This window comes from Azonexus sp. (assembly GCF_049652925.1).
Taxonomy (GTDB): Bacteria; Pseudomonadota; Gammaproteobacteria; order Burkholderiales; family Rhodocyclaceae; genus Azonexus.
In genome coordinates, this window is record NZ_JBASFI010000002.1 from 57,330 (window position 1) to 172,672 (window position 115,343).

The window sequence follows — 115,343 nt, forward strand, 5'->3', positions numbered from 1 at the left end:
TCTCTTCGTTCGGGTGGCCGAGCTCGGCAGTTTCTCGGCGGTGGCGCAGCAGCTGGGTGTCGCCCGCTCGGTGGTGACGCGGCAGGTCGCCGCGCTGGAAACGCATCTCGGCGTCAAGCTCATGGCGCGCAGCACACGCCGCCTGGCGCTGACCTCGGGCGGCACGGCTTATCTCGAAAAATGCCGGGTCATCCTCAACCTCGTTGAAGCGGCCGAAACCGGCGTCGCCGAAGAGCGCCTGACGCCACGCGGCAACATCCGCATCAGCCTGCCACTCAGTTACGGCATGAAACGGCTGGCGCCCATCCTGCTCGATTTCTCGCAGCGCTATCCGGAAGTCTCGCTCGACATGGATTATAGCGACCGGCGCGTGAACCTGATCGAGGAAGGCATCGACCTGTCGATCCGCATCACCCGGCGCCTGGAATCGGGTGACGTAGCCCGCAAGATCGGGACCAGCCGCCTGCTCGTCGTCGCTGCGCCGGAATATCTCAGTCGCCACGGTCAACCGGAAAATCCGGCCGAATTGGCAAATCACGTCTGCCTCGGCTACACCAACGCCGGTAGCAGCCAGCTTTGGCAATTCATGGTCAATGGGCAACTCGAGAGCTTTCATATCCGCAGCCGCCTCAACGCCAACAACGGCGACGTGCTGACCGAGGCGACGGCGCAGGGGCTGGGCATCAGCTGCCAGCCGGATTTCATTGCCGATACCTTTCTGGCCACTGGCCGGGTCGTCGAAATTCTGCCCAATTATCCGATTCCCGAGCTCGGCATCTACGCCATTTTGCCCAGCAACCATCATGTGCCACACCGGGTTCGGGTGCTCATGGACACGCTGGCCGAACGGCTGGCTGGGCAGTAGCAGGCCGGAGTGCCGAGTTATCGGATAACAATTCTTTACCGAGTCACGCCAACCATCATTCGGCCTGCGCGTTAATATTTGATGACAGGCGATACTTGCGCCTGGCATTGATAGTCACGTGAAAGGGGTTTGAACAATGGGAATCGTGTGGACCATTCTGGTTGGCCTGGTAATCGGCGTCATCGCCAAGTTCCTGCACCCCGGCAAGGATAATATGGGGTTCATTGCCACAATCCTGCTTGGCGTCGGCGGCTCGTTCGTGGCCGGCATGGTTGGCCAGGCTCTGGGCTGGTACCGGGCTGGCGAGGGCGCCGGATTCGTCGCATCCGTGGTTGTCGCCATCGTTCTGCTGGTGGTCTATGGCCGTCTGCGCGACAAGGCTCCGCAATGAACCGGGCTCTCATCATGCTGATCGTCGGCTGCCTGGCCGCGGCGACTGCCCAGGCGGGCGCGCTGGTCGATCTCTCGGCCAACGCCAGCCGCCCGGCCGCCAATGACATGGTGCGCGCCAGCGTGTATAGCGAGGCCAGCGGCAAGAATCCGGCTGAACTGGCCCAACGCGTGAACGCCGATGTTGCCGAGGCCCTCAAACTGATTCGCAGCAAGCCTGGCATCTCGGTCAAGAGTGGCCAGCAGTCGACCTACCCGGTATACGGTCAGGCGCAAAAGATCGACGGTTGGCGCATGCGCAGCGAACTGGTTCTTGAATCGAAGGATCAGGGCGGCGTTTCGGAGTTGCTCGGCAAGCTGCAGCAAATGCGCCTGGCAGTCGGCGAAGTCAGCTTGCTGCCGTCGCCCGAAACCCGGCGCAAGGTCGAAGATGAAGCCACTCGTGAGGCCATTGTCGCCTTCCAGAGTCGTGCCGCGGTGATCGCCGATCAGCTTGGCAAGAGCTGGAAGATCAAGCAACTGAACGTTCAGCAGGGCGGCGGCATGCCCATGCCGATGATGCGCGCTGCCCGTGACGTGATGATGGTGGCAGAGGCAGCGCCGGCTCCGCTGGAGGCCGGCGAAAGCCTGGTCACGACCAATGTTAGCGGGCAGATTGAACTGGCCGACTGAATGTGCCCGCATTGAACTTGAAACCCAACGCCCTTTGGGGCTGTTGCTACGGTCAACCGGAAATTTCGCCCGAATTTGAAATGTCGTGCCTTGCAATTTATATCGGTCAAGTCACTGTTTTGGATAATTTATTTGGCGAGAGGCGGAATAAATTTCTCTGGCTGGCAATGCTCTGTGAATTTGTTCACAGACACCTCGGAACGCGCAGGGCAGAATGAACTCATCGACACAGGAAAACAGGAACATGTCCTTCACCAGCACAAAGGCAACCCCAACGCAAACTGGCAGCAAAGTTGCCAGCAAGGGGAATGCTCATGCTGGCGAAATCGATCTGTCGGTATTCAGCCTTCGCGACACCTTGAGCAACATCACGGTTCGTGAAGCAAACTTCAGCGAGTTTCTCTCGGCGCTCAAGCAGTTTGGCTCGCCCGCTACAAAGCAGTAAATTCGCCGGGCGGCGAAGGCAAGCGGGATGGTGCCCATGGGCAGGATCGAACTGCCGACCTCTCCCTTACCAAGGGAGTGCTCTACCACTGAGCCACATGGGCAACCTGATGCTCCTGACGGGGTCAAAGTAACCGCAGAACAGGCTGTGGTTACTCAATTTCTTCCGATTTGATCTTTTGGATACCGTCGAAATACCGTCAATTGCTATGCGCCTGGGTGTCCAAAGAATTTCTGGATACCTGTAACGCGACTGGTGATCACGTTCAAGCGGGGCGCATTGTAACAGCGTAGTGGCCGCCGTGTTTGGCAAATTTAATGTTTGAGACGCTATGTTGCGTCAGGGATGGTCGTCCGTGATCGTTTCTAACGGACGGCGACTTCTCGAGCATGTTCCCCGCGCCTTTGTATCGTTCGCTGGGTTAGATGCCGTTATTTCATGGAGCCACTTCGCTCCTTGCCAAGTTACGGTCTCAATTTGGTCGAAAGATGCCAGCCTGGTATGTGTGCCAGCCAACAGACGTTGAACTTGGTCGGAGTAGCCTTGGTGCCAACTGCCGAAAGGGCGGGTGTGGTAACGGGGAAAATTATGAGCAAGAAGATGGCTGCCCTTGTGCTGGCCTGGCTGGCGGGGTCTGCGATGGCCGTCGAGCCTTTGACGGGATGTGCCGACGAAGCAGATGATCGCCTGCGACTGGCCTGCTACGACAACGCCTACAAGCGACTGAAAGCCGGGAGCGAACCGATCAGTGATGCCCAGGTCGATGCGCAGGTGGTCACCAGCGACAGCCAGCGCGAATCGTCGAATATGTCGAAAATATGGGAGCTTGGCCCTGCCGACAAACGCAACACCTTTGTCGTACGCACCTATCTGCCCAACTTCCTGCTGCCCATGCATTACACGTCGAACCTGAACCGTACACCGCACAGCCCGACGCAGCCGGCCAGTGCGGGCAACCGGGACTACCGCAGCGTCGAGGCCAAACTGCAAATTTCCCTGCGCGCCAAAATTGCGGAAGACCTGCTGTTGCCGGGTGCCGATCTGTGGGCTGCGTATACCCAGCACTCACTTTGGCAGCTGTGGGACTCCGGCGATTCATCACCATTTCGCAGCACTGATTACCAGCCGGAAATGATCTATGTCGTCCCCGTTCCAGAGAAAATCGGAAAACTGCCGCTGGGCTGGAACCTGCGCATGCTGCAGGTGGGCTTTGCCCACCAGTCGAACGGGCAGACCGACCCGCTTTCCCGGAGCTGGAACAGGATTACCCTGGGCGCCGGTTTCGAGCATGGCGACTTCAGCCTCCAGATTCGTGACAATCAACGAATTCGCGTGCAGGGCAAAGATGACAACCCCGATCTTGTCGATTACATCGGGCGGGGCGAAGTCATCATGGCCTGGTTGCCTGGAACATCCACGCTCGGCTTGACCTGGCGGACCAATTACGATTCGCTGAGTCGCGGCTCGCTGCAACTCGACTGGACCCATCCGGTGTTCGCCGATCAACCTGCCGGCCTGCGTTGGTATGTGCAATTGTTCCATGGCTACGGCGAGACCCTGCTTGATTACAACCATCGGCAGACCAGCCTCGGGCTGGGGCTGACGCTGTTCCAGTTTTAAGGGATCGAAAGTGCGCGCCCGGTCACCAAGCCGGCACCCTGAAATGCACCGGACCACGCGCATCGGCTGGCTGCGTGCGGCCGTCCTCGGCGCCAATGACGGCATCGTCTCCACGGCCAGCCTTATCCTCGGTGTCGCCGCCGCCGGAGCCGATGCCAAGGCCATCCTGATTGCCGGCGTTGCCGGGCTGGTGGCGGGTGCTTCTTCGATGGCGGCTGGCGAGTATGTTTCGGTCAGTTCCCAGTCGGATACTGAGCGCGCCGATCTGGCGCGCGAAAGCGAGGAGCTGGCGACCGATCCGGTCCGTGAGCATGCAGAAATGGCTGCCATCTACGTCAAGCGGGGCCTCGATCCAGCACTTGCCCAGGTCGTCGCCACGCAATTGACGGCGCACGATGCACTGGGCACACACGCCCGCGATGAGTTGGGAATTACGGATACCACAACGGCTCGGCCCCTGCAGGCGGCGCTGACCTCTGCAGCGACGTTTTCGCTGGGCGCTGCATTGCCCTTATTGATCGTGCTGCTCGCCCCGGTTACCTGGCTGGCCTGGGCTGTAGCCGGAAGTGCGCTGCTGTTTCTTGCCCTGCTCGGTGCCATTGCCGCAGCTACCGGTGGCGCGCCGGTCTTGTCCGCAACCTTCCGGGTGACGCTGTGGGGAGCGCTGGCGATGGCGATTACCGCCGGCGTTGGTGCCTTGTTTGGGGTCAGCGCCTGAGTTTTTGCAGCAAAGGCGATCAGATTTTCCTTATGTGCGCCAACGGACAGATGGGGCAGCACCGAGCCCATAAGCTGAATTCATCCGAACCCATCGCAGTTAATTCTGCGGAGAGTCGCTGCCGCAGTCACGCTGCGCGATTCTGGTGAAGACAGCGGCATCACCTGTCGCGGTGAAAGAATCAATCCCATCGAGGAACAACATGAACAAGCTCAATATCAATGTCGTCGCACTCGCAGTCGCTCTGGCTTTCAGCACCGGCGCATTGGCTGAAGGCATGTCAAAAACCGATTACAAGGCCGCCAAAGAAAAAATCGCGGCCGAGTACAAGACCGCCAAGACCACCTGTGGTTCGCTGTCCGGCAACGCCAAGGATGTCTGCGCGGTTGAAGCCAAGGGTAAGGAAAAGGTCGCTGAAGCCGAACTGAAGGCTGCCTACGAGCCGACGCAGAAGCACAGCTACGAAGCCCGCGTCGCCAAGGCCGAGGCTGATCGCGACGTGGCAGTCGAAAAGTGCGACGACCTGGCCGGCAATGCCAAGGATGTCTGCGTCAAGGAAGCCAAGGCAGCAGAAACCACAGCCAAGGCTGACGCCAAGGCACAAATGAAGACCTCCGAAGCAAATACCACGGCTGGCGAAAAGACGGCTGATGCACGTAGCGATGCCAGCAAGAAGGGTACTGAAGCCCGCAAGGACGCCGCTGAAGACAAGAGCGATGCCAACTATGCCGTGGCCAAGGAAAAGTGCGACACCTTTTCGGGTGCTGCCAAGGACTCTTGCCTGAGCCAGGCCAAGGCGCGTTTCAACAAGTAATAGCTGACGCCAGTACAGGCGTCAGACAAGATCGTTCCAAGGAGTCAGTTCCATGAAAAATATGCAGAGAGTCTCGCTCAACGCTGTCGTCGTGGCCGCCTTGCTCAGTCTGGGCGCCTGTTCCGGCATGTCGTCGCAAGGGCAGAATACCGCGGTTGGCGCCGGTGTCGGCGCCATCGGTGGCGCTGTATTAACCGGCGGCAGTGCTGCCGGAACCGTCGGTGGTGCTGTCGTTGGTGGTGTCATCGGTCACGAAGTTGCCAAATAAGGGAGCGTGATCAGACGCGATGCGCTCGGCCGGATCGGTCGGGGCATCCATTGATGGCGTAATCAAGGAGAAGCAAATGATCAAAACAGGAAAAACACTGAGCGCAGCGGTCATGTTGGCTGCGCTGCTCGTCGCTCTGAGTGGTTGCCAGAAGAAGGAAGGTCCGGTCGAGCAGGCTGGCAAGAAGGTTGATCAGGCGGCGGAAAAGGTCGGTCAGGAAGTCGAAAAGGCCGGCGACAAGATTCAGGATGCTGCACAGGGTGACAAGAAATAACGCGGCATCGGACAAAGGAGTTTCACCATGAATTTCAACCTGTTACTGCTGGCAGTAGTGCTGGGCGGCGTCTCGGTTCCGGCACGAGCTGCCGATGTCGGGGTGTCGGTCACGCTCGGCCAGCCCGGCTTTTATGGCCGAATCGACATTGGTGACTATCCGCGGCCGCAATTGCTCTATTCGCAGCCCCGAATGATCCGGCGCGGTCCGTCCGGGCGCCAGCCGATCTACCTGCATGTGCCACCGGGCCATGCCAAAAACTGGCGCCGGCATTGCGCAGCCTACAATGCCTGTGACGAACGGGTCTATTTCGTTCGGGAGCGCTGGTACAACGATCAGTATGTTCCGCGTTATCAGGAACGCAATCGTCATCGTCAGGACAATCGGTATGATGGACGACGTGACGATCATCGTGGAAACGACCGGGATGATCGGCATCGGGGTGGCAATGACCGTGGACAGAATCGCTGAGGTGAAACCATGAACAGTCTTACGAAAAATGGCGGAAGGCGTTTTCCGATCCGCCTGGCGATAGTCGCGCTGGTTGCCGCTCTGGGATCTTCCGCTGTGCTTGCGGCCGACCCCGAAAATGCCGTAAAAACCAAATCCGAAATCAGCCAAGGGGCCGATGTTTCCTTGCTGAGCGGTGGCGTCGGCGACGAAGCCATGAGCGAAATGCGCGCGGTAGCGACGGCCTATAACGTTCAAGTCTTGCTGACCGGTCGGGATGGCCACTATCTGGCGGCGATTCCCTTTACAGTCAGCCGTCGCAACGGCATGGTGCTAGCTTCCGGCGTGACCGAAGGGCCACTGCTTTACGTGAAACTGCCGGCCGGCCGCTATCAAATTGCCGTTCAAATAGACGGGGCGTGGCAAACCCGGCACATTCGGGTTTCAGCGTCGGGAAACACGACAAAGCTGCGCTTTGTCGCCAAGGGCGAATAAATATTCCACCGGTTTGACCGGCCGCTCGGCAAATTGCCGTCGGCCGAAAAGGGGTGAAAAGGCCCCTCCATCGCATGATCAGCTTTAATCGCCACCTCTGGCTGCGTTTTCGCAAAATTGCCGCGCCTTACTGGTCCAGCGATGAAAAGTGGCAAGCCAGACGCCTGCTCGTTTTGCTGATTTTGCTACTGCTCGGGCAGACCGGCTTTGCCGTTCTGTTCAACGAACAGACGGGCGAATTCACGTCGGCGTTGGCGGCGAAGGACATCGACCGTTTCTGGCTTTCCATTCAGGTAAGCCTGGGCATCCTGGTTGTCGGGGTGCCCGTTTTCGGTTTTTATTACTATGTCCGCGACCGTCTCGCGCTGCATTGGCGGCGCTGGCTGACGCGGGACTTTCTCGGCGAATACTTCAGCCATCGCGCCTATTACGAACTGAATGCCAGCGCCGATATTGACAATCCGGATCAACGGATTGCCGAGGACATCAATACCTTCACCCAGCGCTCACTGCAGTTCCTGATGGTGCTGTTCGGCGCGTTGCTTCAGCTCATTGCATTCTCCGGCGTGCTGTGGGCCATTTCGCGGGAGTTGGTCGCCTTCCTGCTCATTTATGCGGCGGCTGGCACGGCGGTGACGCTGCTGGTTTTCGGCAAAATCCTGATCGGGCTCAACTTCTATCAGCTCAAGCGCGAAGCCAATTTTCGTTTCAGCCTGGTCCGCATTCGTGAAAACGCTGAAGCCATCGCCTTCTATCGCGGCGAGGGGCGGGAGGCCAAGCAGGTTGGCGGGTTTTTCAACGATATCTTCGAGAACCTCAGCAAACTAATCGGGGTACAACTGAAACTGAATCTGTTCCAGTTCGCCTACAGCTTTCTGACCGTCGTACTGCCCAGCGCCATCATTGCCGAGCGGGTCATCTCAGGTGAACTTGAAGTCGGCCGTGCCGTTCAGGCCGCTGGTGCCTTCGCCGCCATCCTCAGTGCGCTGACTGTGATCATCGACAACTTCGACAACCTGAGCAAGTTCGCGGCGGGAATCGAACGTCTCGACACCTTCCAAAAGTATCTTGTCGCCAGTGGCGGCCCATCTTCGCCGGGGGAACGGGTCATCCGCTTTGCGGTTGGCCCCGAACTGTCCATCGAAAATCTGACGCTGCGGACACCCAATCACGAGCGCACCTTGCTCAAGAATCTGTCGCTCAATATCAGTCCGGGGCAGGGCGTGCTGATCGTCGGCCCGAGCGGCTGCGGCAAGAGTTCGCTGCTGCGCGCCATTGCCGGGCTTTGGCACTCGGGAAGCGGCCGCATTATCGGGCCGGATAGCACGGAAATGCTGTTTCTTCCGCAACGGCCCTACATGGTCCAGGGCAGTTTGCGCCAGCAGTTGCTCTATCCGAACGGGCATATGGCCCCGACCGATGAGGTGCTGCTGGAGGTGCTGAAACAGGTCAATCTGCCCGATATCGCCACCCATTTTGACGGCTTGGACGCCGAACTCGACTGGAGCAAGGTGTTGTCTGTCGGCGAACAGCAACGCGTGGCCTTCGCCCGCGTCCTGCTCATCGGGCCGCGCTACGCCATTCTCGACGAGGCGACCAGCGCCCTCGATATCGCCAACGAAGAGAGTCTGTATGAACAGTTGGCGGCGACAAGCACGACGTTGATCAGCGTCGGCCATCGGCCATCCATCCTGAAATATCACCAGCAGGTCCTGGAACTGAGCGGCGATGGCGACTGGAAACTGTATGCCGCAAGCGATTATCGATTTGAATGATTTTGTCGCTGGCGCGGTAGTGCTTTGTGCGCCACCGAACGGAGATGGCAAACTCATCCGGGTACTTTGAACCGGTAACTCCCGGTGCTTGCTTGGCTGCCAAGCGGATGGGCTCTCGTTTAATGGCCAGGAGGAATTCACATGAAATATTCAAACATCTTCGCAGCGGTATTGGCTGCACTGGCGATCAGCGCCTGCGACAAACCGGCCGTCGTGACGCCCACCGTGGTTACAGTCCCGGTGCCCGGACCCGCCGGCCCAACAGGTGCCACCGGCTCGACCGGCATGACCGGACAGACGGGTTCAAGCGGGGCGACCGGATCGACTGGCGACACCGGAGCAACTGGTTCAAGCGGTGGAACCGGGGCGACCGGTGCAGCCGGCGAGCCAGGAAAACCCGGTGGCGAAACGGTTGTTGTCGTTCCGCCAGCGCCAGCGCGCTGAGCATCCGTTAAGCCAAGCCAGATAACGACAGCGAAAGGGCAATTGCTCTTTTGCTGCCGTGGGCGGGAGATGGATTCATGCTTTGCCTGAGTCGCGTACATTCTCTGCTGAAGCAGGCCATACCGGCTGCACTTCTGCTGTTTGCTGCAGCCGGTTGCGCCGCACTACCGGATAGCGCGGCCATCATCGAACGGCATTCCGTGCAGGCTGCCCGTTTTGAGAGTGCGCGCGGGGCGATATCGGCGCAGAAAAGTGCTGCCATCATCGCTGACCTGAACAGCAAATCCGGCGATATCGATATTCTCGACAAGCAGATCGCGCTGGAACAAGCCATCGTCGGCAGCCCGCTGATTGTCGGCAACAAGGTCACTTTGCTGCAAGACGGCGCGGCCACCTATGCCGCCATGTTTGCCGCCATCCGGACTGCCCGCGACCATATCAACCTGGAGTCCTACATCATCGAGGACGATGAGATCGGGCGCAAGTTTGCCGACTTGTTGCTGGCGCAGCAGCGACGCGGCATCCAGGTCAATGTCATCTATGACAGTTTCGGCGGTATCAATACGCCTCTGGCCTTTTTCGACCGCTTTCGGGAAGGCGGTATCAATGTGCTTGAATTCAACCCCATCAACCCACTCACCGCCAAAGGCCAATGGCAGTTCAACAATCGTGATCACCGGAAGTTGCTGGTCGTCGACGGGCAGATCGCATTTATTGGCGGTATCAATATCAGCGAAGTTTATTCGTCGATACCGGGCTCCAGGCGTGCCAAAAAGACTGCTGAAAGTGCAATCGCCTGGCGCGATACCGATTTGCAAATCGAGGGGCCGGTGGTCGCTGAGCTACAGAAACTGTTCATCGAAACCTGGGCCAAACAGCATGGCAAGCCGCTGTTGAAAAAAGACTATTTTCCCCGGTTGACCGCACAAGGCAAGGATATCGTCCGTGCCATCGGCAGCACGCCGGACGACCCGTATAGCCTGATCTACCTGACTTTGATCTCGGCCATCGGTAATGCCGAAAAAGACATCTATCTGACCAACGCGTACTTCGTTCCTGATCCTCAACTGCGCAAGGCCTTGAGCGATGCAGCTGGGCGTGGCGTGAATGTGAACCTGATATTGCCCAGCAGGTCAGACTCGAAAATAGTCTTTCATGCCGGCCGCTCAAACTATTCCAGCCTTCTCAAGGCCGGGGTCAAAATCCATGAGCGAGGCGGGGCGCTGCTTCATTCCAAAACGGCGCTGATCGATGGTGTCTGGTCCTGTGTTGGTTCAACCAATCTTGACTGGCGCAGCTTTCTCGACAACGACGAGGTCAACGCCGTTGTCCTCGGCCGCGACTTTGCCCAGCAGATGATGCATATGATTGCCAGAGACCTCGCTGCATCGGAAACGATCGTGCTCGAGGAGTGGGAGAGCCGATCCTTGTTGCTACGTATTGAGGAGTGGGGTGCCAGCCTGTTGCAGAGGCTGCTTTAGCGCCAATTCGCCCTGCTCGTCGACCCAAGCCGGAACCCGGGATCTGTGCCCTGGCGTACAGATCGGAAATTGGCGCAGGATCATGATGGTAATCAGTAGCCTTGTTGCTGGCTCATTGACACAATTTTCCGGACACTTAACAGGAGAGTCATCGTGTTGCGTTACGCCATAATATTTTTCATTGTCGCGCTGATTGCTGCGCTATTCGGCTTTACCGGCATCGCAGCCGGTGCCGTTGAAATCGCCAAGATTCTGTTTTTCATATTCATATTGCTGTTTCTGGTATCGCTCGTCATGGGTTTGATGCGACGGAAGTGATCCACTTGAATACAACGAGTGAACACCCATTGGCCGTTCTTTGTGTGAATGTTGCTGGTGAAACGAGCTTGCTGCGGAGTCTTGGCGACCCCGAAGGCATGTATGTGATTGAACGCTGTGCCAAACGCATTCGGCGCTCCGTAGAAACCCACGGTGGTCGCCTGGTCGATTACCAGGGCAGCAAGTTGATGGCTTTCTTTGGTAGCGGCGCTGCGGCGTTCAAATCGGCTCTCGATATACATCACCGGGTGGCGGAGTTGCCGCCGCATTCCGGATTTCCAGTGGCAGTCGGGGTTGGTCTATGCGCCGGACACCAGGCCAAGGAAGGGCGCTATTTCCCGGCCGAAGGGGATAATCCTGCAGCCAACCTGTCGGTCATCGCGCCGCCTGGTCGAATCATGCTTGGCGTCCCCAGGCGAGCCAAGCTTTTCCCCTGGCTGGAACTGGCCGGGAACAGAGTGCCGGAGGTCGAACTCAATTGTGGCAAGCGGCGCCTGGGGGTCTTTCAGGTTCCTGCACAGGAACCAGCCCAGATGGCGTTAAGCCTGGCCCTTGCCGATGCCGTGGGTGGTGCGGGGCGGCTCCGACTGCGCTTTCGTGGCGTCGAGACAATGCTTGACGAGAGCCAACCAGTTACCCGGATCGGTCGCCTGCCAGAAAGTGATCTGATCGTTCGATCGACCCGCTGTTCCCGCGAGCACGGCAGGATCGAGCGACGTCTCGACCGCTTTGTTTTTGTGGACAAGAGCACAAATGGCACTTTCGTGACATTTGATGAACAGGCCGAGATGTTGGTTCATCACAAGGAAATTCTCCTGTTTGGCCGTGGCATGCTCAGCTTTGGTGTGCCAGCCTCAGCCAAGGGTGCTGAAATCATGCGATTTCAGACGATGGGACTCGTTGAATAGCCGATTCCGATAAGAGACCCGCTCAAGAGCCGCCCACATCCCGTGTTGGTCGCCACCTCGCTGGGTGTCGCGCTGCTCGGTGCCGTGCTGCCGTTCTCGCCGGTGGGAGGCTACTTCGGATTGGTGCCCCTGCCAGTCAGGTTCTATCTCATCCTTGCGGGCATGGCGCTGGCTTATCTGGTTGTCGTTGAAATTGCCAAGCGTGGCTTTAATCGATGGCAGGCTGTCCCGCGCTGAGCGATGGCTGGTCATTTGTAGATATCGCTTGAGGCGAATATTCGCCACTACATGATTTGATTTTTGGCTGTTTTTTCCGGTTGACCGTAGCAATCCCGGTCAACCGCGGGATTCATTGCTGTCACGATGTTGCCCGTGATCGAACCGGGTTTCTCATGGTGTTTTCTCCGGAATACTGACACGGGGAAAGTTGTCTTTCCCCGTGTCAGATCACCACGAAATCAGCGCGTCGGCGGGACGACTACGATAGTGCTACCGTTGGTCGTTGTGCCAGTCGAGCCCGTCTTTCCCTTCGCTCCCGTCGCGCCGGTATTCCCCTGATTCCCGGTCGCACCGGTATCGCCGACGGCGCCAGTGTTGCCTTGTGTGCCTGTTTCGCCCTGGGCACCGGTATATCCGGTATTGCCCTGGTTGCCGGTTGAGCCCTTGGCGCCGGTGCTGCCCGTGCTGCCGGTATTGCCTGTATTACCGGTGCTGCCTGTACTGCCACGTTCGCCTTGGGGGCCTGCCGGTCCGGTACAAGCGCCCAAACCGAAGGCGGCGATGATCAGGATTGTGCTGAGTGATTTATTCATGATTTTTCCTCTTGTGTCATACGCGGCCGAAAAGCCGCATACCCCAGCGTGATTGAGGGAAAGGGCAAGGTCTGTTGGCTGGCACGCACAGCCTGAATCTGATCGCTGTCGCTTGGTGCCAAAGTCTAAATACGATTTTCACCAGTGTTCGCCAGCACACTGACTGCCTTCCGGTTGCAGGGTTTGATAGCCCATCACGACATGGGGGGGCCGGCATGCTTTATTCAATTGACCTTATCGCGGCAGGCAGCCTCGTTATTGACCACATGCTTCCGGCGATCATGTTGTTCTTGGCGCTCGCTCTGGCCATCGTATTCATCGACTGAAAGGAAACCTCCATGAACCAGAAACCGAAAGAAACGCCGCCCAAATCCGGGCAAGCGTTGCCTTCCTATTCGGAGGAAGTGATCAAGCAGAAACAGAAGGCCGAACAACGCGAGATCGCCGGTCGGCACAGGAATAGCGGTGCCAAGGATCACAAGGGTGCTCGTTAGGCCGGGCAAGTTTTTTTGCCATGTGTGTGCAAGCGAACCGAGTCGCCGATTCGGTCCATGGAATATGAGCATCACGGCATAGCACTGGTTGGCGTTGCAGTAGCAAGTAAACGATATCAGCGCAAATTCGCCGTGCTCAACTATCGATAACCGTGAAAGGTAGACACCATGTTAATCAAACTCGCTGCAAGCATTCTTGTAAGCACTGCACTGATGCTCCCAATGGCCGGCTATACGGCAGATTCAGACAAATCTTCAGCAACCACGATGGTCAAGGACTCGGTCATCACCACCAAGATCAAGGCTGAACTGGCTGCCGAAAAAATGTCCAGCCTTGTCAATATCAGCGTCGATACGGATCACAAGGGCGCCGTGACACTCGGTGGTACGGCCTCCAGCAAGAGCGCCGCAGACAAGGCCGAGTCGATCGCCAAGGCCGTAAAAGGCGTTACTGCAGTCAACAATCAGATCAAGGTCGTGGCGGACAAGTGATCCGCATTTTCTGTGATCAACCCGACGTCCCGGACTGCGACATAGCACCGGGACGTACAAAAAGGAGTTGTGATGAGCGGTTATGTTCAGGATATTGAAAAACTTGCCGTTGAGAATGACGACTTTCGCCAAGTGTTATACACGGCAAAAAATTCCCAGCTCGTCCTGATGTCGCTGAAACCACAGGAAGACATCGGTGCCGAGATTCACAAGGTCGACCAGTTCTTCCGCGTTGAGGAAGGCGCTGGCGAGGCGGTGCTGAATGGCGCCCGGACGCCGATCAAAGCCGGCTTTGCCGTTCTCGTTCCGGCCGGGGTCAATCACAACATCATCAACACCGGCACGGTGCCGCTCAAGCTTTATACGCTCTATGCCCCGCCCAATCATCGCGATGGAGTCATTCACAAAAGCCGTTCGGATGCAGAAGGTGATAGCGAGCATTTCAATGGCAAAACGACCGAGCCAGGGAACATCAAATGAACGCAGCAACAATCAATACCGATCTGGTGAGTGCTGGCCGACTTGGCTCAAGGGTTCTCAGCGCCAGCACGCTTGAGGGCGACGATGTCTATAACCTGCAAGGTGAAAAGCTGGGCGGCATCAAGGAGTTCATGCTGGATATCGAGAACGGCAAGGTGCGTTATGTCGTGATGTCTTTCGGCGGCTTTCTGAGCCTGGGGGAAAAGCTTTTTGCCGTTCCCTGGGATGCGCTGACTATCGATACCGAAAACAAGCGCTTCCTGATGAATGTCGACAAAGATCGTTTGGAAGATGCGCCGGGCTTCGATCCCGACCACTGGCCGAATATGGCCGATTCTACTTTTGCCGAGCGCGTTAACGCCTACTACGGCACCACTTTCTGACCCTTGATTTCGTCGGCGGCGGATTATCACCCGCCGGGAGAGTCAAGTCGTTCTGCCAGGTTCATGTCGGAGAAGTCACCCAAGGAGAGCAACATGGATGTTGTAGACAACCATCGCGGACGTCAGGAAAGACGCCAGTTTGACTCCGCCTTGCCGGCCGGCCATTTCGACCGGCGTCACATTGTCGAACGGAGACGCCCCGAGATGGAAGTGTTGCGTTTATCCGATCTGGATTGGCAGGCCTTTTTTGGGGATTCGGCCAAGATGTCCGAAAAATCGTCACACAAAATTGCCCAGGAAACTGACGTGTTCAACAAGACGCGTCATGACGAACGGTAACGACGGCGACACTGTCCCTGGCAGTTGAATTGCCGATTGATCGGGAAGTCACTATTCCCACGCTCAGACCCGTTTGATGACGCAGGGCTGATTTGCCTTTGTCCCGGCTCCCAAAAAGCCGGGATTTTTTTGACTTTCGCTCTCCCACGGTCAACCGGAAATTTCGGCCAAAATTGAAATCGCCGGGTTTTCTCCATGTGCGGGCGCAAAAAAAAGCCCGGAACGGCCAAGCCGTCCGGGGCGAAGTACTCAGGGTGTTCATGTAGAGGCGGGGAACCGAACACCCATGGCCATTCTGATATTTATGATAATGGTCTTCTGTCTGGTGGCGCACATAGTGGATTTTTCCAGTCCAGTTTCCGGCGTGTTTTTGGGTGTGATGGCGCACAGATGCGACAGATTCGTTCGGATAGCCTGAACTGTCATCCGTAACCTACGGATCATCCAAAGGAGAACAGACATGGACGAATATCGCCATCACGTATCAGGTTTTTTTGCTCACCGTGCCGAAGCCGAAGGCGCGCTGTCCACTCTCGTTGCGCGCGGACTGCCGCGCGCCCAGCTGCAGCTGTTCGATGCCGAATCCGGACCTGCCGTTACCGAGCTTAAAGGCGAGAACAATGAGGTGCTGACCAATGTCTTGGTCGACGGCGCCATTGGCACGGCAGTGGGCACCGGCATTGGCGCCATTGCCCAACTGGCGCTGGTCGCAGCCAATGTCAGCCTGTTCATTGCCAGCCCGTTGGTGGCCCCGTTGGTCATGCTGGGCTGGGGTGCCAGTCTCGGCGCTTTTGTCGGGGCTGCCGCCGGCGCCAACACCGATGTCGAACGCAAGGAGGGCTGGCTTTCCGATCTGGTCCGCGATGCGATTGCCAGCGGTCAGGTCGTTTTATTGGTCCAGACCAATACGGAGCATGAGACCGAAGTAGCACGGGAAGTCATCAAGGCGGCAGTTGGTGAATTCAAGGATGCCGTCAGCACGGTGTGAATCCGGGTCTGCCCTTCGTGGCCAGCGTTTCGATCAGGAGAGGCAAGACAAAATGAAACTGTTTCATGCAATGAGCTGGTTTGCCGGTTTGGCCTCGCTGTCACTCGCCGCCTGCGGCGAGATGGCAACGCTGCCGGTTTCGGCTGGCAGCGGGCTGCATCCGACGCTGCCACCGCCGGTGCAGACAGTGATACCAACCGTCAATATCGCCCCGGCGACAGGCTGGCCGGCCGCGACCAAGCCGACAGCCGCGCCAGGTACCCGCGTCGCGGCGTTTGCCAACGGCCTGGATCATCCGCGCTGGTTGTATGTGTTGCCCAACGGTGATGTGCTGGTGGCGGAAACCAATGCACCGCCAAAGCCGGATGACGCCAAAGGCATCAAGGGCTGGCTGACGGGCTTGGTGATGAAACGGGCGGGAGCCGGTGTGGCCAGCGCCAACCGCATCACGCTGCTGCGTGACAGCGATGGCGACGGTGTCGCCGATTTTCGCTCGGTTCTGCTCGAAGGCCTGAATTCCCCGTTCGGCATGGCTTTGGTGGGCAACGACCTTTACGTAGCCAACACCGATGCCGTGCTGCGTTTTCCCTATGTCGCCGGCGACACGCTGATCACCGTTCCCGGTCGCAAAGTGGTGGCGCTGCCAGCGGGGCCGATCAATCACCACTGGACCAAGAACCTGATTGCCAGCCTGGATGGAAGCAAGCTTTACGTGACGGTGGGCTCGAACAGCAATGTCGCCGAACGCGGAATGGCAGTCGAGGAAGGCCGGGCAGCGATCTGGGAAGTCGACATCGGCAGCGGCAGGCACCGGGTCTTTGCCTCCGGACTGCGCAATCCGAATGGCCTGGCCTGGGAAAAACAGACCGGCACCTTGTGGACGGTGGCCAATGAGCGCGATGAACTGGGCAGCGATCTGGTTCCCGATTACCTGACTTCAGTCCGTGACGGCGGTTTCTATGGCTGGCCCTACAGCTACTACGGTCAGCATGTCGACGAGCGCGTCACGCCTCAACGTCCCGATCTGGTCGCCAAGGCGATCGCGCCAGATTACGCGCTCGGGCCGCATACCGCTTCGCTCGGTTTGGCATCGTCCTCAGGCACCAGTTTGCCGGCCAGCTTCGCCAGCGGCATGTTTGTCGGTCAGCATGGCTCGTGGAACCGCCAGCCCTACAGCGGCTACAAGGTGGTCTTTGTTCCGTTCGCAAACGGGAAACCGGATGATGGCGCTCTGCCGGTCGATGTGCTGACCGGGTTTCTCGACGGGAAAGGCAACGCCCGCGGTAGACCGGTCGGTGTGGCGCTCGACAAGCACGGCGCCTTGCTGGTGGCCGATGATGTTGGCAATGTGATCTGGCGGGTGACTGCCCAGTGAGCGGCTGGGAACGTCTTTATGCGGTCGGAAACTGTCGTCCCAGACCCAGTTTCGATTTTCCATACCCTTGGGCAAACCACCAGCATCCGCCGGTCAACGCCATCCCGAAAACGAGGTGGGTGACCAGCGTTACCCAGTCACGGGCGACCGAGAACCATGGGAATAGTGCGGTAAATCCGTATAGGTTGATGACGTAAATGCCCAGCCCGTAGAGGGCGCCGACAGTGATGGCTTGCCCGGCAGGCAGGCGCTCGGCGAGCACGGCGGGAAGCAATGCGTAAGCTATCGACAGTGCAAAGTGGATCAGCGTGGCGACAAACAGGATGTCCCACTGGGCGGTCGACGGTGGGGGCAGAACCCCGGGCCCCATGAGCACGGCCGCTGTCAGGCGGGCATCGCGAAAAAGGGTTTCGAGGATGGGCATGCCGGCCAGACCCCACAGGGCGATCTGGGCAACTGTTGCCAGAATGCCGGCGCCAATACCGACAACCAGCAAGATTAACGGATTGATCATCCCACCTTCCCGCATGTGTCCGGGCATTGCCTTGGTCTCATCTTTTTCAGCCATCAAGTCGATATTTTCCTGACCGACCAGCGCCGCATCGAGTCGCCGGGCAAGTCCTTCTCCACCCTGCGTCATGATCCGCACATGGTTGCGAATGAACATCGGACGAGCCAGCGGGGCGAGAAGATTCATCCACCACCGCATGCTGCGGACATGCCATTCGTATTGAACGACGCTGACCTCACCATTGTGGGTAAAAAACCATCGGCCCGTTCCTTCAAGGTCGCCCCGGGCGCTCCCCTCGATTGCTACCCGTGCTTCGATGCGTGTGGCGCGTACTTCGAAAACCACCGGGTAGGGCAGGTCACCCTGCCAGGAATAGCGTCGTATGCTGTCGATGCCATCGCTATCGCCGGGTACCGTCGACTCGACTTTTTCGATGCCCGGCCACCACTCCGGCCAGCGCCCGGAATCGAGTATGGCCTCGTATACATCAGCCAGTGGTGCATCGATGCGCCAGATTGTCAGCAAGTGATATTCAGTCGCTGAGCCTCCGGCGCTTCTCGTTTTCATGAAGGCAGGACCGAATCACCCCTGGCCCGGCGAGCTGACTTTTCCAGTTGCACCAGCGTCTTCAGTAATTTTTCGATAAGTTGCCGGCTTCGTTCATCAGTCAGCACGCCGTTCAGGTCAAAACGATCGGCTGCGTTCCCAATCATGACTTCGGGCTGAACAACGACCGGCATGTCGAGCGCCACCAGAATTTTCCGGAGATCGTATTGGGCCCGGGCGGTGCCGAAGTTGCCGATGGAAACCCCCATGATGGCCGCAGTCTTGCCCTGCCATGCACTTTGACCATGGGGCCTGGTCGCCCAGTCGATGGCGTTTTTCAAGCCACCGGGCACCGAGTAGTTGTACTCCGGGGTAGCGAACAGGATCGCATCGGCAGCCTTGATCTTCTGCTTGAATTCAAGCACGGCGGCCGGTGGTGTCATTTCGTCGTCCTGATTAAAAACCGGAATCCCCCGGAGATTGACTATTTCCAGTGCAACGCCGTCAGGCAGTAATTCCTGTGCTGCCTTCAGGGCGAAAGCGTTGTAGGAGTCTTTGCGCAAACTGCCAACAATTCCCAGAATATTTATCTTGCTCATCTTCTATCCCCCGATATTTAGGCGAAAAGAGAATGCCAGCCGCAATAAAACCGATCTGTGCGGCATCGCACATATGAAACCCAAACGGCCTATATGCGTTGCCGAACGGAAAATGTTTTGTCGGTGACAGATAGTTCAGCAGGCTAGTCATTTGAGCCAATTAAGCGTTACCAGTTCAACAGGAGCCGACTGAATTGTCCTTTTCCGTTTGGGCGCTGGTCGTCGGCGCTCTCCTGATTACCATGGCCCTGGCCGGTTCGCTGATGAAGCGACTTCCGCTCAGTGCCTCCATGTTCTATCTGGCTGTCGGCTACCTGCTGGGGACTGGCGGTTTTGGCTTCATGACCGCCGATCCTCATCTCGTTTCCGGCCTCCTTGAACGGGTTGCTGAAGTCGCGGTGCTGATTTCATTGTTTTCGGTCGGCTTGAAATTGGGCCTGCCGTTCTCCAGCTATCACTGGCACTTGCCCTTGCGGCTGGCGTTTGTCTCGATGACGCTGGTCGTCGGCCTCATCGCACTGGTTGGTTTCTTTTTGCTCGGCATGTCCATTGGCGCAGCAATTCTGCTCGGTGGCATTCTGGCGCCGACCGACCCCGTGCTGGCATCCGACGTCCAGGTCGAGGAAGCGTCTGATCGCGACCGCCTGCGCTTCAGCCTGAGTGGCGAGGGCGGGTTCAATGACGGCGCCGCCTTTCCCTTCGTCATGCTTGGCCTTGGCCTGCTCGGCCTGCACGAACTCGGGGCGTGGGGCTGGCGCTGGCTGGCCATCGACTTGGCCTGGGCCCTGGTCGGCGGGTTGTTTATCGGCGGCCTGCTCGGGACGATGATCGGCCGGCTGGTGATCTATCTGCGAACGCGGCATAAGGAAGCCGTCGGGCTCGACGAATTTCTGGCGCTCGGGCTGGTCGCCCTGGCCTACGGTGTGGCGCAACTGGCCTCAACTTATGGTTTTCTCGCCGTTTTTGCCGCCGGTCTGGCCCTGCAACGGGCCAAGGATCGCTCAGGGTCGCAAAAGGTTCCGAACGAAGGAACGGTCGGCTTGCAGGACAAGGATGCTCATCTCGCCGTGGCAACCCATCCCGATCTGGCCGGCCCTTACCTGATGCAGGCGGTGCGTGGTTTCAACGAACAGCTTGAGCGCATTGCCGAACTGATCATCGTTCTCGCCGTGGGGGCCATGCTGGCTTATATCCATATCGATCCGGAGACGATTGTCTTCCTCGTTCTCCTGTTTTTTGTCCTGCGCCCGGTCTCGGTTTGGCTGGGATTGCTGGGGGCGCAGGTCTCGGGCGATCAGCGGCTGTTGATAGCCTGGTTCGGCATTCGTGGTATCGGTTCGATCTACTACCTGATGTTTGCCCTGAATCACGGACTTACCGGTTCCTTGGCTGATCAGGCGATCAATCTCACCCTTTCGGCCGTCGCCGCATCGATCATCGTGCACGGCATTTCGGTAACGCCTTTGATGTCGCTTTACGCCCGGCGGCAGGCCGGCAAGAGCCGCCGATCCGATTCAGGGAACCGACGCCATGACATTCGCTGATTGGCCGGCTTCAGCATCGACCAGCAGGCAGGCATCGTTGCGTACGGCATGGGCAATGGGCAGCCTGGCATCCTGCTGCCAGGCGAGCAGGGCGGATGATTTTTCTGCTCCGGTGACCAGTACCAGTTGTTTGCGGCAAGCGCGCAAGGTCTGGAAGTTCAGGCTGACGCGCTCGCCGGGCGGCTTTGGCGCCCCGTGTACGGCAATCACCGGGGCAATGTGGTCGCCATTCGTTGAAAACAGGCTGGCGGTGTGCCCATCTTCTCCCATGCCGAGCAGCACGAGATCAAAGGGCTGCCGGTCGACAACCAGTGTTGAATATTCGGCCGCCGCCCGTACTGCACCGAGTTCGGCCGGAATGGGGTGAATCTGGCTGGCCGGTATCGCCACGGGTGATAGCCAGGCGTCGTGTGCCATGCGTGAGTTGCGGCCGGGGTGGTCGGCCGGCAGGCAACGCTCGTCACTCCAGAATATTTCCCAGGCGCTCCAGTCTTGAACCATTCCGGCGAGCATTTCGTAGGTTCGTTGCGGCGTATTGCCACCGGCCAGGACGATGCGAAATGTCTGGCGCTCACGGAGCGTAGCGTCGGCCTCAGCGATGATGATGCGGCAGGCCTGAGCGGCGACATCTTCCGGTTTTGGCAATATTTTGCTGTTGACCGGAAGCATCAGCATTCGCCTTCGGGTTTGCCGTTGCAACTCAGCGTCTGGCGCCATTCCCGGTCAGACTGACCAAAAATCCGGTCCGCTGCTTTCGGTCCCCAGCTGCCGGCCGGATATTGCAAAGGCGGATGCTCGTCGTCGGCCCAGCCGCGCATGAAAGGATCGACGATGCTCCACGCCGCCTTGACCTCGTCATAGCGCAGGAAGAGCGACCTATTGCCTTGAATGACATCGATCAGCAATTCTTCGTAAGCGTCGGCCATGCGTTCGCCGGGATTGCCGACCGAGGCATCCATCGAAATCTGACGGGTCCGCGTTTCCTGGCCGGGCACCTTGGCGGAAATTTCCATCTGCACCACGTCGTCCGGCTGAATGCCGATCAGCAACCAGTTCGGATGCACGGCGGAGGCACCGGTTCCCTGAAAAAGCTGCATCGGCGGTTCGCGAAAACGCACGGCAACCATCGAACGGCGCTCCTTGAGGCGCTTGCCGGTGCGCAGATAGAAGGGCACGTCGCGCCAGCGCCAGTTATCCACGTAGAGCTTGAGGGCGGCGTAGGTCTCGGTATGGCTGCCGGCGGCGACGCCGGCTTCCTGCTGGTAGCCGGCATACTGGGCGCGCACGGCATGGGTGGCCAGTTGTGACGGGTCAAGCGGGCGAATCGAGCGCAGCACCTTGACCTTTTCGTCACGCAGCGCTTCGGCCTCGAGTGATACCGGCGGTTCCATGGCCAGCAGGGCGAGCACCTGCAACAGGTGGCTCTGGATCATGTCGCGCGTCGCCCCGCCATGCCGGTCGTAGTAGTCAGCTCGCCCGTCCAGTCCGATGGTTTCGGCGTGGGTGATTTGAACCTGATCGATGTAATGGCGGTTCCACAGCGGTTCCAGGATCATGTTGGCAAAACGCAGGACCAGCACGTTCTGTACTGATTCCTTTCCGACGTAATGATCGATGCGGTAAATCTGCTCTTCGTCCAGGCGTGTGTTGAGTTCATGCTGCAAGTCGCGGGCCGATTGCAGGTCGTGGCCGAAGGGCTTTTCGATGACCATCCGTCGCCAGCCAGTGTGCTCTGCCAGCAAACCAGCCTGGGCCAGCCCGACGGTGATCGGCACATAGAGTTCAGGGCTGACCGAGAGATAGAAAATCACGTTGTTGCCGCATTCGCTGGTCCCCATCCAAGCGCCCAGCGCCTGATAGAAGGCGGCGTCATCGAGGTTGCCGGCAAGATAGTCGAGGCGCTGGAGAAAACTGTCGAGCGGCCCGGTATCCGATACTTGCAGATGCTTTCCTACCTCGGCCCGCCAACTATCCTGTCCAAACGGCGTCCGCCCACAGCCGAGAATACGGACGTCGGGCGCCAGGTGACCCAGGCTGTGCAACTGGTACAAGGCAGGCAGGAGCTTGGCCATCGCCAGATTGCCGGTCGCCCCGAAGATGACGTAAGCGTGCGATTCGCTGGCGCAACTCATGACGCGATCTCTTCGCCACCATCGCCCAACCAACGGGTGTGAAAGTGGTTCGACTCGTCGCCGTCGGTACGCTGGTAGGTATGCGAGCCAAAGAAATCCCGCTGTGCCTGAATGATGTTGGCCGAGCCGTTGGCGCAACGATAGCCGTCGTAGAACGAGAGGGCCGAACTCAATGCCGGTGCCGCTACCCCATGCTTGACAGCGAGCATCACCGCCAGACGCCAGCCAGCTTCCGAGGCTTTGACTTCAGCCACAAAAAACGGGTCCTGTAGAAGGCTGGGTGGCATTGGCTCACGGTCAAAGCTGTTCTTGATGTCGGCCAGAAAGCGGCTGCGGATGATGCAGCCGGCGCGCCAGAGCAGGGCGATGTCACCAAACGGCAAGGCCCAGCCGTTGGTTTTGGCAGCGGCTTGCATGAGCATGAAGCCCTGGGTGTAGGAGACCAGTTTCGCGGCGTACAAAGCATCGTGCAGCGCGTCGAGATACATCGATCTTTCCGACTCCGGTACGAGCGTCGGCACGCTGCCGAGCAGCGCCGCCGCCGCAACCCGTTCGGACTTGAGCGCCGACAGCATGCGGGCATGGACGGCTTCGCTGATCAGGGTCAGCGGCACTGCATTGTCGAGGGCATCATGGGCGGTCCACACACCGGTGCCTTTATTTCCGGCCATGTCGAGAATCCGCTCAACAAGCGGGCTGCCGTCGCGGTCGCGCTGACGCAATATGCGGGCGGTGATTTCGATCAGATAGGATTCAAGCCGACCGCCATTCCAGGCCGCGAAGCAGTCGGCCATCTCATCGTGGCTTAGGCCGATGGCGTGTTGCATGAGGTGGCACACTTCGGCGATCAACTGCATATCGCCGTACTCAATGCCGTTGTGAATCATCTTGACGTAATGGCCGGCCCCGCCATCGCCCAGCCACTGGCAGCACGGCACGCCATCAACCTGGGCGGCGATGGCCTGGAACATGTCGCGGATGACGGGCCAGGCAGCGGCAGCGCCGCCGGGCATCAGTGACGGCCCGAAGCGGGCGCCGTCCTCGCCACCGGAAACACCCATGCCGACGAAATGTATGCCCCAGGCGGCCAGCTCAAGCCAGCGGCGATTGCTGTCCTGATAGTTCGAGTTGCCGCCGTCGATCAGGATGTCGCCGGGTTCCAGCAAGGGCTGCAGTTGTTCGATGACCGCCTCGACCGCACGACCGGCAGTCACCATGAGCAGAATCACACGGGGCGAGCCAAGCTGGCTGACCAACTGGTGAAAGTTGTCGGTTACCGCAAAGGCCCGGCCTTGACCGTGCTCGTGGATGAATTGAGATGTAACGGCGCTCGTCCGGTTGTACACGCTCACGCGGTAGCCCTTGTCGCTCAGGTTGAGCGCCAGATTGGCACCCATCACGCCAAGGCCAATGATGCCGATGTCTGATTTGGTCATGCCAGCGCCTACTTTCATGTAGTTTCGTGCCGTTGTCGGAATGACCACGTTTTATTCGGGAGATTCCTCCCGCCTCAGAGAATGAAGTGGGTATTGATGAAATTGGACTTGTTGCCGAGCACGATGGCGTCGAGCAGCTTCTTCGACGCCTCGGTCTGCTTGGCGGCGACCATGGTGCGGATCGAGAAGGCGCGCAGGGCGTCGTGCACGGACAGCGTGCCCTCGGCCGAATCCTTGCGGCCGACAAACGGAAAGACGTCCGGCCCGCGCTGGCACTGGCAGTTGATATTGACCCGGCAAACCTGATTGACCAGGGTATCGACCAGCGAAGCGATCTGCTCGGGATTGCTGCCGAAGATGCTGACCTGCTGGCCGTGGTCGGAGGTGATGACGTAGTCGAGTGGCGTTTCAATGTCTTCGAAAGTGGCGACCGGTATGATCGGGCCGAACTGTTCCTCTCGATAGAGTTTCATGCCTTCCTTGACCGGAAATAGCACGGCCGGATAGAACAAGGTTTCGACCGTGGTGCCGCCGCCGGGGTTGATCACCTTGGCACCTTTGGCCACGGCATCGGCGATGCATTCGTTCATGTAGGCAACCATTTCCATCTCGGGCAGCGGGGTCAGCATGACGCCGGACTCCCACGGCATGCCGATGGCCAGCTTGCCGACTTCCTCGCAGAAGCGGCGGAGGAAAGTTTCGGCGATGGACTGGTGCACGAGGATCATCTTGATCGCCGTGCACCGCTGGCCATTGAAAGAGAGCGAGCCGGTGATGCATTCCTTGACCGTCAGCTCGATGTCGGCGTCGGCCATGATGATCGCCGCGTTCTTGGCGCCAAGGCCGAGGATGGCCCGCAGGCGGTTGGTCTTCGGGTGCGATTTCTTGAGCTGATCGGCCACTTCGCTTGAACCGATCAGGGCCAGCACATTGACTTGGCCGGAACCCATGATATGCGGCACGACGACGTGGCCCTGGCCGTAAACGATGTTGATGACGCCGGGCGGGAAGGCGCTGCGGAAGGCTTCGAGCATCGGGTAGTAGAGCAGCACGCCGAAACGCGGCGGCTTGAAGAGCACGACGTTGCCCATGATCAGCGCCGGGATCAGCGTGCTGAAGGTCTCGTTCATCGGGTAGTTGTACGGCCCCATGCACAACGCGATACCGACCGGCGAGCGGCGAATCTGGGCGATGGTGCCGTCGACGATCTCGAAGCGTGAGTTGCTGTTGTCGAGCCGCTTTAGTTCCTCGACGGTGGCCCGGATGTAGTCAATGGTGCGGTCGAATTCCTTCTGCGAATCGGCTAGGCTCTTGCCGATCTCCCACATGATCAGGTTCACGATCTCGCGGCGGCGGGCAACGATCTGGTTGGTGAAGTCGCCGACACAGGCAATGCGCTCGGCTACCGACAGGTTCGGCCAGTCGCCGCGGCCGTGATCGTAGGCGGCTACCGCCGCAGCCAGTGCCGCATCGGCCTCGACGGTGCCGGTGACCGGCACGCTGCCCAGTTCGACGTGGCTCAGCGTCCCGTCCGCCGCCTGGACGCAGACCGGCGAATGCACCGTCCGCGTCTCGCCTTTCCAGATGCGCATTTCGCCGTTGATCAGGATGGCGCGCTGGTGGATGGGCGCCAGGATGCGGCAGTCGTCGGGAATGTCGCTTTCGCGCGGGAACAGTGCGGCCAGCTGCTCGGCGGTTTTCATCGGCTAGTAACGGTTCGGATTGTTCGGACGCGAGTCCTGACGATCCGGAACGCCGTCGCGGTCACGATCATGGCTGCGATTCGGTGGGCCATCGCGATCCCCTCGGTGTCCGCCATCCCGGTAAGGGTCATAGACCACGCAACCGGATAAGAGGCTGGCAATGGCAATCAATAGAACGGCAAGTTTTTTCACGGAATTACCTCACTGGCTTTCGAGTTTGACGGACAGGGTGATCGGAGCGTTCAATAGTTTTGATACCGGGCATTCATGTTTGGCGATATAGGCGACGCGTTCCAGATCGGCCTGATTGGCTCCAGGAACCTTGCCTTTCAGGTCGAGATGGATAGCGGTGATCGAAAATGCGCCGTCGACTTTGGCAAACGTCACGGCCGCCTCGGTCTGCAGGCGATCTGGCGTCATCCCTTCCTTCTCCAGTTGCGCCGCCAGGGCCATGCTGAAGCAGCCGGCGTGAGCGGCGGCGATCAACTCTTCCGGGTTGGTGCCGGGGCCTTCCTCGAAGCGTTCCTTGAAACCGTATTGGGCATTATTCAATATGCCGCTTTGCGTCGAGATGTTGCCGGCGCCTTTCTGGAGGCCGCCGGTCCAGGCGGCTGATGCTGTTCGTTTCATGGTGACTCCTGGCCGGCCGGTCAGTTGGCGATGCGTATCGGCTTGCCCGGCAGTTGCGCCCGGATTTCACCGTTCGGGTGGGCCTCGCTATGGACGTTGACGTACAGATTGCCGGCCAGATAGCTGGTGTACTGCGCTTCGCTGAACTTTGCGTCGGCGGGGACCGTGAAAACCTTGTCGCTCTTTTTGATCAGGGTAATGATCGGCGGCCCATTCTTGCCGACAGCGCCCTCGTGGATATGGGCCATTGTCGGCACCATGCCAGTGACGTCGATAGCGCCGCTGACGGTGCGATTGGGCAGGACGCTGATATTTACCTTGCCAGTTGCTGCGGTGGTGACGGGGGGCACCTCGGCGGCGCCGGTCAGATTCATCGAGATGGGCGACTCGGCGTACAGGTTGGCCGCTGCCAGCAGCATTGCCAGCGGCACCAGACGGCTGAACAGGCGGGTGGTCCTTGATTGCGTGGTCATTTGCGGCGCCTCGGGGGAAAGGGAACTAGCATGGTGCGCCGGAGGGGAGGCGGTTTCTGTTCGCCAACGCACACAGCCTCAATTCCCGTTGTGTATGTTGGCTGGCGCACGGAATTATTTGCATCCGGACTGCATAGTCATCGCGACAGCACTGGGCTGTCTTGATATCGGAGGTCGCAGATGAATGACGAAATTGATCACCACAAGCCGACTCGGCACCCCGCCACACAAGCGGGTTGTTGCCATTGGGCGCCGATTGTTCCTCGCTCGGCTGATGTGCCGGATGGGGCGAGGGAAAGACCAGTGAAACCAAATCTCGCGGAAGCCCCGGTGCCTCCTATCGAGAAAAAACCGGATTGAGCGAAGGCATCAGGTGGAATTCAAGGATTACTACAAGATCATGGGGGTGGCGCGCGACGCGACCCAGGACGAGATCAAGCGTGCCTATCGGCAACTGGCGCGCAAATACCATCCGGACGTCAGCAAGGATCCGGAGGCCGAGGCGCGTTTCAAGGAACTCGGCGAGGCCAATGCCGTGCTCAAGGATATCGAAAAGCGCGCCGCCTACGACCGGCTGGGCGCCAACTGGCAGGCCGGCCAGGACTTCCGGCCGCCACCGGACTGGAACGCCGGTTTCGAGTTTTCCGGCGATGGCGCGAACGGCAAGGGCGCCGAGGATTTCAGCGACTTTTTCGAATCCCTGTATGGCCGCGGTTTTGCCGGTGCAGGCCGGGGTCAGCGGGAGTTTCATGCCCGCGGCGAGGACCGGCACGCCCAGGTCATGATCGATCTGGCCGACGCCTACAGCGGCGCCACCCGGGTCATCACGCTTGGCACGCCCGAGGTGGATGCCAACGGTCGGGTGACGATGCGCTCGCATCAGCTCAACGTCACCATTCCGCGCGGTGTCCGTGCCGGGCAGCACATTCGTCTGGCCGGGCAGGGCGCACCGGGCATCGGTCAGGGCAAGGCCGGCGATCTTTATCTTGAGGTGGCATTCAATCCGCACGCCCATTTCCGCGTCGAGCAGCGTGATGTCTTTCTCGACCTGCCGCTGGCGCCATGGGAAGCGGCCCTGGGGGCGACGGTCAGCGTGCCGACACCGAATGCCACGGTCGACCTGAAAATTCCGCCAAATTCGAAATCCGGCGGCAAGCTGCGGCTCAAGGGCAAAGGCATTCCGGGCAACACGCCGGGCGATTTTTACGTGGTCTTGCAGGTGGTTTTGCCGACGGCTGAAAGCGACGCCGATACCGCCTTCTACGCCAGCATGGCCGAGCAGTTCAAGACCTTCAAACCGCGGTCCAGACTGGGAGCATGAGCATGGATAAGGAAAAAGACAGCGACAAGATGCTGCCACAACCGAGCGCCATCATTCTCGAAGAGCAGACCGACCTGACCATCAGCGAAGTCTGCCAGGCCTGTGCCGTGCAGGTTGAAACCATCGTCGAGCTGGTCGACGAAGGTGTTTTGTCACCCATTGGCCGCGAGCCGCATCGCTGGCGCTTTACCGGCACCCACCTGCGCCGGGCCACGGTCGCCATCCGGCTGCAACGCGATCTCGGCGTCAATCTGGCCGGCGCTGCGCTGGCCCTGCAACTGCTCGACGAACTCGAAGCCCTGCAAGCCCGTCTACGAAAGGCCGGTGCCCTATGAACACGATCAAGGATAAGCAAATGCTGGCGACCCATACGCCGCTCGCCGCCGATGAACTCGACCAAATGAACGCCTGGTGGCGCGCCGCCAACTACCTGTCGGTCGGCCAGATCTACCTGCTCGACAACCCGCTGCTCAAGACGCCGCTCACCTTGGCCCATATCAAGCCACGCCTGCTCGGCCATTGGGGCACGACGCCGGGCCTGAACTTCATTTACGTGCACATGAACCGGGCGATCCGCCAGTATGACTTGAACATGATCTTCATCGCCGGCCCCGGCCATGGCGGCCCGGGGGTGGTGGCGAATACCTGGCTGGAAGGCAGCTACAGCGAGTTTTACCAGGATATTTCGCAGGACGAGGAGGGCATGCGCCGGCTGTTCAAGCAGTTTTCCTTCCCCGGCGGCATTCCCAGCCACGCCTCGCCGGACACGCCGGGATCGATCCACGAAGGCGGCGAACTGGGTTACGCCCTGTTCCATGCCTACGGCGCCGTGTTCGACAACCCGCACCTGATCACCTGTTGCGTCGTCGGCGACGGCGAGGCAGAAACCGGGCCGCTCGCCACTTCCTGGCACTCCAACAAATTCCTCAATCCGCGCACCGATGGCGCCGTACTGCCCATCCTCCATCTCAACGGCTACAAGATCGCCAACCCGACCATCCTGGCCCGCATCAGCCACACTGAGCTGGAATGTCTGTTCGTCGGCTACGGCTACCAGCCGATCTTTGTCGAGGGCGACGACCCGGAAACCATGCACCAGTTGATGGCGGCTGCGGTCGACACGGCCGTTGCCAGCATTTCCGCCATCCAGCGCAAGGCGCGCGAGGGTGGCGACGAGAGCCGTCCGCGCTGGCCGATGATCATCCTGCGTTCGCCGAAAGGGTGGACCGGGCCGAAAACGGTCGATGGCAAGCAGAGCGAAGGTTCCTGGCGTTCGCATCAGGTGCCGTTCAGCGATATGGACAAGCCGGAACACGTGGAATTGCTGGGCGAATGGATGGCCTCCTACAAGCCGGCCGAACTGTTCGACAAGGGTGGCCGGCTGATGCCCGGGATCGCCGCGCTGGCCCCGCTCGGCCAACGGCGCATGGGCGCCAACCTGCACGCCAATGGTGGCGCCTTGCTGCGCGATCTGCGCCTGCCCGACTATCGTGACTACGCCGTGGCGGTGCCGACGCCAGGTGGTTCGGTGGCCGAGGCGACGCGCGCCATGGGCGTCTTCCTGCGCGATGTGATGCGCCAGAATCCGGACAATTTCCGCGTCTTCGGACCGGATGAAACGGCTTCCAACCGCCTCGGTGCGCTGTTCGAGGTCACCAACCGGACCTGGATGGCCGAACATTTCGAAGGCGACGACCATCTGGCGCCGGACGGCCGGGTCATGGAAGTGCTGTCCGAACACGCCTGCCAGGGCTGGCTCGAAGGCTATCTGCTGACTGGGCGGCACGGCCTTTTCTCGTGTTACGAAGCCTTCATCCACATCGTCGATTCGATGTTCAACCAGCACGCCAAGTGGCTCAAGATGTGCGGCGAGATCCCCTGGCGGCGGCCGATTGCCTCGCTCAATATCCTGCTCACCTCGCACGTCTGGCGTCAGGACCACAACGGCTTTTCGCATCAGGACCCGGGTTTCATCGACCACGTGGTCAACAAGAAGGCCGACATCATCCGCGTCTATCTGCCGCCCGACGCCAACACGCTGCTCTACGTCACCGACCGCTGTTTGAAGAGCCGCAACCTGGTCAATGTCATCGTCGCCGGCAAGCAGCCGGACTGGCAGTGGCTGGATATGGAAGCGGCGATCAACCACGCCAGCGCCGGCATTGGTTTATGGGAATGGGCCTGCAATGACCAGCCGGGCGAGCCAGACATCGTTCTGGCGGCGGCCGGCGATGTGCCGACACTCGAAATGCTGGCCGCCATCGATATCCTGCATCGACTGACGCCGACCCTGAAAATCCGTTTCATCAACGTCGTCGACCTGATGACCCTGCAGCCGCAGGAGGAGCATCCGCACGGTCTGTCGAGCGACGAATTCGACTCGCTGTTCACCGCCGACAAGCCGATCATCTTCGCCTACCACGGCTACCCGTGGCTGATCCACCGGCTGACTTACCGGCGGACCAACCACGCCCGGCTGCATGTGCGCGGCTACAAGGAGGAGGGCACGACGACGACGCCGTTCGACATGGTCGTCCTCAACACCCTCGACCGTTTCCATCTGGTCATGGACGTCGCCAGCCGCGTGCCCAAGCTGCAGGCGCAGGCGGCGCACATCAAGCAGGCGATGCGCGACAAGCTCAATGAGCACGCGCAATACATCCTCGAACACGGCGAAGACATGCCGGAAATCCTCGAATGGCAGTGGTCGGGAGCGAAATCATGAACAGAAGCAAGAACACCAACCCGCTGCTGGCACTCAAGGCCCTCGGCCAGCACATCTGGCTCGACAACCTGTCGCGCACCTTGCTCCGTGAAGGCGGCCTGCAACGCCTGATCAACGAGGACGGCGTCGATGGCGTGACCTCGAATCCGTCCATTTTTGAAAAAGCCATCGCCAACGGCACCTATTACCGCGAAGACCTGGAACGCCTGCGTGGCGCCGGGCAGGATGCCGAGGCCTGTTACGAATCGCTGGTCATCGCCGACATCCGCGCCGCCTGCGCCATGTTGCTGCCGGCTTTCCGCGAGAGCCGGGGTGAAACCGGTTACGTCAGCCTGGAGGTGTCGCCGGCGCTGGCCAACGATACCGCCGGCACCGTTGCGGCGGCGCGGCGTTTGCGCGGTCTGGTTGGCCTCGACAATGTGCTGATCAAAGTGCCGGCCACCCCTTCCGGAATCGAGGCTTTTTTCCGGTTGACCGTGGAAGGCATCTCGGTGAATGTGACCCTGATCTTTTCGCTGGCCCAGTACGAGGCCGTGGCCCAGGCCTACCTGCGCGGGGCCATTCGCTGGCTGGAAAGCGGCGGGCAAGCCAGGCACTTGCGTTCGGTGGCCAGTGTCTTCCTGAGCCGCGTCGATACCGTCGTCGATAAACGCCTCGACGAGCTTGGCACCATGCACGCCGCGCGGCTCAGCGGACGGTCCGGCGTCGCCCTGGCCAAATGCTGCCATGGCCGTTACCGGGACATCTTTCACGGGCCGGATTTCGCCCTGCTGCGGTTGGCCGGCATACGGCCGCAGACGCCGCTGTGGGCGAGCACCGGCAGCAAGAATCTGGCCTACAGCGACGTGCTTTATGTCGAACCGCTGATCGGTCCGGAAAGCATCAATACGTTGCCCGACGCGACGCTGGCTGCTTTTCGGAAACATGGCCAGGTCGCCAACAAATTGAAGGAAGGCCTGGACGAGGCGCAGATCCACATTCAGGCGCTGATGGAACTGGGCATCGATCTGAACGCAGTTGGCGATAGCCTGCAGCTGGACGGTGTGCGGCTGTTTGCCGAGGCCTACCAGAAAATATTGCACGGCCTGCGGGCATAGACGTGACCCGGGCTGGGCACTGAACCCGGCTATTCAGCCTTCCGTCAGCTTGAGCAGGATATCGGCGTACCAGGCGCCGTTCAGTCCCAGCGCCTCGTCCTCAACCAGATTGCGATTGCCGACATCGAAGCGGGACGAATGAATGCCCAGCAGCATCCACGGCAGATCACCGTGGGCCGGCGTGGGCCGGGCAATGCGCATGACGACTGGTGAACCGCTGCTGCCGCGATGGGTGCGCGCATCGGTCAGAAAGAAACCTTCCCCCTGAAAACGCAGGCCGAATGACGAGGCGATGATGGCGAGACGCACCACCGGCGTGTGATGCAGCGCATCGTGGAAGCCAAGCGGGAAGCCGACGATGAGCAATGATGAGCCAACCTCGACATGATCGAGACGCGACAACAAGTGGCGCGGGCTGAAGGCACGATAGACCGCCGTCTTGGGCAGGGCCTTGCGGTTGATTTCGATGACGGCGACGTCAATGTCACCCGCTGCGTCCTGCCCCTGGCGCCAGAGCCTCCTGCCGTTGCTGTAGAGGGGAATGGAAAAGCCCGTCGATTCGGCGATATTGGCCGCATTGGTGTGCAACTCGATCTCGATCCCGGTTGGAAAATGCTCGCTGTCCTCGTCGAACACCACGTGGCGGCTGGTCACCAGAAACAGACGCTCTTTGCGCTTGAAGAAAAAACCGCTGGCGCTGGTCAGCAAGGCATTTTCATTGAAAGTCGAGATGCGGACGGCGGCGAGTAATAGCGGTTCGATCATTGTCTGGGCACTCGGTTGGAGGTTCAACATACAGCCACTTTTCAGCCGGTTTTCCGTGCGCTGCCGAACGTTTGCGACAGTGCGTTTTGAGCCTCCCCCAGTGTAGCCCATGCGCGTCTCGCCTATGTGCGCCAGCGAACGGTATCGAGGCGGCCATGCTTCTAAGCTGAACTATCGACTCATGGGGCATGCCCGAGAGAAAGCTGTGCCGTGCGCCTCGGGGTCGACCGCTTCATTTTCAATCAACTCAATACGGACAGGACAAGATCATGACTACCAGACGCCACCTTTTGAAAAACCTTCTTCTCATCACCGCTGCCACATTCTCATTTGGCACATTGAGCAGTCAGGCAATTGCCGCCAGCGCAGAAGATCTTGACAAGGACGCCGCCCAGGCCCTGCAAACCCTTTACAAGACCAATCCGATTGCCGAGAGTCTTTCCAAGAATGCCAGGGGCATCCTTATTTTTCCCAAGATACTCAAGGCCGGCCTGGTCTTCGGCGGTAGCTACGGCGAAGGCGTGCTGAACAAGAACGGCAAGCAGTCCGGCTACTACAATTCGGTGTCGGCCTCCTGGGGCTGGCAAGCCGGGGCTGAATCCTATGGCTACGTTGTCTTCCTGATGAGCGACAAGGCCGTCAAGTACCTCGACAAATCCAATGGCTGGGAATTCGGTGTCGGCCCGAGCGTCGTTGTCGTCAATGAAGGCGTCGCCAAGAACCTGTCGACCTCGACACTGAAAAACGACGCCTATGCCTTCATCTTCGACCAGCAAGGCCTGATGGCCAGCCTGAGCATCGAAGGCACCAAGATCAGCCGCATCAAGCGCTGAGTTCAGGATGCCTGCGCAGTGCAGGCATTGCTGAGACGAGGGCGGCCGGGCGTTGGCTCGGCCTGTCGCACACAAAAGGAGAAACACCATGCTCTACACGATAGCCGTTGTGCTGATCATCCTGTGGCTGCTGGGACTGCTTACAGCCTACACCGCCGGTGGACTCATCCATATCCTTCTGGTCATTGCGATTGTCGCTGTCCTGCTTCGCGTGATCCGGGGTGGCAACGTCCTCTAGCTATCGACTAAACATCTTGCCTTGATAGCGAGGTATATAAAGTCGCATACAACGTGGCTGGATTAAACGGCTTGCTCAGGAAATCGCTCATTCCAGCCTCGTAACATCTGGCTTTGTCTTCTGAAAATGCATTGGCTGTCATGGCAATAATCGGTGTGTGCCGGTATTCGGGAATCTCACGAATCTGTTTCGTCGCTTCAAGTCCATTGACATCTGGCATCTGCATATCCATGAAGATCGCTGCGTAGAGGGTCTGCTGCGCCATGGCGACGGCTTCTGCACCATCGTTGGCCGTGTGTACAACCAAATCGACTGCCTCCAGTTGTATCTGGGCGACCTCCCGGTTGATTTCATCATCGTCGACCACCAGAACGCGAAATCCGCAATATCGTTGCCGAATCTCGGCTTCAACATCCGCATGCACCGTTGCTTGTGTGATGGACGCGGCGCTGCCCTTTATCAGCCGCGCAGTAAACCAGAAGGTGCTGCCGACGCCCAGTGAACTGCTGACCCCGGCTTCCCCGCCCATCAGTTCAGCCAGGCGACGTGTAATCACTAACCCCAGACCCGTACCGCCAAATTTTCGCGTCATCGAGTTGTCAGCTTGCTCAAAAGGCATAAATAGTCTGAGAACCGTATCCGGCGGGATGCCAATCCCGGCGTCCTCAACCTCGAAGCGCACCAGCACCGAGTTGGCGCTTTCTTCCAGCTTGCGAATGCGCAGTGTTACATCACCACTTTCAGTGAATTTCACGGCATTCATGGTGCAGTTGAGCAAAGCCTGCTGGAGCCGGGTTGGGTCGCCGATCAGGTTGGGCGGCAAGGGTTCCGTCTTGATCAGCAGATGGAGGTTCTTGGCCTTGATGCGATCTGCCAGGATCGATCCGACATTGTTCAGCAGGCTGGAAATGGCGACTGGAATCTCTTCGAGAACGAACTTTCCAGCCTCAATCTTTGAGATGTCGAGAATGTTGTTGATGATGACCAACAAGTGCTGGGCAGCTATGTCGATCTTGTCGAGGTGATCTGCCTGTTTGGGCGTCACGCCCTCATGGCGCAGGATGCTCGCCATGCCGACGATACCGTTCATCGGTGTGCGAATTTCGTGGCTCATATTGGCCAGGAAAGAGCTTTTGGCGATGCTGGCGGCCTCCGCCCTGGACTTCTCGACGAGAAGCTCTGCCGCCCTGAGCTCCTTTTCTTCGGCTTGAATAGCAAGTTCAGCATTGGCAACGACCAGTTCAGCGGCCCGAAGTGCCTTCTGCTCGGCTTGAACCGCAAGCTCTGCATTGGCGATGACGAGTTCTGCTGCCCGCCGGGACTTCTGTTCCGCTTCACTGGCCAGTTTTTTGTTCGCAATGACCAGCTCGGCAGCCCGGAGTGCCTTCTGCTCCGCCTGAACAGCAAGCTCCTTGTTTGCAATGACCAGTTCTGCCGCCTGGAGTGTCATTGCGTGGTTTTGAATGGCAAGCTCCTTGTTCGCAATGACGAGCTCGGCTGCCTGACGTGTCATGTCCTGATTTTGAACCGCCAAATCCCTATTCGCAACGACATGCGCTGCAAGCTGCTGAGCCATATCCTGATTTTGAATGGCCAGCGCCTTTTTTGCTGAAATAAGCGCCGCAAACTTGCTCTCGAGAGTTTCTGTCATGACAATGCTCCGCAAAATCGTTTCGCCGAAGCATTCGCCACAATGATCAGGTCAGTAGGATTGGTCAGTATGTGCTTTTATTTCATGAGCACGTCCGGGAATCTGGCCATTCCCGCATTATCGTTCGCGTCCCTGACCGCGTTCGTCCCTGTTGTCCCGCTCCCTTGTTTGTCCTGAACGCTGCCCTGGTTCCGTCTGGCGAGGCGACGGCCTGACCTCGTTGGCCGGCTGCCCGCGTTGCTGATTGGGTTCTGCTTGTGGACGTATGTCTGGCTGACGGGGTGACTCGCGCTGAGGCTGTGGAATGGCGCGGGGGGCCGGACGCTCTTCGACTCGGGGAGCGGCCTGCAGTTGCTTCTGCTCCTCCGGCTTGTCTCGTGCCCGCCGGGGCTCCTGAACCCTGGGGGCGGCTGGAGCTTCCTGTCGGACAGCAGGAGCCGAGCGTGGTGGTGCTACCGACGGCTCAGGATTTCTCCTTTGCGGCGACTCATCCCGTCCTCGCCGGGCCGGTTCAGGCTGGCTTCGTGTCGGCGGCGCGACCTTGGATTGCTGGCGAACCAGCGGATCACGGGCTTCGTGGCGGTAGTTTCGTTGCTGCAATATGGGCTGCTGATCGCGCGATGGGTAACGATTCCCGGTGTATTTGCGCTGATAGCTTGGCAGCGGTGCCGGGGCCGGCATCGCTTTGCGGTTCCAGCGATCCCATCCGCTGCGCTGCCGGGCCCAGTCATTGCCCCAATGGTCGCCCCAGCGCGGTGGCGAATTGGCTTGCCAGCCGACGAAGAAGGCCGGCGGGCGGCGGTAATAGCGGACCGGTACGCGCAGCAGGTAGAGCGGTACGAATTCGGGATCGACCATCATCCATGGCCCGTTGTACCAGGAGCTCGAATACCAGCGATCCGTCTCGAAGACCCAGTACATGCCGTCGTAGAAGAAATAGTTCGAATTCAGGCCTGAGGCGTAATAGACCGGATAGCCGGGCACCCGAACCAGATTTGGATAGGTCGACAAGCTGATGCTGATGTTGTCGGTCTGGAAACCAAAGCCGAAGCTGACCTGAGCAGGCGCTGGTGCCGCAAGCTGGAGCAGCATCCCAAGAACAATCAGTTGTTTACGCATTGTCTTCCTCCATTTCGGCCGCCAGAAAACAGCGAGGTCGCGCCTGCGCCAGCCCGGTAGCCGATAAAAAAGCGCCCGAAGGCGCCGAATTCCGTGCTTACTTGAATTTCGACTGGGCGTCAGTCAGTCCGGCCTTCAGGTCATCCCACATCTTGTCGGCGGTAACCCTGACCTGTTCCCAGGCTTCGCCGCTGGCCTTGCCGAGTTCCTTCATCTTGTCGGCGGCGGCGTGCTGTTTGGCACGCAGAGCCTGAATCTCTTCGGCCCGCATGATTTTCATGTCGGCCGTGAAGCTATCCATTTTGGCTTCGAGCAGATTGACCTGGGCGCTCCACTCCTTGAGTTGGGCACTCATCTTTTCCTTGTATTCCTTGTGCAATTCCATGGTTTTCTCCTTTGCTGCAGGTGAGAGCTTCGGCCTTAGTTGGCCGAGGTGACGACAAGTTGGTTAACGACGTCCCGGACGCCGCTGATCGCCATTGCCCGAGCCCTGGCCTTGTCGCTGTTGGCTTTCGAATCGACCGTGCCGGTCAGTGTGACAACACCCTTGACGGTGTCGACGCTGATCTGCAATGACTTCAGGCCGGCCTCGCCGAGAAACTCGGCTTTGACCTTGGCCGTGATTTCGGTGTCATCCCAGGATTGGGCGCTCTTGGCACCTTGTTCGGTCATCTTGTTTTCGACCTTGTCGACGGTATCGCCGACCTTCTTACTGGTGTCGCTGGCGACCTCGTCGATTTTCTTGCCGGCCTGTTCGGCCGGGCCGGGCTTGTCACAGGCGCTCAACCCGAGAGCGAGGAGGAGCGAAATGGCGATCAGCGAGGTTTTGTTTTGCTTCATGTGGTGGTTTCTCCAGTGTGGTTTGGCTAGATCTTGCCGAGCAGGATCAGGATTAGCAGGATGGTCAGCAGCAGTCCGATGCCACCGCTCGGGGCGTAACCCCAGCCACGGCTGTGTGGCCAGCTAGGAATGGCGCCGATCAATAGCAAGACAAGAACGATCAGCAGAATGGTTCCGAGGGTCATCTTTTTCTCCTAAATGTTGCCGGACATGAACGATCCATGTCGTGCTGATCATGTTACGGAGGCCATGACAAACTTCTGTTCGCCAGCGCACAGACCCGGAGTTGGCGAGTGACCAACATTCATTCCAGAGGAATTGAAATGGTAGCCCGTCTGGCAGCCAGTCTTCCTCTCCAGCCAACCACTGCAAAGATCAGGAGAAATCATGACTACTGAAACCATCAATACCACCGGCCCGACTGAAAGCACCAAGGACATGCTGGTCAGGGATATCAAGGGCATCGTTGGCAAGGCCGACCATCTGCTCAAGGACGCCGGTCACACCGTCAGCGCAGAGCTTTCGGCAACGCGCCACGCCATTTCGGACAAAGCCTGCGGCGCCGCCAATGCGACCGATGCGTACGTTCACAGCAACCCCTGGAAGATCGTCGGAATCGCCGCCGCGGTCGGCGTCTTTATCGGCGCCTTGATCAGCCGCCGCTGATTTGTCATTGCCCAACTCAAAATCAGTCAGGAGCCACCCATGTCCAGTGTCGGTTATCACGAACCCGTCGATGAATTACCCGCCGAAACCCGCGACATGCATCGGGCGCTGGTTTCCCTGATGGAGGAACTGGAAGCGGTCGACTGGTACAACCAGCGGGCCGCTGCCTGCCACGACAGCGAATTGAAGGCCATCATCGAGCACAACCGCGATGAGGAAAAGGAGCATGCCGCCATGCTTCTGGCCTGGATTCAGCGCAGGGACGAGCGGTTTTCCGGGCAGCTCAGAGAATACCTGTTCACGGAAAAGCCGCTTGCCCACGAATAGCACGTACCCCCATTCCCAACTCCGGCAGGAGCAGATGATGAAAGATATTCTCCTGATTGAAGATGATGCCGACGAGGCCAGGCTGATTGAAGCCGCGCTGGCCCGCAAGGGCGGAAAGCCGTATCAGATCGAGCGGGCGACTGGCCTGTCCGAAGCCCTGGGCATTCTGGCCAAGGCAAGTTTCGAGATTATCCTGCTTGACCTCAGCCTGCCCGACGGCCAGGGCATCACGGTTTTCGAGCAGGTCTCCCAGGCGGCGCCCGATGCCCTGATTATCATCCTGAGTTCGGAGGAGGATGAGGAAACTGCCCGACTGGCCGTGCAGAATGGTGCAGACGACTACCTCGTCAAGGATCAGGTCGATGCCCACTGGTTGCCGCGTACCCTCGACTACCTGATCGAGCGCAAGACAACCCGACAGGCATTGACCCTCAGCGAAGCGCGCTTTCGCGCCATGAGTGATGCTTCGCCGCTCGGCATCTTTGTCTCGGATGTCCATGGCGAATGCGTCTATACCAACGAGGCGTATCACACGATATCCGGCCTCAGCCTTGAGCAGACGCTGGGTACCAACTGGCGCATGGCAATTCATCCCGATGATCGCGAGCGCGTTCTGGTCGAATGGCGGGCGGCGGCACTCGGCGAGGCTAAATTCACGACGAAGGCGCGTTTTCTGCGGGCCGACGGCAGCATCGTCTGGACCCGGCTCAATGCAGCAGCCATGCTCGACGGCTTGCAGCCGCGCGGCTATGTCCAGATCGTTGACGACATTACCGAACGCAAGGCGGCCGAAGATGCCTTGTTCGAGGAAAAGGAACGCGCCCAGGTGACGCTCAACTCGATCGGCGACGCCGTGCTGACCACCAACCTGCCGGGCAACGTGACTTACCTCAACCTGGTGGCCGAGATGATGACCGGCTGGTCGAGCGAAAACGCCATCGGGCGGCCCTTGTCGGAGGTTTTCCGGATCGTCGACGGGACGACACGCGAGGTAGCACCAAATCCGGCGCAACTGGCCATCCACGAGAACCGCACGGTCGGGCTGGCGGCGGACAGCATTCTGCTGCGCCGCGACGGCTATGAATCGGCCATCGAGGATTCGGCTGCGCCCATCCATAACCGGGATGGCCAGGTGGCCGGTGCCGTCATCGTTTTCCACGATGTCAGCGAGTCGCGGAACATGGCATTGAAAATGGCCCATCTGGCCCACCACGATTTCCTGACCGGCCTGCCCAACCGCATCCTGCTTACCGAGCGCCTTTCCCGGGCCATCGGTCGGGCCCGCCGGCACAGCAAGCAGGTCGCACTGATGTATATCGACCTCGACTATTTCAAGCACGTCAATGATTCGCTCGGCCACGCAGTCGGCGACTTGTTGCTGCAAATGGTCGCCGAGCGCCTCAAGCTCTGCGTACGCGATACCGACACGGTTTCCCGCCAGGGTGGCGACGAGTTCGTCGTCCTGCTCACCGAAATCGAGCAGGGGCCGGATGCGGCGCCGGTCGCCGAAAAAATTCTGGCGGCTTTCGCTGACCCGTGCGTGATTTGCGGCAACGAACTGCACGTGACCTTGAGCATCGGCGTCAGCATCTATCCGAACGACGGGCAGGATGCCGATGAGGTGATGAAGAACGCCGACACCGCGATGTATCACGCCAAGGCCAACGGCCGAAACAATTACCAGTTTTTCACGACGGAGATGAATACCCGTGCAGTCCGTCGTCTGTTCATCGAGGGCAACCTGCGCCGCGCCCTTAAGCAAGGTGAGTTCATGCTTTATTACCAGCCCAAGGTCGATCTGGCGACCGGCCTGATGATCGGCAGCGAAGCGCTGATCCGCTGGCAGGATCCGGAACATGGCCTGGTTTATCCGAACCAGTTCGTGCCGATTGCTGAAGAGTCCGGGCTCATTGTGCCGATCGGCAGTTGGGTGCTGCGTGAAGCCTGCCGGCAGGTCTGCGCCTGGCAGGATTCCGGGCTGCTGGCCGTGCCGGTTTCGGTCAATATTTCCGCCGTCGAGTTTCGTCACAAGAACTTTCTTGAAGGTGTGGCGACGATCCTCAGGGAAACCGGCATGTTGCCCAGTTATCTTGAACTGGAGATGACTGAGAGCATCCTGATGCACGACGCCAAGTCGTCCGAATCGGTGCTCGATTCGCTCAAGGCGATGGGCATGCAACTGGCCATCGACGACTTCGGAACCGGCTATTCGAGCCTCAGTTACCTGAAGCGTTTCCCGATCAATACGCTGAAAATCGACCAATCGTTTGTTCGGGATATCGACATCGATGTGGACGATGCCAGCATCGTCAAGGCCATGATCGGCATGGGTAAAAGCCTCAAGCAGCGGGTCATTGCCGAGGGTGTCGAAACCCAATCGCAGCTCGACTTCCTGCGCAAACTGCAATGCGACGAAGGGCAGGGCTTCCTGCTCGGGCATCCGCTGCCAGCCGACGAGTTCGAGCGCCTGTTGGTGAGGGAAAGTTGATCGCTGGCCGCGGTTGACCATTTCAAAATTGGCCATTAATTCCGGTTGACCGTGGGAATGACCCTGCCCTGAAGGGAATTGCCACCATTTGCGCGGTCTATGTGTCCCAGCGTACTGACGCACTGGTCGCGGATGCCTATCGTCCACTTCTCAGGCGTGTTTCCGGAAAGGCTACTCAATTTGAAAACCGGCAAGTCGCTCTTGGGAATTTTTCTCCAGTTGGGAAGAGGCATCAGGGATGCCGAATGGTCGGCCAACCAGTCTGCCGAAGAAGCGCCCCTGCGAGCCACCCTGTACAGCGCCGACCAGATGGCGCAGCACGGCAAGGCGCTGGCCGCTACGCACCGGCTCGCCGCCGGCACCGTCTCCGACCGCCTGCTCGACCGCTTGGCGGCCAACGAAAATACGCTGGTCGATGTCTGTCGCCGACTGACTTCCGTCGCTACCGAAAAGCGCCGGATCACACCGGCCGGTGAATGGCTGCTCGATAATTTCTATCTCATCGAGGAGCAGATCCGCACTGCCAAGCGCCATCTGCCCAAAGGCTACAGCCGCGAACTGCCGCGCCTGGCCAGTGGGCCATCGGTCGGGCATCCGCGCGTCTACGACATCGCCCTGGAAACCGTGGCGCACGGCGACGGACGGGTTGATCCGGAAACGCTGAGCCGCTTCGTCGCCGCCTATCAAACTGTCACCGACCTGCGTCTCGGCGAGTTGTGGGCGATCCCCATCATGCTGCGCCTGGCCGTCATCGAAAACCTGCGCCGGGTCGGTGTCAGCATCGCCGCCGGCTGGGAAGAACGCGGTCTGGCGGAACTCTGGGCGGACAGAATGATCGAGGCCGCCGAGCATGATCCGAAAAACCTGATCCTGACCATCGCCGACATGGCGCGCTCAAAACCGCCCATGGTCAGCGCCTTCGTTGCCGAACTGGCCCGCCGCCTGCAAGGCCGAGGCCCGGCGCTGGCCTTGCCACTGACCTGGATCGAGCAGCATCTGGCCGAGTCGGGCCTGACCATCGCCCAGATGGTGCAGACCGAGAACCAAATGCAGGCGGCCGATCAGGTTTCGATCAGCAACAGCATCGGCAGCCTGCGCATCATCGGCGCGATTGATTGGCAGACCTTCGTCGAAACCCAGAGCATCGTCGAGCAGACGCTGCTCGGCGACCCCTGTGGCGTTTATGGTGCGATGGATTTCGCGACGCGTGACCGCTATCGCCATGCCACCGAAGCGATTTCCCGCAAGAGCGATCTGTCCGAGGGGCTGCTTGCCGCCCGCGTCCTCGAACTGGCCCGCACAGCGCATGACGGGGCAGGCGGGCCGGGTGCGCACGTCGGTTATTACCTGATTGGCCCCGGTCTGGCGCAACTCGAAAGCGCTATCGAGGTTCGTCACACTTTCCCCGAAAGCGTACGCCGGGCGGCCGGGCGCATGCCGCTGACTATTTATCTGGGCGGCGTCACCATCATTGCCGGCCTGCTTGCCACCAGCCTGATCATGCGCGCCATGCCGGCCGGTTTGCCTTTGGCAGCGATGATCCTGCTCGGCCTGGTCGCGCTGCTGGCGACCAGCCAGTTGGCCGTGTCCCTGGTGAACTGGGCGGCCAGCCTGCTTGTCGCACCGCATCCGCTGCCGAAAATGGATTTCTCCAAAGGCATTCCGCCCACCTCGCGAACGCTGGTTGTCGTGCCGACCATGCTGACCAGCGCGGCCGGCATCGACAGCCTGATCGAGGCGCTGGAAGTCCGTTTTCTGGCCAACCGCGATCCCAGCCTGCACTTCGCGCTACTCACCGATTTTCTCGATGCCGGGCAGGAAACGCTGCCGGAAGACGCCGCCCTGATGCAGTTGGCGGCGCAAAAGATCGACGAACTGAATTTGAAATTCGGGCAAAAAACCGGGTTGACCGTAGCAAGCATTTTTTTCCTCTTCCACCGGCCGCGCCGCTGGAATCCGCAGGAACGCGTGTGGATGGGCTACGAACGCAAGCGCGGCAAGCTGGCTGATCTCAATGCGCTGCTCATGAACGGCACGCCCGACGGCTTTTCGCTGATCGCCGGCGACACCGCCGCGCTGGCCGGCACGCGCTACGTCATCACGCTCGACACCGACACCCAGTTGCCGCGCGACACGGCGCGCCAGTTCGTCGGCACCATGGCGCATCCACTCAATCGCCCCCGTTTTGACGAAACGCTGCAGCGCGTCGTCAGCGGTTACGGCATCCTGCAGCCGCGCGTCGCCGTCAGCCTGCCCGGCACCAACCGCTCGCTGCTCGCCCGGCTCTACGGCGGCGAACCGGGCATCGACCCCTACACCCGCGCCGTCTCCGACGTTTATCAGGATGTCTTCGGCGAAGGTTCGTTCATCGGCAAGGGTATCTACGACGTCGCCGCCTTCGAACGCGCCCTCGGTGGCTGTTTCCCCGAAAACCGTATCCTCAGCCACGACCTGCTCGAAGGCTGCTACGCCCGGGCCGGCCTGCTCAGCGACGTGCAACTCTACGAAGATTGCCCGGCCAGCTACCGGGCCGATGTCATGCGTCGCCATCGCTGGCTGCGTGGTGACTGGCAACTGGCCGACTGGCTGTTCGGCAAGGTGCCGGGCGAGGGCATGTGCCGGCATCGCAATCCGCTATCGACGCTGTCGCAGTGGAAACTTATCGACAACCTGCGGCGCAGTCTGGTCCCGGCGGCGCTCAGCATCCTGCTCGTGCTCGGCTGGACGGTGCTCGCCCCCGTCGCTTGGTGGACCCTTTCGATCCTTGGCATCCTGATCGTGCCGCCGATTTTTGCCGCCTTGCTCGACGCCAGCCGCAAGCCTGACGAAGTTCTGATCCGCCAGCATCTGGCCGCGGTGGCCGGTTCGGCCTGGCGCCATTTCCGCCAGCTTGGTTTCGAGCTGGCCTGTCTGCCCTACGAGGCCTGGTTCAGTCTCGATGCCATTGCCAGAACCTCCTGGCGCTTGCTCGTTTCGCATCGCCGCCTGCTCGAATGGAACCCGTCGAGCGAGGTCGAGCGCCAGATGGGCGGGCGCCGCCGTGGCGAACTGGTCGCCTGCCTGCGCAGCATGTGGATCGGCCCGCTGCTGGCCATCGGGCTGGGCAGCTGGCTGGTGTTCGCCAGCCAGGAAGAAATGCTCATCGCCGCGCCGGTCCTGCTGCTCTGGCTGACCTCGCCCTTCATTGCCTGGTGGCTGAGCCGCCCGCTGGCAACCTACAAGGCGCATCTGACGGCCGAGCAGGGTTTTTTCCTGCGCCGCATGGCGCGCCGCACCTGGGCCTTTTTCGACCATTTCGTCGGCCCGGACGACAACTGGCTGGCCCCGGACAATTATCAGGAATACCGCGTCGCCGCCATCGCCCACCGCACCTCGCCGACCAACATGGGCCTGGCCCTGCTGGCCAACCTGAGCGCCTGGGATTTCGGTTACATCACGACCGGCAGGCTGCTCGAACGGACGACCAACACGCTACGCACCATGATCGGTCTGGAACGTTATCGCGGCCATTTCTACAACTGGTACGACACCCAGACCCTGCAACCCTTGCCGCTGCTCTACGTGTCGACGGTCGACAGCGGCAACCTGGCCGGCCATCTGCTGACCTTGCGCGGCGGCCTGCTCGAACTGGCTGACGCCCCGATCTTGCAGCCGCGCTTGCTGGCCGGCCTCAACGACACGCTCGGCCTGCTTGCCGAGTCAGCGGACGACGCCGTGGCCGGCACGCTGGCCGCCTGGCGCAAGCAGCTTGATACGGCGATGCTGATTCCGCCGCCGACCGTTTCGGCCATGGCCCGCCTGCTGCGGCAATTGGGCGAGGGGGCTGACGAGTTGCTAAGCGAGGTTGAAGCCAGCCGCCCGGTGATCGACGAATCCCTGCCGGAAAACGAGGCAGCGGAATGGGCTCAGGCGCTGGTGAACAAACTGGCCGAGTCGCGGGCCGAACTCGAACATCTGGCTCCCTGGCTGAGTCTGCCGCCAGCGCCGGCCGGGCTGGAAGTATTTGCCCGGATCGCCAACGAAGCCGCCTTGCCGACGCTGCGCGGACTGGCCCGACTGGCCACCGAACGTTGCCCGGATATCGACACTCACCTGGCGATGGACTTGAACGCCGAGCAACGCAGCTGGCTGATCGAGCTGTCGCGCCGGATTGTCCTGGCCGGCAACGTCGCCACCCAGCGCATCGCCCTGATTGATTCCCTGGCCGAGCAATCCGGCGCACTGGCGCAGATGGACTACGACTTCCTCTTCGACAAGACCCGCCACTTGCTGACCATCGGCTACAACGTCGGCGAACGCCGGGTCGATACCAGTTACTACGATCTGCTCGCCTCCGAAGCCCGGCTGTGCAACTTCGTCGCCATCGCCCAGGGACAACTGCCGCAGGAAAGCTGGTTCTCGCTCGGCCGCCTGCTCACCGGCACCGGGGGCGAACCGGCCTTGCTGTCGTGGAGCGGCTCGATGTTCGAGTACTTGATGCCGATGCTGGTCATGCCCAATTACGAAAACACCTTGCTCGACCAGACCTGCAAGGCCGCCGTGGCGCGGCAGATCGAGTACGGCAAGCAGCGCGGCGTGCCGTGGGGCGTCTCCGAATCGGGCTACAACACGGTCGACCTGCATCTCAACTACCAGTACCGGGCTTTCGGCGTGCCGGGGCTGGGCCTCAAGCGCGGGCTGGCCGAGGATCTGGTCATCGCGCCCTATGCCTCGGCGCTGGCTCTCATGGTGGCGCCGGAAGCGGCCTGCCTCAACCTGCAGCGCCTGGCTGACGAAGGCTTTGTCGGCAAATACGGCTTCTTCGAGGCCATCGACTACACGCCGGCCCGCCAGCGGCGCGGCCAGTCGCATGTTGTCGTCCGTTCCTTCATGGCCCACCACCAGGGTATGAGTCTGCTGGCGCTCGATTACCTGCTGCTCAATCAGCCGATGCAGCGGCGTTTTGTCGCCGACCGCCTGTTCCAGGCCATCCTGCTCCTGCTGCAGGAACGCATTCCCAAGGCCACGACCTTGTTCTCGCACACGGCCGAGCTGGCCGATGCGCGTGCCGATTCGACCATCGACGAAACGCCGATCCGCGTCTTCACCACACCCGATACCCCCGTGCCGGAAGTCCAGTTGCTGTCGAACGGCCGCTACCACGTGATGGTGACCAATGCCGGCGGCGGCTACAGCCGCTGGAACGATCTGGCCGTCACCCGCTGGCGCGAAGACGGCACCCGCGACAATTGGGGCAGCTTCTGCTACATCCGCGAACTGGCCAGCGGCACCGTCTGGTCTACGGCCTACCAGCCGACGCTCAAGCGGCCCGATCATTATGAGGCGATCTTTTCCGAAGGCCGCGCCGAATTCCGCCGCCGTGATTCGCTCGACGGCGGGGAGGGCGAGTTCGAAACCTACACCGACATCGTTGTCTCACCCGAGGACGATATCGAGCTGCGGCGGACCCGAATCACCAACCGCTCACGCCAGCGCCGCGAAATCGAGGTGACCAGTTACGCCGAGGTGGTCGTCGCCCCGGCGGCGGCCGACGAACTCCATCCGGCCTTCAGCAACCTGTTCGTGCAGACGGAAATCCTGCATGGGGGCAATGCCGTGTTGTGCAGCCGGCGGCCGCGTTCGCTCACCGAGCGGGCGCCGTGGATGCTGCACCTGATGGCCGTCCATGATGCTGTTTCTAGTGCTGTGTCCGGCGAAACCGATCGTGCCCGCTTCATCGGCCGGACCCGTAGCGCCGCCCGGCCGCAGGCCATGGAAGAGCCCGGCAGGCTGTCCGGCAGCGATGGTTCGGTGCTCGAGCCGATCGTGGCCATTCGCCATCGCATCGTGCTCGAACCCGAGCAGTCGGTGACCATCGATGTGGTGACCGGCATCGCCGACAGCCGCGCCGCGGCGCTCGGCCTGGTCGAGAAATATCAGGACCGGCATCTCGCCGACCGCGTCTTCGAACTGACCTGGACGCACAGCCAGGTTGTGCTGCGCCAGCTCAATGCCACCGAAGCAGATGCCCAGCTTTATGCCCGTCTGGCCGGTTCGGTCATTCATGCCAATGCTTCGCTGCGGGCCGAAGCCTCAGTGCTCATGCGCAATCAGCGCGGGCAGTCGGGCCTCTGGGGTTATGCCATTTCCGGCGACCTGCCCATCGTTTTGCTGCAGATCGGCGATTCGGCCAATATCGACCTCGTTCGCCAACTGGTCCAGGCCCACGCCTACTGGCGCCTCAAGGGGCTGGTCGTTGATCTGGTGATCTGGAACGAGGACCACGCCGGCTACCGCCAGCGGCTGCAGGATCAGATCATGGGGCTCATCGCCTCGGGCATCGAGGCCAGCGTCATCGACCGGCCGGGCGGTATTTTCGTGCGGCTGGCCGAACAGATTTCAAGCGAGGACCGCATCCTGCTGCAAGCCGTGGCGCGCGCCGTGATCACCGATGGCCGTGGCACGCTGGCCGAACAGCTCGACCTGCGCAGCCCGCCCGAATCACGTGTGCCGCGTCTGGTGGTGAGTCGGCGCTATCGCCCCGAAGCGCCGCCGGCAGCAACCGTGAGTGGCCTTGATCTGCAGTTCTTCAACGGCCTGGGCGGCTTTGCCGCCAATGGCCGGGAGTACGTCATCACGCTGGCTGCCGGCCATGCGACGCCGGCCCCGTGGGCCAATGTGCTGGCCAACCCGCAGTTCGGCACGGTGATTTCGGAAAGCGGCAGCGCCTACACCTGGAGCGACAACGCCCACGAATTCCGCCTGACGCCGTGGCACAACGACCCGGTCAGCGATGGCGGCGGCGAAGCGATCTACCTGCGCGACGAGGAAACCGGCCATGTCTGGTCGCCGATGCCCTTGCCGGTGCGCGGCGCCATGCCTTACGTGGTCCGCCACGGTTTTGGCGTGACCAGCTTCGAAACCTCGGTCGGCGGCATTCGCTCGGAACTCAAGGTCTATGTCGCTATCGACGCGCCAGTCAAGTTCTCGGTTTTGAAATTGGCCAATATTTCCGGTCGACCGCGCAAGATCTCGGCAACCGGCTATGTCGAGTGGGTGCTCGGCGATTTGCGGGCCAAAACGGCCATGCATGTCACGACAGAGATTGCCGCTGGCAGCGGTGCACTGCTGGCACGAAATCCCTACAGCCCGGAGTTCGCGGGACGTGTCGCCTTCTTCGATGTCGATGAAACCAGCCGTACGCTGACCGGCGACCGCATCGAATTCATCGGCCGCAACGGTTCGCCGGGCGAGCCCTCGGCGCTCAAACGAGCCCGTCTTTCCGGCAAGGTCGGCGCCGGGCTCGACCCCTGCGGCGCCATCCAGATAGCGCTTGACCTGGCTGATGGCGAAGAACACGAGATTGCCTTCCGTCTCGGCGTTGGTCGAACGACGGATGACGCCAACCATTTGATCCAGCGCTTCCGTGGCCCGCTGGCAGCGCGCATGGCACTCGAGGCGGTTGAGGCGTATTGGGCACAGTCACTGGGCGCCGTGCAGGTCGAGACGCCCGACCCGGCGCTCGATCTGCTGGCCAATGGCTGGCTGGTCTATCAGACGCTGGCCTGCCGGGTCTGGGCGCGCAGCGGCTATTACCAGTCGGGAGGGGCCTTCGGCTTCCGCGACCAGTTGCAGGACATGATGGCGTTGGTTCATACCGAACCGGTGCTGGTCCGCGAACACCTCCTGCTCAGTGCCGGCCGCCAGTTTGCCGAGGGCGATGTCCAGCACTGGTGGCATCCGCCGGCCGGGCGCGGCGTTCGTACCCGCTGTTCGGACGACTATCTGTGGCTGCCGCTGGCCGTCTGCCGCTATGTGCAGACCACCGGCGACACCGGCGTGCTCGCTGAAAGCAGCAATTTCCTCGAAGGCCGCCCGGTCAATCCCGAGGACGACTCTTACTACGATCTGCCCATTCGTTCGGGCGAGGTCGCCAGCCTCTACGACCACTGCGTGCGCGCCATCCGCCATGGCCTGCGTTTCGGTGTGCACGGCCTGCCGCTCATCGGCTCCGGCGACTGGAACGACGGCATGAGCCGGGTCGGCATCGAGGGCCGGGGCGAGAGCGTCTGGCTCGGCTTCTTCCTGCATGAAGTGCTCCGGCAGTTCAGTGGCGTGGCGACCCGTCATGGCGACCCGGCATTTGCTGAACTCTGCCTCGGCGAGGCGGCACGGCTGCATCAGAACATCGAGGAAAAGGGCTGGGACGGTGCCTGGTATCGTCGCGCCTATTTCGACGACGGCACGCCGCTCGGCTCGAGTACCAGTCCGGAGTGCCGGATCGACTCGATTTCGCAGAGCTGGGCCGTGCTGTCCGGCGTGGCCAGTGCGTCACGTGGGCAGATGGCCATGCGGGCCGTCGACGAACAGCTTGTGCGCCGTCAGGCCGGGCTGATCCAGTTGCTCGACCCGCCCTTCGACAAATCGCGGCTCGACCCCGGCTACATCCGCGGTTACGTCCCGGGCGTGCGGGAAAACGGCGGCCAATACACCCACGCTGCGATCTGGGCAGCGATGGCCTTTGCCGCCAAGGGCGACCGCGAACGCGCCTGGGAACTGGCGGCGATGATCAACCCGATCAGCCACACCCATTCGGTGACAGCCATCGATACCTACAAGGCCGAGCCTTACGTGATGGCCGCCGATGTCTATGCGCTGGCCCCGCACACCGGTCGTGGCGGCTGGACCTGGTATACCGGTTCGGCTGGCTGGATGTACCGGCTACTCATTGAATCCCTGCTCGGCCTGCGGCTGGAAGGCAGCAAATTGCACCTGTCGCCTTGCCTGCCGGCGGATTGGCCTGGATTCAAGCTTCGCTACCGCTATCGGGCAACGGTCTATCGCATCACCGTCAATTCAAGCGTCAATGCCCGAGGCAGCGTCACTGTGGATGGCCTGGAACAAGCGGACAATGTGATTCAACTGGTCGACGACCTGGCCGAACATCAGGTCGTGATTGTCATCAACCAGGGCCTGCCTGGTTGATCGGCGGCGTGGTTGTCAGCCACTTGGCCAGCATGGCAAAAAGCAGTTCCGGTTCCACCGGCTTGGCGATGAAATCGTCCATGCCGGCTTCGCGGCAGCGTTGATTGTCGTCGTCAAAAGCGTTGGCCGTCATGGCCACAATCGGTGTCGTCAGGTGTTTTGTTTGTTGGCGGATGGCGCGGGTTGCCGCCAGGCCGTCCATGACCGGCATCTGCATGTCCATCAGGATGAGGTCGTAATCGTTCGCGGCCGCATTATCGACGGCCTGGGCGCCGTTGTCGGCTACCTCAACGTGCAGGCCAATCTCTTCCTGCAGCAGTGCCAGCGCCACTTCCTGAATGATGATGTCGTCTTCAACGAGCAGGATGCGCTTGTCGCGATGCTTTGTTTTGAGGATGTTTTCAGCGTCGGAATGCGACGGCTTTGTTTCAGCATGAGCCGTGACTGAACTGTCGATATGCCTTGGCAGGCTGATGGCGAAAGAAAAGGTACTGCCGCTGCCCAGTGTGCTGCTTACCCCGAGTTCACCGTTCATCAGTCGTACCAGGCGTCTTGAGATACTCAAACCAAGCCCGGTGCCACCGTATTGCCGGGTTGTCGAGGCATCGACCTGCTCGAATGGGGTGAAGACCCGAGTCAGGGCGTCGGCTGGAATGCCGCAACCAGTGTCCTTGACGGCGAAGCTGACCAGCATTTCCTGGTCGTTCACAGCATCCACGTTCGCCCTTAACTCGATCTGTCCGCGCTCGGTAAATTTGACGGCATTGCTCAACAGGTTGAGCAGGATTTGTTTAAGGTGCAAGGGGTCGCCGATCAACTGGTTTTCGCGCAGTGCCGGTGCCATGTCCAAGCGGAAGTCGAGATTCTTGTCCCTTATTTTGTCGACAACCAGGCTGCTGACTTCTGCCAGCAGCGTATCGAGCCTGAATGGTGTCTGCTCCAACGTGAGCTGTTCGGCATCAATTTTCGACAGATCGAGGATATCGTTGATGATCCCGAGCAGATGCCTGGCCGCGATGTTGATCTTGTCGAGCTGCACTTCCTGATCGGATTTCAGACCGGAGCGCCGCATCAGGTGCGCCATGCCGAGAATGGCGCTCAACGGCGTCCTGATTTCATGGCTCATGTTGGCGAGAAAAGTCGCTTTGGCTTGATTAGCCGCTTCGGCTGCAGTCTTGGCGGCAGCCAGTTCTTCCGTCCGTATGGCCAGAGCAGCCAGGGCTTCATCCGAGGCATGTTGTCGGCTCAGATCGATGACGACCAGGCGGCATTCCCGACCATCCTCATCGGCAACGCCCTCCATGAAAACATGGACGGGTGGGGATTCTGCCGGGCCGACCAGTTTCAGATTGCAGGATTCCAGTCGGCCCTGCAAGAAAACCCGCTCGATGAATTCCTTGTAGCCGTGCAGTGCTTCTTGCGCCACAAATCGTGACAGATGGCAGCGATCCAGTGGGATGGCCGGGCTACCCAGCAGCTTTCTGGCCATGGCATTCGATTTGGTAATGCAGCCGGTGCGATCCAGGGTCAAATAGGCAATGGGGGCAAGATCGTACAGTTCGGTCAGTTGCGCGAGGTTTCGGGATATTTCCGACTGAGCCTCGCGCAACAGCTGGTTTTGCATTTCCAGCTCGATCTGATGGACTTGAAGCTCATGCACCAGCCGCATCTGGTCGCCATGTGGCATGGCCGCTGGCTTGCCGCCCGGCGTGGCGTTGAGTTGGTCTTCTGCCCGGCGCCGTAATTCGGTCGGGGTAATCGATGGGGGTGGCGTCATGATCGATCCTTGGCGGTCAGGGCGGCATCGCTGGCTGACCTGGCTGCCCGAAGCTCGGCTTCGAGACGTTTTGCTTCGCTGATGTCGATGAGAGTAATGACTACACCATCGATCACGTTTTCCAGCGTCCGATAGGGCATGATCCGGACGATATACCAGGATCCATCCTTGCTGGTGATCGGCTTTTCGGAAATGGCCAGTGTTTGCAGCACATCCCGGGCATCGTTCTGCAAATCGAGGTAGTCGAGCTTATGGACGATATCGGCCAGCGGCCGTCCGATATCGCTCGGAATGAACTTGAATATCTTGGTCGCCTGGCTGGTGAAACGTCGGACATGCAGCCTGTTGTCGAGAAAAATCGTGGCGATGTCGGTGCTGTTGAGTAGGTTCTTCATGTCACTGCTGGCAGCCGACCATTCATCGACTTTTGACTGGAGTTCGGCGTTGACCGTCTGCAACTCTTCATTGAGGGACTGCATTTCCTCTTTGGAAGTGGTCAGCTCCTCGTTGGTCGACTGCAGCTCTTCGTTGGTCGATTGCAGCTCCTCGTTGGCCGATTTGAGTTCTTCGTGCGAGGTCTGCATCTCCTCGCGAATGCTCTGAACTTCTTCCCTTGCCTTGAGCAGGGCCTGTTCTAGTTCGGCAACCCGGAGGTCGGCAAGCTGCTTTCTCGAGCGCCGTTTGGGCTCCTGTTTTACCGCGACGACATCGGCGAAAACGATCATCACCATGCCGTGCAGAGCGGTCGGTTCTTCGATCGGGTAAACAGTCAGGTCAAGGCGTTGAGTTTCACCGCCATCCTCGATCGTCAGATCTTTGATGACCACTGCCTCGGCGCTACGCAGCGCTTTGGGCAGGGCGAGAATCAGTTCCTGGCGCAAGCCCTCGCGGGCCATGGCATGGATGTTCCAGTTGGCCTTGCCGGCTGCCGGCTCAAGATATTTCCCGGTCCGCCCATTGATGAAAAGGACGTCTCCTTCCGCGTTGGTCAGCACGGCGGCCGGCGAGAATTTCTGCAGTAGCAGTTGGTCGGCCAGGGTTTGCAGGTTGGCAGGTTGCATGGTCGGTGACGGCATCAGAATGGGGTTGGGGGAGTTGTCCAGATGGCGGGTCGGGAAGTCGACATCAATTGCTCTTTGTTTTGATTCTTCCCGGCGATAGACCCGTGCCTTGGCCTCAAGCGGGGAAAAGAGCTCGGTAAAGTTGCCGATGCTTTCGGCCGAACCGAGAAACAGCGTGCCGCCGGGTTTCAGGCTGTAGTGAAAGAGCGGCAACAAACGCTTTTGCAGGTCGGTGCCCAGATAAATCAGTACATTCCGGCAGGTCAGGATATCCAGCCGGGTAAAAGGCGGGTCCATCGTGACGTTGTGCGGCGCGAACACCACCATCTGGCGTATTTCCTGGCAGATCCGGAACCGGCCATTTTCTTCGACGAAAAACCGCGCCAGCCGCTCAGGGGAAACGTCGCCGGCAATACTGGACGGATAGCATCCCTGCCTCGCCTTGGCGATGGCATCGGGATCGAGGTCGGTGGCGAAAATCTGCAGGTCGATCCGGTTGGCCGGTTTGGCGAGGTCCATCGCCTCGCGGAAGATCATGGCCAGCGTGTAGGCTTCTTCGCCGCTTGAGCAGCCAGCCACCCAGGCGCGCAGCAGATTATCGTGCGTTTTGGCACGAATCATCCCGGGCAGCACTACTTCCTGCAGATAGGCCCAGGCAGCGGGGTCGCGGAAGAAACTGGTGACACCGATCAGCAATTCCTTGAAGAGCAGGTCGACTTCCTGTGGGTTGCTCTGGAGAAAAACGACGTAATCGGCGATTCCGCCCAGCCGATGAATGCCCATCCGGCGCTCGACCCGCCGATAGATCGTGCTTTTCTTGTATAGCGAGAAATCGTGACCGGTCTGGGCGCGCAGCAGGATGCAGATTTTCTCGAAGGCCGAACTCTTGGCGTCGCTATCTGGCTCGAGAAAGGGCTCCAGGGACGAAAGGCGAGGCGGGTGTTGCAGACGGTCGATAATCAGCCTCGCCAGATCGCCCGGCGGGGCGACGATATCCGCCAGGCGGGCATCAATCGCGCTGCGCGGCATGGCATCGAATTTGGCTGTGGCCGGGTCCTGTACGAGTGACAGGCCACCATGTTCGCTGATCGCCAGCAGGCCCCGAGTGCCATCCGAGCCCATGCCGGAAAGAATGATGCCGATGGCCCGTTCGCGCCGGTCGTCGGCCAGGCTGGACAAAAATGAGTTGATCGGCAAACGCAATCCTCGTGCCGCTACCGGATCGAGCAGGTAGAGCGTGTCGTGGAGGATCGAGAGATCCTTGTTGGGCGGGATGACATAAACACAGTCCGGTTTGATCTTCATCCGGTTGCCCGCCTGCTTGACCACCATCGCGGTGGTGCGTTGCAGGAGTTCCGGCAACATGCCGTGGCGGTTGGGGTCGAGGTGCTGGACGACGACAAAAGCCATGCCGCTATTGGGCGGCACGCCGCCGAGAAACTGCTCGAGTGCTTCCAGGCCGCCGGCTGACGCACCTATGCCGATGATCGGAAAGAACTGGTCATCAGCTACTGCGGAGGATGTGGGCTGGACGCGCTCGCGCTTCCCTTTGGACGGCATTGGCGGATCATACCCCCCAGACGACCGGCTCGCCGGCATTTGCGGCGCGTTCGAGCATGTCGACAAAGGGGGCGGCGCGTTGGGCAAGACTGACCGGCGGCTCGTCGTCAGCTTCGGTATTGCCCGGGCGGGAGGCGGGTTCCTGCGGCTTGGCCTTGTCAGCCACAATGGCTTTTTGCAGCGTCGCGATGGCTCCCGGCAACTGCTCGACGGTGATGATTCCGCGCGCGTCGTCCGGGCTCTTACAAAGCAGGGCAAGAATTTCCTTGGCGCTCTTTTCGTGCATGATCAGGTCGGCATTAGTGGCGGATTTGAAGGTAAAAAGCATGATGATCATTCCTTTGTGGTTGTGCCGTCGCTGTCGGTGACCCGACGCGATAGGTGCCTGGTGCTTGTCGCATTACCGGAGGTGTCGATGACCACCATCCGGCATTCGCGGCCGTCGGCATCCGGCACTGCCTCGACCTGGATGTTGGTTGCCGGGCGATGGGCGTTGGCAGCCAGCACGGATTCGCATTGCAGCTTTTTGCTCGAATGGAGAACATCGTCGACAAAGCGATTGAATGCCTCGGCATGATTGGGTTCGAGGAAGGCGGCAAAGCGATGCCGGCCTTTTTGGGAACCCTTGGTGCCGAGCAGTACGGCGCCGGCGAGATTCATGTCGATGATGACGCCGAGCGGATCGAGCGTTATATAGCCAACTGGCGCGAAGTCGTAGATGTCGGCATAACGTTCGCGCAGGTTGTCCGCTTCTTCATAGGAGTGGCGGAGCTCTTCGTTGCTCATTTCAAGTTCGATCTGATGCACTTGCAGTTCGTGCACCAGCTGGGCGTTGTCCCAGGCTGTTTTCGGTTCCGGATGCGGCGATTGCAGCAAGCGAGCCTCGGCACGATGGCGTACGTTGGCCGGATTTGGGCGAGGGCGGCTGGGGCCCCGGCCTTCGGATTGCAGGAGGAATATCCGGTCATATTCACTTTTGACAGCCGCGTAGCATTCGCATGACCGGGCTTCCAGACCGGGGCGGTCGAGGACGGTGATGTGGCCACGGCTGTACTCGATCAGGCCAGCTGCCTGGAGCTTTCCGGCGGCTTCGGTGATCGCTTCACGGCGCACGCCAAGCATGTTGGCGATGAGTTCCTGTGTCATGTTCAGTTGATTGCCGGGCAGCAGGTCGAGACTGAACAGCAGCCAGCGGCACAACTGCTGATCGACGGTATGGAATCGGTTGCAGACGATGCTTTGCGCCATCTGGGTCATCAGCGCCTGGGTGTAGCGCAGCGCAAGATGCTGCAACTCACCACCCTGGTCGAGTTCCCAGCGGACGACTTCGACCTTGAGCCGGTAGGCCGCGCCGGCACTCTGGACGACCACCCGGTGCGTCGTCGTATCGCCGCCCAGAACCAGCGGAATGCCGACCAGTCCATCTTTGCCGCTAATAGCCAGTTCTGCCGTACCGCCTTTTTTGGTGGTAAAGATCAGGGAAACGATGCAGGTAATCGGGAAGTAGATGTAGCCAAGCGTATCGCCGGATTCATAGAGAACCTGGCCAAGTTCCAGATGGACGAGTTCAAGGTCATCCTGCAGGCGAGAGTAGTCATTGGTGGCCAGTGAGCCAAGAATGCGGTTCTGTTTCGGGCTATATGTCAATTCGGATGGCATCGCGCCTCCATTTGTATCCGCTGGGTATTTCTCGGAAGTTTGACGACACATTGATGGGTGTCCTTCAGTGTCAGGGTTATTAGCGTTTCGTCTAACTTACTGCTGGCTGCATTTGGCGCCAGTCATTTATAAAACCCCAATCCAATCTGCATGGTACAGAACAAAACGAAAACGATATGTGCGCTCGCCAACATACTGGAAAATGATTTTCGGCTAGTCTGAACAGTGCACCATTGACTACAAGGAGAACGACCATGGGCAAGGAAAAGCACGGAACGAAGGAAGGCAAGAAGCCTGCTGTTTTGACCCACAAGGAAAAGAAGGTGGCCAAGCAAGTCAAGAAACAGGAGAAGGCGGCACCTCATCCGTTAATTCCTCGCTGAGTTTGGGCATCGCTGTGGAATAAATCCGCATCTAGACATTGGCGATCCGCTGCAGGCGCTGCTGGCCAGGGGCTTGCGTTTGCGGTCGAACCAGTGCTTCATGCGCCAAAGCATTGCTCCGGCGGGCTGAGTCGGGAGATACATCCCCTTTGGGGCGGCTGGTTTGAGCGGCTTTTCTGTCGAATTCGCCATGCGAATTGCTGTGTCAGAGTGTTCTGTCGCCGATACCGGCAGGAATGGCGGTATTCCATGGAATGGATATGCACGGCGTGGGGCAGATATACAAATGAAAAGCCCCGCCGGAGCGGGGCTTTGGTACTTCATGATCTGTCATGAAGTGTATGTCTGGTGCGTCCTGACGGGCTCGAACCGCCGACATTCTGCGTGTAAGGCAGACGCTCTACCAACTGAGCTAAGAACGCTGGGGCGCGCATTATAACGAATAAAGTTAATGGCGTCAGTGTTCCGGACGCGGGCAATGGGTTGATCAACAATTTTTATTGTTATCAAGCCATATTTTCGGTTTCGGTTGATGACGCGAAGCCAGCTGGCCGTTCTCGCCGGCGTGCAGAAATCCTTGCGCAGTGAGAGAACTTCATGGTTTGTTGGTAATCTACGAACCAATGCCTGCGAATTCTCCAGTTCAATTTACCTTGCCCGCCCTGGCCGGCTTGAAACTCTCCGAATTGATCTCGGCGCTCAGTCACGCGCTCGACATTACCGAAGGCCAGCCGGAAGGCCACTGCGTGCGTTGCTGCTGGATCGGCATGCACGTCGGCCGTCGGCTCGGGCTGGGCGACGACGATCTATGGAATCTCTACTACACCCTGCTGCTCAAGGATCTGGGCTGCAGCAGCAACGCGGCGCGCATCTGCGAGCTGTATCTGACCGACGACCTGAGCTTCAAGCGCGATTTCAAGAAGGTCGGCGACAGCCTGCCCAGAGTGCTCCAGTTCGTGCTCAGCCATACCGGGCTGAGGGCGCCGCTGGCCGAGCGTTTTCGCAGCGTCATGACAATCATGCGCGACGGCGAACAGATCGCTACCGAGTTGATCGCCACCCGCTGCCAGCGTGGCGCCGAAATTGCCCGCCTGCTGCGCTTTCCCGAGAGCGTGTCGGCCGGCATCTACAGTCTCGACGAGCATTTCAACGGTCAGGGCAAGCCGCATGGCCTGGCCGGTGAGGCGATTCCGCTCTATTCGCGGATTGCGCTGCTGGCTCAGGTCGTTGATGTGTTTCATACGTCAGGCGGCCCGCAGGCGGCTTTCGACGAGGTCCGGCAGCGCGCGGGTGGCTGGTTCGATCCCGCTCTGGTTGAGGCATTCGAGCAATTGGAGGGGGACGACGCCTTCTGGAAAATACTGGCTTCGCCCGACGTCATGACGTCGGTGCTGGCGCTTGAGCCGGCCGGGCATGTCGTGGCGCTCGATGATGATTATCTCGACGACATCGCCGCCGCCTTCGGCCAGGTGGTCGACTCGAAGAGTCCCTACACCAGCGGTCACAGTTCGCGCGTTGCGCTCTACGCCGACCTGATCGCCGAAACGCTCGGTCTGGCGGCGGACCGTCGGCGCTGGCTGAAACGCGGCGCGCTGCTCCACGATGTCGGCAAGCTCGGCGTCAGCAACAGCGTGCTCGACAAGCCCGGCAAGCTCGATGACGAAGAATGGGAGGCGGTCAAGGCGCACGCGATGTACACCGAAACAATCCTCTCGCGCATCGACGCCTTTACCGAGCTGGCGCAGGTGTCGGCCGCCCACCACGAACGCTTCGACGGCAAGGGCTACCCGCGCGGGGTGACTGCGAAAGATATCTGCCTCGAAACGCGGATCATCACGACGGCCGATATTTTCGACGCGATCACCGCCGAACGCCCGTATCGCGGCGCTGTGCCGATTCCCAAGACGCTGGAAATCATGGCCGAGAATGTCGGCACGGCTATCGATGCGAAATGTTTTGACGCGCTGAAACAGGCACTTGCCCGCCTGCCGGGCTGATTCCCCCGTAAAATACGCCCTTTGTTTGCCGGCCTGTCCGGATAAGGTTTCCATCGCATGACTATTCAGCAAAAAGTGCCGACCGTCGGCTTCGTTTCCCTCGGCTGCCCGAAGGCTTCTTCCGATGCCGAGCGCATCCTGACCAAGCTGCGCGCCGAAGGCTACGAGATTTCGCCGAGCTACGACAATTCGGACCTCGTCATCGTCAATACCTGCGGCTTCATCGATGCCGCGGTTGAAGAGTCGCTCGACGCCATCGGCGAGGCGCTCAGCGAAAACGGCAAGGTCATCGTCACCGGCTGCCTCGGCGCCAAGGGCGACATCGTGCAATCAACGCACCCATCGGTTCTTGCCGTGACCGGCCCGCATGCCGCCGACGAGGTGATGAGCTACGTCCATGCCCATCTGCCGAAACCGCACGACCCGTATTCCGATCTCGTGCCGCCGCAGGGCGTGCGCCTGACGCCGGATCACTTTGCCTATTTGAAGATTTCCGAAGGCTGCAACCATAGCTGCACCTTCTGCATCATCCCGTCGCTGCGCGGCCCGCTCGTTTCGCGGCCAGTTGGTGATGTGCTGGCCGAAGCCGAAAACCTGGCCCGCGCCGGGGTGAAGGAAATCCTGGTCATTTCACAGGACACCTCGGCCTACGGCGTCGACCTCAAATACCGCACCGCCTTCTGGGGCGGCAAGCCGGTCAAGAGCCGCCTGAAAGAGCTGTGCGAGGCACTGGCCAGCTTCGGCATCTGGGTCCGCCTGCATTACGTTTACCCCTACCCGTCGGTTGATGACGTCATCCCGCTGATGGCTGAAGGTAAGATCCTGCCTTACCTCGACGTGCCCTTCCAGCACGCCAGTCCGACCATCCTCAAGGCAATGAAGCGCCCGGCCTCGGCCGAGAACACGCTGGAACGCATCGCCAAATGGCGCGACATCTGCCCGGAAATCGTCATCCGGTCGACCTTCATCACCGGCTTCCCCGGTGAGACCGACGAGGATTTCGACCAACTCATCCAGTTCCTCGAAGACGCCAAGCTCGACCGCGTCGGCGCATTCGCCTACTCGCCGGTCGAAGGCGCCAAGGCCAACGAACTTGAAGGCCTGCCGCCGGAAGATGTGCGCGAAGACCGTCGGCGCTGGCTGATGCAGGTTCAGGAAGATATTTCTGCCGCCAAGCTCGAAGCCAAGATCGACACGGTCATTCAGGTGCTGGTCGATGCCGTCGACGAGGAAGGCACGATTGCCCGTTCCAAGGCCGACGCGCCGGAAATCGATGGCGTGGTCTACATCGACGGTCATTTCGATGCCCAGCCGGGCGATTTCATCCAGGTGAAGGTCATCGACGCCGACCACCACGACTTGTACGCCCAGCCGGTCGGTCCGGGCTAATCTGCCGTGGCCAGGCCGCGTCTCGGCATCGCTCTCGGCTCCGGCTCGGCGCGCGGCTGGGCGCATATCGGCGTGTTGCGCGCCCTGCGGGAGGCCGGCATTGAGCCTGATGTCGTCTGCGGCACCTCGATCGGTGCCTTTGTCGGCGCCGCCTATGCTTCCGGTGATCTTGACAAGCTCGAAGCCTGGGCGGGCGGACTCAGTCGGAGCGACGTACTCCGCTTCTTCGATGTCAGCCTGACTGGCGGTCTGATCAAGGGCGCAAAGCTGCTTGATTTTGCTGCGGTCTCCTTCCTCGAAAATTCCTTTGCTGATCTCGACCGGCCTTTCGCCTGCGTCGCCACCGATCTGGCGACGGGCCGCGAGGTCTGGTTACGCGACGGATCTGTTGTCGATGCGGTACGTGCCTCAATCGCGCTGCCCGGCCTGTTTTCACCGCAATTACTCGACGGGCGTTTTCTGGTCGATGGTGGCCTGGTCAATCCGGTCCCCGTTTCGCTGTGCCGGGTGCTCGATGCAGAAGTCGTCATCGCCGTCGATCTTGGCATGGACATCCTGACCACGCTGCAGCGGCGCAACGGCAAGCCGGTCATGGCCAGCGGGGGGTGGCGCAATGCCGTCGGTCGCTGGTTTGGTGGTGGTGAGGAGAGGCCGGTTCAGCCTTCGCTGGCCGATGTGGTGAGCAACAGTATCGCCATCATGCAGGGCCGCATCTCGCGTTCGCGCCTGGCCGGAGAACCGGCTGACGTGCTCATCACGCCGCGTCTCGGCCAACTCAACCTGCTCGACTACCATCGTGCAGGCGAAGCCATTGCCGCCGGGCGCAAGGCCACCGAGCACATGCTGCCACTGTTGCATTCGCTGCTCGATTAATACCCAATGAATACTTCCCTGATCGATCAACTCGCCGCCCTCGTCGGCCCGGCCCAGGTGCTCTCCGACCCGGCCGACATCGCGCCCTTCGTCACCGACTGGCGCGGCCGTTACCGCGGCGCGGCGCAATGCGTTGTCCGCCCTGGCAACACCGCCGAGGTGGCTGCGGTCGTCAAGATCTGCGTCGAGGCTGGCGTGGCGATCGTGCCGCAGGGCGGCAATACCAGTCTGTGCGGTGCGGCAACGCCTGATGACTCGGGCGGTGCGGTAGTCGTCAGCTTGAGCCGCCTGAACCGCATTCTTACGGTCGACCGGAAAAACAGCACGATTTCAGTAGAGGCCGGCTGCACGCTGGCTGCCGTTCAGGAGGCCGCCAGCGCCGCCGACCGGCTTTTCCCGCTGGCCCTGGCGTCGGAAGGGACGTGCCAGATCGGTGGCAATCTGTCGACCAATGCTGGCGGTGTGCAGGTTTTGCGCTACGGCAACACGCGCGAACTGACGCTCGGTCTCGAAGTGGTTCTGGCCAATGGCGACATCTGGAACGGTATGCGCGGCCTGCGCAAGGACAATACCGGTTACGACCTCAAACAACTGTTCATCGGCGCCGAGGGCACGCTGGGCATCATTACCGGCGCCGTGCTCAAGCTTTTTCCGCTGCCCAAAAGGCAGGTTACCTGCTGGCTCAATGTCGCTTCACCGGCTGCGGCGGTCGACCTGCTGAATCTGGCCAAAACCGCTTTTGATGCCCAACTGACGGCCTTCGAGCTGGTTTCTGAAACCTCTCTCGGATTGGTCCTCAAGAACATTCCCGATACCTTGCTGCCAACCGACGAATCGCCATGGTACGTGCTGGCCGAGTTCTCCGAGGCCGATCCGTCTGCCGTCGAAGCCTGGCTGGCCGGGCGCCTGGAAGCTGGCGAAGTCAGCGACGGCGTCGTGGCGCAATCGGAAACGCAGGCGAAAAAGCTGTGGGCGCTGCGCGAGAATATTTCCGAAGCGCAGAAGATCGAAGGCATCAGCATCAAGCACGATGTTTCGGTGCCGGTTTCCCGGATTCCCCAGTTCCTGGCGACGGCCGATGCGGCGCTGGCCAAGGCCTTTCCTGGTGTACGCGTCGTTGCCTTCGGCCACGTTGGCGATGGCAACCTGCATTACAACCTGTCGCAAGCCAACGCCGGCGACAACGCCAACTTCCTGGCCTGCGAGCCCGAGGTTCACCGCATCGTTCATGATGCGGTTCATGCGTTGAACGGTTCGATTTCGGCCGAGCATGGCATTGGCCAGTTGAAGCGCCAGGAAATCCTGCGCTACAAGAGCCCTGTCGAAATGGCGCTGATGCGTTCGCTCAAGCAGGCGCTCGATCCGCGCGGTTTGCTCAATCCCGGCAAGGTGCTCTGAGACCGGCCCGGGCCGGCGCGTTCGGGGTTCCGCCTAGGTGTGCCCGGCCTCAGGGTCGGGGGCTTCGAAAGCCAGCGTAAAGCGGAAGGTGCAGCCCCGGCCGAGCTCGGTTTCGATGTCCAGTTTGCCGCCCATCAGTTCGACCAGCTTGCGGGCGATCGGCAAGCCGACGCCGATGCCACCGTGCTTGCGAATGGTCGAACCGTCGCCCTGAACGAGCAGTCCACTGATCATTCGAAGTTCTTCCGCTGTCATGCCGGGGCCGGTATCGACGACCGAGAATTCGATTTTAACGGTTTTGCCCTGACGCTCGAGCAGCTTCGCCGCAATGTCGACGTTGCCCTGATTGGTGAATTTGATGGCATTGCCGGCCAGATGACCGAAAATCTGGTGCAGGCGGTCAGGGTCGCCGATCAAGATTTCAGGCAGTGCCGGATCGGAATGCAGCGACAGGGTGAGGTTTTTGGCCGCTGCCGCTTTCTGCTGGCCGGAGAGCAGGCTTTCGAACATGCTGCCGACGGCAAACGAGGCGTGTTTGATCTGGACATGGCCGGCTTCGAGCGCCGACAACTTGATCAGGTGATTGATCAGTTGCATGAGCTGGTCGGCCGAATGTCGCTGGTGGTGCAGCAATTCCTGTTGCTCCGGGGTCAGGGCCTCGAGGGCCAGCAAATCGCCCATGCCGATGATGCCGTTCATCGGCGTACGCAGTTCATGGCTGATATTGGCCAGGAATTCGGTCTTGGCGCGGTTTGAACGTTCGGCGACATCCCGGGCGTGGGCCAGTTCTGTCAGCAGGCCGTCTTTTTCGTGTTCAAGCCGGAAGGTTTCCTGCAGGGCGCTGTGAAAGAAATCGGCACTGCGAGTTACCGCCAGCAGGAGGATCAACGACATGGCGGTGAAGGCGATATGCAACGGGTCGTTGCCGAGCGTTCCGAAAGCGACGGCGAGGGCCACGGGAATCGCGTAGCAGCGGAAGATAAGGCGGTCGGCCGCCAGGATGGGTACGGCACCGGCGACCATGCCGGACATCACCAGGCCGGTCAGCAGTTGCAGGTGAGTATTGCCTTGGGACATGAGCAGCAGGGCGCCGCTGGCCCAAACGAGACCGGCGCCGGTTCCGCTCCACAGGGCCCGCTGGCGCCACCAGCTGGCGTTTTTCAAGCGTAGTGCCGGGTCTGTGCGGCGGTAGCTGATGGCCTGGCTGAGGCGCAAGGCGGCGATCACAATGGCGGCCAGCCACCAGCCGTAAAAGGCTGAATTGTCCACCAGCGAAATGGCGACCCAGGTCAGGATCGTCGAGTTGACGACCGAAACAACCTGCCCGAGCCGAACATTTCGATAGAGTAGCTCGACCCTTCGGCCAAGGACGAAGGTTTCAGTCGGCAGGTTCAATGTAGTGCCTTGCCTTCGCTGATGGCAAACAGCGCGGCGACATCGTCGGCGCTGAAGTGGTAGTCGCGGTTGCAGATGTCGTCGCGAATGACGATTTCTCCGTGCTCGGCGAGGATCGTCTCGGCATCGGCATGGCCCAGACTGCGGATCATGTCGGCGACCTTGTTGCGGTCCTCCGGGCAGTGGTAGGCCACCGGGCGCGGGTCGTAGAGGCGGATGCCGTGTTCGCTCATGTCTTCGTGGAAGAGGCGGCCGAGCAGGCTTGCAGTGTCGAGTTCGAGCAACTCGGCCGGCTTGACCGTGGCGGCCAGCTGGGTGATGCGCTGCCAGCCATCCTGGTCGTGGTGGTCGGCCTCGGGCAGCTTTTGCAGGAACAGGCAGGCCGCAGCCTCCGGGCTGCAGGCAGCAAACAGGCGCGACGGTTGTTGTTCGGATTGTTCGAGGTAATGCTCAAAGATCGCCGCGATGCTTTCGCCTACCATGGGCACGAAGCTTTGATAGGGCTGGCGGGCTTCCGGCATGTCGAGGCTCATCATGAGTTGGCCACCCTGGTGGGCGCCGAGCAGTTCCGGCACCGGCGCCGCCAGCACGACCGGGTTGCTGCGCGCCATGCCGCGCATCTGCAGCAGTTCGTTGCAGTCCATGACCAGCAACTGGATGGCCCCATTGCCGCGCAACTGCAGGGTCAGGCGGCCGGGCTGCTTGAGCTGGCCGGCAATCAGGGCGGTCACGGCAGCCGTTTCGCCGAGCAACTGGGCGACGGTCGGCTGATAGTCGCGGCCGGCCTGCATCTGTTGCCAGGCGTCGCCGAGATGAACGACGGCGCCGCGAATGTCGAGGCCTTCAAAGATGAAGCGCTGGACGTAACTGCCGCTCACTTCAGCTTTTCCGCATAGTTTTCCGGCGCGAAGCCGACGATGAGCTGGGTACCGGTGTCGAGCACCGGGCGCTTGATCAGGCTCGGGTATTGCGCCATCAATTTGAGGGCTTTTTGCTCGTCGACCGCAGAACGTTCCTCGTCGCTGAGTTTCCTCCACATCAGGCCGCGCGTGTTGAGCAACTTCTCCCAGCCGGCCCGGGCGTTCCAGTCCGGCAGCTTGGCCTCGGCGACGCCGACCTTCTTGTAGTCGATGAATTCGTAGGCGACACCGTTTTCAGTCAGCCAGTTCATGGCCTTCTTCATGGTGTCGCAGTTCTTGATGCCGTAAACCTTGGTCATGACTGCGTATGTTCGTTGCGGAGAGCGAATCATACCAGCCGATGCCGGCCCTATCTGAACTCGAAGGCCTCCTGGTGGAAGGCGGTGCGGGACAGGCCGCCGGTCTGCAGCGCTTGGCCCAGGGCCTTGCCCCAGGCGGCCGGACCGCAGAACCAGACGGTGCTGTTGGGCCGCAGCGTGGCGGCGACTTCCTGCGGCGAGAGCGGGCCGGTGTTGTCGGTCAGGCGGCGGTGCAGGCGGACGCCGGCTGCAACGCAGAGGGCTTCGAGCTGGTCGGGAAAGTTGCCGGCAGCGGCGTTTGGCGTGCAGTAGAAAAGATCGGCCGTGGATTTCGCTGGCGCCGGGGCGGCCGCCAATTGCTCAAGGCGTGCGAGGAAGGGCGTGATGCCGATGCCGCCGGCGACCCAGACCTGATGTTGAGCGTTTCCACGGTCAACCGGAATTTTTGCCGAAAAATCAAATGCGCCGTAGGGGCCTTCGAGGGTGACAGTCTGGCCGGCCTTGATCAGCGCCGGGAGCTTGGCCGTGAAATCGCCGAGCGCTTTGATGGCCAGGGTCAGCGTGCCATCCTGCGCATTCCAGGCAGAGGCGATGGTGAAGGGATGGGCGCCTTCGCCGCGGGGGCCGAAGTTGGCGAAGAGGAATTGTCCGGCACTGTGGCCCGGCCAGCCAGCTAGTGGGCGACAGACGATTTCGAGCAACTTGCCATCGTGCTGACTGATCGAAACGATTTCGGCGCGATGCTGGCGGTTGCGGCCGATGCGATTGGTCAGCGAGAGCAGGGCGGGGACAACGCCAGCAGCAGCGAGTGCAGCGGTCAGCCAGCCGAGCGGGCTTTGCCAGAAGGTCGTCGGCATGAGCATCAAGCCGTGGAAGGCACCGGCCAGGAAAACGGCGCCAAAGGCCTTGTGCACCCAGCGGAAATAGCGGTAGGGAATGCGTTTGATCAGCGCCACGACGACCAGTGCCATCAGGATGTAGCCGGCCCATTCGCCGACATCCTTGGCCAGGTCCATCCAGAACTCGGGCTCTCCGCGTGGTCCGCGCGGGCGATTCGGGCCGGTGATCAGGCCAGCCTTGGACAGGGTCTTGGGCAGCCATTCGAGCAGGTAGTGGGTGAGGACCAAGAGGCCGGCACCGATGCCGATGTTCTTGTGCAGGCGGTAGAGCTTGTCGAGGCCACCAAAACGCGCTTCCAGCCAGCGCGGGCGCGCGGCGAGCAGCATCCCGGCGCTCATCCACCACAGGGCGAGCAGGCCGGAGAGGATGATCAGCGACTTGCGCCAGTCCCAGAAGCCAGCGGGGTTGGCAGCGAGGATGTCGGGCAGGGCGAAAATCCCCCAAAGGCCGAGGGGGATGAGAGCAAGCAGGAACAGAGGGCGTTTCATGATGGCAATGGCCGGGGGTTTTGATGACATCAGTCTACGCCGCTAGTTGCCCTCTGGCTGTCTGAATGCTGTTTCAGGTTGTAAGCAAATGAAACTGGTATTTCGTTTTTGGCCTTTATTTCCGGTTGACCGTGGCAATCACTTGCGCAGCTTGGCGAAGGCCGACGCCATCGCGTTGCCGGCCGGTGCCGGGCCGGTGCTGCGTTGCTGGGGTCGGCTTGGCGCATTGCCGCGCCCGGTCGGGGCGTTGTCCTGACGCTTCGCCTGACTCGGCTCGTCGCCCATGCGCATGGTCAGCGCGATGCGCTGGCGTTGCAGGTCGACTTCGAGCACCTTGACTTTGACCACCTGGCCGGCCTTGACGATGCTGTGAGGATCCTTGACGAAGGTGTTGGAGAGGGCAGAGACGTGCACCAGGCCGTCCTGATGGACGCCGATGTCGACGAAGGCGCCGAAGGCGGCGACGTTGGTGACGACGCCTTCCAAAATCATGCCCGGACGCAGGTCGCCGACCTTTTCGACGCCGTCGGCGAAGGTCGCCGTCTTGAACTCGGGGCGCGGGTCGCGGCCGGGTTTTTCCAGTTCCTTGAAGATGTCCTGGACGGTCGGCAGGCCGAAGCGTTCGTCGGTGTATTTCGCCGGGTTGAGGCCCTTGAGAGCACGGCTGTCGCCGAGGATTTCCTTGATCGACTTGTTGATGTCGACAATGATTTTCTCGACAACCGGGTAGGCTTCGGGGTGCACGGACGAGCTGTCGAGCGGGTTGTCACCATTCGGCACGCGCAGGAAGCCGGCCGCCTGCTCGAACGTCTTGTCGCCGAGGCGCGGGACTTTTTTCAGGGCGTCGCGCGAGCGGAAGGCGCCGTTGGCATCGCGGTAGCTCACGATGTTGGCAGCCAGCCCGGCGGTCAGGCCGGAAATACGGGCGAGCAGCGGCACCGAGGCCGTATTGACGTCGACGCCGACGGCATTGACGCAGTCTTCAACGACGGCATCGAGATTGCGCGCCAGCTTGGTCTGCGAGACGTCGTGCTGGTACTGGCCGACGCCGATGGATTTCGGGTCGATCTTGACCAGTTCCGCCAGCGGATCCTGCAGACGGCGGGCAATCGAGACAGCGCCGCGGATCGAGACGTCGAGATCGGGAAATTCCTTGGCGGCGAATTCGGAGGCCGAATAGACCGAGGCGCCGGCTTCCGAGACCACAATTTTCGTCAGCCGGGCTTCCGGGTAACGCTTCATGACATCCTGCACCAGCTTATCGGTTTCGCGACTGGCCGTGCCGTTGCCGATGGCGACCAGGCTGACCTGGTGCTTGGCGGCCAGGCGGGCGATGGTTGAAATCGAACCGTCCCAGTCGCAGCGCGGCTCGTGCGGGTAGATGGTGGCGTGGTCGAGCATCTTGCCGGTGGCGTCGACGATGGCGATCTTGCAGCCGGTGCGGATGCCGGGGTCGACGCCCATCGTGACGTGCTGGCCTGCCGGGGCGGCGAGCAGTAAATCCTTGAGGTTGCGCCCGAAGACGCGGATGGCTTCTTCCTCGGCGCGCTCGCGCAACTCGTTCATTAGTTCGAGTTCGAGGTGGGTGAAGACCTTGATTTTCCAGGTCCAGCGCACGGTGTCGCCGAGCCATTTGTCAGCCGGGCGGTTTTGTGGCCGGATGCCAAAACGGGCGGCGATGCGCTGCTCACATGGGTTCTGGCTGCCCGGCTTGACGGCTTCTTCGTTGAGTTCCGAATCGAGGACCAGCGTCACCGACAACATGCCTTCGTTGCGGCCGCGGAGCAGGGCCAGGGCGCGGTGCGAAGGCATCGTTGCAATCGGCTCGGCAAAATCGAACCAGTCGCGGAATTTGGCGCCTTCGGTTTCCTTGCCTTCGACGACGGTCGAGCGGACATGGCCGTGTTCGCTGAGGTAGGCGCGCAGGCCGCCGAGCAGTTCGGCATCTTCGGCGAACTTTTCCATGAGAATCTGGCGGGCGCCATCGAGGACGGACTTTGCGTCGGCAAAACCGGCCTCGGCGTTGAGGTATTTTTCAGCTTCGTCGTCCGGTGTCAGGTTCGGGTCTTCAAGCAGGCCGAGGGCGAGCGGCTCGATGCCGGCTTCGCGGGCGATCTGCGCCTTGGTGCGGCGCTTCTGCTTGTAGGGGAGGTACAAATCTTCGAGACGCTGCTTCGTTTCGGCATCGCTGATCTCGGCCTTGAGTTCCGGCGTCAGCTTGCCCTGTTCGTCGATGCTGGCGAGGATCGCCGTGCGCCGCTCTTCGAGATCGCGCAGGTAAGTCAGGCGTTCTTCCAGATTGCGCAGTTGCGTGTCGTCGAGGCCGTCGGTCGCTTCCTTGCGGTAGCGCGAGATGAAGGGGACGGTGGCGCCTTCGTCGAGAAGGGCAATGGCGGCGTTGACCTGGGCCGGGCGGACGCCCAGCTCTGTGGCAATACGGTGTTCGATGGGTGGCAGCATGGGTACGGCAGTGCAGCAAAAATGGGGGGTGCACTATGCGCAATAGTGGTGGAAAATACAACCATCGCCGCATGGTGTGGGGTATGTTATATGCATTTCAATTGAGAGGAGAACAAGAATGAAAATTGAAACCTATTTGTTTGGCGCAGTTGAGGTGAGCCCCGAGAAAGTCATCAATTTTCCCGGTGGCCTGGTCGGCTTTGAGCAGAACAAGCGTTTCATGCTGGCACATGAAGAAGGCAAGGAGCACCCGGCCAGTTTTACGCTGCAGTCGCTCGATGACCCAACGCTGGCATTCCAGATCGTCGACCCGACGACACTGGGCTTCAACTACGAACTGGTGCTGAGCGATGCCGAAAATGCGCTGCTGCAGTCGCCGGCGGCCGAGGATGTGGCCGTGATGCAGGTTCTGTTCAGGCAGGATGAAGGCGGCAAGGCGGCGATCACGCCGAACCTGCGCGCTCCCCTGTTGATCAATACCAAGGCACGGGTCGGTTTGCAGAAAGTGATGGAAAACATGCGGCCGAACATCACGCTGTCGAATCTGGCGAGCGCGGTTTAAAGCGTTTTCATTCTAGGCGGAAGGCCACTATCCATCGGATAGTGGCTTTTTTTCGTCCAGGCTACAGGTGTTTCGCGGCTTCCCGGAACGATAGCCCGGACAGTTTTTCCCGATTTGTCTCGAGAAACTGGCGCACGGCGACCGGGTTGGTCCGGGCATATTGACGTAGCGCCCAGCCGATGGCCTTGCGGATGAAAAATTCCCGTTCGTCGGCACAGCGCAGGCAGTAGTCGAAGAGGCGCGCTGGATCGGTTTTTTCTTTCCAGTCCAGTTGATGCAGCAAGGCGATACGACGTAGCCAGAAGTCGGGAGCGCCGATCAGGGCGTCCATGCGGCTGACCAGTTGCGGCTCGCGGGCGACGATGGCGCCTATCGTCGGGGCCAGCCCGTCGACGGTGTCCCACCAGGATTTGTTCTGGACCAGCGCTTCGAGCGCCGGCAGGTCGCTGGCCGCCAGCCGCTTGTTCTGCCGCCGCAACAGGTCGACGGCGACGTACTGGTACTCACGCGCCGGCAATGCCCAGAGTTCGTGAGCAGCGTCGACCGGATTGCCGGTGAAGGCGCGCATGATGGGCAATACTGCTTGGCGTCGGGCCGGGGTCTGGATGCCGAGGAAATCGAATTTCCCTTGCATGTAGGCGGCCATGGCGCCGGCCCTCGTGGCGCCGGCCAGGGGCTGCAGCGCATCCTGAATCCGGGCGGCAAAGTCGCTCATGACTTGCCGCGCAGTACTTTGCTGATCTCGCCGTCACAGGCATTGGCGACGCGTTCGTATTCTTCGGCGGTATCGATTTTGGCCTGGGCTTCGTCGACCAGCTTGATCTGTCGCTGGACGTAAGGTGCCCAGCGCGCGTCGAGTTCCTGCCGGAGCCGTGCGGCGGTCTGGCCGACCGGGCCGCGCCACACGCTACCGGTGGCGAAGCGGGCATTGAGCGACTCGGTCAATTCCTTCTCGATGCTGGCGATGTGCTTCTGGTAGGCCTCGACGTGACGCATTTCGTGTTCGCGGATTTCCTTGTAGGCACAGGTGCCTTCGGGGAATTCGCGGGCGACGTAAACGGTCATCGGGCTGAAGCCGAAAGTCAGCGTGATTTGGGGGCTGGCGCATTCCCAACGCCCGGTCGGGTCGGTGATCGAAGGCGTGCTCGAGGCGAAACTGACTGTTGCGTTGCCGCGGGTCAGGCCGAGCACCTGCTTGCCGGGGCGCGCCAGCGCGGCGCCGATGTTGGTCAGCGACCGGTAGCTGTACTCGGTGTTGTAGCTGAGGCGCTCGTCGATTCGCTTGATCGTTACCGATGGCTTCGGTAGCTCGTCGCAGGGGTCGGCCTGGCTCGGGCTGGCGATGAGTAGCAGGGGCAGAATGAGCAGGAAACGCATCGGCTGGCCGGGTTTACAGCGGCTGCAGCGTATCGCGATAACGACTGGCGTTGGCGACGTAGTGTTCAGCCGATTTCTGCAGGTTGGCGACATCCTGATCGCTCAGTTCGCGGATGACCTTGCCCGGTGAGCCGACAATAAGCACGCGATCCGGGAAGACCTTGCCTTCAGGAATCAGCGTATTGGCGCCGACGATGCAGCTTTTGCCGATCACCGCGCGGTTGAGGATCACCGAGCCGATGCCGATCAGGCTGCCGTCGCCAACCGTGCAGCCGTGCAGCATGACGAGGTGGCCGACGGTGACGTTGTTGCCAATGTGCATCGGCACGCCTTCGTCGGTGTGCAGCACCGAACCGTCCTGGATGTTGGTGTTGTCGCCGATGTGGATCGGGTCGTTGTCGCCGCGCAGCGTGGCGTTCCACCAGATCGAGCTGTTGGCGCCGAGGCGGACATCGCCGATGACCGTGGCGTTGGGCGCAATCCAGGCGTTGTCGCCGATTTGAGGCTGTTTGTCAGCGAGGCGGAAGAGGGGCATGCGAACTCCTTGGGGAATTTCAATTTTGACCATTTTTTCCGGTTGACCGTGGCAAGTCCGGTTGACCGTCAGATTCGCCAATTTTACCTGCGTGGCGGCTGCGAACTAAGCGCAATACTCCCGCCACGCCCCGCGGCCCGAACGCTTGACCTGATACAGCGCTTCATCAGCCTGGCGGATCAGCGCCGACACGTTGTCGGCATGTTCCGGGTAATGGCTCCAGCCCAGGCTCAGCCCGACGCAGACCGGCTCGGCCAGCCCGAGATCGAAGGGGGCGCTGATCCGCTCGATCAGTTGCTGGGCAACCGCGACGATATCGTCGCGCCCGACATCTTCGAGAACAATCAGGAACTCGTCGCCGCCGAGCCGGGCAATGGTGTCCGTTTCGCGCATGTTCTCGCGCAGGCGGGTGGCGACGACCTTGAGCAGCTCGTCACCGACCGGGTGGCCGAGCCTGTCGTTGACCGCCTTGAAGCCGTCGAGATCGAGGAACATCACGGCGAACGGCTTGCCGTCACGGTGGGCGCGTTCCCATGTTTTCTGGATACGCGAATTGAGCAACAGGCGATTGGGCAGTCCGGTCAGCGCGTCGTAATGCGCCAGCCGCTCGACGGCAGTCTCGACGTGATTCATCCGGCCCATGTCGGTGGTGATCCCGACATACTGGATGGGCCGGCCGTCGCGATCCCGCACCGTGCTGATCGACAGCCATTCGTGATAAACCTCGCCATTTTTCCGGCGATTCCAGATCGGCCCCTGCCATTCCCCGGTGCTCAGAATCGAGTCCCACATCCGGCGGTAAAAAAAATCGTCGTGCCGCCCCGAGCGCAGCACGCGCATGTGCTGGCCAAGCAATTCCTTCTTGCTGTATTCAGTGGCCATCTCGAAGGCTGGATTGACCGCGATGATGCGGCAATTCACATCGGTCACGACGATGCCTTCCTGGGTTGACTGGAAGACCGTGTTGGCGATGGTCAGCTTTTCTTCGATCTCCTTGCGCGCCGTGGCATCGCGCACGACGCACAGGGTTTGCTTCCGGTCGCCGATATCGAGCGGCGAGAGCATGACGTCAACCGGAAACAGGCTGCCATCCTTGCGGCAGCCGAGCAGGTCGCTGCTTGCGCCCATTGCGCGAGCCTTTGGCGCTGATTGGTAGTGTTCGCGATAGGCGGTATGCACCGAGGCCAGCTGGTGTGGCGTCAGGCGCTCGACCGGCTGGCCGATCAGTTCGTCAGGGATGTAGCCGAACAGACGTTCCAGCGCACCATTCGCATACAGAATCAGGCCTGCTGCATCGACCACCAGCAAGCCATCGGGAACCGCTTCAAAAATTTTCTCAAAAACCCGCATCAGCCGTGACCACGCAATACCTCCGTCCAGCTTGGGGACTCCGGTTTACAGCGCCGACGTTCGCGAAAACTACAGGAAATTGGATTGCGCAGAGCCGGTGAAGGTTCCCCGCTTCCGAACCGCTTGCATTGCCGCATTCGGGCCGGGCTGGCATGATCAGCGTTCTAGCGAAAGGATTTCAAAATGAGCGATTTTTCGGCGTTGACCGTGGCATTGCGGGCGTTTCGCGATGAGCGCGACTGGCAGCAGTTCCACACGTTGCGCAATCTCATTACCTCGCTCAATCTCGAAGCGGCCGAGTTGCTGGAGCTGACCCAATGGAAAAGCGATGCCGAGGTGGAAGCGCTGCCGGCCAATCCACAAGCTGCCGAAGCCCTGCGCGACGAATGCGCCGATATCCTGCTCTACCTGCTGCTTATCGCCGATACGGCGGGCATCGATCTCGCCGCCGCGGCCCGTGCCAAGCTAGCTAAAAATGCCGAGAAATACCCGGTCGAAAAAGCCTATGGCTCGCGGGCCAAATACACCGAGCTACGTTGATTCGCTAGGTTGACTCGCTCTCCAGCGTGTATTTCGCGCCGGCGTCCTGGGCGAGCAGGGTAGCCAGCGTTGGCAGCGTGTCATGCAGGGTCTTTTCCAGCGTCCATGGCGGGTTGATGATGAACATCCCGCTGCCGTGCATGCCGTAGCCATCGCGCGATGGTGCCTTGACTTCCAGCGTCGCGTGCAGCCAGTTGGCCGCACCCAGTCGTTTGAGCTTTTCCGGCAGCTGGCGGGACTCCGGTTTGCCGAGCATCGGATACCACAGCGCGTAGGTGCCGGTGGAAAAACGTTTCAGCGAATCCTGCAGGGTTTTGATGACGGCCGTGTAATCGCCCTTGGTTTCGTAGGACGGATCGATGAGGACCAGTGCCCGGCGCGGTGGCGGCGGCAGGATGGCCTTGAGGCCGGCAAAACCGTCGCCGTCGGTGATCGCCACCTCGCGGCCGCTGCCCTTGAAGCATTCCATCAGCAGCTTGCCGTCAGTGCTGTGCATTTCATAAAGCCGCAGACGGTCGCTGTCACGCAGCAGCTGGCGGGCGAGCCAAGGCGAACCCGGGTAATGGCGCAACTGGCCATCCGGGTTCAGCATCTTGACGAAATCGAGGTAATTGAGCGCCGCCTTGGGCAACCCCTTGGCTTCCCAGAGACGGGCGACGCCATCGCGGTATTCGCTCAGCTTGGTGGCGTGGGCTGAATCCAGCGAATAACGCCCGGCCCCGGCGTGGGTATCGATGATCCAGAACGGCGCCGGCTTTTCGGCCATGTATTGGGCGATCTCGATCAGAATGAGGTGTTTCAGCACGTCGGCGTGGTTGCCGGCGTGAAAAGCATGGCGATAGCTGAGCATTTGGGGGGAGCCTGTTAGGCCCTTAATCCGGGAGGCGGTCTAGGGCGAAGAATTCTAGCCCCTCATTGGCTTCCATGCATGTCCCGATTTGTCGATGCAGCGAACGTCCCGGTAATTTGACCATGACTTTTTGACCCGTCCGGTAGGCGCCGGGCGCAGTTATCAGGCCCGAAAACTTGCCGTAGGCCGGCAGGTTGTGCAGGAATACGGCGCGCTGATCCGGTGTTTCTTCGGCCACGATGTCGACCACGCTGACCTGCGGCGACATCAGCTGCAAACCGACTTCGAGGCGAATTTGCGAAGACGAAATACGGCGAACCAGGCAAACGTGAATCTTGCTCGATTCACGCGGCTGCAGGGCAACGAGGTCGCCAGCACCGAGGTTGCGCTTTTCGCCCTTGATGAAACGAAGAAGGAAGCCGTCCGGGCTTTCATCGATCATGGCCCATTCGCTGGACGTGTAATCACGGCCATCGTAGCGGGAAGAGGCGTCTACAGAGCGGCGGGAAAAGGTGTTGCCGTCGAGGAAGCTGAGTACCGCGCCAAAGCCGCTGACCAGGTCGCCGCGCGGGCGAAAACGGGTCCGGCTGAAACGGCGGGAACTCTTGCCGCCAATGGCGACGCGCAGCATCTGCAAAAGGGCTGGCGTAGCATCGAGATCGGGATCGATGGTCTTGCCCGGGCGGCGCGTGATGTTTCGGTCAAGGGCGGTGATGACCTGGGTACAGTCGATGAGCAGGCTGCCGAAGGTCGAGGTACCTGAGGGCAGACGCATCAGTGGGTACCCCGGGTTTCCTTCATCAGTACGAACCAGGAAGCAGGCGTCGGCGGTTTTGCCGCTGCCGGTTTCCGGCGTGACTTCGCCGATCAGCGCGTAGGCAGCTAGTTGCCGGGTACAGGTGTTGATGATGTCGAGCTCGGCCCGGGGCAGTTTGGTTGGTTCCAGATAGGCGAAAAGCAGGGCGCCAAGGTATTCGTGCTCGACCGGTGCTGTCTCGCCGTTGAGCGGCTTGGAACGCTGGCCGCGCACCATCTTGTAAAGCTCGTGCAAGGCCAGCCAGGAGCTTGCCGAGGGGGCGGCGTAGGCGCGGTAAGCCAGCAACTGGCGACGGGCGATAATGGCCATCGCGCGTTGCGCACTGCGATGCAGCAGATGACTCAAGCCTTCGTTGAAATGGCCATTCTGAATGCCACGGGCAATGCCCGTGTAAGCGATGGCCAGGCCTTTGAGAAGATTGTCGGCCTGCAGTGCCGAGGTGGCGGCCTTGAGCGGTAGCGGTAATACGGATTGGCCAATGAGCTTTTCGAGAACCGGCAGGGCTTCTTCGGCTTCCAGCCTGACGTCTTCAAGCAGCTTGAAGCGCATGTGCAGATTGGGTTGGCCGTTGATGCTGGGCAGAACGGTGCCGGCCAGCTTGGCAATGGTTTCCTGCGGTGACAAGCCGGTTACCGTATCCAGTAATCCACGAACTGCGGCAGCACTTTTCTGTTCGGCGCTGGCTTGGCCGAATGGGAAAAGCTCGCGTAGCAGTTGCAGCGGAGATTCCATGATCACTGGGAAAAATTTGACATGCGGATTATCCGGTAATTTCGCCGGAATTTCTGTGCAGTATTTCCACTTTACGTATACTTGGGCGATGAATTTGAGCGAAGTGTTGTTTCTTGCCCTGACTGCCGTCGGCGTCTGGTTCTGGCTGGATAGCCTGAAAACGCGTGAAATCGGCGTCAATGCGGCCCGTACTGCCTGTCAGGACGACGGTCTGCAGTTTCTCGATGAAACCGTTGTTGGCACCTCGGTGCGTCTGGCCCGCGACGACGCCGGGCGGCTCAGACTGCGCCGTGTTTACTCCTTCGAATATAGCGATACCGGGAACGACCGGCGTTCCGGCAGCGTTACGCTGCTGGGCCACGATGTCGAGTTCCTGCATGTCCGTCCCCACCTTTACGTGATTCCGAACACCCATGAAACCCTCCATTGAAACCATCGAATTCCACGGTATTGAAGCCCTGCGCCTGAATGGCCCGCGCGGCGCCACTGCCGTCATCAGCAAACTGGGAGCGCAGGTTTTGTCGTGGGTGCCGCCCGATGGCAAGGAGCGCCTGTTTTTGTCCGACAAGGCCGTATTCGATGGCAGCGTCGCCATTCGCGGCGGCGTTCCCATCTGTTTTCCGCAATTTGCTGAACGCGGCGATCTGCCCAAGCACGGCTTCGTGCGGACCCGCGAATGGTCGGTCAGCAGCGAGCGGACTGGCGACGATTTTGCGCTGGTCACGATGGAAATCACCAGCGACGAGTCCACGCTGGCCCTCTGGCCGCACGCCTTCCATGCCGAACTGACGCTGATGGTCGAAGCCGACCGCATCGACATCGAGCTGGGCGTTACCAATACCGGCGGCGCGCCGCTTTCCTTTACCGGCGCGCTGCACTCCTATCTGCGCGTGGCGCAGGTCGAGGAGGCAGTGTTGGAAGGGGTGAAAGGGCTTGAGTATTGCGACTCCCTCGATAATGACCGGAGCGCCCTTGAATCCCGCCCCGAATTGACGGTCGACCGCGAAGTCGACCGCGTCTATTTCAACGCCAAGCGGCCGCAGCTGCTGCATAGCGGCAAACAGACCCTGGCCATGCAGAATCAGGGTTTCCCGGATGTTGTCGTGTGGAACCCGTTTGTCGACCGCTGTGCCGAACTCAAGGACATGCCGGCCAATGGCTGGCGCCACATGCTCTGCGTCGAGGCGGCGGCCACCCGCCCGATCACGCTGCCAGCCGGCGAGGAGTGGTACGGACGGCAGACGCTGGTTGTCGTTTGACCGCTCGGCTTTAATCCTGCCCGGCAAATTTGATTTGCATTAGGGCAGGGTAGGGCGGCTTTTCGGTAGTCTCGGTCAATAGCGCAGCCATCCCGCCGGGGTGGCTGTTTTTCGACCGGACGAGCCATGACCCTTTCCCCTCTAACCGTTGGCGGCCTGCAACGCGCTCTGGCTGACGGCTGGCGCATAGCCAATGCGACGCGCGGCATTAGCATCGGCTACGCCCTCATTTTTACGCTCGGCGGCCTGGCGATCATGGGTGGTCTGCTGGCTCAGGGCTGGACGCCATTCATCATCGCCGCTGCGGGCGCCTTCATGCTGATCGGCCCGGTCAGTCTGGCCGGATTTTTCGGCATCGCCGGGGCGCTCGAAGCCGGTGAGCCGGTCGGGCCGGCCAGTATCATCAGCGGCTTTGCTCGGGCGTCCCGGGCGTTGTGGGCGCTGGCGCTGGTTTGTGCGCTGCTCTTCATGATCTTCGTCACCGACGCCGCGATTCTCTACGCCTACATGGTCGGGGCGACCCCGGTGTGGCTCGACAAGCTGCTGCCGGCCAACGCCAATGTGCTGTCCTTTATGCTCTGGGCCGGAGTTTCCGGTCTGTTTGTCGCCTTGTTGCTCTACTGTGTCGCAGCCTTTTCCGTACCGCTGCTCTGCGAGCGCCGGGCCGGGCTGGTCGAGGCCGTCGTGCTCAGCGTGCGCGTTGTTTTCGCTAATTTCATGCCTTCCTTTTTTTGGGCTTTTTTCCTGTCGACCGTGACAATCGGCAGCGTGCTGCTTTTGCCCCTCCTGCCGCTGACGCTACCGTGGATGGCTTACGCCAGTCGGGCCTTGTATCGGCAAGCGCTACCCGTTTCCTGAACGCCGGTGCTTGCCGGGTGGCAAAGGTATAATTGCTGCCTTTCCGCATTTCCAAGCCTAGCCGTGACTCCCCTCGACACTGAAATTGCCCGCCGGCGTACCTTTGCCATCATTTCTCACCCCGACGCCGGTAAAACGACGCTGACCGAAAAGCTGCTGTGGTTCGGCGGCGCCATCCAGGTGGCAGGCGAAGTGCGCGCCCGCAAGGCATCGCGCCATGCGACCTCGGACTGGATGGAACTGGAAAAGCAGCGCGGCATCTCGGTGACCTCGTCGGTCATGCAGTTTCCTTACCGCGAATGCATGGTCAACCTGCTCGATACGCCGGGCCACGAGGACTTCTCGGAAGATACCTACCGCACGCTGACGGCTGTCGACTCTGCCGTCATGGTCATCGACTCGGTAAATGGCGTCGAAGCCCAGACGATCAAGCTGCTCAACGTCTGCCGCATGCGCGACACGCCTATCCTGACCTTCATCAACAAGCTCGACCGCGAAGGCAAGGAGCCGATTGACCTGCTCGACGAAATCGAGTCGGTGCTTGGCATCCAGTGTGCGCCGATGACCTGGCCGATCGGCATGGGCAAGCGTTTCCGCGGCGTTTATCACCTCTACGACGACGCCATCGCCTTCTTCGATCCGCAGGCCGAGAAGGGCACGGCCGAGATCATCCAGGGCCTCGACAACCCGCGCCTAGACGAGCTGATCGGCACCCAGGCCGACGAACTGCGCATGGACATCGAACTGGTCCGTGGCGCTTCGCATGCCTTCGACGCCGAGGCCTATCTGAGCGGCAAGCAGTCGCCGGTCTTCTTCGGTTCGGCGGTCAACAACTTCGGCGTGCAGAGTTTGCTCGACGCCGTTGTCGATCTGTCGCCGCCGCCGATTGCCCGGCCATCCACGACGCGCGAAGTGGCGCCGAACGAGCCGAAATTCTCCGGTTTCGTGTTCAAGATTCAGGCCAACATGGACCCCAAGCACCGTGACCGCATTGCCTTTCTGCGTGTCTGTTCTGGTCGCTTCGAGCGTGGCATGAAGGTCAAGCAGGGCGGCGCCGGCAAGTTCCTTTCGGTCAATAACGCCATCACCTTCATGGCGCGTGACCGCAGCACGACCGACGAAGCCTATCCGGGCGACATCATCGGCATCCCGAACCACGGCACTATTCGCCTCGGCGAAACCTTCACCGAAGGCGAAGAGCTGCGTTTCACGGGCATCCCGTCCTTCGCGCCGGAACACTTCCGTCTGGCCCGCATTGCCAATCCGCTCAAGATCAAGCAACTGCAAAAGGGCTTGCAGCAGCTGGCGGAAGAGGGCGCGACGCAGCTCTTCCGGCCGCTCTCTGGCACCGACCTGATCCTCGGCGCGGTTGGCACGCTGCAGTTCGACGTGGTGGCCAGCCGTCTGGAGCACGAATACGGCGTGCAGGTTATTTTCGAGTCGTACAACTGCGCGACGGCACGCTGGATTCATGGCGATGCTGACGAACTGCGGCAGATTTCCGACCGCTACAGCGCCAACGTCGCCCTCGACGGGGCTGACGATCCGGTCTATCTGGCGCCGAACAATGTTTATCTGAACATGGTCAAAGAGAAGTATCCCAAGCTACGTTTCATGGAAGCACGCGAGGTAATCTGAGCATGACAGTCCGGGTTCAGGAAGCCGATTTCGATCTTGGCGCCGAGTTGCTGGCGTTGCGCGCGGCTGACCCCCGGATCGGCGGGCTGGCCAGCTTTCTCGGTCTGGTCCGTGACATGAACGATGGGGCCAGCGTTGCTGAAATGACGCTGGAACACTATCCCGGCATGACCGAAAAGGCGCTCGAGGCAATCGTCGCCGAAGCCAAAGGCCGCTGGGATATCTACGATGCGCTGGTCATCCACCGCGTCGGGTCGCTCAAGCCCTGCGACCAGATCGTGCTTGTCGCCGTGACCAGCGCCCACCGTCGCGAAGCCTTCGCCGCCTGCGAGTTCATCATGGATTACCTGAAGACCCGCGCTCCGTTCTGGAAGCGCGAAGCGACGCCGGAAGGCGCCCGCTGGGTCGATGCCCGCGACGCCGACGACAGCGCGGCGGCACGCTGGCAGAAATAAAAACGGGGAGCCGAAGCTCCCCGGATAAAACCCGTTCGCTGATCAGGTCTTGAACTGCGCCACCGTCTGATGCAAGGCGTTCGACAGGGCTTGTAGCTGGCGAGCGGCGTCGGCCGTGTGGTGAACAGCGATAGCACTTTCTTCGGACATCTGGGCAATCGTTTCGAGCTTTTGGGCTATTTCATTGCTGGCCATACTCTGTTCCGAAATCGAATCGGAAATGCCGTTGACCACAACAGTGACGCGCATGGCGCCATCCCGAATGAGGTTAATTGAGTCCCCCGCCTTGTTGGCCAGCTCGACGCCATTGCCAACCTGGCGGACACCATCCTGCATGCTGCTCACCGCGCTACGTGTGCCGTTCTGGATCTTGGCGACCATCTCACCAATTTCCTTGGTCGAATTTGCGGTGCGCTCGGCCAGCTTGCGCACTTCGTCGGCGACGACGGCAAAGCCGCGCCCCTGTTCGCCGGCGCGGGCGGCCTCGATGGCGGCATTGAGCGCCAGCAGGTTGGTCTGGTCAGCGATTTCCTTGATGGTATTGACGATGGAAGTGATCTGGTCGGACTGGTGCCCGAGGTCTTCAATGATCTGTGAAGATGCCTGTACCGCATCGGAAATCTTGCGCATTTCGCTGGCGGCATTGTGGATCACCGCCGCGCCATCTTCAGATATCTCGCCGGCTGTTTGCGAAATGCTGTGTGCTTCGCTGGCGTTTTCCTTGACCTGATCAATACTGACGGCCATTTCCTCAACTGAGGCGGCCATCGAAGAGGCTGCATCGCTCTGCTGGCTGGCCCGTACGGCCACCTGTTCGGATGCGCCGAGCAGCTGGTCGGCTGCGCTGGCCACCTGTTCCGCGTTGGAAACGATACTGGCGATCATTGTGCGCAGGGTTTCCTGCATGGTGCGGATGTTGGCGAGCAGGCTGTCTTTGTCGTCCGCCGGGCAGTCTACCGGGGTTGCCAGATCACCCGCGGCGATGCGCTTGGTGATGGCCGAGGCGATCGCCGGGTCGCCACCCAGGGTCTTGATGATGTTGTTCGACAGAAGCAGCAGCGAAATGGCGATGAAGCCGGCGATGCCCAGACCCCAGAGCAGAAGCTTGATGGCATCGCCGCGGAACTTGGTGTCGATATCATCAATATAGATGCCGGAACCGATTACCCAGCCCCAGGGGTCAAAACCCATGACGAACGAAATCTTCGGTACCCCTTCCTCGGAGCCCGGCTTGGGCCAGAGGTAATCGACAAAGCCCGAACCTTTGGTCTTGACTGTGTTGTTGAACTCGACGAACAGAAGCTTGCCGTTCTTGTCCTTGATCTGGTCCAGTTTCTTTCCCTCAAGTTCTGGCTTGATCGGGTGCATGACCATGATGTCCTGAAGATCATTGATCCAGAAATACTCGACCTTGTCGTAGCGCATGGTGCGGATGGCTGCTGCGGCGAATCCCTTTGCATCGTCAACCGACATTTTTCCGTCGCGAGCTGACTGCTCGTAGAAAGTCAGAATGCCATGTGTCGCTTCGACCAGGTTGCGTACCTTGGCCTCGCGGTCTTCCAGCATCTGGCTCTTGCCGTTAATGAGCAGGACCGAAAACAGTACGGCAAGTGCGATGACCGTTATGGCAGTCATGGCAAGCAGCTTGCCGCGTAGGCTCATTCCCTGATTGGCCATTTTTTATCCTCCGCGTGTCATTTTTATCGAATACTTCAAATGTAGCAATATAAGCGTACCACCAATATTTCATGCTAATGGAATTTTTGATGGTGTCGATACATAAAATCAACCTCGGGCTACGGGTTGAAATTTTCGGAAAAGTCCATATCTGCTTGATATTGGAATATCTGTAACGGGAGAATCAAAATGCGCCTCGACAAATTCACGACCAAGTTTCAGCAAGCCTTGTCCGATGCCCAGAGTCTGGCCATTGGTGGTGACCAGCAATTCATCGAACCGCAACACCTGCTGCTCGCCCTGCTCAATCAGGATGACGGTGGCACGACCTCGCTGCTTGGTCGGGCCGGAGCCAATGTGGCGGGCCTGCGCAAGGATCTGGAACAGGCGCTGACGCGTTTGCCGAAGGTGGAGGGCCATGGTGGCGATGTGTCCATCGGCCGCGATCTGGGCAACCTGCTCAACCTGACTGACAAGGAAGCCCAGAAGCGTGGCGATCAGTTCATCGCCAGCGAAATGTTCCTGCTCGCCATCTGCGAGGACAAGAACGAAACCGGTCGTCTGGCCAAGCAGCATGGCCTGACCCGCAAGGCGCTGGAAGCCGCGATCATGGCCGTGCGTGGCGGGCAGGGTGTCGATTCGCAGGAGGCCGAAGGCCAGCGCGAATCACTCAAGAAATACTGCATCGACCTGACCGAGCGCGCTGCGCAGGGCAAGCTTGACCCGGTAATCGGCCGCGATGATGAAATCCGTCGTGCCATCCAGATTCTGCAACGCCGGACCAAGAACAATCCGGTGCTGATCGGCGAGCCGGGTGTCGGCAAGACGGCCATCGTCGAAGGGCTGGCCCAGCGCATCATCAACGGAGAAGTGCCGGAAACGCTTAAGGGCAAGAAGGTCCTGGTCCTCGACATGGCCGGGCTGCTGGCCGGCGCCAAGTACCGCGGCGAATTCGAGGAACGGCTGAAGGCCGTGCTCAAAGAGGTTTCGCAGGAAGCCGGGCAGATCATCCTGTTCATCGACGAGTTGCATACCATGGTCGGGGCCGGCAAGGCCGAGGGTGCCATTGACGCCGGCAACATGCTGAAACCGGCACTGGCGCGTGGCGAGCTGCACTGCATCGGCGCCACGACGCTCAACGAATATCGCAAGTACATAGAGAAGGATGCGGCGCTCGAACGTCGTTTCCAGAAGGTGCTCGTCGACGAGCCTTCGGTGGAAAGCACCATCGCCATCCTGCGCGGCTTGCAGGAGAAGTACGAATTGCACCACGGTGTCGACATTACCGATCCGGCCATTGTCGCCGCGGCCGAGTTGTCGCACCGCTACATTACTGACCGTTTCCTGCCCGACAAGGCGATCGACCTGATCGACGAAGCAGCGGCCAAGATCAAGATGGAAATCGACTCCAAGCCGGAAGTCATGGACAGGCTCGACCGCCGCATCATCCAGCTCAAGATCGAGCGCGAAGCGGTCAAGCGCGAGAAGGACGAAGGCTCGAAGAAGCGTTTCGGCCTGATCGAAGTGGAAATTGAAAAGCTGGCCAAGGAATATTCCGACTTGGAAGAAATCTGGAAGGCCGAAAAGGCCCAGGTTCAGGGCTCGGCGCATATCAAGGAAGAAATCGACAAGCTCAAGGCTGAAGTCACCCGCTTGCAGCGCGAAGGCAAGCTCGACAAGGTAGCCGAGCTGCAATACGGCAAGCTGCCGCAACTCGAAGCGCAGTTGAAGACGGCCGAAAAAGCTGGCGAAGGCGAGGGCAAGAAGAACATCCTGCTGCGCACGCAAGTTGGTGCCGAGGAAATCGCCGAGGTGGTCAGCCGGGCGACCGGCATTCCGGTCAGCAAGATGATGCAGGGCGAACGCGAAAAGCTCCTGCATATGGAAGATCGCCTGCACAAGCGGGTTGTCGGGCAGGATGAGGCGGTGCGTTTGGTTGGTGATGCCATTCGTCGCTCGCGCGCCGGGTTGTCCGATCCGAACCGTCCGTACGGCTCTTTCCTCTTCCTCGGCCCGACGGGCGTCGGCAAGACCGAGCTGTGCAAGGCGCTGGCCGAGTTCATGTTCGACGCCGAGGATCACCTGATCCGCATCGACATGAGCGAGTTCATGGAGAAGCATTCGGTCGCCCGCCTGATCGGCGCGCCGCCGGGATACGTCGGCTACGAGGAGGGCGGTTACCTGACCGAGGCCGTGCGTCGCAAGCCGTACTCGGTGATCCTGCTCGATGAAGTCGAGAAGGCGCATCCGGACGTTTTCAACGTGCTGCTCCAGGTGCTCGATGATGGCCGGATGACTGACGGCCAAGGGCGCACGGTCGACTTCAAGAACACGGTCATCGTCATGACTTCCAACCTCGGCAGCCAGATGATCCAGCAGATGGCGGGCGACGATTACGGCGTGATCAAGATGGCGGTGATGTCTGAGGTCAAGAACTACTTCCGGCCGGAATTCATCAACCGGATCGACGAAGTGGTCGTCTTCCACGCTCTGGACGAAAAGCATATCGCCGGCATCGCCAAGATCCAGCTCGGCTATCTCGAAAAGCGGCTGGCTCAGCTCGACATGGGCATCCTCGTCGAGGACAGCGCGCTGGCCGAACTGGCGCAGGCCGGCTTCGACCCGGTGTTCGGTGCCCGGCCGCTCAAGCGGGCGATCCAGCAGCAGATCGAGAATCCGCTGGCCAAGGCCATCCTCGAAGGCAAGTTCGCCGCCAAGGATGTCATCCGCGTCAGTTGTGACGCGAGCGGCGTGATTCGTTTCGTCAAGGATTGAAGCGCGGACGTGCAGATTGTGCCCGTGGCCCGTTCAGTGACATGATCGGGCCATGAGCCTGCCATCGCTGCGATCCCTGCTCGCCGTGTTCAAACCCGAGCATCCGCCCGGACCTCTGCATGATGTGCGCGGCGGTCGATTCGTCGTGGTGATCGACTGTGTGTTGAACCAGAACGTGCGTGATCAGGGGGCGGCCAACTGCCCGGCGATGAACTTTGAATTCCTGCGCCTGTGCCACGAAAACGGCATCGGCATCATGCAGATGTCCTGCCCGGAGATCGCTGCGCTTGGCTTCAAGCGTCAGCGTCCGCCCGGCACCAGCATCCGTCAGGCGCTCGATACGCCGGCCGGTCGACAAGCCTGCGCCGAACTCGCGGTGTCGGTGGTCGGGCGAATTGTCGAGTTGTCCGAACAGGGCTTCACGCCATTCGCTGTGCTGGGCGGCAACCCGCGCAGCCCGGGCTGTGCGGTGCATCAGGCGGCGAGTACGCTGAGTGACGAGTCGGGTATTTTCATGCTGGCCCTGCAGGCCGAATTGCGCCGCCGTGGGCTCGAATTGCCCTTCCGGGGTCTGCGTGATGCTTCGCCCGAATGGCTGGCCGAAGACCTGCAATGGTTCCGCCAGTTGTTGGCTACTGCCGATGTATAGCCCTGTTTCGTTTCAACAAACATGGATAACGAGGATTTGAAAAATGTGGGATGACCTGAACGACTGGCAGGCCCGCCGCCATGCCGAGCTGGCCGGGTCGGACAGCTGGCTGGGCATGCGCGGGCTGTTTTGGCTGGAGCCAGGGCTGAACAGCGTCGGCAGCGCCGAGGGCTCGGTTGTTGTCTTGCCCGGCGGCCCGGCGCATCTCGGCGATCTGCTCTGGCAGGATGGGCGGGTGATCTGGCAGCCGATAAACGGCGAGGACCGTGAGTTGCAGACCGATATCGCCGGCCGGCCGACCGTCGTTGATTTTCAAAATTGGTCGTTTTTTCCGGTTGACCGTGAGAACCGTATCGCGGCCCGTGTGCGCGACGGCGACTGGGCGCTGAACCAGCCTTTCAACGGCTTGGACTATTTCGACTTCGATCCGTCCTGGCAGATCGAGGCCGAGTGGCAGGCGCTGTCTCCGCCGATGAGCATGGAAGTACCAAACGTCAGCGGCGATCTCAAAGTCGTCGAGGTCAGCCATCAGGCCGTGTTTGAAGTCGCCGGGCAGACGGTGACGCTGTTGCCGATGGCGGTCAGCGACAATGAGGTTTTCTTTGTTTTCCGGGATCGGACGAGCGGCAAGGAAAGCTACGGTGCCGGCCGCTTTCTGAAGACGGCGCCGCCGATTCTTGATGAAATGGCAGGTTCCACGGTCAACCGGAAAATTCGCCTGAATTTCAATTGTGCCTACAACCCGCCCTGCGCCTTCACGCCCTTCGCCACCTGTCCGCTGCCGCCACCGGAAAACTGGTTGCCGTTTCCAGTCATGGCCGGCGAAAAAAAGTGGGTCAAGCCGGCCTGAGCGCCGATTGCCCAGGCCAATTACAGTTCGGCCAGCCCGTTGCGGATGGCATAGCGAACCAGGCTGGGGATATCCTGTAAGCCCAGCTTTTGCATCATCTGCGTGCGATAGGTTTCCACCGTTTTGACGCTGATGTCTAGGGCAAAGGCGATTTCCTTGGTGCGCATGCCATCCACCGTCATTTTCAGCACGGTGGCTTGGCGGCCAGTCAGGTCGCTGGATTTGCGCACATGCTCAAGATAGATTTCCAGCATCTGGTGGGAGATCGAAGCGGGTAGCCAGATGCCACCCAAAAGGACTTTCTTGATGGCGAGAACGAGTTCCTCCGGCGCCGAGTTCTTGACGACATAGCCGTCGGCGCCCAGTCCCATCGCTGAATTGACGTGCTCCTGGTCGGCGTGCATGGAGAGCATGATCACCTTGGTCTGACAGCCCTGCTCGCGCAGGCTGGCCAGCACCTGAAATCCCGTCATGCCGGGCATGGCAATGTCGAGCAACACGACATCGGGTTGCGTATCGTTGATGAGCTGCACTGCTTCAGCGCCCAGACTGGTGTTGCCGACAATCTCGAATTCGGCATGGTTGTTGAGGAGCGCCATGAGTCCGGCGCGGACCAGGTGATGGTCATCGGCCAGGACGATACGGATGGGCTTCACGCTCGGGCTATTCTTGGCAGGCATGCTGATACCCTCGTTCCATTATTCGGTTGGGAATCAATCTCGAAATGTCCGTCGAGACTGGCAATGCGTTCGCGTATTCCTATCAGGCCCAGCGAGATCTGCTCATCGCTTTCGTCCAGTCGAATGTCCACATCAAAACCCTTGCCGTCGTCCTGAACGGAAAGGTGAATGTGGTCCGGCGTGCAGCTGATGCGCACCACGACCTCGGCCGCCTCGGCGTGGCGCAGCGCATTGGTGATGCCCTCCTGAGCGATGCGGAAGCAGGCCAGTTCGACAGCTTCGGAAAAACGCAGGGCATCGATCTCCTGTTCGAAGCGGACGTAAACATTAGGTGGCAGCGTCAGGTTGCGGATGTGCCAAGCCAGCGCCGAACGAAGCCCCTGTTGGTCGAGCAGGGGTGGCCGCAGGCGGCGGGCAATATCCCTCGTCGTTTGCGCGATGCCATCGATGACTTCCTGCGCGTAAGTCAATCTTTTCTGGATTGCCTGTTTTTCGTCCACATGCAACCAGGCGCTGGCCAGCGAGATTTTGAGGGCGGCCAACGCCTGGCCAATCTGGTCATGCAGTTCCATGGAGAGGTGATGGCGCTCCTTCTCCTGGATATCCTGATGCATTCTCGCCATGGCCTGCAATTGCCGGGTAAGTCGCTCCTGCAGCTTTTGCGCCTGCTTGACGCTGCTGATGTCCACGTAGGTGATGACGGCGCCACCGGCGCCCAGCTTCAAGGGGGCTGCGTTCATCATGAACCACAATTCGCGCTTTGGTGTAATGCAGGCGCTTTCAATCGAAAAGCGTACCGATTCTCCGTTGAGCACGGCCTGAACCCCGGCCAGTGCGGCTTGTGCCTGCTCGGAATCAGGATGCGCGCAATGACGGCAGACCTCAAAAAAGTTGCTGCCAACACCTGTTTTGAGTTCGTCAATTGGTGCATCGGAGTTTTCACGAGTGAACCGGATCCACGCGTCATTGACTGCGACAATCTTGCCGGATTTGTCTACCACCGCCATCTGCGTGGCCGATGCATCGAGTACTGCGCGATTGAATTCCTCGCTGGCCCGAACCAGGTCTTCGGACCGCTTTTGTTCGGTTATGTCGCGCACAATCGTCATTGAAAGCAACTGGTTATCGAGTTCAAAACGATTAACCAGAATTTCGACCGGGAAGCTTGTGCCATCCTTTCTGCGATCAGTGCCGCGCCGGATGACACCTTGGCCCGCCCTGAATGCATCGGAGTTCCAAAGCCGTTGGTAATCATCGAAGGTTGTATCCGTATGGACATCCATGACGCGCATGGTCAGTTGTTCGTCACGGGTGTAACCAAGCTTGTCACAGGCGCATTTGTTCGCGTTCAGGAAATTCGCTTCCAGATCGGTCACGAAAATCATTTCGGTAGCCGAGTCGAACAGGGTGCGGAAACGTCTTTCGCTGGCTGCCAGTTCTTCCCGGTTCTGATAAGCGGCTGTGACATCTCGGGCAATCCCGACAACGCCGATCAATTCACCAAGGGTGTCGAAAACCGGGCTTTTGGTGATTTCAAAATGGGAGAGAGTACCGTCCGGATGGCAATGCGTGTGGTTGAGCGTGATTTGGGCTGCGTTCGCACCGGCCTGCAGTTGAGTCTTGATAAACGATGCGAATTCGCTGGGTGGTCGGGGCAGGTCCGCGGCCGCCGGCAGATCGAGCAGTTTTTCAAAGGCGGGATTACAGGTGATGACCACGCCCTCTGTATCCATTAACCACACGGGGTCGGGCATCGAGCGAATCAGGGCACGCAGGCGCTGGCGTTCTTCGTCAGCTTTCTTTTGCGCCCGGCGGGTTTCGGTCAGGTCCGATCCCATGGCCAGGTAGCTGCCATCGGGCAAGCGCTGGGTCGTGACCTCGATATGCATGTGCCAGCCTTCCTTGTGCCGGATTTCCCATTCCTGACGGATGAAGGGATGGCGGGCCAGCGCCGCAATATGGGCGCCGAGCAGGGCGGAGTATTTGTCCGACAGGATCGCATTCACGGGGCGCCCGAGCAGTTCATCCGCGCTATAACCGGTGATTTTCTGCGTTGCCGGGTTGGCATAAACAATACTCAGCCCGGCGTCGCACAAGAGAATGCTGTCCTTGGCGTGCTCGATAAGGCTGTGGAAAGTCTTGTCGCGAGTGGCCTGCCGTTCGAGTAAGCGGATCAGCATCGCATACAGCAAGGTTGCCGTCACGCCGATGAAGAGCAGGCCCTTGGCAATATTCCACAGGGCAAAGTGATATGGACTCCCGGTAACCAGGGCCATTAGCCAGTCTGACAGTACAACCCACAAGCCGGCAACGAGGACGTAGGTTAACACGACACCAACTACCCCTCGCGAGGCTGTTGCATGTGCGTTGAAAGCTATGTCGTCGCTGGTTGGAGCAACCATTGACCTGTCTCCGTAATTTATTTTGGGGGCCTTGGCAAACTCTCAATTATGTAATTTTGGCTGCCGCTATCAATCAGCCAAAGTGGTGTTGGTTATAACGATTTACCTTATATGGAATTGAGTTTCCCGGTTTACGAGTCGTCGGCGTGCTCCGGTTCATCATTCGACAACGAATGCCATAAGGAATTTCGTAATAATTCATCTACCTACCCCCGATGGTTAGCCTGGAATTCGCAGAGCAAAATCTGTAAAGCCCGTAGTCCGAAAAAGCTTGGCTCTTCAAGTAATTAGAAAAGGCAATGGGCGCAGGAGGAAAATGAAGTCGCTTGAAGAATCATGCGGGACCAGGTCGCTGCAATTGCTCTTGCTTGTTGATACGCCAAACGACGCTGGCGCGTTGGAAGACGTTCTATATTCGACCGGCCTGTTAGGCGGACTCCGGCAGATTTCAGGCGCATTGGCGCTCGAGGCTGCAATCGGCGATCCACTCGATGCTGTCGTGGCGTACTTTCGCCAGCCAGGCGCCGAGTTCCTGGCGATGCTGGCGACCATCCGTGGGCGCCGCCCCTTGTTACCCATCGTGCTTGTCTCCGGCCCCATAGGCGAGGAGCTGACCGCTGACTTGTTCCGGCTTGGCATTTCCGATTTTGTTCTGCACAGCAATTTATCCCGGCTTTCCGCAGCCATTCGCGGTTGCATGCCGGAGCGTCGATTCAGGTCCGGCAATTTGTCGGTTGAGCGGCAACTGAATCTGTTCGAGGCTGTATCCCGTGGCTCCCCGAACGTTGTGCTGGGCAAGGATTTACAAGGCCGCTACCTGTTTGTGAACGAAGCGGCTTGTTCGTTGTTCGGCAAGAACGAAGCGGAGATTCTGGGGCGTCGCGACTGCGAACTGTTTGCCGCAACCCAGGCGGCGATTTTTGCGGCAGCCGACCGCGCCGTGGTTGCCGACAATTGCAGTCTGACCCAGGACGAGTCCTTTGCCGGGGGGGCCGGCGAGGTGCTCCTCCATGTCACGCGCGGCCCGATCCATGACGGTGAAGGCAGGATCATTGGCGTATTCGCGATAGCCCTCGATGTCAGCGAGCGGCGGCGTATGGAGGCGATCACGCAGGCACATGGTCGCCTGCTCGAGATGGTCGCCGACAACATGCCCTTGCCCCGGCTGTTCGCCCAGTTGGTCGACACGGTTGAGTCGATGGCGGGTGGTATGAGGGCGGCTATCGTGACGCTGGCGGGTGAAGGACAGTACTTGCGAATCGAGGCCGCCCCCTCGATGCCGGATGTTTTCAAAACTGTACTGGATGGCTTGCCGGTAGGCGAAGGCATGGCCACCTGCGGAACGGCGGCAGCCCGGAGGTCTCAGGTACTGGTCGAGGATGCGCAGGCGGATCCTCTCTGGGAAAAGTTCCGGGCTGTTGCGGCAGAAGCCGGTCTGCGGGCTGCCTGGTCAACACCTATCCTGACGAGCTGTGGTGAACTGCTCGGGCTTTTTGCGTTGTATGGCAGCCAGCCGGCCATGCCTTCACCATTTCATCAGCTCATCATCGGGATGGCGACACGCATTTCCGGGATCGCCATCGAGCGCTTTCGTGAAGAGGAATTGATCCGCAAGCTGAGGCTGGCGGTCGAGCAGAACCCCAACAGCATCCTGATCACCAACACGCTTCCTGAAATCGAGTATGTCAACGCCGCATTCGAGCGGATGACCGGCTATACGCTGCCCGAAGTCAAAGGCCTGAACCCGAAGATGCTGCAGTCCGGCCAGACGCCTGATGACACCTATGAAAATCTCTGGAGAACGTTGCGCCAGGGTGGCTCATGGCAGGGAGATTTCATCAATCGGCGGAAGAATGGCGAATTGTTCATCGAGCACGAATTCATTTCGCCGATTCGCCAGCCGGACGGCACGGTAACGCATTACCTGTGCATCAAGGAAGATATTACCGAGAAGAAGCGTATTGCCGAGGAACTCGATCGGCACCGCCACCGCCTGGAAGAGCTGGTTGTCGAAAGAACCGAGGAGTTGAGCCGGGCCAAGGATGAGGCCGAAGCCGCCGGGCGGGCAAAGAGCACTTTCCTGGCTAACATGAGCCATGAGATACGGACGCCGCTCAATGCTATCGTTGGCTTGACGCATCTGCTGCGTCGCCGGAATCCGACTGACGAGCAGGACGACAAGCTGGGCAAGATTGTCGGTGCGGCCGATCACCTGCTGTCAGTCATCAACGATATTCTCGATATCTCCAAGATCGATGCCGGAAAACTGGTGCTCGAAAGCAAGCCTTTCGATCTGGAAGAAATGCTGACCCGCGTTTGCTCGCTGGTTGCTGACAAGGCGCGCGCCAAATCACTGGAGTTGCTGGTTGACGTTGGCACTGTGCCGCATCAGGTTACCGGCGATGCGACTCGCCTCGGGCAGGCATTGCTCAACTATGTCGGGAACGCCGTCAAATTTACCGCTCAGGGCACGATCCTGGTCCGGGTAAAGATCCAGGAGGAAGGCGAGGAGGCGCTGCTTGTCCGCTTCGAGGTGGAGGACAGCGGTATCGGTATCGAGCCGCAGCGTCTATCCACCCTTTTTCAACCTTTCCAGCAAGCCGACGATTCGATAACTCGCCAATATGGTGGTACCGGTCTCGGGCTCGCGATCAGTCGCAATATTGCCCGACTGATGGGCGGGGAGGTCGGTGCGATTAGTACTCCGGGTGTGGGTAGCACTTTTTGGCTGACAGCCCGGCTAGGCAAGGCCAGATGCACGACTGAACCCGCTCTGGAGGTGGTGCTGCCGGGTGGTCTGCGCGCGCTTGTTGTCGAGGATGTCGCGATGACCCGGATGGTGCTTCAGCAGCAGTTACGCATGATTGGGCTGCGGGCCGAAGGAGTGGCGTCGGGGGAACAGGCCATTGATGCCGTCGCGGCGGCTGATAGCGAAGGCGATCCCTATGACATCCTGCTTATGGATATGTACATGCCAGGTCTCGACGGGCTGGATACCTTGGCCAGGGTGCGCTCCCTGCACGTCTCACGGAAGCCGGTCAGTTTTCTGGTAACTGGCGCGTGTGAAGGGAGTCTGTGGGGCGAAGCACGACGTTGCGGCTTTGTTCAGGTGCTGAGCAAGCCGGTGTCCACCATGGCCTTGCATGCCTGTCTGCTGAAACATTTTGCTCTTGTGGCGGGGCCTGCCATGGCTCCGGTCATGGCCGAGTCGGACGAAGCAAAGCTGCGCAGATTGCATACGGCTAGCCGAATCCTGCTGGTTGAGGATGAACCCATCAATCAGCTGGTTGCCCAGGACATGCTCGAGGAGGTCGGGATGACCGTCGATATCGCCAGCAACGGAATAGAAGCGCTGGAGAAACTGGAAAGCAACCGTTATCACCTTGTCCTGATGGACCTTCAGATGCCGAAGATGGGCGGCCTGGAAACAACACGGCGTATCCGCAGGATTCGTGGGGCCGAGTCGCTGCCTGTCGTGGCAATGACCGCCAACGCGTTCAATGATGATCGCGATCTGTGCTATTCGGTTGGCATGAACGACTTCTTGCCGAAGCCGGTTGTGCCTGAACTGCTCTTTTCCGTGCTTCTTGAATGGTTGCAAAAAGATGCGATGATTCACCCCCTCGCGGGTGAAGAAATGTTGATCCGGAGTGATGAAGCCCGGACGGGCGCGTTGTGGAACACACTATAAATACAAAGGATGACTGATGTTTTGGGGCGGAAAAAAGGAATTGCATGCCTTGCGGCAAGCGTATGAAGGATTGCAACAGCGTGAGCAGGGCCTGATGCAGGAGCTTGAAACGGCAAAGCGGGCCTTGGCCGACCAGCAGCATGCGGCAGTAGAAAAGGACCGGGAGTGCGAGACCTTGAAAAACGTCGTGCGCAGCCTGTCGAGCTTCGGTGCCACTTTGGAGGGGTCGCAAAGCAGTCTGGGGGCGATGGCCAATGTTTTGCATGAGGAGAAAATGCAGGCGGTCGAAGCTGCCGAAGTGGCTTTGCTGAGCGGTCAGGCGACGACAGAAATAGCGTCGAACCTGCACCAGTTGGCGCAAGACTCGGCGAAGACGGCCCATGAGGTTGAATCGCTTTCCCTGCAGGCCGACAAGATCGGTTCGATTGTCCAGCTGATTCACGAAATTGCCGACCAGACCAATCTTCTCGCCCTCAATGCCGCCATCGAGGCCGCCCGGGCTGGTGAATCGGGTCGCGGTTTCGCGGTGGTCGCCGACGAAGTACGCAAGCTGGCCGAGCGCACCTCAAAGGCAACGAAGGATATCGGCGATTTAGTCAGCGACATTCGTCACAATTCGACGATGGCCAAGGAGGCCATGGAGGTTCTGTCATCATCGGCAGACGATTTCAGTCAGCGTGGTGGCAAGTCTACCGAAGACATGCGCCGTCTGATGGATATGTCGAAGCAAATGGAGAAGGTCATTGCGGCCAGCGCCCTGAGCAGCTTTGTCGAAGTCGCCAAGGTTGATCACCTGGTCTTCAAATTCCGTATTTACATGGCCCTGTTTGGCCTGGAACCGTTGCAGCCCGATAGCGTCGCGTTGCATACCGGATGCCGGCTTGGCAAGTGGTACTACGAAGGTGAAGGGCGAAATCTGTTCAGCCAGCTACCCGGCTATCGGGAAATGGAAGCGCCGCACATCGTTGTCCACAACAACGGCAAGGCAGCCCTGCAGGCCAAGGCCTCGGGCGATATCGAGGCCATGCTCAAGCATGTTCAGGCGATGGAGCAGGGCAGCGTTGGCGTCATCGACAACCTCGAACGCATGGCGAACTGGGTTGCCGTTTTGTAAGCCTGGTTGATCGAATGCCCGGGGTTTTAGCCCCGGGTTGCTGCGGCCAGCGCCGTGGCGAAGTTTTCAACCGTCTGCGCCGGATTGTGCAGCTTTTCCAGACCGAACAGGCCGATGCGGAAAGTCCGGAAATCGGCTGGTTCGTCGCATTGCAGCGGCACGCCGGCGGCGGTTTGAAGGCCCTGGGCGACAAATTTCTTGCCGGTGTGAATGTCCGGGTCGGTGGTGTAGCTGACGACCACGCCGGGCGCCTGGAAACCCTCGGCAGCCACGCTGGGGAAGCCGTTGGCGACCATCAATTCACGGATGCGGCGACCGAGTTCGATCTGTTCCTGGCAAACCTTCTCGAAGCCATAGGCTTCTGTTTCGAGCATGACGTCGCGCAGGGTGGCCAGGGCATCGGTCGGCATCGTTGCGTGGTAGGCATGGCCGCCGTTTTCAAAGGCTTCCATGATCTGCAGCCATTTCTTGAGGTCGCAGGCGAAGCTCGTGCTGCTCGTCGCGTCGATGTGGGCGCGGGCGCGTTCGCCGAGGGCGACCATGGCGCAGCACGGCGAGGCGCTCCAGCCTTTCTGCGGGGCGCTGATCAGGATGTCGACGTTGTTGGCGACCATGTCGACCCAGACCGTGCCGGAGGCAATGCAGTCGAGGACGAAATAGCCATCGACGGCGCGAACGGCATCGCCGACGGCCCGAATGTAGTCGTCGGGGAGGATCATGCCTGACGAGGTTTCGACGTGCGGTGCGAAGACGACTTCCGGCCGGTGCTGGCGAATGGCGGCGACGACTTCGTCAATCGGTGGTGGCGCGAATGGGGCCTGCGAGCCGCTGCCGATTTGCCGGGCCTTGAGGACGATGCTTTCGGCCGGGATCTTGCCCATGTCGAAAATCTGCGTCCAGCGGAAGCTGAACCAGCCGTTACGGATGACCAGCACCTTGCGATGCGTGGCGAACTGGCGGGCGACGGCTTCCATGCCGAAGGTGCCGCTACCGGGCACGATGATGGCGGCCTTGGCGTTGTAGGCCTTTTTGATCAGGCGCGAGATGTCCTTCATGACGCCCTGAAAGCGTTGCGACATGTGGTTCAGGGCACGATCGGTGTACACCACCGAATATTCGAGCAGGCCATCGGGATCGGGTTGGGGCAGCAATGCGGGCACAGCGTCTCTCCTGTTGATCGTTATTCTCCGGAGCATACCGCCAAGCTGTGACGGCGCGCTAGTCAGAGTGGCCTCGTTGGGCGACACTGGTGGAAATTCAGCCTGAAAGGAATCGACGTGAGCACGCCCCAACTGCCTTCCTACCTTTCCAAAGAAAATATTGGCCCCTGGCATATCTTTCTCCAACAGGTCGAGCAGGTCGCACCACTCCTCGACAAGGCGCTGTGGCCTTGGGTCGAAACGCTGCGCCGGCCGAAACGCTCGCTCATCGTCGATGTGCCGATCCGTCTCGACAGCGGTGTGGTCGAGCATTTCGAAGGTTATCGCGTGCATCACAACACCTCGCGCGGGCCGGGCAAGGGCGGCATCCGTTTTCATCAGGACGTGACACTTTCCGAGGTGATGGCACTGGCCGGCTGGATGACCATCAAGAACGCCGTCGTCAATGTGCCCTTTGGTGGCGCCAAGGGCGGTGTCCGGGTTGATCCGCGCCAACTTTCCATGCCCGAGCTGGAAGGACTGACCCGTCGCTACACCAGTGAAATCAGCTCGATGATCGGCCCGGACAAGGATATTCCGGCTCCGGACATGAATACCAACGCCCAGATCATGGCCTGGATGATGGATACCTACTCGATGGGCGAAGGGCGCACGGTGACCGGTGTCGTCACCGGCAAACCGGTCTCGCTCGGCGGTTCGCTCGGCCGGCAGGATGCGACCGGGCGCGGTGTTTTCGTCAGCGCCCGCGAGGCGGCGCGGCGCCTCAACGTGCCGATTGAAGGCGCACGGGTCGCCGTTCAGGGTTTCGGCAATGTCGGTGAAGCCAGCGCACGCATCTTTGCCCAGCATGGCGCAAAAGTGGTGGCCATTCAGGACGTCAGCGGCACCGTCATCAACGAAGCCGGACTCGATGTGCTCGCCCTCAAACGCTACCTGAGCGAGCACAAGACCCTGCTCGGCGCGCCCGGTACAACGACGATCAGCAACGACGATTTTTGGGCCGTACCCTGCGAGTTTCTCGTGCCGGCCGCACTCGAATCGCAGATCAACCGCTACAACGCCGAGCGCATCACCGCCCGCATCGTCGTCGAAGGCGCCAACGGCCCTACGACGCCGGAGGCCGATGCCATCCTCGCCGAACGCGGCATCGTCGTCGTGCCCGATGTGCTGGCCAACGCCGGTGGCGTCACCGTCAGCTATTTTGAATGGGTCCAGGATTTCTCGAGCTTCTTCTGGACCGAAGATGAAATCTACGGTCGCCTTGACCGGATCATGGCCGAGGCCTTCAACGCCATCTGGCAGATGGCCACCGACCGCAAAATGCCGCTCCGCTCAGCCGCCTTCGTGATCGGCTGCAGCCGGGTGCTCGAAGCGCGGGCAACGCGCGGGCTGTATCCGTGATCGGTTGATTGCCACGGTCAACCGGAAAAAACGGCCAAATTTATTAACGGTTTAAGCGCGAGCCTCGCGTCAGAATGATGTAAAAGCCCTTCCTGTGGGCCTTTTCGTGGGGTATTTCACAGGGGCGTTGGTTCAGTCCGGCTATTGTTCGTCCATCTGCCCGCCTAAAAGCGTGGTGCCGAACTGATAACCAAGGAATTCCCCTCATGAAAAAACTGCTCGCTATTGCCGCTCTGCTGAGCGCTCCTGCCATCGCCCAAGCCAACCTCGTCGTCAATGGCAGCTTCGAGGACTACTCGACGGTTGCTGCAGGTACCTGGAGCACCTTCGGCAGCGGCTACGGCTGGACGACTGGCGCCAACGGCGTCGAAATCCGAAATGCAGTGGTTGGCACGGCTGCTGACGGCGTTCGTTTTGCCGAACTCGATACCAACGTCAATAGCTGGATTTCCCAAACCATTCAAACCAACGCCAATCAGACCCTGGAGCTCAGCTTCTCTTACGCTCCGCGCGCCGATGTTTCGGCTGGCAGCAATCCGATTCAGATTTTCTGGAACGACCAGTCGCTGGGTACCATTACCGGCAACGGTAACAAGGGCTCCAGCTGGCTTGATCTCATCTATGACGTACAGGCTGATGCAAACGGCTTCGGCGTCCTGAAATTTGCTGCCATTGGCGTGTCGGATGGCCTCGGCGGCTCTCTCGACAACATCTCGGTAACGGCCATTCCGGAACCGGATACCAGTGCGATGCTACTCGCTGGTCTGGGCATTCTGGCTGCTGTTACCCGTCGCCGCCAGCGTCGCGCCTGAGCAAATCGAATCGGCAATAAAGGGGCTTCGGCCCGCATGCCATTCAGCCTGGGCTGAATGGCATTTTTATTTTTCGGCAGCTGCTTGTTGGAGTCCGTTGGCCAGATTTGCCACGGTCAACCCGAAAAAACGGCCAAAATTGAAATGGGCTTTGCCGCTAGCGCCGAGCCAGTATCAGCGAACCTTTTTCACGCGGTTCGAGGTCAATCCGTTCGATCGCTGAAAACCCGGCTGCCGTCAGCCAATCGCAATAATCTTCGTGGCGATGGGTCTGGGTGCCGGTTTCCAGCAGCAGGGTCAGGCGAAAAGCGGCGTTCAGGGCGTCGAGCGAGGTTTCGGCCAGGTATTCGTGAATGACCAGCAGGCCGCCCGGGTTCATCGAATCGCCAATCTGCCGGATGGCCAGACGGTTTTCCTCGGCCGAATGGTTGTGGGCGACCGACAGATAAAAAATCAGATCGTTGGCGCCACCCCAGTCGTGCTCCTGCAAGGTGCCAGGGCTCAGGCTGATGCGTCCGGCCAGTCCGGCCTTTTCGATTTCCGGTCCGGTTTCGGTCAGGGCACTCGGCATGTCGACGATCATCGCGTCTAGCTGTGGGTAGTGTTGGCAGAAACGGATCGAGTGCAGGCCGTGCGAGCCGCCGAGGTCCAGCAGGCGGCGATAGTTCGGCAATACCGGCACGTGCGTTATCAGGTCCGGGCCAAGATCGGCGGCAAAGGCGCCCATGTAGGACGAAAACAGCGGGCCGAGGTGCGGCTTTTCGATCATCGCCTCCCACAGCGTCTGCTCCGGTTCGCCCTTGCGTACCGTTTCGGCCAGGCTGCCCATCATCGCCCACGCCTCATGCGTCCACAGCAGGCCGGGCGTGTAATCGACCTGGCCGGCACTGGTGAACCAGCGCTGGGTGCTCGCCGTGTTGGCAAAGGCGTCGTCGTCCTTTTCCAGATAGCCGATGGCGACCAGGAAATCGACCAGCGTTGCCGTGCCGCGCAGGCTCGAATCGATCTTCGTGGCGAGTTCCTCTACGGTCAGCGGGCCATCGACCAGTGCCTCGAAAAGGCCCAGCCGACCGGCCGAGATGATCGCCGACGATTTCATCATCGGCATGTAAACGTCGAGCATGGCAAGTTCGGCCGAGCCGGTCGGCTGACAGACATCAGGTTTGCGTGTGCGGGGCATGGATCTTCTTGTTTTGGGTTGTTGGGTCAGCCGAGGGCCGTCTCAATTGCGGCGAGCAGGGTTGGATCTTCTGGTGTGGTGTCCGGCGAAAAACGCTGCAGAAGCTGGCCATCGCGTCCGACCAGGAATTTTTCGAAGTTCCACAGCACATCGCTGGGCTGTTTCGGCGAGCAGCCATAACCGGCCAGCTTTTCGCGAAAGTCGCTGCCGGCTGGAAACACGGCTTCCGGCTGCGCGGAGATGAGCTGAGCATAGAGCGGGTGGCGAGGTTCGCTGTTGATATTGAGCTTCTCGAACATCGGGAACTCGACGCCGAAGTTGGTCGTGCAAAAGCTCTGGATTTCTTCGGCCGTACCCGGTTCCTGTGCCGCAAAGTCGTTGCAGGGAAACCCCAGCACCTGCAGGCCGCGCCCGCGATAGGCCTTGAACAGGCTTTCCAGACCGGCATATTGCGGCGTCAGCCCGCACTTGGAGGCGACATTGACGATCAATAACACCTGACCCTTGAATTCTTCGAGCGTCAGGGCTCGTCCATCGAGGCTTCTGAGGGGAATGTCGTACAAAAATTTGTGCATGGCGGTTTCGTCTTCTATAAGGGGCAAAGGCAGAGCAGGCGAGCCAATGGGCAGCCATTTTAAATGTTGGCCAGACGAGGCGTGGCGAATTTTCACCGTTGTCAGCAAGCGTCGCGATGGACTTCTCCGCCCTATGGAAATATATCCAGCGACGAAATTCATTTTCGGCGACTGGCCGTCGATTTATTGCAAAATGGGCGCATTCCACAAATAACTTGAACCCGCGCTCCTGGCGTAATTTTGATGGCTGCAGGCACAGTGAAAAAAGTCGACTCCTCTCTTTCCGATCGTACCGTTGGCGAGCAAAGCGTCCCTATTGTAGGCATTGGCTGCTCGGCGGGCGGGCTTGATGCGCTGGAGAAGTTCTTCTCGCATGTTCCTGATGGCTCTCAGCTGGCATTTGTCGTCATCCAGCATCTCGCACCCGACTACGTCAGCGCTTTGCCGGAGATACTGAGACATTCCACCAAAATGCCGGTTTGCGAAGTTGAAGATGGCATGGCCATCGCGCCCGGCTGCGTATTTGTGATTCCTCCAAACAAGGACCTTTCGCTGCTCCATGGCAAATTTCACCTGCTTGAGCCCATTGCCAAGCGGGGCTTGCGCCTCCCGATCGATTTTTTCCTGCGCTCCCTGGCTCAGGATCGCAAGGAAAAGGCCATTGGTGTCATCCTGTCCGGCATGGGATCGGATGGCGTATTCGGTCTGCGCGCCATCAAGGAAAACGCCGGGCTGACGCTGGTGCAGGAGCCCGGTAGCGCTGAGGCAGAAAGCATGCCGCATAGCGCCATTCAGGCCGGCGTCGCCGACATCGTCGCGCTGCCGGAAATTTTGCCGGGCAAGATCGTCGAATATCTCCAGCATCCCTTGTACGCACAGGAACTTGAGGCTCCCGCCGTCGAGGTGATCAGCGCTCTGGACAAGATAGTCATTTTGCTGCGTGACCGCTGTGGCAACGACTTCTCCCTCTACAAGACGAACACCCTCTATCGCCGTATCGAGCGACGCATGGCTGTTCACCAGATCGACGCCATCGATGACTACGTCACTTTCTTGCGAAGCAACCAGAATGAACTCGATCTGTTGTTCAAGGAATTGCTGATTGGTGTCACGAATTTCTTTCGCGATCCCGAGGTCTGGGAGTTCCTGCGTACCCAGGCCATTCCGGACTTGCTGGCCCAATATCCCTCGGGCAAGACTCTCAGAGCGTGGGCTTCCGCTTGTTCCACCGGCGAGGAAGCCTATTCGCTGGCCATCGTCTTCAGGGAGGTGCTGGATTCGCTGCAGACCGACCAGCGTTTCACCCTGCAAATTTACGCCACTGACCTTGATGCAAGCGCCATCGATCAGGCCCGAAAAGGCTTGTATCCGGGCAATATTGCCGCAGATATCTCGCAGGAACGCCTGGCTCGCTTTTTCGCAGAGGAAGAAGGGGGCGGTTATCGGATCAGTAAAGAAATACGCGAAATGGTGGTGTTTGCACCCCAGAACATCATTTCTGATCCACCATTCACGAAACTCGACATCCTCACCTGTCGCAATCTCCTGATTTATTTTGCGACCCATTTACAAAAGAAACTGCTGCCTCTTTTCTATTACAGCCTGAACCGGGGCGGACTGCTGCTGCTTGGTAGTGCCGAGACCATCGGCAACTATGGCAACCTTTTCGCACCCATCAACAACAGGGTGCGCATCTATCGGCGTCTCGATCAAGCCATGCCGGTTGCTGACCTGCAATTTCCCGGCAAGGTGCTGACCAGTTCATCAACGGTCCAGGAAATCATTCATCTCGATCGTTCCGAGAATATCGGCGAACTCACCGATCAGCTGATACAGCAAACCTGGTCGCCAGCGGCCGTATTGGTCAATGGCGATGGCGACATCCTCTATATCAGCGGGCGAACGGGCAAATATCTCGAGCCGGCAGTTGGCAAGACAAATATCAACATCCTTGCCATGGCCCGTGAAGGGCTGCGCGAAGCTTTGACCGGCGTCATCCGCAAGGCGCTGAAAGAACCTCAGCCGATTCTTCTCAATAGTCTGCGGATTGGCACTAATGGTGGAACACAAATCGTCGACGTTGTCGTTCAGGCGATCGAGAAGCCCGAAGCATTGCGCGGTCGGGTACTTGTTGTCTTCAAGGATATTCCTGCTCCACCGGTGAGGCGCAGGGCGACCAAGCACATTTCACTGGATACCCACAGTGCGGTGGCGCAGGAACTCCAGCAAACCCGCGAAGCGCTGCAGGCTACGCATGAAGAGATGCAGACGACAGTCGAAGAACTCAAGTCGAGCAATGAGGAATTACAGTCCACCAATGAAGAGTTGCAGTCCACCAACGAGGAACTGACTACTTCGAAGGAAGAGTTGCAGTCACTCAATGAGGAGTTGCAGACGGTGAATGCCGAACTCCAGTCCAAGGTGGACGACCTGACCTGGGTTCGCAACGACATGGCGAACCTGCTCAACAGCACCGAAATCGCTACGCTCTTTCTCGACAACGAGTTGAAGCTTCGCCGATTCACCACACACGCGACAAAGCTGTTCAAGTTGATACCGGGTGACGTCGGTCGTCCGCTACCCCACGTTGTCACCGATCTTGATTACGCCGGGCTGCACGATGATTCCCGTGAAGTATTGCGGACCCTGGTCTTTAAGGAAGTGGTAGCCCCCACTCACGACGGCCGCTGGTATCGGGTACGCATCATGCCGTACCGTACCCAGAGCAATGTCATTGACGGCCTGGTCATTACATTTGTCGATATCACGGAAATCAAGCAACTGGAGGAGGAGTTGCGCAAGCGTGCAGGCTAATCGAGGCTCAGAAAGTGCGAGGCAATACTGTGAGTCCAGGGGACTCCGGCAAAGAAGAGCTTCGGCGAAGAGCTGAGGAGAAGATCGCCCACGAACCTTAGTGTGACCCGCGCAACGAGGCAGAGACTCAGCGCCTGTTGCGTGAGTTGCAAGTCCATCAGATTCCTTCAGTCTGGCACCGACGGTGCTATGCGCAGGAAACGCTCAAGCGGTGACTGGCGCTTCGGTCGATTCGCGGGCAAGGTAGCGCATTTCCGCGGCCAGAGCCACTTGCTGCCCGGCGGTCATCATGCGCTGGCCGGCACACCATTCAAATTTGACCGCTTGGGCTTGCACACCCAGGCAAGTGAGAGCGCTGGCCAAGTCCCATAAATCGGATACTTCTACAATCCGACCATCACTTAGCGTTGCACAGAAGTCGGTTTTCGACGCACTGATGATTGCTGTGAGCAACATTTATTTTCCCCCTTGTTTTTTGCTGGAACGATCCATCTCCCTGATCAATCGCCTCTGGCGGATCTAGTATTGATCCCCCTTGAAGCTTTGGACCGTCTCGAGCAATTTGTCATGACACTGATAGAGCATTTCGTTACTGATCGACCCGTAGCTGTATTTGTGAATCAACTGACTCATCAGGTAATTGAACACGCCGCGCTCCATCCTTGACCAGGTTCTGACTCGATCCTCCGGAAACACGGTACTGACACGCTGAACGAATTCCTCATGGGTCTCATTGCGATCCACACTGTGCGTCGTGTCACACATGCGAATTCCCTTTTTGCGAGAACCGGTCAACCATCGGATCGCAGCCCGGGTCCGGTGATCATGGTTGCAAAAAAATATTACGAAACTGCGATGTCAATCGACTTCGGTTTGGCCTTGGCCGACTTCTTCAAGGAGACATTCAGCAGGCCATCCTTGAATTCGGCGGATACGCCGCCCTCATCTGCATCGTCGGGTAGCCGGAAGCTGCGCATGAAGCTGCCGAAGGAGCGTTCAATCCGGTGGAAGCGTTTTCCTTTTTCCTCTTTCTCCTGCTTGCGCTCCCCGCGGATGGCCAGCATTCCATCCTGAACGGTGACTTTGACGTCTTCCTTGTTGACCCCGGGGATCTCTGCCTTGATCAGATAGCCATCGTCCGTTTCGCTGATATCCACCGTCGGCGCCCAGTCAGCTTGAGCCAGCATTCCGAGATCCGATCCATGTGGCGCAACCTGACGACCGAAAAACTTGTTTAGGCTGTTCGAAATATCTTCCAGTTCATTGAATGGGTTCCACTTGACCAGATTCATGATTTCTCTCCATGCAAGGGTGGTTGAAAAAACATCATTCAAAAAAATTTCGGGTCTCTCAGCTTCTGCTGAGGCAATCGCCACTTTTCATTCGACCACTGGCTGGTATTGAAATAAATACGGGCGAGCACCTATGTCGGATGAATTGAATTTGGCGGCATCGCTCAGGGACCAGGATTTATCTCCACCTGATTGTGCCGTGCCTTCTGCGGGCATGAGAGCCAGCGGTTTCCGCCAGCCCGCTTGGCGCTGTACATGGCCTGGTCCGCGGCGTGCAGCAAGGCTCCTTCTTCGCTCCCGTCGTCGGGGTAGATGGCGACACCGATACTGATGCCTGGTGCCGGGGTGTCCTGGCTACCATCACATCGATCAGCCGATGCCTGATTGCTGACGGCGAGAATTTTTTCGCACACTTTCCAGGCATCCGCGGGGTTTGTCACATCGGCCAGAATGCAGGCAAATTCATCCCCGCCGATTCTTGCCATGGTGTCTTCATCCCGTACGCAGGTGGCGAACAATTGGCCCAGTCTTTTTAGCGCCGCATCGCCCTTGGCGTGGCCTTCGTGGTCGTTGATCTCCTTGAACCCGTCGAGGTCCATGTAGAGCACCGCAAAATGTCCCTTCCTGCGTGCTGCCCGGGCAATGGCCTGGCCCAATCGATCAAGGAACAGACGCCGGTTCGGCAGGCCTGTGAGGTAATCGTGGTTGGCAAGTCTTGCCAGGTCATTCAATTTTTGCTGCTGCTTTCCGACAGCCTTGCAGGTGAATACGAAATGGGTAAGGTGTTCGTCATCTTTGAGGAATGGCCTGATCGAGGCTTCGTGGTACCAGGGCTTTCCGTCACCCTTGTGCAGGGCAAGCGGCAGTTTTGCAGGGTGGCGAAGGTGGATGTTGCTGTTGATCGCCTGGAAGATATGGCTGGTATCGACATCAGCCCCCAGGTTGCTGAGAGACAGTCCGGACAGCGTACCTGGCCGATAGCCGCCCGCCGCTTCAAATCGGCGGTTGGCGTATTGAATGACGCCATCGCTGTTGGTAATGAACGCCATCTCGTCGCTCTCGTCGAGGGCACATTGAAGGCGTTTGAAATCATCGTCGGTGGCGTTGGGCAGGTGGTCCAGTCGGTGAATTCGGCCCAGAAATATCGGCGATAGCCCATCCCAGTTCAGAAACACCATTGATAGGCCAATGTCGAGGCTGCTACCGTCGCTGAGCGTAGCCTGAAAGTTGCACCACTGCCCCCCCGAAAAATGGAAACTGACAAAGGCCACGTTGTAGCCACAGCCGTTTGGATTCAGCGGAAGTGCAGGGATCAGTTCGGTAACATGGCGGCCCAGCAAGCGTTGCATTGAACTGCCCAGAACGCTGGCCGAGTTGTCGTCGGCATAGCGGATGGCACCGCAGAGGTCGAGAATCAGGAGACCCTGTTCGGCGACCTGCCCGGATTTGCCATACCTTCGCCCTGTCAGCGATGGAGGGGGCGAATGGTCCAATCGCTCATTGAGCATGGTGACTCGTCTGTCCATGATTGCGCTCCCTCATGTCTGAGATGGTGTTCGCGTTACTGCACGGGCTTTCCCTCCGCCCTCGGTTTTTGCAACGAAAGGGGAATGGTGAATGCTATGAATATTCGTCGGCGGCACATATAAGCGCGAGCACGTAAGGGCAACCCCTTATGCCTCAAATATCAATTGACTTGGCGATGACCATAGCCTACGTTGGTTCTGCGCATGCACCGAGTTTCCAGGCATCCCGGATACTTTCCGGGGCGTATCAGGTGGCCTCCCTGGGGTGTTGCGCCGAATCAGGATTGCGTCAATGAACGAACATCGGTTGCCTCCTTCTCCGCAGATTCAGACCCTCAGGGCTGAAGCCGAAACCAGGCTCGCCAATGCTTGCGTGGAGCGGCGGGCTGGCTGGTGTCCGGAAAGACTTTTGCACGAACTCCAGGTACATGAAATCGAACTGGAGATGCAGAACGAGAGTCTCCGCCTGGCGCAGGAAGCTCAACAGGAATTACTGGACCGCTATGTGGTTCTCTTTGATTTCGCGCCGGTTGGCTATTTGACGCTGACAGATAGCGGGCTCATCGCCGAAGCGAATCTGACCGTTGCCAGCATGCTCGGTGTTGAGCGCGATCAACTCCTGAACTGCCCATTTGATCAGTACATTGTCCCCAGCGACCGACAACGCTGGCAATCGCACCGATCCAGCGCGCTGGGCAAAGACGAGAACGAATCGCTCGATTTGCTGTTCTGGCGGGCTGATCACGAGGCGGTTGTCGGGCATCTGGATTGCCGGCGTCAACAGGGGGCTGATGGCTGCCTGACGCTATTCATCTCGATCGCTGACATCACTGACTGGAAGCGGGTTGAAGATGCCCTGAGCAAGAGTGAGGCATTCAGCAGGGATATCCTCGACTCCGTTCCTTCGGAAATTGCAGTTCTGGACCGGGATGGCATCATCATTTCAGTCAACTCGGCTTGGCAACGGTTTGCCGAAGAAAATGGTGTTGATCAGAGTTGTCCGGCTCCAAAGATTGGTGTTGGCGCCAATTACCTTGCTGTCTGCGAGACTGCCACTGGCCGCTTTTCTGAAGGTGCGCTCGCCGTGAGGAATGGAATCGGGGCTGTTCTGTCCGGTTGCCTGCGCGGCTTCAGCCACGAATACGCCTGTCATTGGGGCGATGATCAGCGCTGGTTCAGCATGAGTGTGACGCCGATAAGTTTGAATGGGTACGGCGCGGTCATCGCCCACACCGACATAACCGAACGGAAGCTTGCAGAGCTTCAACTGCAGGTAAATGAGCGGCGTTTGCGCCTTGCCAAGGAGGCGGCAAACCTGGGTGTCTTTGACCATGGCATTGCTGATGGGACGCATGAGTGGGATTCACGCGCACGCGAGCTGTGGGGGTTTTCTCCTACGGAGGAAATGACCTTCGAAAAATTCATGGCCGGCGTTCATCCGGATGATCGTGCCGCAACCCAGGCGGCGGTCGATCGGGCGCTCGATCCAATGGAGAGTGGCGAATATCTGGCGGAATATCGCGTCATCAATCGTCAGGATGGCACCGTCCGTCATGTTGTGGCCAATGGCCGGGTATCCCTCATCGACGGGCGTCCCGTGCGTTTTACCGGGACGATCAAGGATGTCTCTGAGCAAAAGAAACTGGAGATGGCGGCACGAGAGCGGCGCAGCGAGATGGAACTGTTGGTCAATCAACAGGTAGCAGCGCACACGGCAGCCGCCATTGCCCATGAGCTCAACCAGCCTCTGGTGGCTGTTTCTGCCTACAGCGAGGCTGCTTTGCGCATGCTTTCCGAGACGATGGTAAATAGGGAGAGGCTGACGCATGCCCTGAACGGTGCGGTCGATCAGGTGCAACGGGCGGGGCAGACTCTACATGAACTGCTGGCTTTTCTCCATCGAGGCGAAACCGAATCCGAACCTGTCGATATCAATAAGGTGGTGCTCGAAGCTTTGAGCTTGGCGGCGGAAGGTGGCTATGCCGATTTTCGGCAGATTATTGAGCTGGAACAGGGCCTTCGCCCCGTTCTGGCAAATCGCCTGCAGCTGCAGAAGGTTCTGGTCATCCTGTTCCAGAACAGCGTAGACGCCATGCGCGGTGCCGGGGTCTCCGAGGCTTCGATTACGATTTCGGTGCGAACCACGGGTGGGGGAAGCCTGGCCCACGTTACGGTTCACGATTCGGGTCCCGGCCTTGATCCGGAAACGGTGCATCGAATTTTCGAGCCGTTCTTTACGACCAAGCCGGATGGCATCGGATTGGGGCTGGCGATCAGTCGTGCCCTGATCGAGGCACACGGCGGGCAACTCTGGGCCGAAGTGGATTCAGGCCCCGGGGCCACTTTCCATTTCACCTTGCCCTTTGCACCATGAATCGCCCAACCGTCTTCGTGGTCGATGACGACCCGGCTGTCCGGGATGCTCTCTCCTTGCTGCTGGAAGGGGAAAGAATTGCGGTAGAAACCTTCGATAGTGCCGAAGCGTTTCTGGCTGTCTGTCAGGCCGTTCCCCGGAGTTGTGCCATCGTCGATATCCGCATGCCGGGCATGGATGGCATGCAACTTCAGGCCGAGCTGACCAAGCGCCATCTTTTCATTCCGCTGATCTTCCTGACCGGGCATGGCGATATCCCGATGAGCGTGCGAGCCATCAAGGCAGGAGCAATCGATTTTCTGGTCAAGCCGATCAGGGTGGCTGAACTGATCACGAGCGTTGAAGCGGCGTTGATTGAAAGCGAAAAAATTAGCGCCTTGGTCGAAGAGAACCAATCAGCAGCAGATCGCCTGCGCACGCTGACCGAGCGCGAACATGAGGTGATGACGCTGGCGGTCGAGGGACTCGCAAACAAGGAAATCGCCCGTTGCCTGGGGATCAGTCACCGGACCGTCGAAATTCATAAAGCGCGAGTCATGCACAAGACCGGCACGAATTCGTTGATCGAGTTGGCGAGAATGCTCAAAGCCATCGAACTTGGTTTGAATTGAATCAGCTGGACTTGCCGCGGTATCTCGGCGAATTCCCGCGAATCGGCATATTCCCGCAGGTGTCCGGTGTCGACTCAATGCGGGCAAGCCCTCCATTGCCGGGTACTATCTGCCTTTGACCAATCAAGAGAAATAATTTCGGATGCAGACGGAAGTAGAACAAAAACTCAGGATCGCCGTTGCGGCGGCTGTGCAACTGCCGAACGTGAGCGACATGGAGTTCGAGGCGTCATTGACCGAACTGCGCGAACTGGCCAAGACGCTGGGCTTCAAAGTTGTTCATACCTTCGTGCAGAAGCGCACCAGCTTCGATACGACGGGTTATCTGGGCGTCGGCAAGCGGCAGGAAATCCGCGCTTTCGTGCACGGCGAGCCGATTTTTGACGAAGCTGGCGATGAGGTGCTGTCGCTGGCCGAGTCGAATCTGCCGGAGATCGACGCGATTCTGGTTGACCACGAAATTTCGCCGTCGCAGGCGCGCAACCTCGAAATCGAGGCCGGTTGCGAGGTCATGGACCGGACCATGGTCATCCTCGAGATTTTCCATCGCAATGCCCGTTCGCGGGCTGCCAAGGCGCAGGTGGAAATTGCCCGCCTCGGCTACATGGCGCCACGCTTGCGCGAGGCCGCCAAGCTGGCTGGCTCGCAAGGTCGGCAGCGGAGTGGCGTTGGCGGCCGTGGCGCCGGCGAGTCGCACACTGAACTCGATAAACGCAAGATCCGCGACCGGATCGCCGAACTGCAACTCGAAATCCTCGCTATGGAAGCCGAGCGCAAGACGCAGCGGGCTCGTCGTCAAGAACGCCAGAGCCAGGCCGCCGTCGCGCTGGTCGGCTACACCAATGCCGGCAAGTCCACACTGATGCGGGCGCTGACCGGCAGCGAAGTGCTGGTTGCCAACAAGCTGTTCGCGACGCTGGACACCACCGTCCGCGCGTTGTATCCGGAGAGCGTGCCGCGTGTGCTGGTCAGCGACACGGTCGGCTTCATCAAGAATTTGCCGCACGGCCTCGTCGCCTCGTTCAAATCGACGCTCGATGAAGCGCTCGATGCCTCGCTGCTGCTCCACGTCATCGACGCCAGCGACCCCGGTTTTGAGCGTCAGCTGGAAGTGACCGACAAGGTGCTCGAAGAAATCGGCGCCGATGTCGTGCCGCGCCTGCGCATCTTCAACAAGATCGACCACGTTGGCGATGCCGAGGCGCAGGCCGAGTGCGAAGCGGCCTTGCGGACCAAGTATCCCGATTGCGTCGTGATGAGCGCCCGCCGGCCGGAGGAAGTGGCCGCGTTGCGCCTCAAGATCATCGCCTTTTTCCAGAGCGATCATGTCGAGGCCGAGCTTTTTCTGCCGTGGTCGGCACAGCAGCTGCGCAAGGAAATTTTTGCCAGTTGCGAGGTGCTGGAAGAGCGGGCCGACAACGATGGCGCATTCTTCAAGGTGCGCGGCGCAAGCGTTGTTGTCGAGGATTTGCGCGAGCAGTTCGCGCAGGTCCGGAACTGAGGTGCCAGAGCGATTTTGAGATTGCTACGGTCAACCGGAAAAAACGGCCAAAATCAGAATTGCCCGTAGCGCCTGGCCAGCCAGGTCAGCGCCACCGCTATGGCCGGCAAGGCCAGCGCCACTGCCGGCTGGTCGAGGCGTTCCGGCGCCACTAGCAGGATGGCGCCGAGGCCGGCCATCATCAGCCCCGAGAGCAATTTGAGCAGCCGGCCATCGCGTTCGCTGAGCTTGCGACTGCCCATCGAGCGGACAAAGGCGAGCACGATGACGAGCAGCGGCAAAACGTAAATCACGTTGTAGAGCGCCAGATACAGGTAGTGTTGGCCGAGGCCATGCTCTCGCAGGGTGAGCAGGCGCGTGAACACCATCGGGAAGCCAGCCGTGCACAGCAGTTCATAGAAATTGGCGGCAATGGCTAGCACGACGGTCGCCGCCAGCATGGCCGGCAGGCTGCCGGCGGCCAGGATGCGCCGGCCGCGCTGAAAAATATCGGCCTTGCGTCCTTCCGAAATCGACAGCGAAGGCCCGTGCTTGAAAGCGACGAAATCCTTGATGTTGAATGCCCCGATCAGCAAGGCGACCAGCCCGGCGCCGGCGGTGACCCAGGGCAGGCTGCCGACGACGAGAAACAGGTTGAGCCAGGCAGCCATGAAGGCGAAATACATCAGCCCGGAAAAGGCGACGAAGACGCCGCCGATGAGCAGCATCCGGCGGCGCTGATGCTGATGGACGAGCAGCGACAGCAAAAAGAGCAACACGAAAAAGGCGCAGGGGTTGAAGGCATCCAGCCCGGCCAGCAGCAAGGTCAACAGGGGGAGCGAGGCTGACGCTGGGTCGATTTCACCAATCAGCGGCAGGTTCAATGTCTCGCTGGCAACCGGCTTCGCGGTCTCGCTGCTGCCGTCGCGGCAGGCTTTTAGCCGGGCGAGCAGGGCCGCCTGGGCTTCCGGACGTTCATCCCAGCCGACCTCCATGCGGCCACAATATATCAGCGTCGGGACGGATTGCGCCTCCTCGCCAAGCTGGCGCGCCATGGTGACGAAGCGTTCGAGGTTTTCTGGTGACTGGGTGATTTCCTGGTCATGCAGGCGTAGCCACGGTTGCTCTGCGGCCAGCGCCTGCACCTGCGGCCGCGCCTCAAGGCAGTGCGGGCAGCGCAAGGACCAGAACAGGTAAAGATCAACCTCGCCCTGTGCCCAAGCCGGGAAGGCGAGGCACAGGCTGAACAGGGAGGCGAAAAGGAGGCGGGGAAACATGTTTGTCGGCGCGGAGCTTAGCGCCCGGCCTTGGCCAAACGCTCAACCACCGCTGCCTGCACGTCTTCGGTCAGCCAGTCGCCGCGTATGCCGGCCGGGCTTTCCTTGACGGCCGGGAAGTTGACGAAATTGACGGCACTGCCGTTCTTGCGCTGGAAGCCAGTCTTGCCGTCGATCAGAATGGCGATGGGGACGTGGCCTTTGAGACCGATGGTTTCGAGACGCTTCTCGCCGGTCGGGCTTTCGGCGTCGATTTCGACGACTCTGACTTTGCCAGCCTGGCCGGCCAGCCATTCGCGTAGCGGTTTGAGGGCGCTCTGTACCGGCGGATGGGCCATGGCGATGATTTCGACGGTCGGCGGGGCGGCCTGGGAAAGTGCCGGAATGAGGCCGATGAGGGCGATGGCGAAAGTCGCAATGAGTTTTTGGCGGGAGCTCATGTTCTGTCCGTTTTCAGGTTATTTGCAGTTGTGGTGCAGCTTCCATTTGTCGGCATGGCCCATGGCGACCGCCCAATCAGGTGGCGTGCAATCGCTGGCGGGCTGGGCCGTTTCGGGTGTCGTAACGGCGGCCGGTTGGGATTCGGTATCGCGGGCGTCGTTCAACAGGGCGCGCCCGATGAACACCATGCCGATGAAAAACAGCGCGGTCACCGCCATCTGGGCGCGGCTGACCGGCAAGGCCGTTCGCGTCTCGCAAACGCCGCCGGGGCAAAGCTGGGCCTGACGGCGGCTGAACAGGTTGTAGATCTTGCAGCCGAGGCAGATGCCGAAGGCTGATTCGAAGAACATCAGGAGCAGGCAAGTGGCGCAGATGATCAGGTTGACCGGCCCGATGACGCGGTTGATGACGACCAGAAACAGCATGGCCAGCGCCAGCGTCCAGCCGATGGCCCAGGCGAAGCGCTTTTGCGGTGCGCCGACGTATTCGGGCTGCTGCCGGCGCACCATGAGGCGGCCAAGAACGAGGCTGGGAGCGTATTTCGGGTTGATGAAGACGCGGATGCTGAAATCGATCAGGAAGGCGACGACGAAAACCCGCGTGAAGCGAAAGTCGCCGACCAGCCAGGCGTTCATGAAGGCGATCAGGGCCAGGAAAAACAGGATGCCGGCGCTGGCCCGAACTTCCCGCTCGTTGAGGACGGGAACCTCATAGCCGTTGATCTGTTCGCCGAAGGTAAGCAGTTTGTGCATGGTGGTGTCCGTCGTGGTCAGGCTGGTAATTTATCGTGAACCCGGTCGTCGGCGACGATGTCGCCGTCCACCATTTCGATGATCCGGTCGCAGCGGGCGGCCAGGCGGCGGTCGTGGGTGACGATCAGGAAAGTGGTATTGAGCCGGGTATTGACCTCGCGGAGCAGGGCGAAGACGTCGTCGGCGGAATGGGTGTCGAGGTTGCCGGTCGGTTCGTCGGCGAGTACCAGCGAGGGGCTCATGGCCAGGGCGCGAGCGATGGCGACGCGTTGTTGCTGGCCGCCGGAGAGCTGGTTGGCGAGGTTCTGCTTGCGCTCGGCGAGGCCGACCTGGTCGAGCAGCGTGCCGGCCTGGGCGAACATGTCGGCGTCGGGCCGGCCGCGGGCGACGAGCAGCGGCATGGCGACATTCTCCAGCGCCGTGAAGGCGGGAATGAGGTGGTGGTGCTGGAAAACGAAGCCGATGCGCTGGCCGCGCAGGCGGGTCAGGCCGGTGTCGTCGAGCTGGCCGGTTTCCTGGCCGTCGATGAAAAGCTGGCCGCCGCTCGGCCGGTCGAGCAGACCGATGAGGTTGAGCAGGGTGCTTTTGCCGGAGCCGGAGGGGCCGATCAGGGCGGCGAATTCGCCGCGTTCGAGACGCAGGTCGATGCCGTGCAGGATTTCGGTTTCGGTTTCGCCGCTGCCGTAGGATTTGCGGATGCCGGTGAGCTGGAGGACGGGATTGGTCACGGTATCAACCACGGATTGCTACCACCGGATCAAGACGAGCCGCCCGCCGGGCCGGCAGCAGGGCAGCGAGAATGCCGACCAGGCTGGCGCCACCGGCCGCGATGGCGACCAGCCATGGTTCGACGCCGATGATGAACATCGCCGTGCCGTCCGGGTTGCGCGCCATGAGCCGCCAGAGCATCAGGAATACCCAGGCCAGACCGGAGCCGAGCAGCGAACCGAAGAAGCCGACAATGCCGCCTTGCAGCAGGAAAATGCGCAGCATCTGCCCCTGCGAGGCGCCCATGGCGCGCAGGATGCCGATTTCGCGGGCGCGCTGGATGACCGAGACGACGAGCACGCTGGCGATGCCGAAGGCGACCGAGAGGCCGATGAAGAAGCGGATGACGTTGCTCGACACGCGCTGCGAGGTCAGCGCCGTGACGAACTGGGCGTTGGTCTTGATCCAGCTGTCGGCGGTCAACCCGGTTTCGGCGGCAATCTTGCTGGCCAGCCGTTCGGCCTCGTCGATGTCGTGCAGCGAAATGTCGATGCTCGACACGCCGCCAACAAGATCGAGCAGGCTTTGCGCCGAGCGCAGGCTGACATAGACGTTGCGGGCATTGACGCCCTTGTTGCCGAGGTCGAACAGGCCGGTGACGGTGAAGGTTTCGGTGGCGTCGCCAGCGGTCGTGACGCGGATCTTGTCGCCGATGTCGGCGCCCAGGTCCTTGGCCAGTTCGATGCCGATCACCGCCTCGCCGGCGCCGACGCGCAACTGGCCGGCAACCATGCGTTCAGGCAGGGCGATGACGCCGCTGTAGCGCACCGGGTCGATGCCGAGCAGGGTGATCGCCTTGTTGGCGTCGCCGCGCACGACGAAGGCCGGGCCGGAGGCAATCGGTGAGATGGCGGCGATTTCCGGCAAGACTTCCAGCCGGGCCTGAATCTGCTGCCACTGGTCGATCGAGCGGAGGCGCTGGGCCTGTTTTTGCAGGCGGAGCGCAATGCTGGCCGCCGGCGACTGCGGCCGGGCGATTTCCTCGGGCGGCAGGAGGACGATGTGGGCCTGCGAACTGAGCGTGCGTTTGACCAGATTGGCCTGCAAGCCGGAAAGTAGGGCTGACATGAAGACGATGACGGCGACCCCGACGCCGACGCCGACGATGATCAGCAGCGACTGCATGCGGCCCTCACGCAGGAAGCGGATGGCGGCGATCCACTCGAAAGGCATCCAGGATTTCATTTTTTGGCGTTATTTTCGGTTGACCGTAACAACCTTGCGACCCTCGGCCAGTATCTGGCTGGCCGCCGCCAGCGCTTCCCCGGCAACGACGCCATCGAGGATTTCCACCCGGCCGGCACCGCGGATGCCCACCTTGACCGGCTGGCGCTGCGCCACGCCATCGCGCACCACCATCACCCACGGCTGGCCGGACGCCTGGTCGCGGATGACATCGGCCGGCACGATCAGCGTGTCGGTGCGGTGGGCCGAGGCGATGTCGATGGAAACGGTCATTTCATGCTTCAGGTAAGCCGGCGGCTCGGCGACGCGCAGGCGGATTTCGACCGAGCCGCGCTGGGCATCGACGGCCGGGGCGATGTAAGTGACCTCGGCCTTGAAGTGTTCGCCCGGGTAGGCATCGGCCGAAGCCAGTGCTGTCTGGCCAAGCTGGAGCAGAGCGAGGTTTTTCTCGTCGATCTGCGCCGTCAGTTCGGTATCGCCCTTCGGCGCCACGGTTAGCAAAACCTTGCCCGGCTGCACCATGTCGCCGGCTTCGACATTGCGCGTCAGCACCCGGCCGGCACCTGGTGCCGTTAGCGTAGCGTAGGTCAGGCGCGCTTCGGCCACGGCCAGCGCGGCGCGCGCCTGCTCGACATTGCTGCGCACCACCTGCGCCTCGCTGCCACCCGGCTGGTTGCTGGTCAGCTGCAATTTGGCGGCCTGCCACTGGCTGTCGGCGACCTGCGCGTTGCGCCGGGCATCGTCGAGCTGGGCGGTGCTGTAGAAACCCTTGGCAACCAGTTCGCCGACCCGCTCCAATTGGCGCTTCGCCTGCTGGGCGTTGGCTTCCGCCTGCTGCACGCTTTGCTCGGCCACCGGCCGGCCGAGGCGGTCGAGCTGGCGCTGTTTGGCTTCGGCCTGCGCCAGGCTGGCCCGGGCCTGGGCGGCACTCGCTCGCCATTCGGTGTCGTCGAGCTGGATCATTGTCTGGCCGGCCGTCACGGCATCGCCTTCGCGCACCTTGACGGCGACGACGCGGGCGCTGATCTGCGCTGCCACCTCGATGCGCTGCGGCGTCCGCACCCGGCCGCTGGCCACCACCGCCTGGCGCAGTTCGCCGCGTTCGGCCACGGCAACCACGATGCGCTCGCCACCCCAGCCGGCATAGCCGGTAACAAGCAAGGCCACGATGGCAATGCCCGCTATGACGAGCAGGCTGCGGCGGGAACGGAGGAGGCGGGTCATGGGTGGGCGGGGCTTTTCTGAATAAAAATTAGCAAATGCTGATGTTAAACGAATGACAGCAAACCCGAGGTGTATAATTGTTTGCTTATGTAACCGAAAGCCATTGCGGGGCTTCTGGAGAGCATCGTGCTGAAGTTTTTGTCCTTTGTTTCAAAGAATCTGATCCTCGCCATTCCGGTCATGATGGTGCTCGGTTTCGGCTTTGGCCTGCTGGCGCCGACTGGCTGGCTCAAATCGCTGATCGTGCCGCTGACCTTCCTGATGGTCTATCCGATGATGGTCACGCTCAAGCTGACCAAAGTGCTCGAAGGCGGCGACAGCAAGGCGCAACTGCTCGCTCAGCTGATCAATTTCGGCATCATCCCCTTTGTCGCCTTCTGGCTGGGCCAGTATTTCTTCCCGAATCAGCCGTACTACGCCATGGGCCTGCTGCTCGCCGCGCTGCTGCCGACCTCGGGCATGACCATTTCGTGGACCGGGTTTGCCGGCGGCAACCTCGGCGCAGCCGTCAAGATGACGGTGCTCGGCCTGATCCTCGGTTCGCTGGCGACGCCGTTCTACGTTCAATGGCTGATGGGCGCGACGGTGCCTGTCGATCTGTGGGCAGTGTTTTCGCAGATCGTCTTTATCGTCTTCCTGCCCATGGTCGCCGGCCACTTCACGCAAAGCTACCTGCTCAAGAAGCACGGCCAGAAGGCTTTCCAGGCCGAATGGGGGCCGAAATTCCCGCCCTTCTCGACGCTTGGCGTGCTCGGCATCGTCTTCGTTGCCATGGCCCTCAAGGCCCAGCAACTCGCCGCACAGCCGGCCGAACTGCTGCAACTCGTCGGCCCGCTGCTCGCCCTCTACGGCATAAACTACCTGCTCAGTACCCTCGTCGCCAAAGCCCTGCTGCCGCGCGGCGACGCCATCGCGCTGGTGTACGGTACGGTCATGCGCAACCTGTCGATCGCCCTGGCCCTGGCCATGAACGCCTTCGGCAGCGCCGCCTCCGACGCCGCCCTGGTCATCACGCTGGCCTACATCATCCAGGTCCAATCGGCGGCTTGGTACGTCAAGCTGACCGATACGCTGTTCGGGAAAAAGCCGGCTCAGGGCTGATGCTGCGCCGTCGGGTGCGATGTTCCGTGGTCATCTGCGGCATATTAGTCCGGATGACTCCTGGAAAGCTTCTTCCTGATCTCTCTCCCGTC

General features: G+C 60.2%; 104 protein-coding genes, 2 tRNA genes and 1 pseudogene (1 of these 107 only partly in view). 60 read left to right on the forward strand and 47 right to left on the reverse strand.

Annotation, left to right across the window (positions count from 1 at the left end):
* The 4 genes from WBK19_RS00445 to WBK19_RS00460 form a co-directional block, all read left to right on the forward strand.
* Positions 1-865: the 3' portion of a LysR family transcriptional regulator gene (locus tag WBK19_RS00445; RefSeq protein ID WP_511285910.1), read on the forward strand. It extends 23 nt beyond the left edge of the window; only the last 865 of its 888 coding nucleotides appear in the window; its start codon lies beyond the left edge, outside the window; its stop codon occupies positions 863-865.
* 136 nt (positions 866-1,001) lie between these two features.
* Positions 1,002-1,256 (forward strand): GlsB/YeaQ/YmgE family stress response membrane protein, encoded by a 255-nt coding sequence (locus WBK19_RS00450; protein ID WP_511285912.1) that lies wholly within the window; start codon positions 1,002-1,004, stop codon positions 1,254-1,256.
* Positions 1,253-1,927, forward strand: coding sequence for an SIMPL domain-containing protein (locus WBK19_RS00455; protein ID WP_511285914.1), 675 nt, complete (start codon positions 1,253-1,255; stop codon positions 1,925-1,927). The genes WBK19_RS00450 and WBK19_RS00455 overlap by 4 nt, the downstream gene beginning before the upstream one ends.
* Positions 1,928-2,171: 244 nt before the next feature.
* Positions 2,172-2,372, forward strand: coding sequence for a hypothetical protein (locus tag WBK19_RS00460; RefSeq protein ID WP_511285916.1), 201 nt, complete (start codon positions 2,172-2,174; stop codon positions 2,370-2,372).
* Positions 2,373-2,400: 28 nt separating this feature from the next.
* On the opposite strand, the gene WBK19_RS00465 is transcribed toward WBK19_RS00460, so the two are convergent.
* Positions 2,401-2,475: transfer RNA gene (locus WBK19_RS00465), tRNA-Thr, on the reverse strand.
* A gap of 485 nt (positions 2,476-2,960) precedes the next feature.
* On the opposite strand from WBK19_RS00465, the gene WBK19_RS00470 reads away from it, so the two are divergent.
* The 13 genes from WBK19_RS00470 (at position 2,961) to WBK19_RS00530 (ending at position 12,174) form a co-directional block, all read left to right on the forward strand.
* Positions 2,961-3,992, forward strand: a complete 1,032-nt coding sequence (locus WBK19_RS00470) for a phospholipase A (RefSeq protein ID WP_511285918.1) — start codon at positions 2,961-2,963, stop codon at positions 3,990-3,992.
* A 43-nt stretch (positions 3,993-4,035) separates the two neighbouring features.
* Entirely contained in the window at positions 4,036-4,710 is a 675-nt protein-coding gene (locus WBK19_RS00475; protein WP_511285920.1) for a VIT1/CCC1 transporter family protein, read from the forward strand.
* 202 nt (positions 4,711-4,912) lie between these two features.
* Positions 4,913-5,524, forward strand: coding sequence for a hypothetical protein (locus WBK19_RS00480; RefSeq protein WP_511285922.1), 612 nt, complete (start codon positions 4,913-4,915; stop codon positions 5,522-5,524).
* A 52-nt stretch (positions 5,525-5,576) separates the two neighbouring features.
* Positions 5,577-5,792, forward strand: a complete 216-nt coding sequence (locus tag WBK19_RS00485; protein ID WP_511285924.1) for a YMGG-like glycine zipper-containing protein — start codon at positions 5,577-5,579, stop codon at positions 5,790-5,792.
* Positions 5,793-5,868: 76 nt separating this feature from the next.
* Positions 5,869-6,066, forward strand: a complete 198-nt coding sequence (locus WBK19_RS00490) for a hypothetical protein (protein ID WP_511285926.1) — start codon at positions 5,869-5,871, stop codon at positions 6,064-6,066.
* 27 nt (positions 6,067-6,093) lie between these two features.
* Positions 6,094-6,537 (forward strand): hypothetical protein, encoded by a 444-nt coding sequence (locus WBK19_RS00495; RefSeq protein WP_511285928.1) that lies wholly within the window; start codon positions 6,094-6,096, stop codon positions 6,535-6,537.
* Positions 6,538-6,546: 9 nt separating this feature from the next.
* A complete protein-coding gene (locus WBK19_RS00500) occupies positions 6,547-7,011 on the forward strand; it encodes a hypothetical protein (protein WP_511285930.1) in 465 nt (154 codons plus the stop codon).
* Between the two features lie 74 nt (positions 7,012-7,085).
* Positions 7,086-8,786 carry an ABC transporter ATP-binding protein/permease gene (locus tag WBK19_RS00505; protein ID WP_511285932.1) on the forward strand — a complete coding sequence of 567 codons (1,701 nt, stop codon included), beginning with the start codon at positions 7,086-7,088 and terminating at the stop codon, positions 8,784-8,786.
* A gap of 141 nt (positions 8,787-8,927) precedes the next feature.
* The gene (locus WBK19_RS00510; protein ID WP_511285934.1) at positions 8,928-9,230 is read left to right on the forward strand and encodes a hypothetical protein; all 303 of its coding nucleotides are present in this window, start codon (positions 8,928-8,930) and stop codon (positions 9,228-9,230) included.
* A gap of 77 nt (positions 9,231-9,307) precedes the next feature.
* Entirely contained in the window at positions 9,308-10,711 is a 1,404-nt protein-coding gene (gene cls / locus WBK19_RS00515; RefSeq protein ID WP_511285935.1) for a cardiolipin synthase, read from the forward strand.
* A 153-nt stretch (positions 10,712-10,864) separates the two neighbouring features.
* A complete protein-coding gene (locus WBK19_RS00520) occupies positions 10,865-11,029 on the forward strand; it encodes a DUF1328 domain-containing protein (protein WP_511285937.1) in 165 nt (54 codons plus the stop codon).
* Between the two features lie 257 nt (positions 11,030-11,286).
* The gene (locus tag WBK19_RS00525) at positions 11,287-11,937 is read left to right on the forward strand and encodes an FHA domain-containing protein (RefSeq protein WP_511286275.1); all 651 of its coding nucleotides are present in this window, start codon (positions 11,287-11,289) and stop codon (positions 11,935-11,937) included.
* Positions 11,938-11,946: 9 nt separating this feature from the next.
* The gene (locus tag WBK19_RS00530; protein WP_511286277.1) at positions 11,947-12,174 is read left to right on the forward strand and encodes a cation transporting ATPase C-terminal domain-containing protein; all 228 of its coding nucleotides are present in this window, start codon (positions 11,947-11,949) and stop codon (positions 12,172-12,174) included.
* Positions 12,175-12,395: 221 nt separating this feature from the next.
* Here WBK19_RS00530 and WBK19_RS00535 read toward each other — a convergent pair whose 3' ends face one another.
* A complete protein-coding gene (locus WBK19_RS00535; RefSeq protein WP_511285939.1) occupies positions 12,396-12,749 on the reverse strand; it encodes a collagen-like protein in 354 nt (117 codons plus the stop codon).
* A 338-nt stretch (positions 12,750-13,087) separates the two neighbouring features.
* Here WBK19_RS00535 and WBK19_RS00540 point away from each other — a divergent pair, with 338 nt between their 5' ends.
* The 7 genes from WBK19_RS00540 to WBK19_RS00570 all read left to right on the forward strand — a co-directional run bounded on the left by WBK19_RS00540 (position 13,088) and on the right by WBK19_RS00570 (position 17,300).
* Complete coding sequence (locus tag WBK19_RS00540; RefSeq protein ID WP_511285941.1) at positions 13,088-13,243, forward strand: hypothetical protein; 156 nt, start codon at positions 13,088-13,090, stop codon at positions 13,241-13,243.
* Between the two features lie 168 nt (positions 13,244-13,411).
* Positions 13,412-13,735 carry a BON domain-containing protein gene (locus WBK19_RS00545; RefSeq protein WP_511285943.1) on the forward strand — a complete coding sequence of 108 codons (324 nt, stop codon included), beginning with the start codon at positions 13,412-13,414 and terminating at the stop codon, positions 13,733-13,735.
* A gap of 72 nt (positions 13,736-13,807) precedes the next feature.
* The gene (locus tag WBK19_RS00550; protein WP_511285945.1) at positions 13,808-14,215 is read left to right on the forward strand and encodes a cupin domain-containing protein; all 408 of its coding nucleotides are present in this window, start codon (positions 13,808-13,810) and stop codon (positions 14,213-14,215) included.
* Positions 14,212-14,598 carry a PRC-barrel domain-containing protein gene (locus tag WBK19_RS00555; protein WP_511285947.1) on the forward strand — a complete coding sequence of 129 codons (387 nt, stop codon included), beginning with the start codon at positions 14,212-14,214 and terminating at the stop codon, positions 14,596-14,598. The genes WBK19_RS00550 and WBK19_RS00555 overlap by 4 nt, the downstream gene beginning before the upstream one ends.
* Positions 14,599-14,691: 93 nt before the next feature.
* Complete coding sequence (locus WBK19_RS00560) at positions 14,692-14,937, forward strand: hypothetical protein (protein WP_511285949.1); 246 nt, start codon at positions 14,692-14,694, stop codon at positions 14,935-14,937.
* A 460-nt stretch (positions 14,938-15,397) separates the two neighbouring features.
* Positions 15,398-15,925, forward strand: a complete 528-nt coding sequence (locus tag WBK19_RS00565; protein WP_511285951.1) for a hypothetical protein — start codon at positions 15,398-15,400, stop codon at positions 15,923-15,925.
* 52 nt (positions 15,926-15,977) lie between these two features.
* Complete coding sequence (locus WBK19_RS00570) at positions 15,978-17,300, forward strand: PQQ-dependent sugar dehydrogenase (RefSeq protein ID WP_511285953.1); 1,323 nt, start codon at positions 15,978-15,980, stop codon at positions 17,298-17,300.
* Positions 17,301-17,316: 16 nt separating this feature from the next.
* On the opposite strand, the gene WBK19_RS00575 is transcribed toward WBK19_RS00570, so the two are convergent.
* Together WBK19_RS00575 and WBK19_RS00580 are read right to left on the reverse strand one after the other, a co-directional pair.
* Entirely contained in the window at positions 17,317-18,336 is a 1,020-nt protein-coding gene (locus WBK19_RS00575; protein WP_511285955.1) for an SRPBCC family protein, read from the reverse strand.
* A gap of 38 nt (positions 18,337-18,374) precedes the next feature.
* On the reverse strand, positions 18,375-18,956 hold the full coding sequence (locus WBK19_RS00580) for an NADPH-dependent FMN reductase (RefSeq protein ID WP_511285957.1): 582 nt from the start codon (positions 18,954-18,956) through the stop codon (positions 18,375-18,377).
* A gap of 194 nt (positions 18,957-19,150) precedes the next feature.
* On the opposite strand from WBK19_RS00580, the gene WBK19_RS00585 reads away from it, so the two are divergent.
* Entirely contained in the window at positions 19,151-20,500 is a 1,350-nt protein-coding gene (locus WBK19_RS00585; RefSeq protein ID WP_511285959.1) for a cation:proton antiporter, read from the forward strand.
* Here WBK19_RS00585 and pgl read toward each other — a convergent pair.
* From pgl to WBK19_RS00615, 6 genes are all read right to left on the reverse strand, one after another.
* The gene (pgl, locus tag WBK19_RS00590; protein WP_511285961.1) at positions 20,471-21,169 is read right to left on the reverse strand and encodes a 6-phosphogluconolactonase; all 699 of its coding nucleotides are present in this window, start codon (positions 21,167-21,169) and stop codon (positions 20,471-20,473) included. The two genes, WBK19_RS00585 and pgl, sit on opposite strands and share 30 nt — an antisense overlap.
* The gene (gene zwf / locus WBK19_RS00595; protein WP_511285963.1) at positions 21,169-22,632 is read right to left on the reverse strand and encodes a glucose-6-phosphate dehydrogenase; all 1,464 of its coding nucleotides are present in this window, start codon (positions 22,630-22,632) and stop codon (positions 21,169-21,171) included. The genes pgl and zwf overlap by 1 nt, the downstream gene beginning before the upstream one ends.
* Entirely contained in the window at positions 22,629-24,068 is a 1,440-nt protein-coding gene (gnd, locus tag WBK19_RS00600; RefSeq protein ID WP_511285965.1) for a decarboxylating NADP(+)-dependent phosphogluconate dehydrogenase, read from the reverse strand. The genes zwf and gnd overlap by 4 nt, the downstream gene beginning before the upstream one ends.
* A 74-nt stretch (positions 24,069-24,142) precedes the next feature.
* Positions 24,143-25,771, reverse strand: coding sequence for an NADP-dependent glyceraldehyde-3-phosphate dehydrogenase (locus WBK19_RS00605; RefSeq protein ID WP_511285967.1), 1,629 nt, complete (start codon positions 25,769-25,771; stop codon positions 24,143-24,145).
* Between the two features lie 201 nt (positions 25,772-25,972).
* Positions 25,973-26,401, reverse strand: coding sequence for an OsmC family protein (locus WBK19_RS00610; protein WP_511285969.1), 429 nt, complete (start codon positions 26,399-26,401; stop codon positions 25,973-25,975).
* A gap of 20 nt (positions 26,402-26,421) precedes the next feature.
* On the reverse strand, positions 26,422-26,874 hold the full coding sequence (locus WBK19_RS00615) for a CHRD domain-containing protein (protein WP_511285971.1): 453 nt from the start codon (positions 26,872-26,874) through the stop codon (positions 26,422-26,424).
* A 373-nt stretch (positions 26,875-27,247) separates the two neighbouring features.
* Between WBK19_RS00615 and WBK19_RS00620 the strand changes: the two genes are divergently transcribed.
* From WBK19_RS00620 to tal, 4 genes are read left to right on the forward strand one after another with little or no spacing between them, the layout of a single operon-like run.
* Entirely contained in the window at positions 27,248-28,195 is a 948-nt protein-coding gene (locus tag WBK19_RS00620) for a DnaJ C-terminal domain-containing protein (RefSeq protein WP_511285973.1), read from the forward strand.
* Between the two features lie 2 nt (positions 28,196-28,197).
* Entirely contained in the window at positions 28,198-28,530 is a 333-nt protein-coding gene (locus WBK19_RS00625; RefSeq protein ID WP_511285975.1) for a chaperone modulator CbpM, read from the forward strand.
* Between the two features lie 20 nt (positions 28,531-28,550).
* The gene (locus WBK19_RS00630) at positions 28,551-30,920 is read left to right on the forward strand and encodes a phosphoketolase family protein (protein ID WP_511285976.1); all 2,370 of its coding nucleotides are present in this window, start codon (positions 28,551-28,553) and stop codon (positions 30,918-30,920) included.
* Positions 30,917-32,017, forward strand: coding sequence for a transaldolase (tal, locus tag WBK19_RS00635; protein WP_511285978.1), 1,101 nt, complete (start codon positions 30,917-30,919; stop codon positions 32,015-32,017). The genes WBK19_RS00630 and tal overlap by 4 nt, the downstream gene beginning before the upstream one ends.
* A 33-nt stretch (positions 32,018-32,050) precedes the next feature.
* Here the strand turns inward: tal and WBK19_RS00640 are convergent, their stop codons facing one another.
* On the reverse strand, positions 32,051-32,782 hold the full coding sequence (locus WBK19_RS00640; RefSeq protein ID WP_511285980.1) for a trypsin-like peptidase domain-containing protein: 732 nt from the start codon (positions 32,780-32,782) through the stop codon (positions 32,051-32,053).
* 269 nt (positions 32,783-33,051) lie between these two features.
* Here WBK19_RS00640 and WBK19_RS00645 point away from each other — a divergent pair, with 269 nt between their 5' ends.
* A complete protein-coding gene (locus WBK19_RS00645; RefSeq protein WP_511285982.1) occupies positions 33,052-33,615 on the forward strand; it encodes a lipid-binding SYLF domain-containing protein in 564 nt (187 codons plus the stop codon).
* A gap of 88 nt (positions 33,616-33,703) precedes the next feature.
* Positions 33,704-33,853 (forward strand): lmo0937 family membrane protein, encoded by a 150-nt coding sequence (locus WBK19_RS00650; protein ID WP_511285984.1) that lies wholly within the window; start codon positions 33,704-33,706, stop codon positions 33,851-33,853.
* A gap of 7 nt (positions 33,854-33,860) precedes the next feature.
* Here WBK19_RS00650 and WBK19_RS00655 read toward each other — a convergent pair whose 3' ends face one another.
* From WBK19_RS00655 to WBK19_RS00675, 5 genes are all read right to left on the reverse strand, one after another.
* A complete protein-coding gene (locus WBK19_RS00655) occupies positions 33,861-35,504 on the reverse strand; it encodes a response regulator (RefSeq protein WP_511285986.1) in 1,644 nt (547 codons plus the stop codon).
* A 117-nt stretch (positions 35,505-35,621) separates the two neighbouring features.
* Positions 35,622-36,623, reverse strand: a complete 1,002-nt coding sequence (locus WBK19_RS00660; protein ID WP_511285988.1) for a hypothetical protein — start codon at positions 36,621-36,623, stop codon at positions 35,622-35,624.
* Between the two features lie 97 nt (positions 36,624-36,720).
* Entirely contained in the window at positions 36,721-37,008 is a 288-nt protein-coding gene (locus WBK19_RS00665) for a sll1863 family stress response protein (RefSeq protein WP_511285990.1), read from the reverse strand.
* 35 nt (positions 37,009-37,043) lie between these two features.
* Entirely contained in the window at positions 37,044-37,463 is a 420-nt protein-coding gene (locus WBK19_RS00670) for a BON domain-containing protein (protein WP_511285992.1), read from the reverse strand.
* Between the two features lie 26 nt (positions 37,464-37,489).
* Positions 37,490-37,648: a DUF3309 family protein gene (locus tag WBK19_RS00675; RefSeq protein ID WP_511285994.1), complete on the reverse strand. Its 159-nt coding sequence runs from the start codon at positions 37,646-37,648 to the stop codon at positions 37,490-37,492.
* 202 nt (positions 37,649-37,850) lie between these two features.
* Between WBK19_RS00675 and WBK19_RS00680 the strand changes: the two genes are divergently transcribed.
* The 4 genes from WBK19_RS00680 to WBK19_RS00695 all read left to right on the forward strand — a co-directional run bounded on the left by WBK19_RS00680 (position 37,851) and on the right by WBK19_RS00695 (position 49,908).
* Complete coding sequence (locus WBK19_RS00680) at positions 37,851-38,129, forward strand: ElaB/YgaM/YqjD family protein (RefSeq protein ID WP_511285996.1); 279 nt, start codon at positions 37,851-37,853, stop codon at positions 38,127-38,129.
* A gap of 39 nt (positions 38,130-38,168) precedes the next feature.
* Complete coding sequence (locus tag WBK19_RS00685; RefSeq protein WP_511285998.1) at positions 38,169-38,456, forward strand: ferritin family protein; 288 nt, start codon at positions 38,169-38,171, stop codon at positions 38,454-38,456.
* Between the two features lie 37 nt (positions 38,457-38,493).
* Positions 38,494-40,944, forward strand: a complete 2,451-nt coding sequence (locus WBK19_RS00690; protein ID WP_511286000.1) for an EAL domain-containing protein — start codon at positions 38,494-38,496, stop codon at positions 40,942-40,944.
* Positions 40,945-41,145: 201 nt separating this feature from the next.
* Complete coding sequence (locus WBK19_RS00695) at positions 41,146-49,908, forward strand: glycoside hydrolase family 94 protein (protein ID WP_511286002.1); 8,763 nt, start codon at positions 41,146-41,148, stop codon at positions 49,906-49,908.
* Here WBK19_RS00695 and WBK19_RS00700 read toward each other — a convergent pair.
* The 4 genes from WBK19_RS00700 to WBK19_RS00715 are packed head-to-tail and all read right to left on the reverse strand — an operon-like array spanning position 49,886 to position 55,965.
* Positions 49,886-51,685, reverse strand: a complete 1,800-nt coding sequence (locus tag WBK19_RS00700; protein ID WP_511286004.1) for an ATP-binding protein — start codon at positions 51,683-51,685, stop codon at positions 49,886-49,888. The genes WBK19_RS00695 and WBK19_RS00700 overlap by 23 nt on opposite strands.
* On the reverse strand, positions 51,682-54,306 hold the full coding sequence (locus WBK19_RS00705) for a chemotaxis protein CheB (RefSeq protein WP_511286006.1): 2,625 nt from the start codon (positions 54,304-54,306) through the stop codon (positions 51,682-51,684). Before WBK19_RS00705 ends, WBK19_RS00700 begins: the two co-directional genes overlap by 4 nt.
* A 7-nt stretch (positions 54,307-54,313) precedes the next feature.
* Positions 54,314-54,634: a DUF1840 domain-containing protein gene (locus WBK19_RS00710; RefSeq protein ID WP_511286008.1), complete on the reverse strand. Its 321-nt coding sequence runs from the start codon at positions 54,632-54,634 to the stop codon at positions 54,314-54,316.
* A gap of 5 nt (positions 54,635-54,639) precedes the next feature.
* Entirely contained in the window at positions 54,640-55,965 is a 1,326-nt protein-coding gene (locus tag WBK19_RS00715) for a helix-turn-helix domain-containing protein (protein ID WP_511286010.1), read from the reverse strand.
* Positions 55,966-56,219: 254 nt separating this feature from the next.
* On the opposite strand from WBK19_RS00715, the gene WBK19_RS00720 reads away from it, so the two are divergent.
* Complete coding sequence (locus tag WBK19_RS00720) at positions 56,220-56,348, forward strand: hypothetical protein (RefSeq protein WP_511275513.1); 129 nt, start codon at positions 56,220-56,222, stop codon at positions 56,346-56,348.
* A 346-nt stretch (positions 56,349-56,694) separates the two neighbouring features.
* Here the strand turns inward: WBK19_RS00720 and WBK19_RS00725 are convergent.
* A tRNA-Val gene (locus tag WBK19_RS00725) sits at positions 56,695-56,770 on the reverse strand.
* 201 nt (positions 56,771-56,971) lie between these two features.
* On the opposite strand from WBK19_RS00725, the gene WBK19_RS00730 reads away from it, so the two are divergent.
* The 4 genes from WBK19_RS00730 to WBK19_RS00745 are packed head-to-tail and all read left to right on the forward strand — an operon-like array spanning position 56,972 to position 62,005.
* Positions 56,972-58,345, forward strand: coding sequence for an HD-GYP domain-containing protein (locus WBK19_RS00730; RefSeq protein WP_511286012.1), 1,374 nt, complete (start codon positions 56,972-56,974; stop codon positions 58,343-58,345).
* Between the two features lie 57 nt (positions 58,346-58,402).
* Positions 58,403-59,734: a 30S ribosomal protein S12 methylthiotransferase RimO gene (gene rimO, locus WBK19_RS00735; protein WP_511286014.1), complete on the forward strand. Its 1,332-nt coding sequence runs from the start codon at positions 58,403-58,405 to the stop codon at positions 59,732-59,734.
* Positions 59,735-59,740: 6 nt separating this feature from the next.
* Positions 59,741-60,607, forward strand: coding sequence for a patatin-like phospholipase family protein (locus WBK19_RS00740; protein WP_511286016.1), 867 nt, complete (start codon positions 59,741-59,743; stop codon positions 60,605-60,607).
* Positions 60,608-60,613: 6 nt separating this feature from the next.
* Positions 60,614-62,005, forward strand: coding sequence for an FAD-binding oxidoreductase (locus WBK19_RS00745; RefSeq protein ID WP_511286018.1), 1,392 nt, complete (start codon positions 60,614-60,616; stop codon positions 62,003-62,005).
* Between the two features lie 33 nt (positions 62,006-62,038).
* Here the strand turns inward: WBK19_RS00745 and WBK19_RS00750 are convergent, their stop codons facing one another.
* The 5 genes from WBK19_RS00750 to WBK19_RS00770 form a co-directional block, all read right to left on the reverse strand.
* Positions 62,039-63,400 carry a sensor histidine kinase gene (locus tag WBK19_RS00750; protein WP_511286020.1) on the reverse strand — a complete coding sequence of 454 codons (1,362 nt, stop codon included), beginning with the start codon at positions 63,398-63,400 and terminating at the stop codon, positions 62,039-62,041.
* A complete protein-coding gene (gene hslO, locus WBK19_RS00755; RefSeq protein ID WP_511286022.1) occupies positions 63,397-64,278 on the reverse strand; it encodes an Hsp33 family molecular chaperone HslO in 882 nt (293 codons plus the stop codon). Before hslO ends, WBK19_RS00750 begins: the two co-directional genes overlap by 4 nt.
* Positions 64,275-64,619: an arsenate reductase gene (locus WBK19_RS00760; RefSeq protein ID WP_511286024.1), complete on the reverse strand. Its 345-nt coding sequence runs from the start codon at positions 64,617-64,619 to the stop codon at positions 64,275-64,277. Before WBK19_RS00760 ends, hslO begins: the two co-directional genes overlap by 4 nt.
* A 50-nt stretch (positions 64,620-64,669) precedes the next feature.
* A complete protein-coding gene (locus tag WBK19_RS00765) occupies positions 64,670-66,037 on the reverse strand; it encodes a ferredoxin reductase family protein (RefSeq protein WP_511286026.1) in 1,368 nt (455 codons plus the stop codon).
* A 108-nt stretch (positions 66,038-66,145) separates the two neighbouring features.
* Complete coding sequence (locus tag WBK19_RS00770) at positions 66,146-68,467, reverse strand: Tex family protein (protein WP_511286028.1); 2,322 nt, start codon at positions 68,465-68,467, stop codon at positions 66,146-66,148.
* A gap of 118 nt (positions 68,468-68,585) precedes the next feature.
* On the opposite strand from WBK19_RS00770, the gene fliW reads away from it, so the two are divergent.
* Positions 68,586-69,029, forward strand: a complete 444-nt coding sequence (gene fliW / locus WBK19_RS00775; RefSeq protein ID WP_511286030.1) for a flagellar assembly protein FliW — start codon at positions 68,586-68,588, stop codon at positions 69,027-69,029.
* A gap of 61 nt (positions 69,030-69,090) precedes the next feature.
* Here fliW and WBK19_RS00780 read toward each other — a convergent pair whose 3' ends face one another.
* From WBK19_RS00780 to WBK19_RS00795, 4 genes are all read right to left on the reverse strand, one after another.
* Entirely contained in the window at positions 69,091-69,744 is a 654-nt protein-coding gene (locus WBK19_RS00780) for a DNA alkylation repair protein (RefSeq protein WP_511286032.1), read from the reverse strand.
* Positions 69,741-70,406, reverse strand: coding sequence for a hypothetical protein (locus WBK19_RS00785; RefSeq protein WP_511286034.1), 666 nt, complete (start codon positions 70,404-70,406; stop codon positions 69,741-69,743). Before WBK19_RS00785 ends, WBK19_RS00780 begins: the two co-directional genes overlap by 4 nt.
* A gap of 13 nt (positions 70,407-70,419) precedes the next feature.
* Positions 70,420-70,941 carry a gamma carbonic anhydrase family protein gene (locus tag WBK19_RS00790; protein ID WP_511286036.1) on the reverse strand — a complete coding sequence of 174 codons (522 nt, stop codon included), beginning with the start codon at positions 70,939-70,941 and terminating at the stop codon, positions 70,420-70,422.
* A 105-nt stretch (positions 70,942-71,046) separates the two neighbouring features.
* Positions 71,047-72,291, reverse strand: a complete 1,245-nt coding sequence (locus WBK19_RS00795; protein WP_511286038.1) for a diguanylate cyclase domain-containing protein — start codon at positions 72,289-72,291, stop codon at positions 71,047-71,049.
* Positions 72,292-72,474: 183 nt separating this feature from the next.
* Between WBK19_RS00795 and WBK19_RS00800 the strand changes: the two genes are divergently transcribed.
* Positions 72,475-72,831: a nucleotide pyrophosphohydrolase gene (locus WBK19_RS00800; protein ID WP_511286040.1), complete on the forward strand. Its 357-nt coding sequence runs from the start codon at positions 72,475-72,477 to the stop codon at positions 72,829-72,831.
* A 4-nt stretch (positions 72,832-72,835) separates the two neighbouring features.
* Here the strand turns inward: WBK19_RS00800 and WBK19_RS00805 are convergent, their stop codons facing one another.
* Entirely contained in the window at positions 72,836-73,681 is an 846-nt protein-coding gene (locus WBK19_RS00805) for a 23S rRNA (adenine(2030)-N(6))-methyltransferase RlmJ (protein ID WP_511286042.1), read from the reverse strand.
* A gap of 22 nt (positions 73,682-73,703) precedes the next feature.
* Positions 73,704-75,230 carry a cyclic-di-GMP receptor FimW-related protein gene (locus tag WBK19_RS00810; protein WP_511286044.1) on the reverse strand — a complete coding sequence of 509 codons (1,527 nt, stop codon included), beginning with the start codon at positions 75,228-75,230 and terminating at the stop codon, positions 73,704-73,706.
* An 88-nt stretch (positions 75,231-75,318) separates the two neighbouring features.
* On the opposite strand from WBK19_RS00810, the gene WBK19_RS00815 reads away from it, so the two are divergent.
* From WBK19_RS00815 to moaE, 5 genes are all read left to right on the forward strand, one after another.
* Positions 75,319-75,660 carry a DUF3301 domain-containing protein gene (locus tag WBK19_RS00815; RefSeq protein WP_226404888.1) on the forward strand — a complete coding sequence of 114 codons (342 nt, stop codon included), beginning with the start codon at positions 75,319-75,321 and terminating at the stop codon, positions 75,658-75,660.
* On the forward strand, positions 75,644-76,489 hold the full coding sequence (locus WBK19_RS00820; RefSeq protein WP_511286046.1) for a D-hexose-6-phosphate mutarotase: 846 nt from the start codon (positions 75,644-75,646) through the stop codon (positions 76,487-76,489). The genes WBK19_RS00815 and WBK19_RS00820 overlap by 17 nt, the downstream gene beginning before the upstream one ends.
* A gap of 126 nt (positions 76,490-76,615) precedes the next feature.
* On the forward strand, positions 76,616-77,347 hold the full coding sequence (locus WBK19_RS00825; RefSeq protein WP_511286048.1) for a DUF2189 domain-containing protein: 732 nt from the start codon (positions 76,616-76,618) through the stop codon (positions 77,345-77,347).
* A 63-nt stretch (positions 77,348-77,410) separates the two neighbouring features.
* Entirely contained in the window at positions 77,411-78,985 is a 1,575-nt protein-coding gene (locus tag WBK19_RS00830; RefSeq protein WP_226498453.1) for a peptide chain release factor 3, read from the forward strand.
* Between the two features lie 2 nt (positions 78,986-78,987).
* Complete coding sequence (gene moaE / locus WBK19_RS00835) at positions 78,988-79,440, forward strand: molybdopterin synthase catalytic subunit MoaE (protein WP_511286050.1); 453 nt, start codon at positions 78,988-78,990, stop codon at positions 79,438-79,440.
* A gap of 42 nt (positions 79,441-79,482) precedes the next feature.
* On the opposite strand, the gene WBK19_RS00840 is transcribed toward moaE, so the two are convergent.
* Positions 79,483-81,117: a methyl-accepting chemotaxis protein gene (locus WBK19_RS00840; RefSeq protein WP_511286052.1), complete on the reverse strand. Its 1,635-nt coding sequence runs from the start codon at positions 81,115-81,117 to the stop codon at positions 79,483-79,485.
* A 189-nt stretch (positions 81,118-81,306) separates the two neighbouring features.
* Between WBK19_RS00840 and clpB the strand changes: the two genes are divergently transcribed.
* The 3 genes from clpB to WBK19_RS00855 are packed head-to-tail and all read left to right on the forward strand — an operon-like array spanning position 81,307 to position 85,391.
* Positions 81,307-83,892 carry an ATP-dependent chaperone ClpB gene (gene clpB, locus WBK19_RS00845; protein ID WP_511286054.1) on the forward strand — a complete coding sequence of 862 codons (2,586 nt, stop codon included), beginning with the start codon at positions 81,307-81,309 and terminating at the stop codon, positions 83,890-83,892.
* A 52-nt stretch (positions 83,893-83,944) separates the two neighbouring features.
* Positions 83,945-84,541 carry a hypothetical protein gene (locus tag WBK19_RS00850; protein WP_511286056.1) on the forward strand — a complete coding sequence of 199 codons (597 nt, stop codon included), beginning with the start codon at positions 83,945-83,947 and terminating at the stop codon, positions 84,539-84,541.
* A 43-nt stretch (positions 84,542-84,584) separates the two neighbouring features.
* Complete coding sequence (locus WBK19_RS00855) at positions 84,585-85,391, forward strand: DUF1684 domain-containing protein (protein WP_511286058.1); 807 nt, start codon at positions 84,585-84,587, stop codon at positions 85,389-85,391.
* A 20-nt stretch (positions 85,392-85,411) separates the two neighbouring features.
* Here WBK19_RS00855 and WBK19_RS00860 read toward each other — a convergent pair whose 3' ends face one another.
* Together WBK19_RS00860 and WBK19_RS00865 are read right to left on the reverse strand one after the other, a co-directional pair.
* Positions 85,412-86,071 carry a response regulator transcription factor gene (locus WBK19_RS00860; RefSeq protein ID WP_511286060.1) on the reverse strand — a complete coding sequence of 220 codons (660 nt, stop codon included), beginning with the start codon at positions 86,069-86,071 and terminating at the stop codon, positions 85,412-85,414.
* Positions 86,044-88,473 carry a sensor histidine kinase gene (locus tag WBK19_RS00865; RefSeq protein WP_511286062.1) on the reverse strand — a complete coding sequence of 810 codons (2,430 nt, stop codon included), beginning with the start codon at positions 88,471-88,473 and terminating at the stop codon, positions 86,044-86,046. Before WBK19_RS00865 ends, WBK19_RS00860 begins: the two co-directional genes overlap by 28 nt.
* Positions 88,474-88,789: 316 nt before the next feature.
* Here WBK19_RS00865 and WBK19_RS00870 point away from each other — a divergent pair, with 316 nt between their 5' ends.
* The 3 genes and pseudogenes from WBK19_RS00870 to WBK19_RS00880 all read left to right on the forward strand — a co-directional run bounded on the left by WBK19_RS00870 (position 88,790) and on the right by WBK19_RS00880 (position 93,278).
* A complete protein-coding gene (locus tag WBK19_RS00870) occupies positions 88,790-92,164 on the forward strand; it encodes a PAS domain-containing hybrid sensor histidine kinase/response regulator (RefSeq protein WP_511286064.1) in 3,375 nt (1,124 codons plus the stop codon).
* A gap of 274 nt (positions 92,165-92,438) precedes the next feature.
* A pseudogene (locus tag WBK19_RS00875) lies at positions 92,439-92,861 on the forward strand (methyl-accepting chemotaxis protein); the annotation flags it as partial.
* Between the two features lie 33 nt (positions 92,862-92,894).
* A complete protein-coding gene (locus WBK19_RS00880; protein WP_511286279.1) occupies positions 92,895-93,278 on the forward strand; it encodes a CZB domain-containing protein in 384 nt (127 codons plus the stop codon).
* Between the two features lie 26 nt (positions 93,279-93,304).
* Here the strand turns inward: WBK19_RS00880 and WBK19_RS00885 are convergent, their stop codons facing one another.
* On the reverse strand, positions 93,305-94,438 hold the full coding sequence (locus tag WBK19_RS00885) for a pyridoxal-phosphate-dependent aminotransferase family protein (RefSeq protein ID WP_511286066.1): 1,134 nt from the start codon (positions 94,436-94,438) through the stop codon (positions 93,305-93,307).
* A gap of 117 nt (positions 94,439-94,555) precedes the next feature.
* On the opposite strand from WBK19_RS00885, the gene WBK19_RS00890 reads away from it, so the two are divergent.
* Complete coding sequence (locus tag WBK19_RS00890) at positions 94,556-95,839, forward strand: Glu/Leu/Phe/Val family dehydrogenase (protein ID WP_511286068.1); 1,284 nt, start codon at positions 94,556-94,558, stop codon at positions 95,837-95,839.
* Between the two features lie 206 nt (positions 95,840-96,045).
* Positions 96,046-96,651: a PEP-CTERM sorting domain-containing protein gene (locus WBK19_RS00895; RefSeq protein ID WP_511286070.1), complete on the forward strand. Its 606-nt coding sequence runs from the start codon at positions 96,046-96,048 to the stop codon at positions 96,649-96,651.
* Between the two features lie 157 nt (positions 96,652-96,808).
* On the opposite strand, the gene WBK19_RS00900 is transcribed toward WBK19_RS00895, so the two are convergent.
* Positions 96,809-97,831, reverse strand: coding sequence for a methyltransferase (locus WBK19_RS00900; protein WP_511286072.1), 1,023 nt, complete (start codon positions 97,829-97,831; stop codon positions 96,809-96,811).
* Between the two features lie 26 nt (positions 97,832-97,857).
* Positions 97,858-98,406 (reverse strand): glutathione peroxidase, encoded by a 549-nt coding sequence (locus WBK19_RS00905; protein WP_511286074.1) that lies wholly within the window; start codon positions 98,404-98,406, stop codon positions 97,858-97,860.
* Between the two features lie 243 nt (positions 98,407-98,649).
* On the opposite strand from WBK19_RS00905, the gene WBK19_RS00910 reads away from it, so the two are divergent.
* Positions 98,650-101,220, forward strand: a complete 2,571-nt coding sequence (locus tag WBK19_RS00910) for a chemotaxis protein CheB (protein WP_511286076.1) — start codon at positions 98,650-98,652, stop codon at positions 101,218-101,220.
* Positions 101,221-101,424: 204 nt separating this feature from the next.
* Here WBK19_RS00910 and WBK19_RS00915 read toward each other — a convergent pair whose 3' ends face one another.
* The 3 genes from WBK19_RS00915 to WBK19_RS00925 form a co-directional block, all read right to left on the reverse strand.
* Positions 101,425-101,676: a hypothetical protein gene (locus WBK19_RS00915; RefSeq protein WP_511286078.1), complete on the reverse strand. Its 252-nt coding sequence runs from the start codon at positions 101,674-101,676 to the stop codon at positions 101,425-101,427.
* Positions 101,677-102,062: 386 nt separating this feature from the next.
* Positions 102,063-102,596, reverse strand: coding sequence for an Hsp20/alpha crystallin family protein (locus WBK19_RS00920; protein WP_511286080.1), 534 nt, complete (start codon positions 102,594-102,596; stop codon positions 102,063-102,065).
* Between the two features lie 80 nt (positions 102,597-102,676).
* A complete protein-coding gene (locus WBK19_RS00925; protein WP_511286082.1) occupies positions 102,677-103,861 on the reverse strand; it encodes a diguanylate cyclase domain-containing protein in 1,185 nt (394 codons plus the stop codon).
* Between the two features lie 469 nt (positions 103,862-104,330).
* Here WBK19_RS00925 and WBK19_RS00930 point away from each other — a divergent pair, with 469 nt between their 5' ends.
* The 3 genes from WBK19_RS00930 (at position 104,331) to hflX (ending at position 108,524) form a co-directional block, all read left to right on the forward strand.
* On the forward strand, positions 104,331-106,412 hold the full coding sequence (locus WBK19_RS00930) for a PAS domain S-box protein (RefSeq protein WP_511286084.1): 2,082 nt from the start codon (positions 104,331-104,333) through the stop codon (positions 106,410-106,412).
* A complete protein-coding gene (locus WBK19_RS00935; protein ID WP_511286086.1) occupies positions 106,409-107,023 on the forward strand; it encodes a response regulator transcription factor in 615 nt (204 codons plus the stop codon). The genes WBK19_RS00930 and WBK19_RS00935 overlap by 4 nt, the downstream gene beginning before the upstream one ends.
* A 142-nt stretch (positions 107,024-107,165) precedes the next feature.
* Entirely contained in the window at positions 107,166-108,524 is a 1,359-nt protein-coding gene (hflX, locus tag WBK19_RS00940) for a GTPase HflX (RefSeq protein ID WP_511286088.1), read from the forward strand.
* A gap of 53 nt (positions 108,525-108,577) precedes the next feature.
* On the opposite strand, the gene WBK19_RS00945 is transcribed toward hflX, so the two are convergent.
* Genes WBK19_RS00945 through WBK19_RS00970 form a run of 6 tightly spaced genes read right to left on the reverse strand, consistent with a single transcriptional unit; the run spans position 108,578 to position 114,150 of the window.
* A complete protein-coding gene (locus WBK19_RS00945; RefSeq protein ID WP_511286090.1) occupies positions 108,578-109,780 on the reverse strand; it encodes an NrdH-redoxin in 1,203 nt (400 codons plus the stop codon).
* 17 nt (positions 109,781-109,797) lie between these two features.
* Positions 109,798-110,220 carry a hypothetical protein gene (locus WBK19_RS00950; protein WP_511286092.1) on the reverse strand — a complete coding sequence of 141 codons (423 nt, stop codon included), beginning with the start codon at positions 110,218-110,220 and terminating at the stop codon, positions 109,798-109,800.
* Between the two features lie 18 nt (positions 110,221-110,238).
* Positions 110,239-110,973: a DUF4395 domain-containing protein gene (locus WBK19_RS00955; protein ID WP_511286094.1), complete on the reverse strand. Its 735-nt coding sequence runs from the start codon at positions 110,971-110,973 to the stop codon at positions 110,239-110,241.
* 17 nt (positions 110,974-110,990) lie between these two features.
* Positions 110,991-111,701, reverse strand: coding sequence for an ABC transporter ATP-binding protein (locus WBK19_RS00960; RefSeq protein WP_511286096.1), 711 nt, complete (start codon positions 111,699-111,701; stop codon positions 110,991-110,993).
* Between the two features lie 4 nt (positions 111,702-111,705).
* Positions 111,706-112,926, reverse strand: a complete 1,221-nt coding sequence (locus WBK19_RS00965) for an ABC transporter permease (protein WP_511286098.1) — start codon at positions 112,924-112,926, stop codon at positions 111,706-111,708.
* Between the two features lie 9 nt (positions 112,927-112,935).
* On the reverse strand, positions 112,936-114,150 hold the full coding sequence (locus WBK19_RS00970; protein ID WP_511286100.1) for an efflux RND transporter periplasmic adaptor subunit: 1,215 nt from the start codon (positions 114,148-114,150) through the stop codon (positions 112,936-112,938).
* Positions 114,151-114,276: 126 nt separating this feature from the next.
* On the opposite strand from WBK19_RS00970, the gene WBK19_RS00975 reads away from it, so the two are divergent.
* Complete coding sequence (locus WBK19_RS00975; RefSeq protein ID WP_511286102.1) at positions 114,277-115,251, forward strand: arsenic resistance protein; 975 nt, start codon at positions 114,277-114,279, stop codon at positions 115,249-115,251.
* Positions 115,252-115,343 lie beyond the last annotated feature (92 nt).

Coding starts and splice junctions, on each gene's coding strand:
- WBK19_RS00450 (WP_511285912.1), top strand. CDS start 1,002: ATGGGAATCGTGTGGACCATTCTGGTTGGCCTGGTAATCGGCGTCATC.
- WBK19_RS00455 (WP_511285914.1), top strand. CDS start 1,253: ATGAACCGGGCTCTCATCATGCTGATCGTCGGCTGCCTGGCCGCGGCG.
- WBK19_RS00460 (WP_511285916.1), top strand. CDS start 2,172: ATGTCCTTCACCAGCACAAAGGCAACCCCAACGCAAACTGGCAGCAAA.
- WBK19_RS00470 (WP_511285918.1), top strand. CDS start 2,961: ATGAGCAAGAAGATGGCTGCCCTTGTGCTGGCCTGGCTGGCGGGGTCT.
- WBK19_RS00475 (WP_511285920.1), top strand. CDS start 4,036: ATGCACCGGACCACGCGCATCGGCTGGCTGCGTGCGGCCGTCCTCGGC.
- WBK19_RS00480 (WP_511285922.1), top strand. CDS start 4,913: ATGAACAAGCTCAATATCAATGTCGTCGCACTCGCAGTCGCTCTGGCT.
- WBK19_RS00485 (WP_511285924.1), top strand. CDS start 5,577: ATGAAAAATATGCAGAGAGTCTCGCTCAACGCTGTCGTCGTGGCCGCC.
- WBK19_RS00490 (WP_511285926.1), top strand. CDS start 5,869: ATGATCAAAACAGGAAAAACACTGAGCGCAGCGGTCATGTTGGCTGCG.
- WBK19_RS00495 (WP_511285928.1), top strand. CDS start 6,094: ATGAATTTCAACCTGTTACTGCTGGCAGTAGTGCTGGGCGGCGTCTCG.
- WBK19_RS00500 (WP_511285930.1), top strand. CDS start 6,547: ATGAACAGTCTTACGAAAAATGGCGGAAGGCGTTTTCCGATCCGCCTG.
- WBK19_RS00505 (WP_511285932.1), top strand. CDS start 7,086: ATGATCAGCTTTAATCGCCACCTCTGGCTGCGTTTTCGCAAAATTGCC.
- WBK19_RS00510 (WP_511285934.1), top strand. CDS start 8,928: ATGAAATATTCAAACATCTTCGCAGCGGTATTGGCTGCACTGGCGATC.
- cls (WP_511285935.1), top strand. CDS start 9,308: ATGCTTTGCCTGAGTCGCGTACATTCTCTGCTGAAGCAGGCCATACCG.
- WBK19_RS00535 (WP_511285939.1), bottom strand. CDS start 12,749: ATGAATAAATCACTCAGCACAATCCTGATCATCGCCGCCTTCGGTTTG.
- WBK19_RS00540 (WP_511285941.1), top strand. CDS start 13,088: ATGAACCAGAAACCGAAAGAAACGCCGCCCAAATCCGGGCAAGCGTTG.
- WBK19_RS00545 (WP_511285943.1), top strand. CDS start 13,412: ATGTTAATCAAACTCGCTGCAAGCATTCTTGTAAGCACTGCACTGATG.
- WBK19_RS00550 (WP_511285945.1), top strand. CDS start 13,808: ATGAGCGGTTATGTTCAGGATATTGAAAAACTTGCCGTTGAGAATGAC.
- WBK19_RS00555 (WP_511285947.1), top strand. CDS start 14,212: ATGAACGCAGCAACAATCAATACCGATCTGGTGAGTGCTGGCCGACTT.
- WBK19_RS00560 (WP_511285949.1), top strand. CDS start 14,692: ATGGATGTTGTAGACAACCATCGCGGACGTCAGGAAAGACGCCAGTTT.
- WBK19_RS00565 (WP_511285951.1), top strand. CDS start 15,398: ATGGACGAATATCGCCATCACGTATCAGGTTTTTTTGCTCACCGTGCC.
- WBK19_RS00570 (WP_511285953.1), top strand. CDS start 15,978: ATGAAACTGTTTCATGCAATGAGCTGGTTTGCCGGTTTGGCCTCGCTG.
- WBK19_RS00580 (WP_511285957.1), bottom strand. CDS start 18,956: ATGAGCAAGATAAATATTCTGGGAATTGTTGGCAGTTTGCGCAAAGAC.
- pgl (WP_511285961.1), bottom strand. CDS start 21,169: ATGCTTCCGGTCAACAGCAAAATATTGCCAAAACCGGAAGATGTCGCC.
- zwf (WP_511285963.1), bottom strand. CDS start 22,632: ATGAGTTGCGCCAGCGAATCGCACGCTTACGTCATCTTCGGGGCGACC.
- gnd (WP_511285965.1), bottom strand. CDS start 24,068: ATGACCAAATCAGACATCGGCATCATTGGCCTTGGCGTGATGGGTGCC.
- WBK19_RS00605 (WP_511285967.1), bottom strand. CDS start 25,771: ATGAAAACCGCCGAGCAGCTGGCCGCACTGTTCCCGCGCGAAAGCGAC.
- WBK19_RS00610 (WP_511285969.1), bottom strand. CDS start 26,401: ATGAAACGAACAGCATCAGCCGCCTGGACCGGCGGCCTCCAGAAAGGC.
- WBK19_RS00615 (WP_511285971.1), bottom strand. CDS start 26,874: ATGACCACGCAATCAAGGACCACCCGCCTGTTCAGCCGTCTGGTGCCG.
- WBK19_RS00625 (WP_511285975.1), top strand. CDS start 28,198: ATGGATAAGGAAAAAGACAGCGACAAGATGCTGCCACAACCGAGCGCC.
- WBK19_RS00630 (WP_511285976.1), top strand. CDS start 28,551: ATGCTGGCGACCCATACGCCGCTCGCCGCCGATGAACTCGACCAAATG.
- tal (WP_511285978.1), top strand. CDS start 30,917: ATGAACAGAAGCAAGAACACCAACCCGCTGCTGGCACTCAAGGCCCTC.
- WBK19_RS00640 (WP_511285980.1), bottom strand. CDS start 32,782: ATGATCGAACCGCTATTACTCGCCGCCGTCCGCATCTCGACTTTCAAT.
- WBK19_RS00645 (WP_511285982.1), top strand. CDS start 33,052: ATGACTACCAGACGCCACCTTTTGAAAAACCTTCTTCTCATCACCGCT.
- WBK19_RS00650 (WP_511285984.1), top strand. CDS start 33,704: ATGCTCTACACGATAGCCGTTGTGCTGATCATCCTGTGGCTGCTGGGA.
- WBK19_RS00655 (WP_511285986.1), bottom strand. CDS start 35,504: ATGACAGAAACTCTCGAGAGCAAGTTTGCGGCGCTTATTTCAGCAAAA.
- WBK19_RS00660 (WP_511285988.1), bottom strand. CDS start 36,623: ATGCGTAAACAACTGATTGTTCTTGGGATGCTGCTCCAGCTTGCGGCA.
- WBK19_RS00665 (WP_511285990.1), bottom strand. CDS start 37,008: ATGGAATTGCACAAGGAATACAAGGAAAAGATGAGTGCCCAACTCAAG.
- WBK19_RS00670 (WP_511285992.1), bottom strand. CDS start 37,463: ATGAAGCAAAACAAAACCTCGCTGATCGCCATTTCGCTCCTCCTCGCT.
- WBK19_RS00675 (WP_511285994.1), bottom strand. CDS start 37,648: ATGACCCTCGGAACCATTCTGCTGATCGTTCTTGTCTTGCTATTGATC.
- WBK19_RS00680 (WP_511285996.1), top strand. CDS start 37,851: ATGACTACTGAAACCATCAATACCACCGGCCCGACTGAAAGCACCAAG.
- WBK19_RS00685 (WP_511285998.1), top strand. CDS start 38,169: ATGTCCAGTGTCGGTTATCACGAACCCGTCGATGAATTACCCGCCGAA.
- WBK19_RS00690 (WP_511286000.1), top strand. CDS start 38,494: ATGAAAGATATTCTCCTGATTGAAGATGATGCCGACGAGGCCAGGCTG.
- WBK19_RS00700 (WP_511286004.1), bottom strand. CDS start 51,685: ATGACGCCACCCCCATCGATTACCCCGACCGAATTACGGCGCCGGGCA.
- WBK19_RS00705 (WP_511286006.1), bottom strand. CDS start 54,306: ATGCCGTCCAAAGGGAAGCGCGAGCGCGTCCAGCCCACATCCTCCGCA.
- WBK19_RS00710 (WP_511286008.1), bottom strand. CDS start 54,634: ATGCTTTTTACCTTCAAATCCGCCACTAATGCCGACCTGATCATGCAC.
- WBK19_RS00715 (WP_511286010.1), bottom strand. CDS start 55,965: ATGCCATCCGAATTGACATATAGCCCGAAACAGAACCGCATTCTTGGC.
- WBK19_RS00720 (WP_511275513.1), top strand. CDS start 56,220: ATGGGCAAGGAAAAGCACGGAACGAAGGAAGGCAAGAAGCCTGCTGTT.
- WBK19_RS00730 (WP_511286012.1), top strand. CDS start 56,972: ATGCCTGCGAATTCTCCAGTTCAATTTACCTTGCCCGCCCTGGCCGGC.
- rimO (WP_511286014.1), top strand. CDS start 58,403: ATGACTATTCAGCAAAAAGTGCCGACCGTCGGCTTCGTTTCCCTCGGC.
- WBK19_RS00745 (WP_511286018.1), top strand. CDS start 60,614: ATGAATACTTCCCTGATCGATCAACTCGCCGCCCTCGTCGGCCCGGCC.
- WBK19_RS00760 (WP_511286024.1), bottom strand. CDS start 64,619: ATGACCAAGGTTTACGGCATCAAGAACTGCGACACCATGAAGAAGGCC.
- WBK19_RS00765 (WP_511286026.1), bottom strand. CDS start 66,037: ATGTCATCAAAACCCCCGGCCATTGCCATCATGAAACGCCCTCTGTTC.
- WBK19_RS00770 (WP_511286028.1), bottom strand. CDS start 68,467: ATGCTGCCACCCATCGAACACCGTATTGCCACAGAGCTGGGCGTCCGC.
- fliW (WP_511286030.1), top strand. CDS start 68,586: ATGAAAATTGAAACCTATTTGTTTGGCGCAGTTGAGGTGAGCCCCGAG.
- WBK19_RS00780 (WP_511286032.1), bottom strand. CDS start 69,744: ATGAGCGACTTTGCCGCCCGGATTCAGGATGCGCTGCAGCCCCTGGCC.
- WBK19_RS00785 (WP_511286034.1), bottom strand. CDS start 70,406: ATGCGTTTCCTGCTCATTCTGCCCCTGCTACTCATCGCCAGCCCGAGC.
- WBK19_RS00790 (WP_511286036.1), bottom strand. CDS start 70,941: ATGCCCCTCTTCCGCCTCGCTGACAAACAGCCTCAAATCGGCGACAAC.
- WBK19_RS00795 (WP_511286038.1), bottom strand. CDS start 72,291: ATGCGGGTTTTTGAGAAAATTTTTGAAGCGGTTCCCGATGGCTTGCTG.
- WBK19_RS00800 (WP_511286040.1), top strand. CDS start 72,475: ATGAGCGATTTTTCGGCGTTGACCGTGGCATTGCGGGCGTTTCGCGAT.
- WBK19_RS00805 (WP_511286042.1), bottom strand. CDS start 73,681: ATGCTCAGCTATCGCCATGCTTTTCACGCCGGCAACCACGCCGACGTG.
- WBK19_RS00810 (WP_511286044.1), bottom strand. CDS start 75,230: ATGGAATCTCCGCTGCAACTGCTACGCGAGCTTTTCCCATTCGGCCAA.
- WBK19_RS00815 (WP_226404888.1), top strand. CDS start 75,319: ATGAATTTGAGCGAAGTGTTGTTTCTTGCCCTGACTGCCGTCGGCGTC.
- WBK19_RS00820 (WP_511286046.1), top strand. CDS start 75,644: ATGAAACCCTCCATTGAAACCATCGAATTCCACGGTATTGAAGCCCTG.
- WBK19_RS00825 (WP_511286048.1), top strand. CDS start 76,616: ATGACCCTTTCCCCTCTAACCGTTGGCGGCCTGCAACGCGCTCTGGCT.
- moaE (WP_511286050.1), top strand. CDS start 78,988: ATGACAGTCCGGGTTCAGGAAGCCGATTTCGATCTTGGCGCCGAGTTG.
- WBK19_RS00840 (WP_511286052.1), bottom strand. CDS start 81,117: ATGGCCAATCAGGGAATGAGCCTACGCGGCAAGCTGCTTGCCATGACT.
- clpB (WP_511286054.1), top strand. CDS start 81,307: ATGCGCCTCGACAAATTCACGACCAAGTTTCAGCAAGCCTTGTCCGAT.
- WBK19_RS00850 (WP_511286056.1), top strand. CDS start 83,945: ATGAGCCTGCCATCGCTGCGATCCCTGCTCGCCGTGTTCAAACCCGAG.
- WBK19_RS00855 (WP_511286058.1), top strand. CDS start 84,585: ATGTGGGATGACCTGAACGACTGGCAGGCCCGCCGCCATGCCGAGCTG.
- WBK19_RS00860 (WP_511286060.1), bottom strand. CDS start 86,071: ATGCCTGCCAAGAATAGCCCGAGCGTGAAGCCCATCCGTATCGTCCTG.
- WBK19_RS00865 (WP_511286062.1), bottom strand. CDS start 88,473: ATGGTTGCTCCAACCAGCGACGACATAGCTTTCAACGCACATGCAACA.
- WBK19_RS00870 (WP_511286064.1), top strand. CDS start 88,790: ATGAAGTCGCTTGAAGAATCATGCGGGACCAGGTCGCTGCAATTGCTC.
- WBK19_RS00880 (WP_511286279.1), top strand. CDS start 92,895: ATGGAGAAGGTCATTGCGGCCAGCGCCCTGAGCAGCTTTGTCGAAGTC.
- WBK19_RS00895 (WP_511286070.1), top strand. CDS start 96,046: ATGAAAAAACTGCTCGCTATTGCCGCTCTGCTGAGCGCTCCTGCCATC.
- WBK19_RS00900 (WP_511286072.1), bottom strand. CDS start 97,831: ATGCCCCGCACACGCAAACCTGATGTCTGTCAGCCGACCGGCTCGGCC.
- WBK19_RS00905 (WP_511286074.1), bottom strand. CDS start 98,406: ATGCACAAATTTTTGTACGACATTCCCCTCAGAAGCCTCGATGGACGA.
- WBK19_RS00910 (WP_511286076.1), top strand. CDS start 98,650: ATGGCTGCAGGCACAGTGAAAAAAGTCGACTCCTCTCTTTCCGATCGT.
- WBK19_RS00915 (WP_511286078.1), bottom strand. CDS start 101,676: ATGTTGCTCACAGCAATCATCAGTGCGTCGAAAACCGACTTCTGTGCA.
- WBK19_RS00925 (WP_511286082.1), bottom strand. CDS start 103,861: ATGCAACGCTTGCTGGGCCGCCATGTTACCGAACTGATCCCTGCACTT.
- WBK19_RS00930 (WP_511286084.1), top strand. CDS start 104,331: ATGAACGAACATCGGTTGCCTCCTTCTCCGCAGATTCAGACCCTCAGG.
- WBK19_RS00935 (WP_511286086.1), top strand. CDS start 106,409: ATGAATCGCCCAACCGTCTTCGTGGTCGATGACGACCCGGCTGTCCGG.
- hflX (WP_511286088.1), top strand. CDS start 107,166: ATGCAGACGGAAGTAGAACAAAAACTCAGGATCGCCGTTGCGGCGGCT.
- WBK19_RS00945 (WP_511286090.1), bottom strand. CDS start 109,780: ATGTTTCCCCGCCTCCTTTTCGCCTCCCTGTTCAGCCTGTGCCTCGCC.
- WBK19_RS00950 (WP_511286092.1), bottom strand. CDS start 110,220: ATGAGCTCCCGCCAAAAACTCATTGCGACTTTCGCCATCGCCCTCATC.
- WBK19_RS00955 (WP_511286094.1), bottom strand. CDS start 110,973: ATGCACAAACTGCTTACCTTCGGCGAACAGATCAACGGCTATGAGGTT.
- WBK19_RS00965 (WP_511286098.1), bottom strand. CDS start 112,926: ATGAAATCCTGGATGCCTTTCGAGTGGATCGCCGCCATCCGCTTCCTG.
- WBK19_RS00970 (WP_511286100.1), bottom strand. CDS start 114,150: ATGACCCGCCTCCTCCGTTCCCGCCGCAGCCTGCTCGTCATAGCGGGC.